Genomic DNA, 83,487 nt, shown 5'->3' on the forward strand with positions numbered 1-83,487 from the left:
GGACTGGACCTGCTCCGAGGAGATGATGAAGAAGACCCGGAACGGCTCCGCCCTGTACCTCCACTGCCTCCCCGCCGACATCACCGGCCTCAGCTGCCCCGAGGGCGAGGTGGACAACTCCGTCTTCGACCGCTATCTGGTGCCCCTGTACAAGGAGGCCAGCTACAAGCCCTATATCATCGCCGCCATGATCATGATGAGCAAGGTCAAAGATCCCGTGTCCGCGCTGATGGCGATGGACCGCGGCGGCAAGCGCAAGTCCTTCTGAGCGCGCCGGGGGAGGGCCGGCCCCCTTTGCGGGGGCGCCGCCCCTCCGGGCGGCCCGGGCGGCGGGCCCCGGCAGGATGGGCGCCGCCGCGGAGCGGATCTGCATGATCTCCCGCCAAGGCGGAGAAACTGACCGCGGCTCCTTCGGGAGCCGCGATCGAATCCATGATGAGAAAGAGGATGCTGAAAATGGCTGAGCGTATCGTCATCGCCCTGGGCGGCAATGCCCTGGGCAGCAATCTCCCCGAGCAGATGGCCGCCGTGAAGCAGACCGCCAAGGCCATCGCCGACCTGATCGAGCAGGGGCATCAGGTGGTCATCGCCCACGGCAACGGCCCCCAGGTCGGCATGATCCAGAACGCCATGACCGAGCTGACCCGGTCCGACCCGGAGAAGTATATCCCCTGCCCCCTGTCCGTCTGCGTCGCCATGAGCCAGGGCTATATCGGCTACGACCTCCAGAACGGCCTGCGGGAGGAGCTGCTGGACCGGGGGATCGACAAGGGCGTGGCGACCGTCCTCACCCAGGTGGAGGTGGACCCGAGCGATCCCGCCTTCGAGGCCCCCACCAAGCCCATCGGCGCCTTCATGACCAAAGAGGAGGCCGACGTGCTGGTGAAGGAGCGGGACTATAAGGTCGTGGAGGACGCCGGACGGGGCTGGCGCCGGGTGGTGGCCTCTCCCAAGCCGGTCTCCATCGTGGAGATCCAGTCCATCCGGGACATGGTGGAGGCCGGGCTGGTCGTCGTGGCCTGCGGCGGCGGCGGCATCCCGGTGTTCAAGACCGAGGGGAACCACCTGAAGGGCGCGGCGGCGGTCATCGACAAGGACTTCGCCAGCGAGAAGCTGGCCGAGCAGCTGGACGCCGACACGCTGATCATCCTGACGGCGGTGGAGAAGGTGGCCGTGAACTTCAACAAGCCGGATCAAACGTGGCTGGACAGCCTCACCCCCGCCGAGGCGGAGCGGTATATCGAGGAGGGCCAGTTCGCCCCCGGCTCCATGCTGCCGAAGGTCCAGGCGGCGGTGAAATTTGCCCAGTCCCGGAAGGGACGCCGGGCACTGATCACCCTGCTGGAGAAGGCGGGGGCCGGCGTCGCCGGGGAGACCGGGACGACCATCTCCGCGTAAAGGGCCATGTCTGAAGAGGATCCCCGGGAGGGGGTCCTCTTTTGCGCCGCCCGCCGGCGGCGTTGTCTGCAAAAAACAGGTGCCATCGATGGGGGGACGGGAGGAGGAGCTTCGTCGTTTTCCACTAGGATGGGGCGGGAACGCGGCGTCCCTTTCGTAAAAATATCTGGAAAAGGCGGGATATCGGATTTTTTTGTTGCGCTTTGGGGGACAGATATGTATAATGAAAAAACAAGACAAGCGGCGGAGGTCTCCCCTATGTCGATGACGAACGCGCTCAACAGCATCCTTGGCCTGTACATTATTCTGGTCCTGGTACTGGTAGTCCTGGTATCGAAACCGAATAATGCGTTTGGTCATGCGCGAAACAAGGGCGGGACGAACGGCCTCCTCCAGACAGCCTGAGGCCAGCAGCCGCCGAAGACCGGAACTCTTGCAAGTCCGTGACCCGACGAGGGACACGGGCTTTTTTTGGCGAAAGGAGCGGTAACAGCATGGAAATGACAGGCGCGCAGATCTTGATGGAGAGCCTGGCGCGGGAGGGCGTGGAGCGCGTCTTCGGCTACGCCGGGGCCACCATCTGCCCCATCGCCGACGCGCTGCGGGAGGACCCGAACATCGACTACACCCTGGTCCGCACGGAGCAGAACGCGGGGCACATGGCCTCCGGCTACGCCCGGGCGACAGGGAAGACCGGGGTCTGCATCGTCACCTCCGGCCCGGGGGCCACGAACCTGATCACCGGCGTGGCCACGGCGTATATGGACTCCATCCCCATAATCGCCATCACGGGGCAGGTGCCCTCCAACCTGCTGGGACGGGACATCTTCCAGGAGGTGGACATCACCGGCGCGGTGACCCCCTTCACCAAGCACTGCTATCTGGTGAAGGACGCGGCCCAGCTCCCGGTGGTGATGAAGGAGGCGTTCCACATCGCCTCCACGGGCCGCCCCGGCCCGGTGCTGATCGACATCCCCATCGACGTGCAGGAGCAGATGGTCTCCGGCGTGGCCTTCCCGGAGGAGGTCCGCATCCGGGGCTATAACCCCAGCGTCCGGGGCAACGACAAGCAGATCGCCAACGTGGCGATGGCGATCGGGCTGGCCCGGAAGCCGGTGATCTGCGCGGGCGGCGGCGTGTTCCTCGCCCACGCGGAGGCGGAGCTGCGCCGGTTCGCCGAGGAGACGGGCATCCCCGTGGTGACAACGATGATGGGCCTCAGCCTCCTGCCCACGGAGCACCCGCTGAACATGGGCATGATCGGGGCCCACGGGAACACCACGGCCAACAAGGCCCTGGTGAAGTCGGATCTGCTGATCATGATCGGCACCCGCGTGGCGGACCGGGCCATCGTGTCCCCGGACGAGATCCAGCGGCGGATGGCCAATATCCACATCGATGTGGATCCCGCCGAGATCGGGAAGAACATGCAGTCCACCCTGCCCCTGGTGGGGAACGCCAAGGTCATCCTCCGGCAGCTGATGGAACGGGGGGCCGAGGCGGACTGTGCCGAGTGGCGGGAGATGCTCCAAGATCTCCGGCGGAAGAACCTGGGCCGGGGCTATCCCGCCAAGGACGGGTACGTGTTCCCCGGGCGGGTCCTGCGGCTCCTGGGCGAGCGGCTGCGCGAGGACGCCGCCGTCTGCGTGGACGTGGGGCAGAACCAGATCTGGGCCTGCAAGCACCTGCGGCTGAACGGGGCCCGGTTCCTCACCAGCGGGGGGCTGGGGACCATGGGCTACGCGATCCCCTGCGCCATCGGCGTGAAGACGGCAGATCCCCGGCGGCAGGTGGTGGCCGTCTGCGGGGACGGGTCGTTCCAGATGTCCATGAACGAGCTGGCCGCCGTGAAGGCGGGGGGCTTCGATCTGAAGATCCTCCTCTTCCGCAACGGCGTGCTGGGCCTGGTGAACCAGATCCAGAGCAGGGAGCCCTATCACGGGCCCTTCGGCGTGCGGCTGGACGGGGACCCGGACTTCGCCGTCATCGCCTCGGCCTACGGCATCCCCAGCGTCACGCTGCGCAGCGAGGCCAAGGTGGAGGAGGCCCTGGACCGCTTCCTCTCGGAGGAGGGCCCCCGCCTGCTCATCGCCGAGGTCAGCCCCGAGTGGCGGACCACGGACTGAAGAAGGGAGGGACAGAGGATGAAACAGACGATCTCCATCCTGGTGGAGAACCGGGCGGGCGTGCTGAACCGCATCGCCAGCCTCTTCTCCCGCCGGGCGTTCAACATCGATTCCCTGGCCGTGGGCGTGACGGACGACCCGTCCCTCTCCCGGATGACCATCATCGTGGACAACGGGAACAACGTGGTGGAGCAGGTGGAAAAGCAGCTCAACAAGCTGATCGAGGTCATCAAGGTCCGGACCCTGGACGAGGGGAACATGATCGGCCGGGAGCTGATGATCATCAAGGTCAGCGCCAACAAGAACAACCGGGAGCACATCATGACCATCTGCGGCATCTGCGGGGCCAAGGCGGCGGACATCTCGCCGACCTCCATGACCCTGGAGATCTCCGACACGCCGGACCGGGTGGACGTGTTCGAGGACATGATGCGGCCCTTCAACATCCTGGAAGTCGCCCGGACGGGCGTCATCGCCCTGCAAAAGGGCGGCGGGAAGATCTGAGGATACGGAGAGAAGACAGCATGGATAAAGAACGGAGGAAAGCCCTGGCGGCGGAATGGAAGGAACGCCGCCCGGAGATGGGCGTGATCTCCCTGCGGTGCAGGGAGACCGGAGAGACCTTCCTGGGGATCGCCAAGGATACGAAGGCCGGGCTCAACAGCGCCCGGGCCAAGCTCTCCGGCGGCGTCCATCCCAACAAGCGGCTGATGGAGCTTTGGAAGCAGTACGGCGAGGCGGGGTTCGAGTTCTCGGTCGCCGCCGTGCTGGAGTACGAGGACCCGCAGGAGGACCACACCGAGGAGCTGGAGACCCTGCGGGAGCTTTGCCTGGCCGAGGATGCGCGCGCGGTGAAGCTGTGGAAGTGAACCGCCGGGAGAGGAGATGGGATCTATGAAGATCAAAGCGACCGCGGCCATCATGGAGTGCCTTTTGGAACAGGAGGTGGACACCGTCTTCGGCTATCCGGGCGGCACCATCCTGAACGTCTATGACGAGCTTTACCGTTACAAGGACAAGATCCGCCATGTGCTGACCGCCCACGAGCAGGGCGCCGCCCACGCGGCGGACGGCTACGCCCGGTCCACCGGGAAGGTCGGCGTGTGCTTCGCGACGTCGGGCCCCGGGGCGACGAACCTGACCACGGGCATCGCCACCGCGTACCTGGACTCCTCCCCGGTGGTGTTCATCACCTGCAACGTCACCGAGGCCACCCTGGGCAAGGACGCCTTCCAGGAGGTGGACATCACCGGCATCGCCATGCCGATCACCAAGGCGACCTTCCTGGTCCGGGACGCGCAGACCATCCCCGCCGTCATGCGCCAGGCGTTCGCCGTCGCCGCCAGCGGCCGGCCGGGGCCGGTGCTCATCGACTTCCTGAAGGACGTCACCTTCCCCAGCGTGGAGATCGACTATACGTTCGTCCCCTGGCGGGAGAACCGGGGCTGCGCCGGGATGCGGGAGCTGGGCCGGGACCACGAGCTGAAGAAACCGACCCCAAACCAGCAGGACGTGGACATCCTCCTGGAGATGATCGCCGCGGCCAAGAAGCCCTTCGTCATCTGCGGCGGCGGCGTGGTGCTGGGCCGGGCGGACAAGGAGTTCAAGGAGTTCGCCGAGAAGCTGGACGCGCCGGTGGCGATCAGCCTCATGGGCGGCGGCGGCTTCTCCGGGAGCCACCCCCTCACCACCGGCATGATCGGCATGCACGGGTCCAAGGCGTCCAACACCGCCTGCGACGAGTGCGACCTGCTGATCGCCGTGGGCTGCCGCTTCTCCGACCGCGTGGCGCTGAAGCCCGCCTCCTTCGCCAGCCAGGCGCAGATCTGCCAGATCGACATCGACCGGGCGGAGATCGACAAGAACGTGCTGACGGACCACCATATCATCGGCTCCGCCCGCCGGGTGCTGGCGATGCTGAACGAGAAGCTGCCCCAATACGACCACAGTGAGTGGAAGGCCCATATCCTGCCCCTCCGGTCCCCCTCCGTGGCGAAGGAGAGCGACCACCTCACCCCCCAGCAGATCCTGGAGACCATCCGGGTCCAGATGCCGGAGGACGCCATCGTGGCCACGGACGTGGGCCAGCACCAGATGTGGGCCATCAAGTACCTGCACTTCCAGTACCCCGGCCAGATGCTCACCAGCGGCGGCTTCGGCACCATGGGCTTCGGCCTGGGGGCCGCCATCGGGGCCCAGACCGCCCACCCGGACAAGCGGGTCTTCCACATCACCGGCGACGGCTGCTTCCGCATGAACTGCCATGAGCTGGCGACGGTGCAGCACTACCGGCTCCCCATCATCACCGTGGTGTTCAACAACGGCACCCTGGGCATGGTCCGCCAGTGGCAGAGCCTGATCTACGGCAGGCGCTACTCCGAGACCACCCTGGACCGGGGGCCGGACTTCGTGAAGCTGGCGGAGGCTTACGGCATCCGGGGCTTCCGGGTGGAGAGCGCGGCGGACATGGAGGAGGCCCTGGCCCAGGCGCTGGGGAGCGGCGAGGCGGCGGTGATCGACTGCCGCCTGGACATCGACGAGATGGTCCGGCCCATGGTGGCCGCCGGGTCCGGGATCACGGATTTCCTGCTGAGCGAAGGAGGAGAGTCATGAGAAAGCAATGGGACACGGAAAAGAAGCTCTACACCCTCTGCGTCCTGACGGAGGACACCCCCGGCATCCTCAGCCAGGTGGCCCGGCTCTTCTCCCGGAAGGGGTACAACATCGAGTCCATCGTCTCCGGGGCCACGGACCGGCCCCACACCGCCCGCATCTCCATCGAGCTGCTGGCGGACGAGCTGGTGGCCAACCAGCTGGCGACCCAGTGCCGCCGCATCCTGGGGGTCCAGGCGGTGAAGATCCTGGACGAGGAGACCTGCATCCGCCGGGAGATCGCCCTGATCAAGGTCCGGACCAAGGACCACAGCGCCCGAGAGGAGATCATCCAGCTGGCCAACGTCTTCCGGGGCCATATCATCGACATCGACAAGGAGTCCCTGACCGTGTGGGTCTTCGGCTCCCAGAGCAAGAACGCGGCGCTGATCGAGCTGCTGGCGGATTTCGAGATCCTGGAGATCGCGAAAACGGGTACTATCGCCATCGAGAGAGGGCGTAGCACGATATATGACGAGAGCAAATTGAAGGAGGAGTACGAATATGGCAAAAATGTATTATGAAAAGGACTGCGACCTGGGCAAACTGGACGGTAAGAAGATCGGCATCATCGGCTACGGCTCCCAGGGCCACGCCCACGCCCTGAACCTGAAGGACTCCGGCTGCGACGTGTGCGTGGGCCTGCGTCCGGGCAGCAAGAACCAGGCCGCCGCCGAGCAGGCGGGCCTGAAGGTCATGAGCGTCCCCGAGACCGCCAAGTGGGCCGATATCGTCATGATCCTCATCAACGACGAGGTCCAGGCCGACGTCTATAAGAAAGACATCGCCCCCAACCTGGAGGCGGGCAATATGCTGATGTTCGCCCACGGGTTCAACATCCACTTCAAGCAGATCGTGCCCCCCGCCGGGGTCGACGTGGCCATGATCGCCCCCAAGGGCCCCGGCCACACCGTCCGCTCTACCTATGTGAACGGCAAGGGCGTGCCCTGCCTGGTGGCCGTGGAGCAGGACGCCACCGGCAAGGCGTACGACCTGGCCCTGGCCTATGCCGCGGGCATCGGCGGCGCCCGGGGCGGCGTGATGGAGACCACCTTCCAGGATGAGACGGAGACCGACCTCTTCGGCGAGCAGGCCGTCCTCTGCGGCGGCGTGGTGGAGCTGATGAAGATGGGCTTCGAGACCCTGGTGGAGGCCGGGTACGCCCCCGAGAACGCCTACTTCGAGTGCATCCACGAGATGAAGCTGATCATCGACCTCATCAACAAGGGCGGCGTGGCCATGATGAACTACTCCATCTCCGACACGGCCGAGTACGGCGAGTACGTCTCCGGCCCCCGGGTCCTGCCCTATGAGGAGACCAAGAAGAACATGAAGGCCGTGCTGACGGACATCCAGGACGGCGTCTTCGCCGGGAAGTGGATCGCCGAGAACAAGAACGGGCGGACCTTCTTCAACTCCAAGCGCCGCCAGCTGGCCCGGCACCAGATGGAGCTCGTGGGCGCGGAGCTGCGCAGGAACATGCTCTGGGGCGACGACACCGACCCCGATACCGCCTCCAACTGACCGCGTTGCTTCGGAAAGCGCCGCCTCCCCGGGCGGCGTTTTTCGAACAAGGCTGGACTGACCTATGCGGGGACGTATCCGGAGGCCCCGCGAGAAAGGACTGACGATATGGACCGTATCCTTCCCCACCTCGTCCTCTACAGCGCCCTGGGCGAGGACAGCATCCTGGTCCGGCTGGCGGAGATCGTCCGGGACAGCAAGGACGGCGGCGCCAAGGAGGTGCTGCTCCAGCGGACCTACGCCCAGGTCAAGCGCCTCCTGGACCTGGGCACCGTCTGCGGCTTCGACGAGGACCTCTGGCAGTGCTACCTCACCTGGGTGCTCATGACCAACGACAATTCCTTCACCCGCACCTGTGAGCGGGTGGGGGCCACGGAGGGCGGCAGCGTGAACCGCTTCGCCGAGAACGACTTCGCCGTCTTTTACCAGCTCTTCCACTACGACTTCTCCAACCTGGAGCAGTACCTGCTCACGGACTGCTTCTCGATCCTGACCAACTATCGCGCCATCCCCAAACGGGAGCGGACCTATAACCGGGACGTCAGCGACCAGGTCCGCACCCTCCGCAGGGCCCTGGCCGGCGCGGCGGACGGGCGGGAGATGTTCCGCCTGGTGACGGAGTACTATAAGCAGTACGGCTACGGCGTGTTCGCCATGAACCGGGCGTTCCGTATCCGGCGGGGGCCCGCCGGGCTGGAGTTCCTGCCCATCAGCAACGTGGACGGCGTGCGCCTGGAAGATCTTTTGGGCTATGAGCTCCAGAAGAAGGAGCTCCGCCGGAACACGGAGGCGTTCCTCGCCGGGAAGCACGCCAACAACGTCCTGCTCTACGGCGACGCGGGCACCGGGAAATCCACCAGCGTCAAGGCCCTCATCAACGAGTATTACGACCGCGGGCTCCGGATGATCGAGATCTACAAGCACCAGTTCGGGGAGCTGTCCCACATCCTGGCCAAGATCAAAGACCGGAACTACCGCTTCATCATCTTCATCGACGACCTCTCCTTCGAGGAGAACGAGGTGGAGTACAAGTTCCTCAAGGCCGTCATCGAGGGCGGCGTGGAGACCCGGCCGGAGAACGTGCTGATCTACGCGACCTCCAACCGGCGCCACCTCATCCGGGAGACCTGGAACGACCGCACAGACGTGGAGCGCCACGGGGACATCCACCGCTCCGACACCATGGAGGAAAAGCTCTCCCTGGCCGCCCGGTTCGGCGTCACCATCAACTACAACGCGCCCACGCCCAAGGAGTTCCAGGCCATCGTCAAGGCGCTGGCGGCGCGGCAGGGCGTGGAGATGGACGAGGAGGAGCTGATGGTCAAGGCCAACGCCTGGGAGGTCCGGCACGGCGGCTTCTCCGGACGGACGGCCCAGCAGTTCGTCCACTACCTGGAGGGCCTGGAGGGATGAAGGTCCTGGTCAGCGCCTGCCTCCTGGGGGAGGACTGCAAATACAGCGGCGGGAACAATCGAGACGAGAGGGTCCTGGCGTTCCTCCGGGACCACGAGGCGGTCCCCGTCTGCCCGGAGGTCCTGGGGGGACTGCCCGTCCCCCGTCCCCCGGCGGAGATCGTGGACGGCGTGGTGACGGCCCGGGACGGCCGGGTCGTGGACGCGGAGTTCCGCCGGGGCGCGGCCCTGGCCCTGGAGCGGGCCAGGGAGGAGGGGGCCGGGCTGGCCATCCTCCAGCCCCGGAGCCCCAGCTGCGGCGTGCGGCAGATCTATGACGGCACCTTCTCCGGGCGGAGGATCGACGGGCAGGGCGTGTTCGCCAGGCTGCTGCTGGAGAGCGGCTTTTCGGTGATGGAGCCGGAGGACCTTGCCTGAAAAGCCCGCGGCCGGGGATTGCGGAGCATCCCGCCGTATGGTATAATCATCTGAAAAACCTCCGCCTCACGGCGGGATCCAAGGAAGGAAGGTCGGCGCGCGATGATGGATCGAAAATGGCTCCAGACGTACCGGGAGGAGATCGAGGCTTTCTCCGGGAAGATCGGCGAGTTCCAGGAGGGCAAGATCGCGAAGAAGGACTACAAGGGCTATTCCGGCGGCATGGGCAGCTATGCCCAGCGGGACCAGACGAAGCACATGCTGCGCCTGCGGATACCCGGGGGCCGCCTGAGCGCGGAGAGGCTGAAGTTCCTGGCCGAGACCGTGGAAAAGTACGGCGTCCGGAGGCTGAAGCTGACCACCTGCGAGACGGTGCAGCTCCACGACCTCCCGGCGGAGCAGGTGCCCGCCATCATGGAGGAGGCCATCGCCTGCGGCATCATCTGCCGGGGCGGCGGCGGGGACAACCCCCGCAACGTCATGTGCAGCCCCCTGTCCGGCGTGCAGGAGGGGGAGGCGTTCGACCCCACCCCCTATGCCGAGGCGGTGACCGAGTACCTGCTCTCCATCTGCCGGGACATCCACATGCCTCGGAAACTGAAGATCGCGTTTTCCAACGGCGTGGACGACAGCGTCCACAGCGCCTTCCGGGACATGGGCTTCCAGGCCCGGAGGGACGGGACCTTCTCCCTGCGCATCGCCGGGGGGCTGGGGGCCTCCGGACAGCGCATGGGCGTGCTGGTGGACGAACACGTCCAGCCCAGGGAGGTCCTCTATTACGTCAAGGCCATGGTGGACACCTTCTGCCGGCACGGCAATTATGAGAACCGGGCCAAGGCCCGGACCCGCTTTATGCAGGACACCCTGGGCCCCGACGGGCTCAAGGAGGCGTTCCTCAGGAACGTGGCGGACTTGAAGGCCCGGGGCGGGCTGGAGATCCGCAGCCTGGAGGCCCTGGCGGACGTCTGCGGGGGCGGCGGGACCCTGGACCACCCCCGGGCCATCCGGCAGAAGCAGCCGGGGCTGTACGCCGTGGAGTACCACCCCATCGGCGGCGTGCTGCCGGCGGAGAAGCCCGCGGAGCTGTACGCCGCGATCGAGGGCCTTTGCAACGCGGAGTGCCGGGTGGGGCCGGACGAGACCCTGTATGTCATCAACCTCCCCGCGGCCCAGGCGGAGGAGGTCCTGGCCGTCACGGAAGACGGCGCGGAGACGGAGTTCGAGCACAGCGTGGCCTGTATCGGCGCGACGGTCTGCCAGCAGGGCGTCCGGGACAGCCAGGGGCTGCTCCAGGCCGCCGTCCGGGCGGTCCGGGAGGCGGGCATTCCCGACGGGGCCCTGCCCCGGATCTGCGTCTCCGGCTGTCCCTCCAGCTGCGCCGCCCATCAGGCGGGGGCCATCGGCTTCCAGGGCTGTGTGAAGCCCGTGGACGGCAAGCCCCGGCCCGCGTTCAAGATCTTCCTGGGCGGGAGCGGCGCCCTGGGCGCGGCCCGCTTCGGCGAGGCCGGGCCGGCGATCCTGGAGGAGGACGTCCCCGCCCTGCTGGTGGAGCTGGGCCGGGCCGCTTCCGCCGCCGGACAGGGCTGGGCCCAGTGGTCCGAGGCCCATGCCGGGGAACGGGACGCCATCATCGCCAAGTACGCCTGAGGCGCGATCTTATGACAGGGGAGGAGACGAGCCCGGGGCCCGCCGCCTCCCCTGTTCGACGGGAGAGGATATGGGATGGAACGTATCTGCATACTGCTGGCGCTCGTGCTGGCCCTGACCGCCTGCGGCGAAGCCCTGCCGGACGCCGGCGGGGAGCCGCGGCCCCCCGCCGGGGACGCCGTCTCCTTCACCGACGACCTGGGCCAGGACTTCCGGCTGGAGCCGCCCCAAAGGGTGGCGGCGATGATCGGCAGCTTTGCCGACATCTGGTGCCTGGCGGGAGGGAAGGGGTCCCTCATCGCGGCGGCGGGGGACGCCTGGACCTCCTTCGACCTGGGGCTGGGGGAGGACGTGGCGGATCTGGGGGCCGTCAAGGAGCCGAACCTGGAGGTCCTGCTGGCGGCGGAGCCGGATCTGATCCTGGCCAGCGTCAACACCGCCGCCGATCTGGAGCTCCGGGATACCTTCGCCCAGGCGGGCATCCCCGCCGCCTACTTCGAGGTGGACGGCTTCGGCGACTACCTCCGGATGCTGGAGGTCTGCACCCGCCTCACCGGGTGTACGGGGAATTACCGGACTTACGGTGCGGACATCCAAGAGCAGGTGGACGCCGCCGTCCGGCGGCAGGACGGCTCCGCCCCGAGGGTCCTCTACATCCGGGCCGCCGGGAGCGGCTGCAAGGCCAAGGGCAGCGAGGGCAGCGTCCTGGGAGAGATGCTGGCGGACCTGGGCTGCGTCAACATCGCCGACGGCGGGGGGCTGCTGGAGGACCTGAGCCTGGAGGGGATCATCGCCGGGGATCCGGACTATATCTTCGTCGTCTTCCAGGGAGCGGACGCCTCTGCCGCCTCCGCCGCTCTGAGTGCCTCGCTGCTGTCCGATCCCGCCTGGGACAGCCTCCGGGCGGTGGAGGAGGGGCGTTGCATCACCCTGGACCACCGGCTCTACAACCTCAAACCGAACGCCCGCTGGGGGGAAGCCTATGAGATGCTCGCGGACATCCTGTATCCCAACTGAATCCGTCCTCCCGGCCCTGGCCCTGCTGGCGGCGCTGTCCGCCCTGCTGAGCCTGTGCCTGGGGGCGGTGCCCGTGGCCCCGGGGGAGGTCCTGGCCGCGCTGCTGGGGAGGGGGAGCGGCGTGTCCGCCCAGATCGTGCTGCTGGCCCGCCTGCCCCGGACCTGCGGCTGTCTCCTGGCGGGGGCGGCGCTGGCGGCGTCGGGGACCATCATCCAGGGCGTGCTGGGCAACCCTCTGGCGGCGCCCAATGTCATCGGCGTCAACGCCGGGGCGGGACTGCTGACGGCCCTGTGCGCCGCCCTCTGGCCCTCCCGGACGGAGGCGGCGCCTTTGGCGGCGTTCCTGGGGGCCCTGGGCGGCGTGCTGCTGGTGCTGTTCATCGCCCAGCGGACCGGCGCGTCCCGGATGACCCTGGTCCTGGCGGGCGTGGCGGTGTCCGGCATGTTCAGCGCGGGCATCGACGCCGTGCTGACCTTCTTCCCCGACGCGCTGAACGGCTACACGGATTTCCGGGTGGGCGGCGCGGCGAACCTGTCCATGGCACGGGTGGCCCCGGCCTCCTGGGCGATCCTGGCGGCGTTTTTGCTGGCGTTGTCCCTCTCCGGGGAGATGGACGTGCTGCTTCTGGGGGAGGAGACCGCCCGGAGCCTGGGGCTCCCGGCCCGGCGGCTGCGGCTGGTGCTGCTGGCCGCGGCGGCGGCGCTGGCGGGGGCGGCGGTGAGCTTCGTGGGGCTGCTGGGCTTCGTGGGGCTCATCGCGCCCCACATCGCCCGGCGGCTGGCGGGGGAGGACAGCTCCGCCCGGCTGCTGCTGGCCGCCGCCCTGGGCGGGGCGGCGCTGCTGACGCTGTGCGACGTCCTGGCCCGGACGCTGTTCGCCCCCTACGAGCTGCCGGTGGGAGTGGTGCTGTCCCTGCTGGGCGGGCCGTTCTTCCTCTGGCTGCTGCTGCGCCAGCGGCACGGCCCCGGGCGGCGGCGGAAGGAGGCGGGCCATGCTTGAAGCGCGGCGCGTCTCGGCGGGCTATCCGGGCCGGGCGGTGCTGGAGGACGTGTCCCTGGCGGTCCGGCCGGGGGAGCTCCTGGTCCTCCTGGGCCCCAACGGCTGCGGGAAGAGCACGCTGCTGCGGACCCTCTCGGGCCTCCTGCCCGCCCTGGGCGGGGAGGTCCTGCTGGACGGGGAGCCGCTGGGGGAGCACGGCCCCCGGCAGACCGCCCGGAAGGTCGCCTATCTCCCCCAGTCCCGGGCGGTGCCCAGCATCACCGCCCGGCGGATGGTCCTCCACGGCCGCTTCCCCTACCTCTCCTATCCCCGGCGCTACCGCCGGGAGGATCACGAGGCCGTGGAGCGGGCCCTGGCGGCGGCGGACGCGCTGGACCTGGCGGACCGGCCCCTGCCGGAGCTGTCCGGGGGCCAGCGGCAGAAGGTCTATCTCGCCATGGCCCTGGCCCAGGAGACGGAGATCATCCTGATGGACGAGCCCACCACGTACCTGGACATCCGGCACCAGCTGGAGGTCCTGGCCCTGGCCCGCCGTCTGGCGGCGGAGGGCCGGGCCGTGGCGCTGGCGCTCCACGATCTGTGCCTGGCCCTGTCCATGGCGGACGAGACCGCCGTACTGGACGGGGGCCGTCTGGCGGCCCTGGGGGCCCCGGAGGAGATCTATCGGAGCAAGGTCTTGGAGCGGGTCATGGGCATACGGCTGGAGCGCGCCGCCGGACCGGATGGGTGGCGGTATTCCTGCAGACTGCCGGAGGAGGGCTGAGGGATGGCATACTTCCCGTTTTTCGTGGATCTGGAGGGCCGGGAGGGCCTGATCGTAGGCGGCGGGGCCGTGGCCGCGCGCAAGGTGCGCAAGCTCCTGCCCTACGGTCCCCGGCTCACCGTGGCCGCGCCGGAGATCCGGCCGGAGATCGAGAGCGCGCCGGGGACGGTCCTCCTTCGCCGGGCGTTCGAGCCCGCCATGCTGGAGGAGAAGTTTTTCGTCATCGCCGCCACGGGCGACCGGGCGGTGGACCGGGCCGTGGCCGCCCTCTGCCGGGAGCGGGGGATCCTGGTCAACGCGGCGGACGATAAGGAGCACTGCGGCTTTTTGTTCCCCGCCCTGGTGAAGCGGGGGGATCTGTCCGTCGGCATCTCCACCGCCGGGACGAGCCCCAGCGCCGCCGTCTGGACGAAGGAGCGGATCGCCGCCGGGATACCGGAGGAGTTCGGGGCGCTGCTGTCCTATCTGGGGGCCCTGCGCCCGGTGGTCCGGGAGCGGGTGGCGGACGAGGGACGGCACGCGGGGATCTTCTCCCGGCTGTTCCGCGTCTGCCTGGAGACGGGCTTCCCCTTGGGGGAGGAAGCGCTGGCGGCGGTGCTGGAGGGCGCGCCCCGGACCGGCAGGGTCAGCCTGGTCGGCGCGGGCTGCGGCGCGGCGGACCTGATCACGGTCCGGGGCCTGCGGCGGCTGGAGAGCTGTGACGCGGTGGTCTATGACGACCTCCTGTCCCCGGACCTGCTGGACGCCGCCCCGGAGGGGGCCGAGCGGATCTATGCCGGCAAGCGCCGGGGCCGTCATTCCATGGCGCAGGAGGAGATCGGCGCCCTGCTGATCGCCAAGGCCCGGGAGGGGAAGGCCGTCGTCCGCCTCAAGGGAGGGGACCCCTTCGTCTTCGGCCGGGGCGGGGAGGAGGCGCTGGCCCTCCAGGCCGCGGGGATCGAGTGGGAGTATGTCCCCGGCGTCACCTCCGCCGTGGCGGCGCCCGGCTGGGCGGGGATGCCCGTCACCCACCGGGGCGTGAGTCGGAGCGTCCACATCGCCGCCGCCCACACGGCGGACACGGCGGACGGCCTGCCCGCCTGCCTGGAGGAGCTGGCCCGCCTGCCGGGGACGCTGGTGTTCCTCATGGGCCTGTCCCAGCTGGAGGCGCTGGCCCGGCGGCTGATGGAGGCCGGGGTCCCGCCGGAGGTCCCCGCCGCCGTGATCTCAGGCGAAAACGCCCCCCGGCCCATGGCGGTCCGGGGGACGCTGGGGGACATCGCGGGGAAGGCCCGGGAGGCCGGGGCGGAGGCCCCCGCCGTCATCGTGGTGGGCGGCACGGCGGGGATGGACCTGCGCGCCTAGGCCCGGTCCGGGGGATGCCGGGGCGCCCGGGCGGCGGAGCGTTCCCCGCCGCCCTGGGCGCGCCCTCGCCGCCGGGCGGCGGACAGCCTGCGGGGATCGGCCCCGACCGGCGGGGAGGCCCCTCGCCGCCGGGCATCCCGCGGGCCTTCGAGCGGGGCTCAGCCGCCGTAGCCGTACCGCTTCCTCTGGGAGAGCAGGAAGGCCCCCGTGACGGCCAGGGTCAGCAGCTCCGCCGCCGTCACCGCCAGCCAGATGCCGTCCAGCGCCAGGAAGAGGGGCAGGACGAAGATCGCCGCCGTCTGGAACAGCAGGGTCCGCAGGAAGGCGATGGCGGCGGAGATCGGCCCGTTGCTCAGAGCGGTGAAGAAGGCGGAACCGAAGATGTTGAACCCCATGGCCAGGAAGGACAGGGCATACAGCCGGAAGCCCCGGACGGTGAGGGCCAGCAGCTCCGCGTCATAGCCCACGAAGACGCGGGACAGCGGTCCCGCCAGGGCCACGGCGGCGGCGGTCAGCCCCGCGCAGCAGACCAGCATCATCACAAGGCTCTTGCGCAGCAGGCTTTTCAGCTCCCGGCCGTCCCCCGCGCCATAGTGATAGCTGATGACCGGCCCCGCGCCGATGGAGTAGCCCATGAAAACGCCGATGAAGATGAAGTTCACATACATGATGACCCCGAAGGCCGCTACGCCGTCCTCGCCGATGAGGTGCATGAGCTGGAAGTTGTACAGGATGCTCACAAGGGACGTGGAGAGGTTGCTCATCATCTCCGAGGAGCCGTTGGAGCAGGTCTGGACCAGGACGCGGCCCTCGATCCTGGCCTTCGTCAGCCGCAGGGGGGTCTTGTTGGGCAGCAGGAAGTACACCAGCGGCACCACGCCGCCGACGAGGGAGCTGGCCACCGTGGCGGCCGCCGCCCCGGCCACGCCCCAGGGCAGGACGCCCACCAGCAGATAGTCGCCGATCATATTGGTCAGGCCCGCCGCCACGGTGAGCCCCAGCCCCAGTTTGGGCCGCTCCGCCGCGACCAGGAAGCTCTGGAACATGTTTTGCAGGATGAAGGGCACCAGGGCCAGGGAGAGGATGCGCCCATACCGTACGGCCAGGGGCAGCATCTCGCCGTCCGCCCCCAGGGCGGCGCAGAGGGGCTCCATGACCAAGAGCCCCAGGACGGTCAAAAGGGCGCCGGCGGCGACGCCGGTGTAGACGATGAGGGAGAAGTACCGCCGGGCCTTCGGCAGGTCCCCCTCGCCCATGGTGCGGGCCACGACGGCGCTGCCGCCGGTGCCCAGCATGAAGCCCACCGTGGCGAAGATCATCAGGGCGGGCATGATGAGGTTCACCGCCGCGAAGGCGGTCTTCCCCGCGAAGTTGGAGACGAACACGCCGTCCACCACGCCGTAGATGGAGGTGAAGATCAGCATCACCACCGTCGGGAAGGTGAAGCGCAGGAGCTTGGTATAAGTAAAGTGCTCGGATAGATGGATCTGCATAGGGGGTTCCTTTCTTTGTATAGCAAAGCGTATCAGAGACCGCCGGATCTCCGGCGGTCTCAGCCTTTCGGGGACCGGGGGATGGAGGCCGCGGCCTCCCGGAAGAGGGAGAGCCATTTCCGGGACAGGCCGATGATGGTGCGCCACTCCTCCTCCGTCAGGCCCCGGGCGGCGGTCCGCTCCGCCTCCATGACGGGGAGGACGCTCCTCCGGACCAGCTCCCGGCCCCGGCCGGTGAGGGACAGGGAGACCTCCCGGCCCTCTCTGGGACGGAGCGCGAGGAGGCCGTCCCGCTCCAGCTTCCGGACCGAGGAGTGGACGGTCTGCTTGGTCAGGAAGAACTGGCGGCAGATGTCGGTCTGGGTGCAGCCCTCCCCCAGCTCCATCAGGCTCCACAGCACCCAGAGGGCGCTGTCCGACAGGCCCACGCGCTGGGCAAGGGTGTGGTAGAACTCATCGATCTGATGGTCGAGCTGGAGATAGTCCTGGAACAATGCGTAGTTATCCATAGACACAGCCTCCTCTATCGTATGAGATCGGACTTGTGAAGGTCATTATAGTCTGATTTCGTACCAAAGTCAAGTGGGCGATCTCCACAAGGATGCGGGGGCCGGGCGTTGGGCGATATGGACAAGGAGGCCCGGGGACTTTGCCCCCGGGCTTCCGCTTATTTCTCCGTGGAGATGCACAGCGCGTGGCAGATGGAGGGGATGGACTCCCCCTGGAAGCTGGAGGTGGGGGACAGCAGGGCCCCGGTGGGGGCGAAGACGATCTTCCGCCACTTCCCCTGCCGCATCCCGGAGAGGAGATAGCCGTTCAGCACCGAGGCGGAACAGCCGCAGCCGGAGCCTCCGGCGTGCATGTCCTGCTTCTCCCGGTCGTAGAGCAGCAGCCCGCAGTCCTGGAAGCGGTCCCCCATATCGATGCCGTCCCTGGAGAAGAAGTCCCGGACGATGGCGTGGCCCAGCTCCCCAAGGTCGCCGGTGACCACCAGGTCGTAATCCTGGGGCTTGGTGCCGGTGTCCTGGAAGAAGGCGGACAGGGTGTCGTAAGCCGCCGGGGCCATGGCCGCGCCCATGTTGTTGGCGTCGGCGATGCCTTTGTCCACGATCTTCCCGCAGGTGATCTGGGTGACATAGGGCCCGGGCCCGTCGGACGCCAGGATGGTGCACCCGGCGGCGGTGGCGGTCCACTGGGCGGTGGGGGTCCGCTGGTTGCCGTAGGGCACGGGCATCCGGTACTGCCGCTCCGCCGTGCAGAAGTGGGAGGAGGTCATGGCGGCGGCCTTCTCGGCGAAGCCGCCGTCGATGAGCATCGCCGCCAGGGACAGGGATTCGCCCATGGTGGAGCAGGCTCCGTAAAGCCCGTAGAAGGGCACGCCGAACTCCCGCAGGCTGAACGAGGAGCCGATGCACTGGTTCAGCAGGTCCCCGGCGAAGATATAATCCAGGTCGGCGGGCTTCAGCTTGATCTGGTCCAGGGCCCTCTGGAGGACCCGCTTCTGCATGACGGACTCCGCCTTCTCCCAGGTCTTCTCGCCGAAGAAGGAGTCCTGTTCCAGCTCGTCGAAGTGCTCCCGCAGGGGACCCTCGCCCTCCAGCTTGCCGCCGATGTTGGCGTAGGAGATCACGGAGGGGGGATGCTCCAGGGCGATGGTCCGCCGCCCGATCCGTTTGTCGTTCATAGCGCGCCTCCTTAGTGGATGTAGTTCTCCCCGTAGGATGCCCGGGGCGGCGGGGTTTATGCGCGGGAGGGGCGCCTGGCAAAAGGTGCCCTTTTGCGCCGCCGGCCTTGCGGGGGAGCGGACGGCCTGCTATAATCGAGAGGCCAAAAGAGGCCGGAAGGGCTAAACAGAAAAGGAGAGAGACGCTATGAACTATGAGATCAAGGGCGAGCCCATGCCCGTCGTCATCTGCAGCCTGAACGCCGGGGAGACCATGATCACGGAGAAGGGCTCCATGGTGTGGATGAGCCCCAACGTGGAGATGCAGACCTCCGCAGGGGGCTTCGGCAAGGCCTTCGGCCGGATGTTCTCCGGCGAGTCCATGTTCCAGAACTTCTACACCGCCAAGGGCGGCCCGGGCATGATCGCCTTCGCCTCCAGCTTCCCCGGGGCCATCCGGGCCATCGAGGTCGGCCCGGGCAGGTCCGTCGTGTGCCAGAAATCCGCGTTCCTGGCCTCCGAGCAGGGGGTGGAACTGTCCGTGTTCTTCCAGAAGAAGGTGGGCGCGGGCTTCTTCGGCGGCGAGGGCTTCATCATGCAGAAGATCTCCGGCCGGGGCACCGCCTTCGTGGAGATCGACGGCTCCGCCGTGGAGTACGAACTGGCCCCCGGGCAGCAGATGATCGTGGACACCGGGAACCTGGCGATGATGGACGAGACCTGCTCCATCGACATCCAGTCCGTGAAGGGCGTGAAGAACGTGCTTTTCGGCGGCGAGGGGATGTTCAACACCGTGGTCACCGGGCCGGGGAAGGTGGTCCTGCAGACCATGCCCCTGAGCGCCTTCGCGGGGTCCATCGCCTCCGTCCTGCCCAGCAAGAGCTGAGGAGCGGTCCATAGGGATCTGGGTCTAGCAGGGGAAGGCCCCGCCGTCCGGAGACGGCGGGGCCTTTCGGAGTTTCAAAAGAGCAAGAGACTTCACCGGCGGGGAGGGAGAGAGCTACGAGAGGGACCCAGGAAGGGTCCCTCTCGTTTTGACCTCAGACAGGCGGGCGGAGGGGCTCAAGCGCTCTCCCCGCACAGCTTCGCCCCGCCCACGGCGACGGCGAAGACGAACCAGAAGATGCACATCACGCGGGGATAGCTCCACAGATAGTCCGCCGTCCCGCAGACCATGGCCCCGCAGAGGGCGGCGCAGGCGGCGGCGGTGACGGCCCTGGCGGCGGGGGAGCCGCAGTGCCGGACGGCATGGGCCGCCCGCTTGATGCCCCACAGGAGGGACCCCACCAGGCCGGTGACGCCCAGGATGCCCATCTCCGCCCAGACCTGGAGATAGATGCTGTGGGTGTGGACGAAGGGGGCGGGCGCGCGGTAAAGGCGGTGGAGCTTCACATACCGCTGCAGGGCGGCGGAGCCTAAGCCCGCGCCGGACAGGGGCCGGGCCTGGATGGTCCGCAGGGCGGCCCGATAGAGCGGGAAGCGGCTGGCCGTCGAGGAGTCCGACAGGTCGCCGATGGTCAGGATGCGGTTCCAGATGCTGCTGGGCAGGAAGGGCACCGCCAGGCAGCACAGCACCAGGAAAAGCGGCAGCAGCCTTGGGGCCAGGAGCAGGATCATCACGATCATGGCGCAGGCGAAGCCGATCCAGCTCGCCCGGGAATAGGTCATCCCCAGGGCGGTGACGCCCAGGCAGAAGATCCCGGCGGCGAGGAGCCGGAGCAGGCGGCGCGAGGAACAAAGCGCCAGCGCCAGCGTCAGCGGCAGCAGCAGGATCAGAACCTCGGCGAAGGCGTTGGAGTTGTCGAAGATGGAGTAGATGCGGCCGGGCATCCCGGCGTTCAGGTCCAGCTCCAGGTCCACGATGAAGGGGTTGACCTCGATGCCCTGGATCCGCTGGAACACGCCGTAGGAAGAGGTGACCGCCACGCAGACGGAGGCGGACGCCGCCAGGCGCTTGAGATCGTCTATGGAACGCAGGGCGCTGACAGTGACCAGCACGCAGAGGGCGGCGGAGATGTGGTAGACCAGGAAGCGGACGGAGGCGTCCCGGGTCAGGGAGGAGGCCGCGCTCAGGACCACGGCCCCGAAGAACAGGACGGGGAAGAAGCCGATGCGCGTCACGTCCAGGTGCCGCCCGTCCCGGCCCATGGCCCCGGCGTGGAACAGGACCAGGAGGGCCAGGAAGGCCATGAGGGTGTACGCGTTGTTCCAGCGCTCGTAAGGGATGGTCCATAAGAGCAGGATGAGCCAGCTCTCGGCCACGGCGGTCTCGTCCCCCAGGCGGAAGGCCAGGCGGGCGAAGGCGCTGTCCATGAAGACGCCCTCCAGGAGGAGGCAGAGCCTGCGCAATAAGCGCCCCGGCAGATCCACCGTCCAGACCAGTATCCGGCAGGCCAGGCTGTCCGGCCAGGAGCGGGCCACGGCCCCCTCCCGGCGCAAGGGCCGGAGGACGGCGCTGCCGCCGATCTGCAGATCGCACCAGGCCCCCAGCCGGAGGACCAGCCGGTGGAGCCCGCTGTCCAGATAGACGGCCCGGAGCAGGAGCAGGAGCTGATAGAGACGGCTTTCGTTCAGCAGAGTCATGGCGTTCCTCGTTTCATGGTCAGATGCGGTTTTTCAGGCGGTAGAGCTGGGTGAGCGTGAAGAAGTGCTTCCCCCGGACCAAGTTGGCCACCATCTGCTTGTTGGGGCTGAGGCCCGCAGGGGCCAGCGCCCGGATGGCCTGCTCCATCTCCGGGCGGCGGCAGAACTCCTTGACGGCCTTCTGCCGCTGGCGGATGGACTTCGGGTTGTCCCTGGCGTACTCGTTGCCCACGGCGATGAGCAGTCCCGCCCAGTTGGAGCTCTCCCGCCACTGGGGCCGGGCGGGCCCCAGGCCGTACTTCTCCACCAGGGCCTCCTTGCGCTCCATGAAGCGGCTGAAGACCTGGGAGAAGTCCTTCATGTACTTGTGGGTCGCGGAATCAGGGTTGAGGAAATAGCGGTATAGGGGCACGTCCGTCACCGCCAGCTTGCGGCTGTTGCAGAAGTACTCCATCAGGAACAGCTCATCTTCCAGATAAGCGCCCTCGAAGGAGATGCGGCAGGAACGGAGGATGCTGGCGGAAAAGAGGTAGCGCCAGATGAAGCCGTTGAAGATCGGGGGCTGGAGCCTGTCCCCCAGGAGGGGATAGACGATATGCTCCCGGATGCCCTCCTGCGGATAGATCCCGCTGGGGAGCAGGAGCTCGGGAGCGGAGGAGCCGTCGGGGAACAGGTTCGTGTGGGCGCAGCCGGCGGTGTCCGCGCCGCTCTCCTCCCGGAGGTGCCAGAGGGTCTCCAGGGCATGGAACTCGAAGCAGTCGTCGGCGTCCAGGAAGGCGATATAGTCCCCCTTGGCCTCGTTGATCCCCAGGTTCCGGGCCTCGCTGACGCCCTGGTTCTTCTTGCGGTGGAAGACGCGGACCCGGCCGTCCTTGGCGGCGAACCGGTCGCACAGGGCGCCGGAGCCGTCGGTGGAGCCGTCGTCCACCAGGAGCAGCTCCCAGTCGGGGAAGGTCTGGCGGGACACGCTCTCGAAGCACCGGTGCAGGAGCTTCTCCGCCTGATAGACAGGGACGATGACAGAAATACTGGGCATGATGGACCTCCACGCGCCGGGGCGCTCATCAAAAGGGCAGCGGGGGACGAACGAAGGGACCCTCCCCGCGGGAAGGGTCCCGGCTATCGCGCCGGCTGCCGGGATATAGGCCATTGTACCCCATTTTTACCAGGAGGTCAACGCCTTTTCCCGCAGCCTTATCAAAGTCTGTCAAGGCTCGGAGGACGGATCTTCCCCGCCGGGCTCTTCCAGGAAAAGCTCCTCTGCCTGCCGCTGGGCTTGGAGCAGGGTCTCCCTCAGCTGGGCCAAGGTCTGCTCCGCGTCGGTGACGGCGTTGAACAACAGCAGATATTCTTTAGGGATCACGGTCATGGCAGAACTTCCTTTCTTTTAAGAACACAAAATGTAGCCGGGTCCTATGGGTATCATACACAACATTCTGGGAATAACTTGTCTGAATTTGTCGAGCGCTCCTGAAAATCGAAAAATTTGGAGGGATCGGGGAGAGGGGCGGCGGACTTGGGGGGAAGGCCCCGTTTTTTGGCGGCGGCGGTCCGGTCCGCCCGGGATGCTCCCATGCTTCCCCGGCAGTCCGGCAGCCCCCCGGCCTATCGAGAAACACGGGGGAGCGAAACGGCGGGAAGGGCATGTGCGGGGGATCCGGGGAGGGCCTCCGGCACCATACGGATCAAAAAGATCTAGGATTTTTGAAGCCCTGGGGACTTGGCCGGCCTGTCGGGAAGACGGCTTTGAAAAGCTGGAGCGGCGCAGCCGGGAGGCTGCGCCGCTCCTTGGAGATCCCCGTCCCCGGCATCCCCGGGGCCCCTGTCACCGAAGGCCGAAAAGCGTGAGGTGAGTACCGGAGAACAGGTGGCTCTGAGAAGTCTTCAGGCCGATGCCGATCTTCGAGATCTTCTTGAAGGGGAGGTCGGCCCGCAGCACGGTCGGGCCCGGGCCGAGGATCACGCCCTGGACGATGCGGTCTTCGCTGTGCCACGGGAAGAGGAGCGCCAGGAAGGGCCCCAGGGACAGGTCGGTCCGTATCCGCGTGTCGGAGGCTTTGGGGCCCATGAGTTCGAGATAGACGCCGTCGTCCCCGCTGCACTGAGAGAGGTCGGGCACGAAAAGGATGCCGTACATGTCCCAGTCGTTCCAGCTGTCGACATAGTCGCTGACGCTCATCCAGTTAATGGCATCGGAGGATGTATCCTCCATGAGGACCTCGGTCCGGCCCAGCTTGGAGGCCAGCGCGCTGTTGTCGCCGGCGGCGTCGACCCGGCCGCTGAGGGCGGCGAGGGCGGCGTCCAGCTTGGCGTTGTCGGCGTTGAAGTCGTCCATGCGGATGAGGTCGGTGAGCTCCCATTGGTTGAGTTTGTAGGTTTGGGTCTCTTTCATACGTGGTCCCTCCATGATTTAAAGAATGATCTGTACCGGGGAGATATGAGAGGACCGCCGGGGAGGGGGAGTTGCACATGCGCGTGCATAAGGATCTCCGGGACAGGAAAACCTATCCGAAAAAGGAGGTCCTTATATGGAATATTTGAACGCGTTCCTCTGCGGCGGGGTGCTGTGCGCCATCGGACAGATCTTCATCGACAAGACCCAGCTGACCCCGGCACGGATCCTGACGGGCTACGTGGTGGCGGGGGTGATCCTGAGTGCGGTGGGACTGTATGAGCCGCTGGCGCAGTGGGGCGGCGCGGGAGCGACGGTGCCCTTGACGGGCTTCGGGCATCTGCTGGCGAAAGGCGTGCGCCGGGCGGTAGACGTGGACGGCTGGCTGGGGGTCCTGACGGGCGGCCTGACGGCGGCGGCGGGCGGCGTGGCCGCGGCGGTGTTCTTCGGCGCGGTGATGGCGGCGGTGTTCAAGCCCAGCAGCAAGCGCTGACCCGGGAGGGTCCCTTTCGTTTTCGATAAAAAAGTTTTCAGGACTTTTTTGAAAGTCCTGAAAACTTGCACGGCCTGCCGAAAAGCCTTTTCGGCAGGCCGTGCAAATCTGTCACGAAACTGTAACCCATTTCCCCGTGGGGTGTGCTATACTGGAGACCAAGAGCACTCCTTAAGAAAATGCGGAGGAACGTTCAGCGGCCCCAGGGCCGCGCCAAGATCTTCATCGACAGAAAGGAACCCGACGCCATGCGCCGTTTGCTGAGTTTGCTGCTGCTGCTGTCCCTGCTGTCCGGCTGCGGGGCCCCCGCGGCCCCTGTGGAGGAGCCCCCTCCGGAGGAGCCGGAGGTCCAGGAGCCGGAGCCCCCTCCGGCCCCGGTCCAGGAGCCCTATGAGATCGGCGATCCCACGGAGGAGAGGGAGGGCTATGTCCCCTGGACGGGGATCGTGGAGCACCTGTTCTTCCACCCGGTGATCGCCTATCCGGAGCTGGCCTTCGACGGCGACGCCCAGGCCGACGGCCTGGACGACTTCATGGTCACGGCGGACGAGTACAAAAAGATCCTCCAGAGCGTTTACGACAAGGGCTACGTCCTGGTGGACATCAACAGCGTCTGGAGCGAGACGGAGGGGGAGGATGGCCAGCCGGAGATGGTCCGCAACACCCTCTACCTCCCCGAGGGCAAGAAGCCGCTGGTCCTCAGCTACGACGATACGAACTATTACCCCTATATGCTGGAGAACGGCATGACCTATAAGCTGGTGATCGGCGAGGACCTGAAGATCGCCTCCTGGGGGAAGGACCCCCAGGGCAGCGAGGTGGTCAGCCGGGACCTGGACGCCATCCCGATCCTGGACAAGTTTGTGGAAGAACACCCGGACTTCTCCCCCTTCGGGGCCAAGGGGTGCCTGAGCCTGACGGGCTACGAGGGCATCCTGGGCTACCGCACCCAGACGGACACCAAGGAGTGGGACGACGCCAAGGAGGCCGTCCGCCAAAAGGAGCGGGAGGCCGTCCAGCCCATCATCGAGGAGCTTCGCCGCACCGGCTGGACCTTCGGCAGCCACACCTGGGGCCACATCCGCCTGGGCAGCGGGAACATGACGAAGATCGAGGCGGACACCCAGCGCTGGCTGGACGAGGTGGGGAGCCTGGTGGGGGAGACCGCCGTTTTGTTCTACCCCCACGGCGAGCGTCCCGACGGCAACGACTGGACCCAGACCGGCCCGGCGTTCCAGTACCTACATAGCAAGGGCTTCCGGGTGTTCTGCTCCGTAGGGGTGGAGAGCTTCAGCTTCATCAAGAAGGACATCTGCGCGGTGATCTGCGACCGCCTCCACCCGGACGGGACGACGCTCCGCCATTCGAGGGACCGATACCTGCAATTTTACGACGCGAAGGATATCATGGACGTGGACGTGCGTCCCCAGCGCGAGATATCCTGGACGGAGGAGTGAGAAAGGAGCGCCGCTATGACCAGAGAAGAGCTGAAAGCCGCGGCCATTGCCATGATGGACCGGGCGTACATCCCCTATTCCCATTTCCCCGTGGGCGCGGCATTGGAGTGCGCCGACGGGAGCGTGTTCACCGGCTGCAACATCGAGAACGCCGCCTATTCCCCCACCCTCTGCGCCGAGCGGGTGGCCGTGGGCAAGGCCGTCAGCGAGGGGCACCGGGACTTCGTCCGCATCGCCGTGGCGGGGAAGTGCGAGGACTACTGCGTCCCCTGCGCCGTCTGCCGCCAGGTGCTCTATGAGTTCGCCCCGGACATGGAGGTCATCAGCCTCAACGGCAAGGGGGAGGAGCTGGCCCTGCCCTTGCGGGAGCTGCTGCCCCACGGCTTCGGCCCGGAGTACCTGCTGAAAGAGGGATGAAGGAGCGCCCCGCCGAAAAGGCGGGGCGCCTGTTTGCAGGCAGGGCCTATCTCCTCCGGTTCGCCCGGCTGATCCTGGCCAGCACGATGCCGATCAAAACGCAGAGCAGGCCGGCGATGAGCATCGGGCTGTCCGCGTGCCGGGTCAGCAGGAAGATCCCCAAGAGAAGGAAGACCGATCCGACGATCCCGACTGCGTACATAGGGCATATCCTCCTCATGATGGGATACGGTTTTTTGTCATGCCGGGCAGATGGACAGGGCTCTTCCTTGTCAGAACTCGAAGACCTGTCCGGTCCGCTCCACCGGCACGGTGCGGTCTGTAAAGGCGGGATACTTTTCCAGGAATTTCCTGGTGAAACCGAAGTCCCCCCACTGGTGCATGGGCAGGAAGCGCCGGATATCCGCCGTTTCGAGGAGGTACGCCGGCCCCCAAAAGCCCGCCTCCCCCAGCCGGGGGTCCAGCGGCAGCATGGCCAGGTCGATCTTTCGTCCGCGGAGGGGCTCTGCGTACTTTTTGAAGTTGACCTCCATGTTCCGGTTCCAGCCCTTGTCCTCCCCCTCCCAGTGCCACCAGTTCAGGTCCCCGGCGTGGAAGACGGTCCGTCCGTCCGGCAGTGTCACCAGGAAGGCGACGCCCTCGTCGGTAGAGGACAGGGTCTCGATCTCCGCCTGGGGCAGGGAAAGGGTCTGACCGCCCTGACGCACCCGGGCCTTCCCCGCCGTCACCGGGGAAATGCCCCAGCGCCGGCGGTGGGGGAGGTCCAGGGAGATGCCCTTGCCCAGGAGGAAATAGACATCCCGGTTCCCGTCGTCCAGGACCTCGTCCTTCCATCTGTCCAGGGCGAAGATCTCCGGCTTGAAGTGGTCCTCGTGCCGGTGGCTGGCAAAGACGTACAGGGGGACTCCCGGCCTCAGCGCCGGGAGTTCCCCTTTCCACCAGTCGAACAGCAGTGAGACGGGATCCGTCTCTACCAGGAAGCCGCTGTGGTCCAGGAAGGTGACTCGCATCACTTCAGCTTCACGGCCGTACCATAGGCCACCACCTCGGCGGCCCCCTGCATGACGGACGACGAGCCGTAGCGCACGTTGACCACGGCGTCGGCCCCCAGGGCCTGGGCCTCGTCCACCATGCGCTTCGTGGCGATCTGCCGGGCCTCGTTCAGCATCTCGGTGTAGCCCACGATCTCGCCGCCCACCAGGGTCTTCATGCCGGCCATGAAATCCTTCCCGAAGTTCTTGGACTGGACCACGGTCCCCTTCACGATCCCCAGGGCCTCGATCTCCCGTCCGGGCACATGATCAATATTCAGCAGCAGCATCAGATTCTCCTCCTTCGATCTCTTTGAAACGTTGATATAACACCACCAGGGCGGGGATGACCAGCAGTCCGCAAAGGCCCGCCAGGGCCGCGAAGAGCCAGGATGCCCACCTGGGCAGGTCCGGGATGGAGCACAGCGCGGCGAAGAAGGCCGCGCAGGCCGTCTGGAACAGGGCGAAGGACGTCACGCTCAGCACGGCCTGACGCCGCTGGCGCCGCCTCCGGGATGCGGTCTCGCCTGTCATAAGGGTCGCCTCCTCTTAGGGGTCGGATGTGGCGGAGGGCCCAGCTTTTGGCTCCTCCGTAAAAATGGGGAAGGGCTTGCGGTGGGAGAACGTTTATGGTATAATGGCCCAAAACAGCGGCGGTCTCCAAGGGGGCCGTCACGACGATGAGGGCCATAAAATTCATGATACAGGTGGTGCGATATGGGTATCTTTTCTTTTTTGAACCGGGACCAGGATTATGAAGATATCGATCTGACCTCCGTGATACCGGCGGAAGAGCCGGGACCGGAGCTCCCTGACCTGTGCAGGGAGATGCCCATCGAGATCTTGGACGAGGGCGGCCAGGTGCTGAACACCGGACTCATCACCGAGCGCAAGGGGCGGGAGATCGCCATGGGCCGTCATCCCGGCGGGCTGTCCTTCAAGATCTGCGAGCCGGGCAGCACCGTCTTCGTCCGGGGCTGTGACAACCGGATGGTGCAGTTCTACCTGCGGGCCACCGTGGTGGAGTCCAGCCGCATCCTGATGCGGCTGAAGGACCTGGCGCCGGAGGTCCGGGAGAACCAGCGGGACGCCTTCCGCCTGGCGGTGAACGCGCCGATCTCCATCTGCTACGTCAACGACGAGCGCTTCGAGCGCCCGGAGCAGTGCACCCTGGTGGACATCAGCACCGGCGGGTGCTGCATCGTCTCGGAGTACCTCCATGGGGAGGGCGAGGTGCTGCGCCTGCGGGTCAAGCTGGAGGATTACGTGGCCATGGACTTCGTGGGCGAGGTCATCCGGGTGGTGGACTGCGGGAAGGACGGCTTCCGCTGCGGCATCCTCTTCGCCCAGCTGAAGAAAGAGGAGGTCGAGGCCCTGACCAAGATGCTCTTCAACCTCCAGCTGGGGAACCGGCGGGAGCACAGCCGGTCCGAGACGGGGCATTGGTGAGCGGCCCCCTCATACAATACAGCTTTCCCCGGCGGGACGCTTTCGATAAGGCGTCCCGCCGCTTTTTTCGCCCGCCGGTCAGTACCGGCTGGCCTCCTCTTCCTCGCCGCCGTCGATCTCGTCCAGGCGCTGGAGCAGGGCCCGGAGGACCCCGAAGATCACCGCGCCGCCCAGGAGGAGGTAGAGCAGCAGGAAGGGGACCGCGGCGAAGCTCTCCTTCCAGACGCCGGCCAGGGCCATGAGGGCCAGGACCACGAGTGGGATCATATACAGCACCACGCCCACCGTGATGACGATGGGGGCGATCTTCTTCTTAGTAGTTTTTCGCATCGTCGATCTCTCCTCTCCCGATCTCTCGTATCCGCTGGATGAGGGCCAGCACGACGCCCCCGATGACCACCAGGGGGACCAGCGTGAGCACCGCCAGCATCAGCGCCGGGGGCGCGTCCTCCGCGCCCAGGGCGGTGAGCCACAGCAGCAGCCCGGCGAAGGCGCCCATCAGCAGCACCATCAGCACCGTGATGAACACCGGGGCCACATAGCGGATGCGGATGTCCCGCTTCTGCTTGTCCTGGAAGGTCGCGCCGCTTTGCTCCATGGCCTCCATCTCCGCCAGGAGGCTCCCGGCGTCCAGGTCGCCCAAACGCTCCTGCCGGTCCGTCAGGCCCGCGCAGAGGCGGATGGCCTGGTCCAGGTTGTCCCGGTCCCGCTCCAGGGAGACCAGGTGGCGGCGCATACCGTCGCCCACGGTGTGGATGCCGCTCTGCATCCTCCGGATCTCCTCCAGGGGCACGCCGAGCTTCCGCAGCAGCTTGATCTGGAGGAGGACCTTGACCTCGCCGTCGCCGTAGTCCCGATAGCCGTTCTCGCTGTTGCGACGGGGGGCCAGCAGCCCCTCGGATTCATAGAAGCGGATGTTCTTCCGTGTGATGCCCACCAGGGCCTCTACCTCGTTGATCTTCAAGCCTCTCACCTCGATCTCTGAGGGTATGATATACCTTCCAGCAGGGGGAAGGTCAAGAGGAAATGTTCAGATCCTCGAAAAAAACGGAGGAACGCCGGGGGAGGGGCTCCCCTCCCCGGCGCCCGCGGCCGCTCAGACCGCGGAGGGCGTCCGCTCCTCCCGCTCCACCGGGAGCCCCGGGCAGGCGGCGGCGATGTCGTCCAGCACCCGGTTGGCGTTGGCCAGCTTCTCGAACGTGAGGTCCTGGTAAAACTCCCCGTCGTAGTACAGCCGCAGCCGCGTCACAGGCAGGGCCTTGCCGCAGCAGCCGGTGAGGGGGAGGCTGGTGTTCCGGGTCAGGGCCCTGGTGAGGGACCGGAAGGAGAGGTACTGCGTGCCGGGGAAGGCGGGGAGATAGACCGCCTGGCCGCTGATCCGGTACTGCTCCGCCCGGCGGGCGGTCTTGTAGTCCGCGGCGGGATCGTCCAGGGGATGGGACTTGGAGAGGGGCCTGGGTGTGAAGAGGGGCATATCGAAAACCTCCTGAAAGATTTGAACGGTCCCAGTATACACCATTTTTCATGAAAACTCCATGACAAAAGCGCCGATCGGGGAAAATACTGTGGAAATGCCACTTGCCTCGGACAGGGAAGGAGGCTATACTAGAGTACCGGAAAGCCCGTTCCTGCGGGCGTTCCCAGGCAGCCGGGGAGACGTCCCCGGCCGGCCGCGGGGAGCCCGCCCCTGCGGGCCTCCCCTTGAGATCGACGATCGCTTCCAATGGAGGTTTTTTATGTACCGTATCAAAACGTTCAACAAGATCGACCCCGCGGGGCTGGCCCGCCTGGACCCCGCCCGGTATGAGGTGGGGGAGGCCGTGGCGGCGGAGGAGGGCATCCTGGTCCGTTCCGCGGACCTGCTGGACTACGCCTTCCCGGAGAGCCTGATGGCCATCGCCCGGGCGGGCGTGGGCGTGAACAACATCCCGCTGGGCCGCTGCTCGGAGAAGGGCGTGGCCGTCTTCTCCACCCCCGGCGCCAACGCCAACGCCGTGAAGGAGCTGGTCCTTTGCGCCATGCTGATCTCCTCCCGCGACGTCACCGGCGCGGTGCGCTGGGTGAAGGAGCAGGCGTCCTCCGGCCGGGAGGTGGAGGACGTGGTGGAGAAGGGCAAGTCCGCCTTCGTGGGCCCGGAGCTCTACCGGAAGGCCCTGGGCGTCATCGGCCTGGGGGCCATCGGCTCCCTGGTCGCCAATGTCGCCCTGGATCTGGGCATGGACGTCTATGGCTACGATCCCTTCCTCTCCGTGGACGCCGCGCTGCGGCTGGACCGCCATGTCCATGTGGTCCAGGACGTGAACGAGCTTTATAAAAAGGCGGATTATATCACCGCCCACATCCACTTCAACGAGAAGACCCGCCACATGATCGGCGCGGACGCCTTCGCCGCCATGAAGCCCGGCGCGCGCCTCATCAACCTGGCCCGGGGCGGCATCGTGGACGACGGCGCCCTGCTGGCCGCGCTGGACGCGGGCCAGCTCACCGCCTATGTCACGGACTTCCCCACCAACGAGCTGGTGGCCGCGCCCCACGTCATCGCCATGCCCCACCTGGGGGCCTCCACCCCGGAGAGCGAGCAGAACTGCGCCGTCATGGCGGCGGAGGAGCTGCGGGACTATCTGGAGAACGGGAACATCAAGAACTCCGTCAACTTCCCGGACGTGTACCTGGAGCGGAGCGGGGCCCAGCGGCTGTGCGTGATCCACAAGAACATCCCCGCCATGCTGGCCAACATCACCGCCCTGCTGAGCCGGGACGGCGTGAACGTGGAGAACCTGAGCAACAAATCCAAGGGCGACTACGCCTATACGCTGGTGGACCTGGGCACACGGGTGGAGCCCGCCGTCATCGCGGATCTGAAGGCCCTGGCCAACGTCATCCGGGTCCGGGCGATCGACTGAGCGGGAAGGGGGAGGTACGGCTGTGTTCGACCTGAACGGGGCCCTGGAGCGGTTCGCCGGGAAGATCGCGCTGGAGGACATCCTGGCGGCGCTGGTGACGCTGCTGGTGTGCCTGCTGGCGGTGAAGCTGCTGCTGAAGCTGACCCGCCGCCTCCTGAGCCGGACGAAGCTGGAAGAGCGCATCCGGCGCTATATCCTGATGGGGGTGAAGCTGCTGCTGTACACCCTGGCGGTGGTCTTCACTGCCGGGAGCCTGGGAGTGAACATGAGCTCCCTGGTGGCGCTGCTCTCCGTGGGATCTTTGGGCATCACCCTGGCGGCGGAGGACATCCTGGGCAACGTGGCCGGGGGGCTGGTGATCTTGTCCTCCCATCCCTTCGCCATCGGGGACTTCATCGAGTCCGGCGGCGTGTCGGGCACGGTGGAGGAGATCAGCCTGAACCACACGAAGCTGACCACCCCCGACGGCCTGACGGCCCTCCTGCCCAATAAGGAGCTGGCGGCCTCCAAGGTGACGAACTACACCGTCCTGGGCCGCCGCCGCATCGCCTGGAAGATGACCGCCTCCTACGACGCGCCCACAGAGACGGTGAAAGCCGCCTGCCTCCGGGCCGTGGGGGCCGCGGAGCACATTTTGACGGACCCGTCCCCGGCGGTGTACCTCACCGCCTTCGGGGACAGCGGCATCGATTACACCGTCTACTGCTGGGCGCTGACGGAGGATTTCTGGGCCGCGCAGTTCGCCTTGGCGGAGGGGCTGAGGCGGGAGTTCGTCCAGGCGGGGGTGGAGATCCCCTACAACAAGCTGGACGTCCGTATCATGGAAAAATGAGGATACCGCCGCCCTTACAGGGCGGCGGTCCGCCTTTTCGGCAGGCGGCGGCGCGTGAGCGCCGCCTGCTTTTTCCCTGGAAGGACCCTCCTGCGCTCCCAGGACTTGTCCGTTGCCCCGGCGGGGCCCCTGCGTTAAAATGGAACGAGATCCATCCAAAGGAGTTTGACGCTATGTGGAAGACCCGCCGCCTGACGCTGCTGATACTGCTGTCCCTCCTCCTGCTGCCGCTGGCGGGCCCTGACCGGGCCTCCGCCGCCGGGGCCGGGACGGGCGGGGCCGTGGTGGGCTATTACGCCGCCTGGGCCTCCGGGCAGGGATATGGACCGCGGGACATCCCGGCGGAGCGGTTCACCCAGATCAACTACGCCTTCGCCGGGATCGAGGACGGACGGCTGGCCCTCGCCGATCCGGCGCGGGACGGGGAGACCCTCCGGGGCCTCACCGCCCTGCGGGAAGAGCACGCCGGACTGAAGATCGTCCTCTCCGTGGGAGGCTGGGACGAGTCCACCTACTTCTCCGACGCGGCGGCCTCGGCCTCCAGCCGGGAGGTCTTCGCGCAGAGCTGCGTGGACCTGCTGACCGGGCACGGACTGGACGGCGTGGACCTGGACTGGGAGTATCCGGTCTCCGGCGGGGCCCCCGGCGTGATCCACCGCCCGCAGGACCGGCGGAACTTCACCCTGCTGCTGAAAGCCGTCCGCGAAGCCCTGGACCGGCAGGGGCGGCAGGACGGGAAGGACTACGTCCTCTCCATCGCCGGGGCGGCGGACGGCAGCTATCTCAACTGCATCGAGCCCCAGGCCGTGGCCGAGATCGTGGACCATGTCTTCCTCATGGCCTACGACCTGCATGGGCCTTGGGACCCGCACACGGGCTTCAACGCGCCCCTCTGTGCGCCCTCCGGGGACCCGGCCCGCTGCCGCGGCAGCGTGGACGGCGGGATCTCCGCCTGGCTGGGCCGGGGCGTCCCGGCGGAGAAGCTGGTGCTGGGGATGCCGCTGTACGGGTACATATACCAGGACGTGTCCGGCCGGGACAGCGGGCTTTTCAGCGGGTTCACCGGCGCGCGGTCCGTCCCCTGGGACCGGGTGGAGAGCGAGTATCTGTCCGATCCCGCCTACCGCCGGTTCCGCCACCAGGAGGCCCAGGTCCCCTATCTCTATGGGGAGCGCCGCTTCCTCTCCTATGACGACGAGACCTCCAGCGCCGCCAAAGCGGCGCTGGCCCGCCAGCGGGGCCTTGGCGGCATCGGCTTCTGGGAGCTGTCCCAGGACACCGGCGGGGACCTCATCCAAAGCGCCTGCGACGCCTGGGGCGGCGGGAGCTTCCGGGACGTGCCTCCGGACGCCTGGTACGCCTCCGCCGTGGAGTGGGTCAGCGCCGCCGGGCTGATGAACGGCACCGGCGGCGGGGCGTTCTCCCCCGGCGGCCCCGTGACGCGGGGCCAGACCGCCGCCATCCTCCACCGGCTGGCGGGAGAGCCTCCCGCCGGCGGCTCCTCCTTCCGCGACGTCCCGGCCTCGGCCTATTACAGCCAGGCCATCGCCTGGGCCGCCCGGCAGGGCATCGTGGAGGGCTTCTCCGACGGGACCTTCCGGCCCGGCCAGCCCGTGAGCCGCCAGCAGCTGGCCGCCATCCTCTGGCGGTACGCCAAGCTGGCGGGGGCGGACAGCGAGGGACGGGCCTCCCTGCAGGGGTATCGGGATGCCGGGGACGTCAGCGCCTACGCCCGTGAGCCCATGAGCTGGGCCCTGCAGGCGGGCATCCTGCAGGGGACGAAGGAAGGCGATCTCCTGCCCCAGGGCCGCGCGACGCGGGGGCAGACCGCCGTGCTGCTGGAGCGGTTCTGCAAGCTGCTGGAGGACGCCTGAGAGCGGGAGGACGGGCAAAGAGGCAAGGGTTTTCGCCCTTGCCTCTTTTTGCCCGTCCTGTTATACTGTTCCCATCAACAGAAAGGGTGATCGATATGAAACGTTGGCTCAGCGGCCTGCTGGCCGCATTGCTGCTGATCTGCCTCACGGGCTGCGGCCCGGCGGACCTCCTGACCGGGCCCGCGGACGTGCCCCCCGCCGGGACGGAGGAGCAGACGGACCTCCTGGCCGCGGCCCCGGAAGACTCGGGAGCTCCGGAGGAAGCCCCGCCGGAGGAGGCGGAGCCGGATGCCGGACCGGACAGCCGGGAGGAGGCGGAGCCCGCGCCCCTGCCGGAGGACGGGACCTACACCACCAAGGACGACGTCGCCCTCTACATCCATCTATACGGCCGTCTGCCCGACAACTTCATCACGAAGAAGGAGGCCCAGGACCTGGGCTGGCCCGGCGGCGATCTGGAGCCCTACGCCCCGGGGATGTGCATCGGCGGGAGCCGGTTCGGGAATTACGAGGGCCTGCTCCCCGACGCGGAGGGACGGCGCTGGACCGAGTGCGACATCGACACCCTGGGGGCCAAGAGCCGGGGCGCGAAGCGCATCGTCTTCTCCAACGACGGCCTCGTCTATTACACCGGGGACCACTACGAGTCCTTCGAGCTGCTGTATGGAGACGAGGGCGATGGCTGAGATCGTGTTGGACGGGCGGGAACTGACCGCCATGGAGGAGGTCCATGCGCGGTTCGCCCGGGCGCTGGATCTGCCGGACTATTACGGCGGGAACCTGGACGCCCTTTTCGACTGCCTGACGGATCTGCGGGAGGACGTGACCGTCCGCCTCCTCCACCGGGAGGCCCTGGAGGAACGGCTGGGCCCCCGGGGCGGGGCGCTGGTCCGCCTCCTCCGGCGGGCAGCGGAGGAGGGGGGCCGCGTGGCGCTGCTGGAGGACGGGACGGAAAATTGATCCTTTTCAGCGCCGCCTCCCTGTGCTATACTAAGGGGTACCGAGCGAACGGGCGCTGCCCGCGGACCGACTCCCGAAAGGACGCGTTGAGACTATGAACAGACGTTACGCCCTCCCCCTGACCGCGGCGCTGGGCGGCGCCGCCGCCTGCGTGCTGCGGCTGCTGCAAAACCGCACCGGCTACGAGCCGGATACCGGCCTCCCCATCCCCGGCGCCCTGGCCACCCTGGCCCTCGCCGCCCTGCTGGCGGGCCTGGGGATCGCCTTGTTTTTGACGGCCCGGCTCCTCCCCGCCGAGGACGAGCCCGGTCCCGCCCTGCCGAAGGACTTCTCCGCCGCCGGCTCGGGGCCCCTGGTCCTGCCGGTCTGCGGCGTGCTCCTCATCGCCCTCAGCGGTCTGGCGGACCTGGCGGAGGGGCTCCAGCTGCTCCCCGCCGGGATCGTCTCGCCCCAGCACGCGATCTACGGCATCCTCCGGGCCGGCGGGCTGGGCTACTCCCTCCGGGGACAGCTCCTGATGGGCGTCCTGGCCGTGGCCGCCGCCGTGAGCCTGCTCCCGGTGCTGGCGGGCTGCCGCCGCCGGACAGGGAGGCCCGCCCACCGGGCCCCCGCCGCCATCACCCTGCTGCCTGTGGCGGCGCTGGTGGTGCGGCTGGTGCTGACCTACCGGATCGACTCCGTGAACCCGTCGCTGTCCATGTACTATGTGGAGCTGCTGGCCCTGGTGTTCCTGACGCTGGCGTTCTACCGGCTCAGCTCCTTCGCCTTCCAGGCGGGGCAGACCCGGCGCTTCGCCCTGTACGCCGGGGCGGCGGTGGTGCTGTGCGTGGCCTCCCTGGCGGACGGCAGCGCCTACCCCTCCTCCCTGCTGCTCTACGCCGGGGGCGCGGCGGTCATGATGGGCTTTTTGCTGCTGCGGATCGGCAGCAGTATCCAGGCGGGAGAGGACGACGGGACCATCATCGGGCCCGTGCAGTGAGCCGGGAGGCCGCCCCTCCCTGGACCCTCCCGCGGCGTGAGCCCTTCCCGGCGGGCCCTGGGCCGTTACATGGTTTCGGCAGGCGGCATATATGCGCCGCCTGCCCGGAGCGTCGAAAAGCAGCGGGATCTGCATCGATGGGAAGGAAGAGAAAAACGAGAGGGACTCGGGAAGGGCAGCGCTTCATAAAGGAGTTAAGGACAAGGTGAGCCACAAATGGTCCGCCTTGCCCTTTTCGTACTATATGTCCCACTATGACGCTTTCGGGGAAGGTGTCATGGGAGAGGACGATAAAATATGGCCGACAAATTAAATCACGTCATGGGAGAGTATCTCAAATTCTATGGGATCGTCCAGTTTTAAAAATTCCGCCTCCAGGTCCAGACCCATATAATCCTCTTCTTTCCCGCTCTCATCGCCGGTGAGGTGGAGCGAGAGGAGGATCTGGTAATACCGGGTGATCTCCGGGCTGTCCAGAGGGAGCCATTCCGATATCCATTCCTTTCCGTTGTGGTGCTTATGGCGCAGCCGGCCCTCCTTGATGTGGTAGGGCCGGTGTTTTTTATCCCGATAGACATAGCCATAGGATACATCCCCCACGTAGTAATTCCCGGTGAGGGATCGGATATCGGGGAAGGAGCCCACCTGGGACATGATGTCCCCACTGTTAGGGTCCAGATAGTTCCGCCAGATGATCTCCTCCGCCAGGGATATCATCTCATCCCAGCGGGAAGCCAGGGACTGATGCTCTTCCCGGGTGATGCCGTCGTCCAGATCGATGCGCGGCTTCATCCTGTCTTCCCAGGTGATGTATGTATTTTCAGGGTTCTCTTTCTCAAAGATGATTTGGTGGGGACGAACGCCGGTTTTCTGGCGCCGCATATGCTTAAAAAAGTCCATATGGAATGACCTCCCTTTGCCGTCTGAACGATCATACATTATAAACCGATACCCGCTGAAAAACAAGCGTTTTTCAGCGGGTATCGGCTTCTTTACGGGAGCTGCCCCAAGGGCCCCTCTCGTTTTTCGTGAATAAGCTTTCAGCTGCCGGATGCCATCGAGATCTTATTGAACATCGACAGGATGTCCGCCATAGAGGTGTCCTTCTTCTCCGCCCCGGCCCGGTCCAGGACCACGTGGCCCTGGTCCATCATCAAGATCCGGTCGCCGTACTCCACGGCGTAGCGGAGGTTGTGGGTCACCATCACGGCGGTGAGCTTCTTCTCCCGGATCACCTTGTCCGTCAGCACCATGACGGCGTCCGCCGTCTTGGGGTCCAGGGCCGCCGTGTGCTCGTCGAGGATGAGGAAGCGCAGGGGGGTCATGGTGGCCATCAGCAAGGCGACGGCCTGCCGCTGGCCCCCGGAGAGGGAGCCCATCTTCACATCCAGCTTCTCCTCCAGCCCCAGCCCCAGGGAGCGGAGCTGCTCCCGGTAGCCGTCGATCCGCTTCCGGTCCACGGCCCGGCCCAGGCGGAAGGGCCGGCCCTTGTTGTCCGCCAGGGAGAGGTTCTCCAGCATGGTCAGGTTCGGGCAGGTCCCCGCCGAGGGATCTTGATACACCCGGCCCATGCTGGCGTAGCGCCGGAAGTCCTTCAGCTTGGAGATGCTCCGGCCGTCCACCAGCACGTCGCCCCCCTCGATGGGGATGGAGCCGCAGATGATGTTCAGCATGGAGGTCTTGCCGCTGCCGTTGCTCCCCACGATGGCCACGAACTGGCCTTCCTCCACCGTCAGGGAGAAGCCCCGGAACAGCGTCTGTTCCGTCACCGTCCCGGCGTTATAGGTCTTCGTCACGTCCCGCAGCTCAAGCATGGATGATCTCCTCTCCCTTCCGTCCCGAAAGCACCAGCACCAGCAGGAACAGCGCCGCCGTCACCAGCTTCATCATGTTGGCGGGCAGTCCCGCGCTCAGCGCCGCCTGGACGCAGAGCTTGTAGAGGATGCTGCCCAGGATGACCGCCGTGGTCCCGGCGGGAGAAGACAGGGCCCGCAGGACCTTCTTCTTCCGCAGGGCCCGCGCCGCCGGGGAGGCGGCGTAGAAGTTCATCAGCGACACGCCGATGACCACCGCCGCCAGTCCGTAGACCAGCTGGCCGGTGCCCATGGTGGCGGAGAAGCTCCGCTGCTCGTGGACCACCACGCAGCCGCCCAGGGCGACCAGGGCGTTGGAGATGACCAGGCCCAGCAGCTTCACCGCGCCCCGGTCCTGGGCCAGCGTGGTGACGAGGCCCGCGTTGTCGCCCACGGCCCGGAGGAGCAGGCCGGATTTCGTCTTGAAATAGGCGTCCAGCGCCAGCTTCACCGCCAGCACCAGGACGAGGGAGACCACCAGCTTCCGCCCCATCAGCGTCAGATCCCCCAGCAGGGCCATGACGGGGGCGGAGGTGAAGATGGTGTCCGTCCCCCGGTCCACCGTCAGGTTGGATCCGGCGATCTGGAGGTTGATGGAGAACAGGGCGGTCATGGTGATGATGCCCGCCAGGATGTTCCGCACCCCCAGCCGGACGTGGACGAAGCCGGTGAAGAGGCCCGCCAGGGCCCCCACCGCCATGGCGATGGGCAGGGTCAGCCAGGCGTCCACGCCCTGCGTCAGCAGCACCGCTGTCACGGCGGCCCCCAGGGGGAAGGTGCCGTCCACGCCCAGGTCGGGGAAGTCCAGGATCGAGTAAGTGATATAAACGCCGAAGGAGATCAGCGCGTAGATCAGCCCCTGGGTCAGGGTGCTGATGAGCAGGTCCAGCATGACGGACGCCTCCTACGATTTGATAGAGCGGATAAAGCTGAGAAGCGCGCTCCATCCACTATGGAGCACAAGGCAGGGCCGCGGATGCGGCCGGCGGCGGCCGTCCGCCGCCGGGCCCGGACGCATCGGCCCGATGCGCCCGGACTTGCCTGTCGGTATCAGCGGACGGTGCTCCGCAGGGAGCCGATGCCCTGGATGGAGCACTCCACCACGTCCCCGGCGCCCAGGAACCTGGGCGGGTCGAAGCCCATGCCGACGCCCGCCGGGGTGCCGGTGGCGATGATGGTCCCCGGCAGCAGGGTCATCCCGGCGGAGAGCTCCTCGATGATCTCGGCGACGCCGTGGATCAGCAGGCGGGTGTTGGACGACTGGCGGAGCTCCCCGTTGACCGAGGCGGAGATCTCCAGCGCCGGGGGGAACGCGGTCTCGTCCGCCGTGAGGATGCAGGGCCCCATGGGGGTGAAGCCGTCCAGGCTCTTGCCGAAGTACCACTGCTTGTGCCCGGTCTGGAGGTCTCGGGCGGAGACGTCGTTCAGGACCGTGTAGCCGAAGACGTATCCGCCCGCCTCCGCCGCCTTCACGTCCTTCGCGGTCCTGCCGATGATGACGGCCAGCTCGGCCTCGTAGTCCAGGCGTGCCACCAGGCCCTCGTACCGGGGGATGACGCCGTCCGGGTCCCCGGCGCGGCTGACCCGTTTGGAGAAATAGACCGCCGAGGGGCGCTCCTTGGTGAAGGCGGCGGAGTCGTACTTCGCCGCCTCCTCCTCGTGGTCCCGGTAGTTCATGCCCAGGCAGATCACGTCCTGCCGGGGCCGGGGGATGGGGGCCAGGAGGGTCACGTCCTCCAGGGGGACGGGCCTGCCGGCGGCAGGGGCCGCGCGGGGGAAGTCCTCGATGAGGGCGTCCATGTCGGGATAGGGCAGGAAGACGACGCCGTCCCCCGTGAGCGCGCCGACGCGCTCAGTCCCCTCGTGGAGACAGGTGACCAGTTTCATAAGGACCCTCCTTCACATATCCCGGCGGTCATTTCGTGACGTCGATCGCGGCGGAGGACACGCTGCCGGGGACGGCGATGCCCATGGCGCTGAGGGACTCGGGGTTGATATAGAGGTCGAAGTTCTCGATGATCTCATAGGGGGTGTCCTGGCAGGTGGCTTCGCCCCGGAGGATCTTCGCGGCCATCTGGCCGGTCTGGATGCCCAGCTTGATATAGTCCAGGCCCGCGCCCGCGACGCAGCCCAGCTTCACCTGCTCGACCTCGGAGCCGTAGACGGGGATGCCGGCGTCGTTGGTCTTCTCCAGGATGGCGGGGAGGACGCCCACGACGGTGTTGTCCGTCAGGTTGGAGATGCAGTCCACGCCCCGGGCGATCAGGGTGTCGACGGCCTGGGTGACCTCGGCCTGCTCGGCCACGCCCACGGTCTCGATGGTGAAGCCGTACTCCTGTGCCAGGTCCTCATAGATGCCGATGGAGTAGATGGAGTTGTCCTCGCTGGTGGTGTAGACGATGCCAACGGACTTGGCCTCGGGCTGGAGGTCCCGAATCAGCTGGAGCTGGCCCGCCACGGGGAGCACGTCGGAGGTGCCGGTGATGTTGCCGGAGTCCAGCTTCGCGCCCACGGGGTCGGTGATGGCGGTGAAGACCACGGGGATGTCCTTGTCCTCGGCGGCGGCGAAGCAGGCCGTGGCGGAGGGGGTGGCGATGGCGACCATCATGTCCACGTTCTCGGCGGAGAAGGTGGTGCCGATCTGGGTGGCCAGGTTCGCGTCGAAGCTGGCGTTCTCATAATGGACCTCGAAGTCCGTGCCTTCCGTCAGCCCGGCCTCTTCCAGCCCCTGGAGGAAGCCGGCGCGGCAGTTGTCCAGGGAGCCGTGCTCGCCAAACTGGGAGATGCCGATGTGGTATCTCACCTCGCTCCCGCCGCCGCCGGAGGAGGAGCCGCCCCCGTTTTCGGAGGGGCCGTCCTTGCCGCCGCAGGCGGCCAGGGCCAGGATCAGGGCCAGGGTCAAAAGCAGGGAGGCAAAAGTCTTCAGGTTTTTCATGGTAGTATCTCCTTCATCATCGTTTTAAAAGCTGGATATCGGCCAGGGGGAAAGCGTGGTCCCGGCCCCGCCATCGTTTCGTCAGTGATCTCATGTGCTCCGTCTCCTTCCGGGAAACCAAAATAAAAAAGCCCCGTCCCAGATTTGGGACAAGACTTCCATCCTGCGGTACCACCCAAGTTGACGCATAAGCGCCCGCTCGTCTCGCGTACTCCATACGCGCCGCGCTGGTAACGGGTGCGGTCCCCGTCGGCCGCTACTGGGCTTTCCAGCCGTTCGCTCCGCCCTCACGAGTCCATTCGCCGGAACGCTGCCCGCCGCGATCTCACCCTCCGCGGCTCTCTGAACGGCTCACCTTCCCGGTTACTTCTCTCGCTCACAGGTTTCCCTTGATCACTTTGCATTATACGCACCGCCGGCGGGGATGTCAACTGTCATTTTCTACAAAAACGCTTTAAATCGGGAAAGCCATTCGGGCCCCCTATGTCCGTCCCGCCGAAAAACGGGGAGATCCCACCGGCAGGGAAGCAGGGGGCGGGGCCCGCCAGGAAGCGTTTTTGAAAGGCCGCGGGGCGGGACGATCCGCCCCGCCCCACGGATGCCGCTCACGACAGCAGGAGCTTATCGTCCGCCTCGTCGGAGCCGCTGACCTTGTTGAACAGCTCCAGGAGCTGGGGCACGGTCAGCTTTTTCTTCTCCTCGCCGGAAACGTCGATGACGATCTTCCCGTCGTACATCATGATGAGCCGGTTCCCGTGCTGGATGGCGTCCCGCATGTTGTGGGTGACCATCATGGTGGTCAGCCGGCTCTCCGCCACGATGCGGTCCGACAGCTCCAGCACCTTTGCCGCGGTCTTGGGGTCCAGGGCGGCGGTGTGCTCGTCCAGGAGCAGGAGCTTGGGCTTTTTCAGGGAGGCCATCAGCAGCGTCAGTGCCTGGCGCTGGCCCCCGGAGAGGAGGCCCACCTTGCTGGTCAGCCGGTCCTCCAGGCCCAGGTCCAGGCCCTTGAGCATCGCCTGATACGCCTCCTTCTCCGCGCGGGTCACGCCCCAGCGCAGGCCCCGGCGCTGCCCCCGGCGGGCGGCCAGCGCCAGGTTCTCCAGGATCTGCATCGTCGGCGCGGTGCCCAGCATGGGGTCCTGGAACACCCGGCCGATATAAGGGGCGCGCTTGTGCTCCGGCAGGTGGGTCACGTCCACGCCGCCGATGGAGATGGTCCCGGCGTCCACGGTCCAAGTGCCCGCCACGGCGTTCAGCATGGTGGACTTGCCCGCGCCGTTGCCGCCGATGACGGTGCAGAAATCCCCGTCGTTCAGCGTCAGGCTCACGCCCCGCAGGGCCTGCTTCTCATTGACCGTGCCGGGGTTGAAGGTCTTACAGATCTCTTTGATCTCAAGCATGGCGGGCACCTCCGGTCTTGGCCTTGGCGTGGAAATACTTCCCCTTCCAATAGGGGATCGCCAGGAACACCGCCACGATCGAGGCGGAGATCAGTTTGAGGTAGTTCGTGTTGATGTTGCTCAGGCTCACCACCGCCTGGATCACCGCGTAGTAGATCACCGAGCCCAGGGACACCGCCAGCATCTTGAAGGCGAAGTTGCGGAAGATGCGGCCGAAGACCACCTGGCCGATGATGACGGCCGCCAGGCCGATGACGATGGCGCCTTTGCCCATGCTGGAGTCCGCGAAGCTCTGATACTGGCTGAGCAGGGCCCCGGAGAGGGCCACCAGCCCGTTGGAGATCATCAGGCCCAGCACCTTGCCGGTGTCGGTATCGATGCCCTGGGCCCGGGCCATGCTGGGGTTCGCGCCGGTGGCCCGGAGGGCCGCGCCCAGCTCCGTCCCGAAGAACCAGTACAGCACCAGGATGATCGCCAGGGAGGATACGCCCACCACCAGGATGGGGTGACGGTAGAAGGGCCGGGTCCCCTTCGCCACGTCCTGGACGAAGCGGAGGGACACCAGCAGCCGGTCCAGATTGGCGGGATCGGTGACGTTGATGGCCACGTTGGCCTTCATGCCCATGATGGCCAGGTTGACGGACCACAGGCCCAGCTGGGTCAGGATGCCCGCCAGGATGGCCGGGATGCCGCAGGCCGTGTGCAGCAGTCCCGTGACCAGCCCCGCCAGCAGCCCCGCTCCCAGCGCCGCCAGCAGCGCCGTCCAAAGACCGGCGCCAGAGCTGAACAGCACGACGAAAACGGCGCCGCCGGTGCAGAACGAACCGTCCACCGTCAGGTCGGCGATGTCGAGGATCTTATAGGTGATATAGACGCCGATGGCCATGATGCCCCAGATCAGCCCCTGGGAGACGGCCCCCGGCAGTGCGCCGATGAAATTCAGCATGGTCGCAAACCCCTCTCGATGTATGGGAAGATTTTATAGGCCGCGCCGCGCGGCGGAGGACCGTTCAGCCGATGGCCTCATAGCCCTCGGGGACGGTGATGCCCAGCGCCTCGCACATGGGGGCGTTGTACTTCTTGACGAACTCGGGGGCGTACTCGATGGGCATGGCGGAGACGTCGGCCCCGTTCACCAGGATGTCCGCCGCCATCTCGCCGGTCTTATAGCCGATGTCGTAGTAGCTGATGGACAGGGTGGCCACGCCGCAGCCGGCGCAGATGCCCTCTTCCCCGCAGAAGACGGGGATGTTCCCGTGGCAGATGTTGTCGATGATCGGGGTGTTGGAAGCGGCGGTGTTGTCGGTGGGGACATAGAGCACGTCGCTGGCGTCCGCGGCGGTCTGGCAGACGGCGGCCACGTCGTTGGAATCCGAGAAGGCATACTGGGTGCAGGTATAGCCCATGCCCTCCAGCAGGCTTTGGACGGTATCCACCTGGTACTGGCTGTTCGGCTCGTTGGAGCAGTAGAGCAGGCCGATGTCTTTGGCGTCGGGGTACCAGTCGTGGATCATCTGCGCCTGCTGGTCCAGGGGGGCCAGGTCGGAGGTGCCGGAGACGTTGGTGCCCAGGACGCCGGAGAAGTTTTCGATGCCGAAGGCCACGCCGTACTCCGTGACGGAGGTGCCCAGGATGGGGATGCTGCCGGTGGCGGCGGCCGCCGCCTGGACGGCCGGGGTGGCGTTGGCCATGATCAGATCCACGTTTTTGGACACGAAGGAGTTCGCGATGGTGGCGCAGGTCGCGGGGTCGTTGGCGGCGTTCTGAAGATCGTAGTGCCAGCCGTCCTCGCCCAGTTTGTCGTTCATGGCGTCGATGAAGCCCTGGGTGGCGGTGTCCAGCGCGTCGTGGGTCACGAACTGGGAGATGCCCACCTCATAGACCTTTTTGCCGCCGGAGCCGCCGCAGGCGGCGAGGCTGAGCGTCATGACGCCCGCCAGGATCAGTGCAAGCAGTTTCTTCTTCATAGTCATCGATCTCCTTGTTTTCAATGTCGTTTTGGGAGGACGCTATAAAAAGCGGCCCTGTCCGTAGACAGAGCCGCTTTCCATACAAAAACGGTCGCCTGTTCAGCCGGACGTCTTTTTCCCACGCTCAAAACGGCCCGCATAGCGGACCTTCGTAAAGCGGAAATAGACGTTCTGGATGGAGGATGTGATGCTGCGCATGACAGGAGCTCCTCTCTTCGGCAGGCCGGCAGGGCGGCGGTCTCAGGGACTTTGTCACTATACAGCTTTAAAGGGGTGAAGTCAATCGTCATTTTCAACAAGATCCGCGCCTCCCGCCGCCGCCGCGCCGGGAGGCGGCCTGGGCAGGATGCCCTGCGTTTCCAGGAGTTCCCGGGAACTTTGTGCCATTCCTCCAAAAAAGCGGAAAAATCTTTCCCAGCCTCTATTGCAATGTGCCGAGGAGTGTCGTATAATAAAATCGCTCAGCCCTCGCGGAAGAGGAGATCAAACATAGGAGGTCATTTTATGCGAAAGACCGCGCGCAAGCAGATCCTTGCCCTGCTGCTGGCCGCAGCGATGCTGGCGGGCCTGTCCGTCCCCGCTCTGGCGGCGGAGGAGGGGGAGAAGACCGTCACCATCCTCCAGACCAGCGACCTGCACGGCATGGTGAACCCCTTCGATTACGCTTCCAATAAGGAGAACAAGACCAGCCTGGCCCACGCCGCCGCCATCATCAAGGCGGAGCGGGAGGCGGACCCGGACCTGCTCCTGCTGGACACCGGCGACACCACCCAGGCCAACTACATCCAGTCCTTCCTGGACGAAGAGCCCGATCCCATGATCCACGCCCTGAACTACCTGGGCTATGACGCCTGGACCCTGGGCAACCACGAGTTCAACTTCGACTTCAAGTACACCCAGAAGAAGATCGACGAGTTCGAGGGCACCGTCCTGGGCGGCAACTTCTACAAGGACGACGGCACCCGCTGGATCGACGCCTACCACATCTTCGACGTGGACGGCGTGAAGGTGGCGGTCTTCGGCGTGGACGCCCCCCACATCCCCCAGTGGGAGAAGTCCGACCCCGGACACTATGACAACATGAAGATCTCCGAGCCCATGGAGGAGATCGGCAAGATCCTGGACGAGCTGGAGGGCCAGGCCGACGTCATCGTCGGTTCCGTCCACTACGGCCTGGACGGCGAGTACGGCTGCGCCGGCATGCGGGAAGTGGCCGAGGCTTACGGCGAGCGGATGGACGCGCTGTTCATCGGTCACGCCCACGCCAAGGTGGACGAGACCATCGGCGGTATCCCCGTCCTGGAGCCCGGCAGCAACGGCGAGTTCGTCGGCAAGGTCACCCTGACCCTGAAGGCCGACGGCGACGGCTGGACCGTCGATTCCGCCGAGGGCGGGCTCCTCGAGTGCGCCGCTGCCACGCCGGACCCCGACTTCCTGAAGGAGTTCCAGGGCCTCCATGAGAAGAGCCTGGAGCTGGCCTCCCGCGAGGTCGGCACCGTGGGCGAGACCTTCATCGACCCGATCGAGGTCCTGCCCGGCATCCCCTCCGCCGTGCTGGAGGACGACGCCGTCACCGATCTTGTGAACAAGGTCCAGATGCTGAACGCCGGGGCCGACGTGTCCCTGGCCGCGCTGTTCGACGCGACCTCCAACCTCCAGGCCGGTCCCTTCCTGCACCGGGACAGCGTGAAGATCTATAAGTACGACAACACCCTCTACGGCGTCAAGGTCACCGGCAAGCAGATGAAGGCCATCATGGAAGAAAAAGCGGGCAGCTTCTTCAACCAGTACCAGCCCGGCGACGTGACCATCAGCTTCGACCCCAACATCCGCCTGTACAACTACGATATGTTCGCGGGCCTGGACTACGAGATCGACATCTCCAAGCCCGTCGGGTCCCGCATCCAGAACGTGGTCTATAAGGGCCATCCCATGACCGACGACGAGACCATGATCCTGGCCCTGAACAACTACCGCTACGGCGGCCTGGTGTCCGCGGGGCTCATCAACGAGTCCGACGTGGTCTATGAGGGCGGCGCGGTCCGGGATATGATCACCGAGTACGTGGAGTCCCTGGACGGCCCCCTGATGCCCGAGGTGGACAACAACTGGAAGATCGTGGGCGCGGATCTGGACGATCCCCAGAAGGATCTGATCTATGAGAAGGTCCGCTCCGGCGAGATCCAGATCCCCACCAGCGAGGATGGGCGCACGCCCAACATCGCCTCCCTGAACGGTCCCGCCCTGCGGGCCGCGGGCCTCCTGCCCGCCCTGGAGGAGGAGACGCCGGAGCCCGCGCCCGCTCCCGAACCGGAGCCCGCGCCCGCTCCCGAACCGGAGCCCGCGCCCGCTCCTGAGCCGGAGCCCGCTCCTGCTCCTGAGCCGGAGCCCGCACCTGCTCCTGAGCCGGAGCCCGCACCTGTCCCCGCCGCAGCGGAGGGCACCTACACCGTCAAGTCCGGCGACTGCCTGTGGAGCATCGCGCAGGCGGCCTATGGCACCGGGACCAAGTGGGGCGTCATTTACGCCGCCAACCAGTCTTCCGTCAAGGACCCCGCCTCCATCCAGATCGGCCAGGTCCTGACGATCCCCGCGGCGTAAGCGGCCGGGGGGGGGACGGCTCGAAGGGCGGTCCCAAGATCCTTTGAAAGACGCGAAAACAGCGGGCCATCGGCCCGCTGTTTTTCGTGCGGCCGGCGGGCAGTCCGTGCCGCTCCCGGCGGGCGGTCCCGAGGCGGCCGCCTATCCTTCGACCCGCTCGATCTTGATGATGACCGGGCGCAGCCCGTCGTTGCAGGAGCAGATCGCCACTCCTTTATGCTTCGGATCGATCCAGGTATCGTCGTACCATCCCTCCGATCCGTTCGCCAGGGCGAACACATATTGGTAAACGGCCTTCCACGCCTCGTCGCAGAAGCCGTCCGGCTTGGCGTAGCTGGAATAGAAGACCTGGCCCTCCTTCATGAGCGGGCAGGTGGAAAGCCCGGGGATCCCGTACTCCTTTGCCAGATCTTCCTGTAAGGTGGTCTTCAATATGGTCAGCCTGCATCCCTTCATCGTACCGCTCCTCCTTAGACACGAACTATGACGATCCGATCTTATCACAGATCCGCGCCCGTTTCAACTTGGTCCTGCAAAATGAGGAGCGGACGTTTTCCGCCCCGATCCACCCTTGCCTGGAGGAGGAAAGCGTGGTATAATAGATCCTGGTAAGACTGGGGAAGATCTCTTCGAGGAGGTGGCCGCGATGGAAAAGAAAGGCGTCAAGATCGCCGCGCAGAACCGGAAGGCCCACCACGACTATTACGTGGAGGACCGATACGAGGCGGGCATCGAGCTGGCCGGCACGGAGGTCAAGTCCATCCGGGCCGGGACGCTGAACCTGAAAGACTCCTATTGCTCCGTGAAGGACGGGGAGCTCTTCATCCATGGGATGCACATCTCCCCCTATGAGAAGGGCAACATCTTCAATAAGGACCCCGTCCGCGTCCGGCGGCTGCTGATGCACAAGCGGGAGATCCGCAAGCTCCACGCCCTGGTGAAGCAGGACGGCTATACCCTGGTGCCCCTGTCCGTCTACTTCAAGGACTCCCGCGTCAAGCTGGAAGTGGGCCTGTGCAAGGGCAAGAAGAACTACGATAAGCGGGCCGCCATGGCCCAGAGGGACACCAAGCGCGAGATTGACCGGGCCATGAAGGTCCGCTGAGCCCATTCGAGATCGAATAACGTACAGAAAGGAACCGACCGACATGTCCGATCATCCCATCGCGACCATCCTGATGGAGGACGGCAAAAAGATGACCGCCGAGCTCTATCCTGACAAGGCCCCCAACACGGTGAACAACTTCATCTCCCTGGCGAACAAGGGCTTTTACGACGGCCTGACCTTCCACCGGATCATCCCGGGCTTCATGATCCAGGGCGGCGACCCGGAGGGCACCGGCTCCGGCGGCCCCGGGTATGAGATCAAGGGGGAGTTCGCCTCCAACGGTTTCGCGCAGAACGACCTGAAGCACGTCACCGGCGTCCTGTCCATGGCCCGGACCAACGTCCCCGACTCGGCGGGGAGCCAGTTCTTCATCATGGTGGCTCCGGCGGAGCACCTGGACGGGGACTACGCCGCCTTCGGCCAGGTGACCGAGGGCGTGGACGACGCCATCGCCATCTCCCGCGTCCCCCGGAGCATGTGGGACGACAAGCCCAAGAAGCCGGTGGTCATCCAGTCCATCCGGGTGGACACCCAGGGCGCGGAGTACCCGGAGCCGGAGACCCGCTGATTGCCCGCCGGATGGACTGTAAGGAAGGAGCACGCCCTATGAAGACCGCCATCATCACCGGCGCGTCCTCCGGCCTGGGCCGGGAGCTGGCCCGCCAGATCGAGGATGTTTTCCCTGACATCGAATGCTATTGGCTGATCTCCCGCCGGGCGGACCGGCTGGAGAGCCTGTCCATCAGCCTGCCGGGCAAGACCACGGTCTGCCTGCCGCTGGACCTGTGCGACCCCATGAGCTTCATCGCCCTCCAGGAGCGCCTGACGGCGGAGAGACCGGAGGTGGCGCTCCTGGTGAACTGTGCGGGCTGCGGCTATCTGGGCCGGGTGGGGGAGATGGATACCGCCTCCCAGATCCGGATGGTGGATCTGAACGTCCGGGCGCTGACGGCCGTGACGAACATCGCCATCCCCTACATGCCCGAAGGGGCGCGTATCCTGAACGTGTCTTCCATCGCCTCCTTCTGCCCGAACCCCCGCATGACGGTCTACTCGTCGACGAAGGCGTACGTCTCCTCCTTCACCGTGGGCCTGGGCGAGGAGCTGCGCCGCCGCAAGGTGAGCGTGACGGCGGTGTGCCCCGGCCCGATGGATACGGAGTTCCTGCCGCTGGCGGGCATCACGGGGCACTCCAGCACGTTCGAGTTCCTGCCGTACTGCGACCAGGTGCGGGTAGCGGGCGGGGCCCTGCGGGCCGCGAAAGCGGGCCGGACGATCTATACGCCGAAGCTGCTGTATAAGTTCTACCGGGTCCTGGCGAAGGTCACGCCGTCCAAGCTGCTGGTTAGGTTCGTGAAGACTTGACTATAATAGGGGAGCGGGCCCCGGAAGGGGCCCCGCTCCGAAATGTCATGAGATCGTAACACATACGGGGGAAGAGATATGCTATATTGATAGGCAGGGAAGGAGGGCCAAAAGGCAGGCTCCGGAGCCGACCGCCGAAGCGCGAAGGGAGCGGAACACCCGATCCCTTCACGATCGCCGGCAGGGGCCCAATAAAGGGAAACATGGAAATATCAAGGAAGGAATGAAAAGACCGTCCTCCATAGGGACAAGACCAGCGCAGACCCAAAGCAGATCTCCAATGCAGGACCGCGAGCGGAGCGATGCGGCGTCTCCCTCGTCCCCCAAAACACGCAAAGATCCGCAGATCTTTGTGTGAGAGGAGGAGCAAGGGAGCGAGCGCAGTCCTCGCCGACAGCCGAAGGCTGACGGCGGGGACGGAGCCGAGCGGACTTTGCGACGACGAGGGGGTGTAAGGGTTTCGACGGGGGTATGGAGGCGGGATAAGCGGGCGGCGGCGCCTGACCGCCATAAAACGGGCAAATTATAAATCAAATAACAACAACACTGTTGCTGTTGCTGCCTAATTAAAGGCAGCCGTCCGACCCGGAAGGACCGCGAGCCGGGAAGGGCGTCGTTTAGCGGTAAATGTGCGTACGGTAAGCTTTGCCCGTGCCACACATCATGAAGCTCACCTGACCTGACGGCGTGACGGTCTGCCGTCAGTGATGGGAACAGGAGGAGCAAGACCTCCGCAATGATCGTCTGCGCCCGGAGAAAGTCCCGTCGAAGTGCTTTCGGACGCGGGTTCAACTCCCGCCACCTCCACCATTAAAATTGCTGGTCGAACCCAAAGCTATGAGATCATTGCCTTATGGCATGGGTTCTGGCTGGCCCTCGACTTGACCGCTCAGGTTTGATCTGGGCGGTCGTGTTTTAGGGAGGTCCGCGCGCCTGTCCGAGGGGGCTGATAAGCCCGGAGCTATCCCAGGAGCTCCACGGTCTCCCGTATCGTGTTTCAGGGAGGGGGCCCTGGGGGTTTATACTCCTGGAACCTCGGACGCGATATGGAGCTCCTGAGGCTTGTTTCTGCAAGCTCAGCTTCGAGGGCTGCAAAGGCCTCTTCAAAAGTAGCCATCTCGCCCAGTCGCGCAATCGCATTAACGCATTCGTCCAAGGTTACGCCTCCGCAGCCTGCAAGTACAAAATCCATGGTTAGGCGTTGACATTTTACTATGAAATGGTATACTTGTGTTGAGGAGGTGCAAATTATGGGGTTTAACGCAACTACATCTGGGAAGCAAATTGTTGAGTATTCTCCGGACGATACCTTTGCCGCACTCATGGCCGCATTAGGCCGTTCAGACAGATTCTCCATTAAAGATTCGACTTCAGCTACAAGAACAATTCAAGTAAAGACAGGCGTGTCTTGGAAATCTTGGGGCGAAAACTTGCTTATTACGGTCAGTCCAACCCCTGACGGCCTTTCTGAAATATCGATTGGTTCATCATCAAAGTACGGATTGGTCGATTGGGGAAAGAACCAAGATAATTTTAATGATATCATGAGGTTGTTGTCCGTAGAGATTGAGCAATATGAGAAAGTTTCCTCAAGTCATAAAGAAGTAACGATGGATATTCCATCACAAATTAAAACGTTGGCAGATTTAAAGGATTCTGGTGTGTTAACAGAAGAGGAATTTCAAAAAAAGAAATCAGAATTGCTGTCCAAAATGTAACTTACATATCATGTGAGCACACAAGGTTTTCGATGCTTCCCATCTATATCGTTCGCCAATTACAAAAAAGAGAAGCACGCATCTGCGTGCTTCTCTTTTTTGGTGGGGGAGGCTGCCCAAACGGCTCAACAAAATAAGGAGGAAATTTTATGGATTTTTCTTCTTTCCTATCCAACTTGCGGGACCCTTTGAAAGATTCTATTGTAAGCATTTCAGAAGAAGTAAAGCTAATTAGTTTTGTACACACATAGCTGTTCATTTTAAGCTCATTTAGCTGTGTAAAATCACTATATTGCGATTTTAAGGTCGCATTTTTTTGTAAAGAATAGACAGCTCAGAGATCCCCACCAACGCTCCGTTTCCGGCTCCGCCGAAAACTGCGCTATGGTGGGGATCTCTTCGCTTTCGGTCGGGGATCGCGCTCCGCCCGCCCCCCCGGCCGGGAGGAGCGGGCAAACGCCTGGATGCGGGGACTTGGTGCCGCTTCCCCCAAGCGCGCGCCTTTGAAAAAATTTTTGGTTTTTTTGAATGGATCCCTGCCTGGCGGTCGTATTAGTAGTGAAGCCAGGGATGGCTATCAAAAGCATGACGGAGGAGTACCATGAAAAGGACGCTTTTTGGAGTTTTATCGGCTGCGATCGTATTGTCCTTGTGCATGTCGGCCGCATTTGCGGCGGGCCCGGGGGGAGGACGCTGCTTTGCAGACGCAGACGGAGACGGCATCTGCGACAATGCCGGCAGCGGGTGCGCTTACTCGGACGCGGACGGGGACGGCATCTGCGATCTCTGCGGCTCGGGCCACTTCCAGACCTGCGGCAGGGGGTTCGTGGACGCGGACGGAGACGGCATCTGCGATAACTATGCCTCCGGACAAGGCGCCGGATACGGGCGCGGATGCCACGGGGGACGCGGGCACGGCTTCCGGGGCGGATGCGGCAGATGAACGGCCGGGACGACCATGCGGAGCGAACAGGATACCATCAGGGCCATCGAACGGTATTCCGATACCGTTCGGCGGCTCTGCGCAGTACATTTGAAAAATGATGCGGATACCGAGGACATATTTCAAACCGTGTTTTTGAAGTATGTCCTCAGCTCCGTTCCGTTTGAAAGCGAAGAACATGAGAAAGCGTGGTTCATCCGCGTCACCATCAACGCCTGCAGGGATCTGCTGAAGAGCTTTTTCCGCCGCCGCACCGTCTCCTTGGATGACGTGAGAGAGCATCCGGCGGAGCTGCCTCCGGATCGCCGGGACGTTTGGGAGGCTGTGGCCTCCCTGCCTCAGAAATATCGGGATGTCGTGTATCTGCATTATTTTGAAGACTATACCGCTCCGCAGATCGGCCGGATCTTGGGCAAAAATGTGAATACGGTCTATACGCTCCTGACTCGATCCAGACAGATGCTGAGGGAAAAGTTGGGAGGTGGCTATGATTATGAATGATACGTTTAAGGAACTTTTCGGCCCGATACAGGCAGAGCAAGGACTGAAGGACCGCACCAAAGCGTTCCTCGCGGAGAAGACGCAGGACTATGGGAGGGCGGCCCCGAGGAAGTACCGGCGCTATGTCCGCGCCGCGGCCTGTGCGTGCCTGCTGCTCGCGGTGCTTGGGGGCCGGTGGCTCTACTTCACGCCCACAGCGGAGATCAGCATCGATATCAACCCCTCCGTCGAATTGGGCATCAATCGATTCGACCAGGTGATCTTCGTGAACGGGATGAACGAGGACGGCATGGACCTTTCCGATGCTGTCGATATAAGATATAAGAACTATGTGGAGGCGGTCGAGCGGATAGTATGCCATGACAGCATAACATCGCTGCTGTCCGGAGGCGAAGTCATGACGATCACGGTCGTGGGCCCGGACGGACAGCGGTCGGCGGACATCCTTTCAGGCGTTGCGGCGTGTACGGCGGGGCAAAGCAATACTTACTGTTATTTCGCGCGGCCGGAGGATGTTGCCGCCGCCCATGCAGCGGGGCTTTCCCACGGGAAATACAGGGCCTTCTTAGAACTGCAGCTCCTCGATCCGGATGTCACCTGCGAGGCCGTGCAGGGCATGACGATGAGGGAGATCCGGGAGTCGATCGAAAGCCTTTCGCCCGGCGGCGATGGCGCCGCGTCATGCGATGACGGGGGAGCGGGGCATCACGGGCAGGGAGACGGCCATGGGAACGGGTGGAGGAACGGGAGGACAGGACCGTGACGCGTCAGGTGGCCGGGCCGGCGGCCCCTCCCGCGCTCCTTTGACGATGGGATGAAGGCGGGGAAGTCTTTTCAGGCTTCCCCGCCTGTTTCGAAGTTTGCACGAAGATGTCCCCATGCAGGGATGCGCGGGGGCAGGCAGGGGGCGCGTCCTGGTATTGGCGATGGCACCGGGCCCTTTTGCCGTATGGGCGTCCGAGGCCCCGGCGGGGCCGTCCTCTCCGGATGGGATACACCATTTCCCGGCGGCATCCGGGAAATGGTGTTTTGTTAGACGGGTCCGTGCAACTTGGGGCTTTTTCGATGCAGCTTTGGAGGTGCATCTGGATGTTCAACCTGTATGCGGACAAAAACAAACTGATCCTCCAGCAGAAGGGGCCGGTCACCAGCGGCAGTGTCAACGTTTACACGGCCCGGTTCGGCTTCTCCCGGGAGTGGGCGGGCCTGGAACGGATAGCGGTCTTCCGCTGCGGGGACAAGGCGGTCTCGGTCCTCCTGGATGAGAGCGGGGAGTGCCTCGTCCCCTGGGAGGTGCTGACGACCGGCGGACAGCGGCTGGAGGCGGGGGTCTACGGGACCCGGGGCGGGGAGACCGTCCTGCCGACCGCGTGGGCGGATCTGGGGATGGTCTTGACGGGCGTCAGCGTCCCGGAGGGCGGGGCTCCTCCCAGGCCGGAGATCTGGGAGGAGGTGCTGGCGAAGAAGGGGGACCGGCTGGGCTACACGGAGTCCGGAGGACTGGGCCTCTATGCAGGAGGGGAGCTGCTGTCTTCCGTCCCCGGCGCCGGTGGCGAGACCGCCGGGGACGAGGACGTGGAGCGGATGCTCGACGAGGTCTTCGGGGCCTCGCGGGACGATATTTGAAATGGAGGAACGGACATGGCTTACAATGAAGAGAGACTGACGAAACTGAGATCCCTCAAGGAACTGGCGAAGCGCATCGACCGCGACTTTGCCCGGAAGGCCGAGCTGGAGGCCCTGCGCGGCAGGGTGGAGGAGCTGACTACCGTGGGCGGGGAGCCCAACGCGATCGACACGATCAAGGTCAACGGGACCGTACAGGCCATCATCGATAAGGCGGTGGACCTGGCGGTGCCCGTCAAGGTGTCGGACCTGGACAACGACAGCGGGTTCCAGACCGGGGAGCAGGTGGCCGCCGCCGTGGCCTCCGCGGACCACCTCAAGCGCAAGATCGTGGAGAGCGCGGACGCCATCGCCCCCGCCGCCGCGGACGCGGATCGGTATATCTACATGGTGCGGAAGGCCGGCGGCGCGCCCGGCGACCGATACGACGAGTACATGGTCATCGACGGCGCCGTGGAGCGCGTGGGCGACTGGTCCGTGGATCTGTCCGGCTATGTCCGGAAGGAAGAGGGCAGGGGCCTGAGCGCCAACGACTTCACCGACGCGGACAAGGCCCGGCTGGACAGCGTGTCCGAGGGCGCGACGAAGGTGGAGGCCGGAGAGGCCAACGGTACGATCAAGATCGACGGCGCGGTGCTGGCCGTCTACACGGAGCCGGAGGACGTGGTCCACGGGGAGTTCGCGTCGGACGAGGAGGTGGCCGGGATGCTGGATGAGGTGTTCGGGGCGAAGGGATGAACCGGATCGGAGGGGACCGGAGGGCCCCTCCTTGTGAGCGAGGGGGAGAGATGAGCGATAAGCTGACGAATTTGACACACCTGCGGATGGCTGCCGAGGCGTCGCGGGAGCTTTCCGCCCAGGTGGCCCAAGCGGCGGCGGAGGCCCTGGAGGAGCTGGCGGCGGCCGCCGCCACGATGGAGCAGGTCAACGCCGCCATCGACAGGGCCGTCACGGGAGCGGTCGAGGAGGCGTACTGATGGGACTGAAGCCTCTTTTCAAAGACATCGCCGACGCGCTCCGGGAGAAGGAGGGCACGGACGAGCCTATCCGCGCCGCCGACTTCCCGGCGCGCATCCGGGCGATCCCGGCCGCCGGGGAGGAGATCGCCCTGCGGGCGCTGCGGATCGCCTCTCCGCCGGAGAAACAGGGATATGGCTGCAACGGGTTCGGCGGGGAGGCGTTCGACCCGTCCGGGATGGGACTGGAGGCGGAGCTGTCCGCCTTCTCCAATCCGGTCTTTCTGCCGGTCGGGCTGGAGTATGTGACCATTTCCCCGGAGGGGCCGCTCCCGGAGGGGACGGAGTATGTGACGATCTCGCTCCGGTCCGGGGCGCAGACCGTTATGGCCCGTCAGCCCGTCACCGTCCGATACAGGTCCCCGGACTGGGCCGACGTGGAAGGGGCGGGGCTGTCTTGGCAGTCCTTCGAGGAGGAGCGGACCACCTGGGCGGGGTTCGAGTCGAAATAGCGCCGCCGTGTGCTTTGAGCGGGTATGGATACGGAGAGGAGCGGCTCCCCAGGATGGGGGGCCGCTCCTCTCAGCGTGTCGAAAAAGTAGTGAAGACTCCATCGACGGGAAGGAAGAGAGTTACGAGAGGGACCCAGGAGGGGTCCCTTTCGTTTTGGATAGATAAGTTTCCAGGGCTTTTTCGAAAGCCCTGGAAACTTGCGCAGGCCGTCAAAAAGACGTTTTTGACGGCCTGCGAGGAGCGGCTCCCCAGGATGGGGGGCCGCTCCTCTCCGTATCTTTTCAGGGATCTTTCAGGTCGGTCTGCTAAGATGGCTCCATCGATGAGACCATGCCGGCCAGGAGGGACTATGAAGAAAGAGCTTACAGAGGGCAGGGGCGTCACGCTGAACAGCCTGCGGGACGAGCAGCGCTGCCTGAACATGCGGATGCTGCTGGCCGTGCAGAGCCGCGATCTGGCGATCCAGGAGTCCCTGCGGAAGGAGTTGGAGGAGAACGCCGCCCGGATCGAGCGCCTGCTCTCCAGGCTTTAGGCCCGCCCGCCGCAGCGGCGCAGGGCGCAGGCATACAGCGCGGCCATCCGGGGCTCCAGCACCGGCTCCTCCTGCTCGCCGTCCTCGGTCTGGAGATACCACATCTCCCCGTCGGTGCTGAGCAGGGGCCCCAGCTCCTTCAGGGAATAGGCGGGCAGGACCACGCTCCCCCGGCTCCAGACCCGCAGGACGTTGGGGACGTTCACGTCCGCCGGGGAGTCGATGATGGCCAGGCGCAATTCCTCGATATAGGCCCCGCCGAAGGGCCTCTCCACATCCAGACCGGCGAAGCCGCTGTCATAGAAGGATTCCAGCGCCGCGTCCAGGTCGCTGTTGTTCCACACGGGAGCGATCACGCTGCACTGGCTGAGATGCACCCGCCGCTCCCCTCTGGGGGCAAAGCCGGAGAGGGGGATGAGATCGTCCAGGGCGAAGGGCCCGGTCCTCGTCTTGGGCAGGAAGATGCGCGAGGCGCTGTCGGCGGTGAGGCTCATCGTCAGGGAGTGGATGACCCAGTCCAGGAACAGGTCGAAGTTCCGCCCGGAGACCTTGCACCGCTGGGCGGCCTGGTCCAGGAACTTGTCCATGGCCTCGCGGTCTGTCAGCGCCATCGGCGGCAGGGGGCCTTCATAAAGGTTCTTCAAACGTGTGGTGGGCAGCATATGTACCTCCGTCACCTTAAAAGTCTCCCCCTATTTTACCACGGGCCTCCGCAAAACACAAGCGGAGAATCAAACGGATGTTCTCGCCGTTTCCCATAAAAACAGCCGCCGGTGAAGGCGGCTGTTTCGTCATCCCTCCAGGCGGATGCCCTGGCCGCAGATGCGGAGGAAGTCCACCTGCTCCAGATCCAGGGGCATGGGGAAGTCCAGCTGGGCCGCGGCCGTGTGTCCGTTGCCGGAAGTCCCGCTGGCGCAGCCCCGTCTGTCCACCACCGTGCCGTCCTTCATGTGGATCTCCAGGCCCTCCGAGACGTCCCGGTAGTCCTGCCGTTCCTGGACGAGGCAGTGGAGGGAGAACCGCAGGGCCAGCGGGGACAGGGTCACGCGGTCCAGCATCCAGTCCACGCCGTCGATCTGGCAGATCCGCTTGGGCTCCAGCTCTACAAGGTCCGTGGGCTGAAGGGTGACGGACAGTGTCCATTCCCCGGGGAGGAGCACCTCCTCCTTTCCCCGCTCATGGTTGTAGTATGTCAGGTCCCCGAAGCGGATGCCGTACCGGCCCCCGGCATTCAGGTCCTCGCCGGTGATGGAGAAGATCAGGGTGTACTCCCCCTCCTTCAGCTCCTTCGACATCTCCCAGGAGCGGGAGGAATAGCCCCAGGACATCGGTTTCTCGCTGTCCTCCCGAAGGAGCTCCATGGTCCAGAACTGGGGGCCGTCCTCCCGAAGCTGCTCCGTCAGCGCTATGTCCAGCACCGTCATGCGGAGGTTCAGCATGGCAGTCTGCCCGTCGAAGATGGCGTCCAGGATCTCGAAGCGCAGGCCGTCGCGCTCCACCACCGGCGTGTCGATGGCCGCGCCCATGCCGGTGAGCTGTTCCGTGTCCGCCGCGCCGCCGTAGTATCCGGCGGAATCGCTGTTCTCGAACATGGAGCGGAACCACTCCCCACTGCCCAGGACGGCCCCCGCCGCCGCCGCACCGCCCAGCAGGGCGGCGATGATGGCCGCCGCCAGCCAGCGGGCGGGCCACCGGTGCTGCCGGGGCACTGCCGTCTCCGGGGCCGCGCCGCGCCGGGGATCTGCCAGCAGGCGGCGCATCCGCCGCTCCTGCCGCCGGGAGGGACGGGCCTCCGGGGCCTCCCCGGCGTCCCGGCGCAGGGCTTCCTCCAGCGCCGTCTTCAGCATCGCGTCAAATACAGTCTCGTCCATCCAGATACCCCTCCTTCCGCAGCGCTTCGATCAGCAGCTTCCGTCCCCGGAAGATGCGGCTCTTCACCGCGCCCTCCGTCAGTCCCAGCGCCCCGGCGATGCCGGCCAGGCTCCACTCCGCCAAAAACCGGAGCTCCAGTACCTGCCGGTAGTCCTCCGGCAGGGCGCGTATCAGGCTGACCAGCGCCTCGAACTCCCCCAGATCCGGCGGGACGGCGGGCTCCCAAACGCCGGGCTCCAGGGCCTGCTCATGGCGGTCCTTCCGGAGCATATCCAGGGCCGTGGTCTTGACCACCGCCATCAGCCAGCGTTCCAGCTCGGCGTCCGAACGGGAGCGAAGCTGGTCATAATTTTGTATTAACTTTATAAAAGTATCGTGCACCGCGTCTTCCGCCCTGGGACCGGGGCCCAGGGTCCGGACGGCCAGCCGGTGGAGCGGACGCTGGACGCCGTCATAGAGCCGGGCGAAGCGCGCCCGGTCCTTGTCCCGCTCCAGCAGGAGCACATAGCAGGGGAGCATGGCCCTCGCCTCCTTCCTTTCGACTGTGCCGGCTCTATCCGTCCAACGTTTCAGGAGGGGAAAAGGTTTCTATATTTTTAGAAAAACTTGCCGGGATATTCAGGCGGGTAACGGAAGATACTTTTATAAATATGCTGTTTAATGGAGGGCACGCCTATGATGACCGCCTTCGTCCGTACGCTCATCCTTTATTCCCTCATCATGATCGGCCTGCGGCTCATGGGGAAGCGGCAGATCGGCGAGCTGGAGCCGGGGGAGCTGGTGCTGACCATGATGATCTCCGACCTGGCCACGGTCCCCATGCAGGACTTCGGCATCCCCCTGCTGGCGGGGGTGATCCCCATCCTGACTTTGCTGGCCCTGTCCATGCTGCTGAGCCAGCTCTCCCTCTCCAGCCTCCGCTTCCGCCGCCTGGTCTGCGGCACGCCCTCCGTCCTCATCCGGGAGGGGGTCCTCCAGCAGGAGGCCATGCGGAAGGACCGCTATACCCTGGACGAGCTTTTGGAGGAGCTCCGGGGCCAGGGGATCTGCGACATCGGGGACGTGAAATACGCCGTGCTGGAGAACTCCGGGCAGCTGTCGGTCCTCCCCTGGGCCCGGTGCCAGGCCCCCACGGCCCAGCAGCTTGGGCTGGAGGCGGAGGAGGACGTGACCCTGCCGGCGGTCCTCATCAACGACGGGCGGCTCCTCCGGCGGAACCTGGAGGCCCAGGGGCTGGACGAGGCGTGGCTGCGGGAGGCGCTGCGGAAGGAGGGCCTGACCTCCCACCGGGAGGTGTTCCTCATGACCCTGGACGAGACGGGCCGGGTGGTCTGCGTGAAAAAGGAGGGCGGGAGATGAAGAAGGGCTTGCTCGTCCCTGCCGCCGTGCTGGCGGCGGTGCTGGCCTTCTGCCTCTGGAACAGCGCCGCCATGGCGGGGCACACCGCCCGCTGGCAGGAGCAGATGGAAAAGGCGGACCGCCTGGCCCGGTCCGAAGACTGGGAGGGGGCCGCCGCCGCTATCCGGGAGGGCTATGCCGATTGGGGCCGGAGCCAGACCTATCTCCACATCGTCACCGGGCACGACGCCGTGGACGACGCGGAGGCCATGTACCACCGCTGTCTGGCCTTCGCCCAGCAGGAGGAGGGCAGCGAGCTCCGGGCGGAGCTGGCGGACCTGAAGGCCCAGCTGCGCCTGCTGGCGGAGATGGAGGAGTTCAGCCTGCGGAACGTGCTGTGAGGCGCGTCGGCCGCATGCCGCGGGAAGGAACGGCCGGGCGGCTGCCCCCGGCCCGGGGACAGCCGCCCGACTATGTTTCACACGATCTCTTCGGAAGACGCCTCGGCAGAGGCCGCAACGGCGGAGGGGTCCGGCACGGAGATCTCCGTGCTGCCCGCGATCTCGCTGGGATCGGCCTGCTCCCCGGCCTGCTCGTCTTCGTCCTCCCACAGGGAGTCGTATTCTTCGTCGTCCCGCTTCGCGATCAGCGCCGCCTGCTTCGCGGCCATGTAGAGCTTGAAATCGTAGTCCATCAGCTTCTTCTCGTCCTTGGCCGGGACCTTGGCTCCGGAGGCGATGCGGCGGTAGACCTCCATGATCTTGACCATGTCCTCCGCCGCCTTGGCGAGGGTCTCGTTTTGCTGCTTGGACGCTTCCAGGTCGTGGATGGCGGTCTCCCTGGCGGTGATGCCTTCCATGACGCTGCTGAGCGCGTCATACTGGGCGTCGGTCCGGGAGAGCTCCTTGGAGATCTCCACCCGGTCGAACGCCGCCGCCTGGGGACCGCCCTTCTCCTGGTCCTTCAGGAGCTTGGAGAGGGCCTGCCGTTTGTCCCGCAGCGCGTCCAGCTGGACGGAATACATCTGCTTCGCGTCTCGTATCTTCATGGCGGTGTACCTCCTTTGCCGGGGGAGCTCCGTTATCCCTTCACGATCTCGGCCGTGTCCATGGCGATCATGAGCTCCTCGTTGGTGGGGATCAGCAGGACCTTCACCTTGGAGCCGGGGGCGGAGAGGACGGTCTCCTTGCCCCGGACGTCGTTGGCGGCGGCGTCCAGCTCCACGCCCATGTACTCCAGGCCCTGGCAGACCATGGAACGGATGACCTTGTCGTTCTCGCCCACGCCGGCGGTGAAGATCACGGCGTCCGCTCCGCCCATGGCGGCGGCGTAAGCGCCCACGTATTTCCGGACCTCATAGGCGAACTTCTCCTGGGCCAGGGCGGCCTTGGCGTCGCCCTTCCCGGCGGCGGCCTCCAAATCGCGGAAGTCGGAGCCGACGCAGCTCAGCCCCTCCACGCCGGACTTCTTGTTCAGGACGCCCAGCATCTCGTCGATGCTCATCCCCCGCTTCTCCATCTCATACTGGAGGATGCCCGCGTCCAGGTCGCCGGAGCGGGTGCCCATGGGCACGCCGGCCAGGGGGGTGAAGCCCATGGAGGTGTCCACGGACCTGCCGCCGTCCACGGCGGTGATGGAGGAGCCGTTGCCCAGGTGGCAGGAGATCAGCTTGAGCTCCTCGATGGGCCGGCCCAGCATGGCGGCGGCGCGGCCCGCCACGTACTTATGGCTGGTGCCGTGGAAGCCGTAGCGCCGGACCTTGTCCTCCTCGTACCAGGCGTAGGGCAGGGCGTACATGTAGGCCCGGGCGGGCATGGTCTGGTGGAAGGCGGTGTCGAACACGGCGACCATGGGCACGCCGGGCATGACCTTTTGGCAGGCGCGGATGCCGGTCAGGTTGGCGGGGTTATGGAGGGGGGCCAGGGGGATGCAGTCCTCGATGGCCTTCAGCACGGCGTCGTCGATGCGCACGGACTTGTTGAACGCCTCGCCGCCGTGGACCACCCGGTGGCCGACGGCGCCGATCTCACTCATGGAGGCGATGACGCCGTTGTCCTTGTCCGCCACGGCGTCCAGCACGGCCTGGATGGCCTCGGAATGGGTGGGCATGGGGACGTCGACGGCGTCCAGGGTCTTTTTCCCCTCGGCCTTATAGGTGAATTTGCCGTCGATGCCGATGCGCTCGCACAGGCCCTTGGCCAGCAGGACGCCGCTCTCCGGGTCCAAGAGCTGATACTTCAAGGAAGAACTGCCCGCGTTGATGACAAGAATGTTCATGATGACCGTCTCCTCTTTTCTGGGGAAAGCCTTGCGCGTCCCCTCGATCTTGTAATATAATCGTGTAGACAAAAAACCGAACAGCCGTCCCGATTTCTTTGTCCAATTTCATTATACCAGACTTTTCCGGAGTTACAACCGCATTTTTCGGAGTTTTACCGAAATGTCACTTTTTTGTCACCACTTCAAGGGGGAATTCCATGCCCGCCGCTGGTATCATAACAGAATACGATCCCCTGCATATGGGCCACGTCCATCTGATGGCGGAGGCCCGCCGCCTGCTGGGGCCGGATACCGCCGTGATCTGCGTCATGAGCGGGGACTATGTCCAGCGGGGGGGCTTCGCCATCGTGGGCAAGCGGGCCCGCGCTGCCGCCGCCGTCCAAAGCGGGGCGGATCTGGTGCTGGAGCTGCCCCTGCCCTGGGCCGTGTCCTCGGCGGAGGGCTTCGCCGCCGGGGCGGTGGAGACGCTGAAGGCCACCGGCGCCGTCACCCACCTGGTCTTTGGGAGCGAGAGCGGCGACGCCGCCGGATTGGTCCGCCTGGCGGAGGCCCTGTGCTCGGACGAGTTCGGACAGGCCCTGCGCCGGGAGCTGGCGAAGGGGGACAGCTTCCCCGCCGCCCGGCAGCGGGCGGTGAGCGCCCTGCTCTCCCCGGCGGGAGCCTCGGCGCTGGAGAGGCCCAACGACACCCTGGGCGTGGAGTACTGCAAGGCCCTCCGGGGCAGCGGCATCCGGCCGGTGGCCGTCCCCCGGCGGGGGGCGGCCCACAACGAAGGGACCGCCCGGGACGGCTTCGTCTCCGCCTCCTCGATCCGGGCGCTGCTCCGGGAGGGGGAGGAAGAGGAGGCCCTGGCCCTCATGGCCCCCGCCATGGCGGAGGCTTACCGGGCCGAGCGGAGGGCGGGGCGGGCCCCCGCCCTGCTGGAGAACTGCGAACGGGCGGTCCTGGCCCGGCTCCGCTTCATGGAGGAGGAGGACTACGCCGCCCTGGACCCGGGCCGTGAGGGCCTGTACCACCGCTTTTACCGTGCCAGCCGTTCCGCCGCGTCTTTGGAGGAGTTGCTGGAGACCGTGAAGACCAAGCGCTACCCCCTGGCCCGGCTCCGCCGCATGGCGCTGCGGGCCTATCTGGGCCTCCCCCCCGTCCCGCCGGACGCTCCGCCTTACCTGCGGCTCCTGGCGGCGAACGAACGGGGGACGGCCCTGCTGGCAAAGATGCGGGAGACCGCCTCCCTGCCGGTGCTGACCAAGCCCGCCTCTGTGCGCCGCATGGGGGAGGAGGCCCGCCGCCTCTTCGAACTGGAGGCCCGGGCGAGCCGCCTGTACGCCCTGGCGTGTCCCGATCCCGCCGCCGCCGTCGACGAGTGGCGGACGGGCCCGGCGATCGTCCGGGAGGCGGGCGGGCTGAAATAAGGAGGGACCCCCCATGAGTACCATGATCGCTCTGCTTATCGTGCTGAGCACGCTGGTCGGCTGCGCCGGGGAGGCGCTGACCAACGTGAAGAACGCCCAGCGGCCCCCTGCCGCCGTCACGCTCCTGGTGGAGGTGGAGACCTATGAGGACACGGTCCGGGACGAGGACGGCGCGGTGCTGGCGGAATGCTCCTATGGACTGCCGGTGATGCGGGCGCTGCTGGAGGACGGGACCCCCCTGGAGGAGGCCGCCTCCCCCGAGCAGGAGGAGGCCCTGGCGGCGGCGGAGACCTTCAACGCCCGCTTCGGCCAGTGGAAGGGCAACGCCCAGACCCTGGCGGAGAGCGCCAGGGAGGACCGGGCCTTCCGGAACGAGGCCGGGCTGGAGCCCGTGGCCTATACGGACGACCTCCAGTGCAGCGTCTATCAGACGGAGCGCCTCGTCAGCGTCCGCGGCTTATACTCCACCTACACCGGCGGGGCCCATCCCAACAGCATCCTGATGAGCTGGAACTTCGATGTGGAAGCGGGGGAGTTCTTCGAGCCGGAGATCTTGGACGAGGGCACGGACCTGCGGGAGTATGTCCACCTGGCCCTGATGAGCCAGGCCCGGCAGACTGCCGCCGGGATGGGCGCCAAGCCGGAGGAATACTATTGGGAGGACTACTCCGCCATCCTGAAGGACTGGAGCAGCTACGCGGTCAGCTTCGACCGGGACGGCATGACGGTGGGCTTCTCCCCCTACGAGCTGGGGGCCTATGCCCTTGGCCCCCAGGTGTTCCAGATCCCCTATGAGGGGGAGCTGTACGACCACCTGGGCGAGCACGGCAGGACCCTGCTGGGCCTGTGTCCCGCGGAGGAAACGGCGGAGTGAGAGAGTGAGAACGGCGGGCCGTCCGGAAGGACGGCCCGCTCAGGCTGTCGGGAACGTTTTTTCGACGGGCTGGGCAAATTTCCAGGACGTTCAAAAAAGTCCTGGAAACTGATCGCCCGAAAACGAGAGGGACCCTTCCCGGGTCCCTCTTGGAACGCTCTCCCTCCCCGCCGATGAAGGTCCCTCTGCTTTTCGACGGCCCGCCCGGCTCAGTACTTCCTCTCCAGCAGCTTGTATGCGACGATGCCGGCGAGGAGCAGGAACAGCATATCACCTGCCAGGAACCAGATCAGCAGACGGCTGGCGGCCTCGTCCACGACGCCCAGCTTCCCGAGGAAGGAAAAGGCCGTGATCGATACTGCCGCGAACAGCAGCCCGAGGACATAGGCGATGCGCCCGGACCGGTCCCGCAGCATCCTCTTGCGTTCGTCCCGGAGGTCGATCTGTTCCTGTTCCAGGCGCGCCCGGTACTCCTCCCGGTGCTTCGGGTCGGTGTATTTGCGGTATTTATAGACCTGCATCAGCCCCGGGGCGGTAAAGGCCCCGAACAGACCGGCGAACAGGCTGCTCAGCACCGTATCCAGGAAGACGGCGGCCAGGCAGGCGAGACCCGCGGCGATCATGACGATCCCGGTCCAAAGATCGCTCTTCTTCATCAAGCTCCACTCCTCTCATGGATAAAGATCTCCTCGATGGGCAGTCCAAAAAAATCGGAGATCGTAAAGGCCAGTTCCAGCGAGGGGCTGTAGCGCCCGTTCTCGATGGAACTCACGGTCTGCCGGGAGACCCGGATGGCTTTGGCGAATTCCTCCTGCCGCAGGCCCCGGCCTTTCCTCAGCTCTTCCACACGGTTCTTCATGGCTGCCTCCTTCAAAGACTATGGGAAGGTCCCTCGACAGGCGGGAGCGGCCGTCTCCCGGATATGTAAAGGTCCCTTTACCTATAAGCTATCACGATCGGGTCGATTTGTCAAGGGTCCTTTACATAAAAGATCCGAACTTGCGTTTTCGGCCGGTCCGTAGTATATTTGAAAACAGTTCTCATTTTACCCGAAAAGAGGCCCCGCCTATGAAACGACTGCTCCCCCTCCTGTGTGCCCTCCTGCTCCTTTCGGCCTGCGGCCCCGCCTTGCCGGAGGAGACGGACCGGCTCCAGATCGCCGCCGCCGTCTTCCCCGCCTATGACTTCGCCCGCGCCGCCGCGGGCGGGCGGGCGGACGTGACGCTGCTGCTGCCTCCCGGCGCGGAGAGCCACTCCTATGAGCCCACTCCGGCGGACATCCTCCGGGTGCAGAGCTGCGATCTTTTCATCTACCTGGGCGGCGAGTCCGACGCGTGGGTGGACGCCATCCTCTCCGCCATCGAGCCGGAGGGGGAGGCCCTGCGGATGATCGACTGCGTGGACCTCTTAGAGGAGGAGACCGTGGAGGGGATGCAGGGCGGACACGAGCATGAGCACGAGGAGGACCACGGCCATCTGGGCGAGGTGGTGGGCATGGACGAGCACGTCTGGACCGATCCCCGGAACGCCGCCGTCATCACCCGGACCATCGGGGAGCGCCTGTCCGCCCTGGATCCGGCCAATGCGGAGGCGTATGCCGCCGGGGCGGAGGGGTACGCCCGGGAGCTGGAGGCCCTGGACCGGGACTTCGCCGCCTTCTTCGAGGGCCTGCCCGGCCGGACCATCGTCTTTGGCGATCGGTTCCCCCTGCGGTACTTCGCGGAAGCCTACGGCCTGGACTACTATGCCGCCTTCCCCGGCTGCGGCGCGCAGACGGAGCCCTCGGCGGCCACGGTGGCCTTCCTGACGGAGAAGGTCCGGGAGGAGGGCCTGCCCGCCGTTTGGTATATCGAGTTCTCCAACCACCTGGTGGCGGACAGCATCGCCGAGGCGGCCGGGGTGAGGACGGCCCAGTTCCACACCTGCCACAACGTCAGCAGGGCGGATCTGGAGGCGGGGGCCACCTACCTCTCCCTGATGCGGGGCAACTTGGAGGCCTTGCGGGAGAATATGTGACTTTATATAAGCATCTATAAAAGGAGCGGCATCGTATGGAGACAGCGTTCGACTTCCTGACCCTGGATTTTTTCACGCGGGCGTCGGTGTATCCCGGCAGCCTGGGGACCTTCCGCTACCGCTTCCAGCGCACGGGCTGGATGGGGGACGGCCAGCTCCAGGCATGGGTGTATGAGAACACCTGCTTCGAGCTGGCGAAGGACGTGGAGACCGAGACCTTCCCCTGGACGGAGGACGGCGTGGAGGCCCTGCAGGGGTGGCTGCGGCAGAAGCTGGCCGAACGGGGGACGGAGCCCTACCGCATCCCCTACCCGCCGGCGGGGACGGCGGAGTGAGCAAAGGAGGAGATCCATGTTTACCGGCTTTACCGACGAGACGGTGGACTTCATGTGGGGCATCCGCTTCAACAATGAGCGGACCTGGTTCGAGGCCCACAAGGAGATCTACCTGACCCGCTTCTACCGGCCCATGCAGGCCCTGGGAGCGGAGATCTACGACTTCATCCGGGGCCAGCGCCCGGACTACGATCTTGTCAACAAGGTCACCCGCATCTACCGGGACGCCCGCCGCCTCCATGGCCGGGGGCCCTATAAGGAGAGCCTCTGGTTCTCCGTGGAGGAGCCCTCGGACCTGTGGACGGCCAAGCCCACCTTCTGGTTCGAGCTGATGCCGGAGGGCTGGAGCTACGGCATGGGGTACTATCTCCCGAAGGCCCTGACCATGGCGAAGCTCCGGGCCCGGCTGGACCGGGACCCTAAGACCATGGAGGCGCTGACTCGGGCCCTGGACGGGCAGGAGGAGTTCGCGCTGGAGGCGGAGCGCTACAAGCGCCCCAAGGGCCCGGCCCCGTCGCCCCTGCTGGAGCCCTGGTATCAGGCGAAGTCCTTCACCATCTGCCACCAGGAGGCGCTGACGGAGGACCTGTTCTCCCGGGCCATCGTGGAGCGGCTGAAAACGGGCTTCGCGTTCCTGCTGCCGTACTACGACTACTTCGTCACCCTGGATGGGGACCCGGACCCGCGGGAGCCGTGAGGGGGGCCCCGGCCCCGTGGCGCGGGACGCTGTCCCGGTCCCTGTCCGTGTCTCCGGCGCTCTTGCGCTGGGGGCGGAAAAGGCGTATACTGTACCCGACATCAAAATGAAGGAGAGATCCCCTATGAAAGCCTGTCCCGACAGAGCGGCGGCCCTGGCGCTGCTGCGCAAGTACAATACCGAGCCCTTCCATATCCAGCACGCCCTGACAGTGGAGTCCGTCATGCGCTGGTACGCCCAGGATCTGGGCTATGGCGAGGAGGCCGGCTTCTGGGCCGTCGTGGGCCTGCTCCACGATGTGGACTTCGAGAAGTGGCCGGAGGAGCACTGCAGGAAGGCCCCCGAGCTGCTGGCGGAGATCGGCTGCTCCGACGAGCTGATCCACGCCGTGTGCAGCCACGGCTTTGGGCTCTGTTCCGATGTGGAGCCCGTCCACGAGATGGAGAAGGTCCTCTTCGCGGCGGACGAGCTCACCGGGCTGATCGGCGCGGCGGCCCGGATGCGGCCCAGCAAGTCCGTCAGCGACATGGAGGTGTCCTCCCTGAAGAAGAAGTTCAAGGACAAGAAATTCGCCGCCGGATGCTCCCGGGACGTGATCAAGACCGGCGCGGAGCGCCTGGGCTGGGAGCTGGAGGTCCTGATGGACAAGACCATCCGGGCCATGCGGGAGAGCGAGTCCCAGGTGGCGGAGGAGCTGGCCTCCTTGACCTGACCGGCGGATGGATGAACGGAGCCCCCCAGGATCTCCTGGGGGGCTCGGACTGTCGAAAAACATGTAGATGTGGGTGACGGGAGGGAAGGGTGTGTGCGGGGGACCTAGGAAAGGTCCCCTGCGCCATTCGGATCGATCGGATCTCAGGGCTTTTTTGAGGTCCTGAGATCCGTCCGGCTCGTCGGAAAGACTTTTTCGACGAGCCGGCCCCCCGGGATCTCCCGGGGGGTTTCCCCTGTCTGTTTCAGCCGATGACCTCCAGCGTCCCGTCCTCCCCGAACTTCACGGGGACGATCTCGTTCCGGGTCTTCTGGGCGATGTCGTCGATGCGCATCTTGGAGGGGTAGTCCGCGATGAGGGACACCGCCACGCCCTGGCGCTTGGCCCGGCCGGTGCGGCCGATGCGGTGGACGTAGTCCTGGTTCTCGTCGGGCACGTCGCAGTTGAAGACGATGTCCACGTCGTCCACGTCGATGCCCCGGGCGGCCACGTCGGTGGAGACGAACACCCGGAGCTTCCCCTGGCGGAAACGGTCCATCACCTGCTCCCGGCGCTTCTGGGGGATGTCGCCGTGGATGCACTCGGCGTCGATGCCCCGCATCTGCAGGAACTTGCAGATCCGCTCGGTGGACCCCTTCGTGTTGCAGAAGGCCATGCAGCGGTCGAAGCCCGTCTCCGTCAGGATCCTGGCGATGACGTCGGCCTTCTCGTTCTGGGCCACGTCCATGCGGAACTGTTTGATGTCGGGCTTGTTCTGCTCGTCCTCCCGGACGGTGATCTCCGCCGCGTCCCGCTGGTAGACCCAGGCGATGTCCATGACCTCCCTGGAGATGGTGGCGGAGAAGAGGCCCAGGTTGCGCCGCTTGTTCATCTTGTCCAGCAGGCGGGTCACGTCGTGGATGAAGCCCATGTCCAGCATCCGGTCGGCCTCGTCCAGGACGACGGTCTGGGCGGAGTCCACCCGGACGGTGCGGCGCTTCATGTGGTCGCTGAGCCGCCCGGGGGTGGCGACGACGATCTGCGGCCGCTTTTTCAGCGCGTCGATCTGCTTCCCGATGGGTTGTCCGCCGTACAGGCACACGCAGCGCACGCCGGGGCGGAAGGCGGCGATGTCCCGCAGCTCGTCGGTGATCTGGATCGCCAGCTCCCGGGTGGGGGCGAGGATGACGGCCTGGACGCTGTCGTCCTCGGGGTCGACGTGTTCGATGATGGGGATGCCGTAGGCAAAGGTCTTGCCGGTGCCGGTGGGGGCCTTGGCGATGACGTCCTGCCAGTCCATCATGGGAGGGATGCAGCCCGCCTGGACGGGAGTGGTCAGGACCAGCGCCCGCTTATCGATCGCCTGCATGATCTCCGGAGACAGCCCCAGGCTGTCGAACCGGACGCCTTCTGTGTATTCCATAAATGTTCCCCTCTTTTCACGCGATAGGGCGTGTGATAACATAAGCACATAGTTCCTAACTTATTATACAGGGAAGACCGGCGCTTGTAAAGCGGTCCGGCCATACAAGTGTGAAGATCTCTGAGGATCGAAAACTTTAACCAATTAAAATCTCCGGAAAGCGGCAAATTATACAAGGAATACCGAAGAAATTGTAGTAAAATTGTGTATTGTGGTCCCAACAAGCCCGATTTTTTATGCTAGATTATAGTTGGAAGACGAAATGGGTAAAAGTCAATAGGGGGTGTCGAACGTGGACGAGATGGAGTATGTACGTATTCTGCGTGATTTGCGCGAGGACGCCGATAAGACACAGTCACAGATCGCCGAGGTCCTGGGTACGTCCCAGACGATGTACGCACGCTATGAACGGGGGGCCAACGAGCTGCCCATCCATCATCTGATCACATTGAGTAAGTATTACGGCGTCAGCACGGACTACCTGCTGGGGCTCAGCAAAGAACGATGAAGCGCGGACGGGGGGGTCCCTGTCCGCGCTTTTTTGCCCGGCGGGAGATGAGAGGCTCATCTCCCGCCTTTTTCGGGCTCACAGCCTGGTCACAACGGGGATGACCATGGGGCTGCGCTTGGTCGTCTTGAACAGATAGCTGCTGACGGCGGACTTCACCACGCCGCGGAGCTCGCCGTCGTCCCGCCCGCGCTTGCGGGTGACGGACTCTGCCGCGTCCATGGCGACGCCCTGGAGCTCCTTCATCAGGTCCCCGGACTCCTTCACGTAGATGAAGCCCCGGGTCACGATCTCCGGCGGGCTCAGCAGGCCGCCGTCGTGGGAGGAGATGGGCATGACCACCACGACCATGCCGTCCTCGGCCAGGCGCTTGCGGTCCCGCATGACCACGGCGCCCACGTCGCCCACGCCGGAGCCGTCCACATAGACTTCCCCGGCGGGCACGGCGCTGCCCAGCTTCAGCGTCTTGGCCGTGATCTCGATGACGTCGCCGTTCTCGGCGATGGCGATGTGGCTGCGGTCCATGCCCATCTGCTGGGCCACCTGGCTGTGGATCTGGAGCATCCTCTGCTCGCCGTGGAGGGGGATGAAGAACCGGGGCCGGGTCAGGGCGTGGACGATCTTCAGCTCCTCCTGGCAGGCGTGCCCGGAGACGTGGAGCATGTCCGCCCGGTCGTAGATGACCTTCACGCCCTTGCGGAAGAGCTCGTTGATGACGCGGCTCACCGTCACCTCGTTGCCGGGGATGGCGGAGGCGGAGATGATCACCTTGTCCCCGGGGCCCACCTCCACCTGCTTATGGGTGGAGAAGGCCATGCGGTACAGGGCGCTCATCTCCTCGCCCTGGGAGCCGGTGGTGACGATGACCTGCTTGTTCTTCGGCAGGCTCTTGATCTTGTTGATGTCCACCAGGGTGTTCTTGGGGACCTTCATGTAGCCCAGCTCCGTGGACACCCGCATGATGTTCTCCATGGAGCGGCCCGTGACGGCGACCTTGCGCCCGTGGGCGGCGGCGGCGTCCAGCACCTGCTGGATGCGGTGGACGTTGGAGGCGAAGGTGGTGACGATGATGCGCTCCTCACAGCCCTGGAACTGCCGGCTGAAGGTCTGGCCCACGGTGCGCTCGCTCATGGTATAGCCGGGGCGCTCCACGTTGGTGGAGTCGGCGCAGAGGGCCAGCACGCCCTCCTGTCCCAGCGCGCCCAGCCGGGCCAGGTCGATGACCTCCCCGTCGATGGGGGTGGAGTCGATCTTGAAGTCGCCGGTGTGGACGACGGTGCCCATGTGGGTGTGGATCGCGAAGGCCACGGAGTCGGCGATGGAGTGGTTGACGTGGATGAACTCCACGGTGAACTTCCCCGCCCGGACGGACTTGCCGGGCTCCACGGTGATGAGCTTGGTGGACTTCATCAGGCCGTGCTCCTCCAGCTTGAGCTGGATGAGGCCGGCGGTGAAGCGGGTGCAGTAGATGGGCATGTTGACCTGCTTGAGCACGTAGGGGATGGCCCCCACGTGGTCCTCGTGGCCATGGGTGATGAACAATCCCCGGATGCGGGCCCGGTTCTTGATCAGGTAGGTCACGTCGGGGATGATGCAGTCGATGCCGTACATGTCGTCCCCGGGGAACGCCATGCCGCAGTCCACGACGATGATCTCTCCGCCGTACTCATAGGCGGTCATGTTCTTGCCGATCTCGTTGAGGCCGCCCAGAGGGATGATCTTCAGTTTTTCTGCCATAGATAGAATAACTCCTTTGCAATGAAAAAGATGTACAGGCGGCGTGTATGTCCCGCATCCGGACAGCAAGAAAATAGAGACGTCCGCAGTCCGCCCGGCCCCGTTACGCCGGCGGAGGTTTGGTGACGTCCTGTCATATCTGGATATGGGAGGCCGCTGGTGGCGCCCATGCCCTGTATGGAAACACGGGCTATATTATTTGACCAGCCGGGAAGCGCGTCCCGTCCTGGAAAAATACGATCGAAAAGGCTTCGGGAAGACCCGAAGCGGATCGTCCCAGGCGCCCGGAAGGGGCCGCCGGGATGTCAACTCGCTATAGTATAGCACACAGATCCCGGTTTGTATACAAAAACTTTTGGAGATCTGACGGCAGATCCACCAAAGAGCCGGGCCCGGCCCCGCCCCGGCGATTGACGGCTCCCCCAAAATATGATATCATATCCTCCGAATGTCGAGCCCGCCCTGGGGCGGGGAGGACGGCGGGAGGTGAGCCGATGGGGATCCACGACGGACACAGGGGGCGGATGCGCCGGCGCTTTTTGGAGAACGGCCTGGACAGCTTCGCGGACCATGAGATCTTGGAGCTGCTGCTGTTCTATGCCATCCCCCAGGGGGACGTGAACCCCCTGGCCCACGATCTGATGGACCGCTTCGGCAGCCTCTCCGCGGTGTTCTCCGCCCCGGTGGAGATGCTGACGAGCGTGAAGGGCGTCAAAGAGCGCACGGCGGCGCTGCTGACGCTGGTGCCGGAGGCTGCCCGGAGGGCCCGCCTGGCGGAGATGAAGAGCGAGCTGATCCTGAACACCCGCGAGAACGTGGGGGACTATCTGCTGGAGCTGTTCTCCCGGGAGCGGAACGAGGCGGTCTATGAGCTCTGCCTGGACGCCAAGGGGAAGCTGCTGGCCTGCCGCCGCCTGGGGGAGGGGAGCGTCTCCGCCGTGGCCCTGGACATCCGCAAGGTGGTGGAGAACGCGATCTTATACTCCGCCACCTCCGTGATCCTGGCGCACAACCATCCCAGCGGGATCGCCCTGCCCTCCGACGACGATGAGGCCGCCACGGCCCGGGTCGGGGCGGCGCTGGCGGCCATCAACGTGCGGCTGGAGGACCACATCATCGTCGCCGACCATGACTTCGTGTCCCTCAACCAGTCGGGCTTCCTTTCCAAATAGAGGAGGGGCGCCCGGGGGATGTCTCAAAAATATATCGAACATATGTTGTAATCTCCGGCGCTTCGTGGTATCATAGAGCTCATCTGTGACACGGAGCCCGTTTTTGACAGGAGGTCCTCATGCCGAGATTCCAAGTCGTATCCGAATACCAGCCCTCCGGCGACCAGCCGGAGGCCATCGCCGCCCTGGCGGCGGGGATCGAGAACGGACTGAAGGAGCAGGTCCTCCTGGGCGTCACCGGCTCCGGCAAGACCTTCACCATGGCCAAGGTCATCGAGGCCGTCCAGCGGCCCACGCTGGTGCTGGCCCACAACAAGACCCTGGCCGCCCAGCTGTGCGCCGAGTTCAAGGAGTTCTTCCCCAACAACGCGGTGGAGTACTTCGTCTCCTATTATGATTATTACCAGCCCGAGGCGTATATCCCCCACACGGACACCTATATCGCCAAGGACGCCTCCACTAACGACGAGATCGACCGCCTCCGCCTCTCCGCCACCTTCGCCCTGCTGGAGCGGCGGGACGTCATCGTCGTGGCCTCCGTCTCCTGTATCTACGGCCTGGGCGAGCCGGAGGACTTCGCCAAGCTCTCCGTCTCCCTGCGGGCCGGGGCGGAGTGGGAGCGGGACGAGCTTTTGCGCCGGCTGGTGGAGATCCGCTATGAGCGGAACGATATCGCCTTCGAGCGGAACATGTTCCGGGTCCGGGGGGACACCGTGGAGATCTACCCCGCCTATTACAAGGACCGGGCCATCCGCGTGGAGTTCTTCGGCGACGAGATCGACCGCATCAGCGAGTTCAACCCCATCACCGGGGCGGTGAACCTGAAGCTGAACCATATCGTCATCTACCCCGCCAGCCACTATGTCACCACCAAGGACAAGATGGACCGGGCCATCGGCGAGATCCGGAGCGAGCTGGAGGGCCAGGTGAAGATCTTCACCGAGAACGGCCAGCTGGTGGAGGCCCAGCGCATCCGCCAGCGGACGGAGTACGACATGGAGATGATGCAGGAGCTGGGCTACTGCTCCGGCATCGAGAACTATTCCCGCATCATCTCCGAGCGGCCCGCCGGGTCCGCGCCCATGACGCTGCTGGACTTCTTCCCGGAGGACTTCGTGCTCTTCGTGGACGAGAGCCACGTCACCCTGCCCCAGGTCCGGGCCATGTACAACGGGGACCACGCCCGGAAGGACAGCCTGGTCAAATACGGCTTCCGACTCCCCTGCGCCTACGACAACCGGCCGCTGAAGTTCGAGGAGTTCGAGGGCCGCATCGGGCAGGCCGTCTTCGTCTCGGCGACGCCGGGGCCCTATGAGCGGGAGCGGGCGGACCAGGTGGTGGAGCAGGTCATCCGCCCCACGGGCCTGCTGGATCCCAGAGTGGAGGTCCGGCCCGTCACCGGGCAGATCGACGATCTGATGGAGGAGATCCAGGCCCGTTCCGCCAAGGACGAGCGGGTGCTGGTGACGACCCTCACCAAGAAGATGGCGGAGGATTTGACGGAGTATTTCAAGAACGCCGGGATCAAGGTCCGCTACATGCACTCCGACGTGGAGACCATCGAGCGGATGGAGATCATCCGGGACCTGCGGCTGGGGAAATTCGACGTGCTCATCGGCATCAACCTCCTGCGGGAGGGCCTGGACCTCCCGGAGGTCAGCCTGGTGGCCGTGCTGGACGCGGACAAGGAGGGCTTCCTCCGCTCCGAGACCTCCCTGATCCAGACCATCGGCCGCGCCGCCCGGAACGCCGAGGGCCTGGTCATCTTGTACGCGGATACCGTCACCCCCTCCATGAAGGCGGCCATGGACGAGACGGAGCGCCGCCGGAGCATCCAGGACGCCTTCAACCAGGAGCACGGCATCGTGCCCAAGACCATCATCAAGGGCGTCCGGGAGGTGCTGGAGATCTCCACCGCGGCGGAGGACGAGACCGCCCGGGCCCGCCGTCCCCGCAAGCTGAGCGGAGCGGAGCGGGACGCGGAGATCAAGCGCCTGGAGAAGGAGATGAAGGAAGCCAGCAAGATGCTGGAGTTCGAATACGCCGCGGTCCTGCGGGACCGGATCATCGAGCTGAGAGGTGAGGGCTGATGCGATACGGATGGCTGGATGATTACCTCCTGTCCCTCCCCGGGGCGGAGAAGGACTATAAGCCCGAGTGGGCCTGGTTCCGGTATATGATACGGGGGAAGCTCTTCGCCGCGGTGTGCTCCCCTCAGGGGATGAAGGACGCGGCGTACAACGGCCACGACCTGGTGAACCTGAAATGCGACCCCGCCCGGGGCGAGATCCTGCGGGCGGCGCATCCGGAGATCCTGCCGGGGTTCTACTGCGACAAGCGGCATTGGATCGCGTGCCTTTTGGACGGGGATCTGCCGGACGACATCCTCCGGGAGCTGTGCGCCCAGTCCCACGAGCTGATCTTGAAGAAGCTGCCCAAGTATGTCCAGCGGGAGATCTTGGGAAGATAGGAGGGAGCGGGATGGAGCTGACCCGGTATCAGAAGATCCTGCTGGCGGTGCTGGCGGGGATGCTGGCGCTCTTCGGCGCGCTGATGGCGGCCTTCCGGGCCCATCCCGGCGTGACGTTCGAGGGAGGGCTTTTGAAGATCGCCCGGGAGGACGGCCGGACCGTCTACAACGGCAGGGCCCACGGGGAGCCGGTGACCATCTCCGTCTCCCGGCCCGCCGGTCTCGAGACGGACGTGGAGTTCTCCATCGGGGAGCGGTCCCACGACGTGTGCACGGTGCTCTATCCCCTGGAGCCCATCCGGACGGAGCATGGGGACACGGTGGACGGCATCCGCGTCACGAAAAACGGCGCGGTGCTCTTCGAGGGCGGCTATGACCCGGAAGCCGAGTTCGGATGGTATGACACGGACGGGGGATGGGTCCCCGCCGGCATCCGCGTCCGGGTCCAGGTCAGCGGCGACCCCTGGTACGGCTACGAGACCACGGCCGCCGACGCGGTGCGCTTCGCCTTCGGCCCTGAGACCGCCGCCCACGGGGACCCGGCCCTTTTCGCCCTGGCGGTGCTCTTCAGCCTCCTGCTGGCGGCGCGGATCCTCTTCTGGAAGGGGCTCTTCCGGTTCGGGCACCGCTGGGCCAGGGACCCGGAGCCCACGGAGGGGTACGCGCTGCTGGAGCAGATCGTCTGGACCGCCTTCGCGGCGGTCACCGCCGGGACCTACATCGCCGCGCTGGTGAGCGTCGGCTGATGCTGGGAGGACCTATGGAGACAAAGGGAAAAGCCCCGGCCGCCGCCGCGGTCCTGGCGGCGGCGGTATCGTGGGGCATCATCGGACTGTGGAACCGGCGGCTGATGGCGGCGGGGCTGTCCCCGCGGTCCATCGTGCTGGTCCGCAACTGCGGCGGCATGGCGCTGCTGTCGCTGTTCTTCCTGGTCAGGGACCGGAGCGTCTTCCGGGTGGAGCGGCGGCACCTGAAGTATTTCTTCGGCACCGGCGTGGTCAGCGTGGTGCTGTTCACCGTGTGCTATTTCTCCTGCCAGCAGCTTTGCTCCCTGGCCGTGGCCTCGATCTTGCTGTACACCGCCCCGTCCTTCGTGGTGCTGCTGTCGGCCCTGCTCTGGAAGGAGCCGGTGACGGGGAAAAAGCTCCTGGCCCTCTTCCTGACCCTGATCGGCTGCGCCTGCGTGTGCGGCGTGTCCTCCGGCGGGCTGTCCGTCACCCTCCCCGGCGTGCTGCTGGGGCTGGGCTCCGGGTTTTTCTATGCGCTGTACAGCGTCTTCGGGCGGTACGCCCTGGCTCACTATCCGCCCCTGACCGTCACCGTGTGGACCTTCCTCTTCGCGGGCCCGGCGTCGCTGGTCCTGCTCCGCCCGGCGGAGCTGGGGACGGCCTTCGGCGGAGGGGATCCCGGTGTGTGGCTGACGGCCCTGGCCCTGGCGGCGGTCTCCACCGCCGCGCCTTACATCCTATATACCTGGGGCCTGGCCCGGATGGAGCCGGGGCGTGCCTCCATCCTGGCCAGTCTGGAGCCGGTGGTGGCCGCCCTGACGGGAGCCGCCGCCTTCGGCGAGCCCCTGGGGGCGCTGACGGTCCTGGGCATCCTGTGCGTCCTGGCGGGCGTGATCGTTTTGAGGTGAAGCGTATGGCGAAGAAAAAGGACGAGAAGACCAACGTGATGCGGATCTTGGACCAGAAGAAGGTCCCCTACACCCCCCATTTCTACGAGGAGGGCGAGGGGCCCGAGGGCACCCGGGAGTACGGCGTCCATGTGGCCCAGGCTCTGGGACAGGACCCGGAGCGGGCCTTCAAGACCCTGGTGGCGAAGGGGGCCTCCGGGGGATACTATGTGTTCGACATCCCGGCGCCGGACAGCCTGGACCTGAAGAAGGCCGCCAAGGCGGCGGGGGAGAAGTCCGTGGAGCTGCTGGCGGTGAAGGACATCACCGCCGTGACGGGCTACGTCCGGGGCGGGTGCAGCCCCGTGGGGATGAAGAAGGCGTACCCCGCGATCTTCCATGAGACGGCCCTGGAGCATGAGACCATCTACATCTCCGCCGGGAAGATCGGCGCGCAGGTGGAGGTGGATCCGAAGGCGCTGTTAGCCCTGCTCCGGGCGGGGACGGCGGACATCGTCGTTCCACGCTAGGGAGAGCCCCAGGTGGAGGCCGATAGAGAAAGCGTCGGCGGACCACTGGAAATAGAGGTGCCTGGCCCGGTCGAAAAGGGCCACCCGCTGTCTCTCTTCGAGGGGGAGGGCGCTGAGGAAGTCGATGACTTCCCCGTCGGGGAAATGCCGCAGCTCCTCCAGGAGGGGGTAGGCGTAGGTGTCGAAAAGACGCTCTTCCACAGGGTTCACGATCATCACCATCCGAATTTTAATAACATAATTATACGACTTTTAATAACGCTTGTCAAGGAGTATCTATGAAAACTTTAGAGGTCTTAGGGGCGCGCCTGAAAGAGCTTCGGAAAGAACGGAGGATCTATCAAAGAGAGATGGGAGAATTGCTGGGAGTCACGCTCCGGCATTATCAAAAGATCGAAAAGGGTGAGATCAACATTTCTGCTTTGATGCTGTGCGCCCTCGCGGACCATTTCGGGGTGACCACAGACTATCTGCTGGGGCGCTGCGAGGAGAGGAGCTGAGGCGCGGCGGGGAGCGGGAAAGATCCTCTTGACATAAAAGATCCTTTCCGTTACCCTGTGAAGCGCAGCCGAACACACGCAAAGGAGAACGAACGACCATGCACACACACATCACCGTCAAGGGCGCGCGGGTGAACAACCTGAAGAACATCGACGTCACCATCCCCAGGGACAAGCTGGTGGTCATGACCGGCCTTTCCGGTTCCGGCAAGTCCTCGCTCGCCTTCGACACCATCTACGCCGAGGGGCAGCGCCGGTATGTAGAGTCCCTGTCCTCCTATGCCCGGATGTTCCTGGGCCAGATGGACAAGCCGGACGTGGACTATATCGAGGGCCTCAGCCCCGCCATCTCCATCGACCAGAAGACCACCTCGAAGAACCCCCGCTCCACCGTGGGCACGGTGACGGAGATCTACGATCACCTCCGCCTCCTCTGGGCGCGGGTGGGCACCCCCCACTGCCCCAAGTGCGGCAAGGTCATCCGCCAGCAGACCATCGACCAGATCATCGACCAGGTCCTGGCCCTGCCGGAGGGCACCCGGATCCAGGTCTGCGCCCCCGTCGTCCGGGGGAAGAAGGGCGAACACGCCAAGGTCTTCGAGGACGCGAAGCGCTCCGGCTATGTCCGCGTCCGGGTGGACGGCAGCCTCTATGAGCTGGACGAGGAGATCGGGCTGGAGAAGAACAAGAAGCACAATATCGAGGTGGTGATCGACCGCCTCATCATCCGCCCGGACATCCAGCAGCGGCTGACGGACAGCGTGGAGACCGCCTCGAACCTCTCCGGCGGGCTGGTGATCGTCAACCTCCTCCGGGAGGAGCGGGACCTGATGTTCTCCCAGAATTACGCGTGTGAGGACTGCGGCATCTCCATCGAGGAGCTGACGCCCCGGATGTTCTCCTTCAACAACCCCTTCGGCGCCTGCCCCACCTGCACGGGGCTGGGCGTCCAGCTGAAGGTGGACGTGTCCCTGGTGGTGCCGGACCCGAAGAAGTCCATCCTGGAGGGGGCCATCCAGGCCAGCGGCTGGGGGAACATCCGCTCCGACGGGATCTCCCGGATGTATTTCGAGGCGCTGTCGAAGAAATACCGCTTCTCCCTGGACGCGCCCTGGGCGGAGCTGTCCGACGAGGCCAAGGACATCATCCTCTACGGCACGAAGGGCGAGAAGCTGGAGCTGCACTACGACCAGCCCCGGGGCAAGGGCGTGCTGTACCAGCCCTTCGAGGGCATCTGCAACAACGTGGAGCGCCGCTACCAGGAGACCCAGAGCGACGCCAGCAAGCGGGAGCTGGAGGAGCTGATGGCCGAATGCCCCTGCCCGGCCTGCAAGGGCCGGCGGCTGAAAAAGGAGTCCCTGGCCGTGACGGTGGGGGACAAGGACATCGACGCCGTGACCCGCCTCAGCGTGGTGGACGAGCTGGAGTGGGTGGAGCGGCTGGAGCTGACCGAGCAGCAGCACCGGATCGCGGACCGCATCCTGAAGGAGATCCGCTCCCGCCTGGGCTTCCTCCGGTCGGTGGGCCTGGGCTACCTGACCCTGAGCCGGGCGGCGGGGACCCTCTCCGGCGGCGAGAGCCAGCGCATCCGCCTGGCGACGCAGATCGGCTCCAGCCTGATGGGGGTGCTGTATATCCTGGACGAGCCCTCCATCGGCCTGCACCAGCGGGACAACGACAAGCTGCTGGCGACCCTGCGGGACCTCCAGCGCCTGGGCAACACCCTCCTGGTGGTGGAGCACGACGAGGACACCATGCGCGCGGCGGACTACCTCATCGACATCGGCCCCGGCGCGGGGGTCCACGGCGGCCGGGTCGTCGCCGCCGGCACGCCGGAGGAGGTCATGGCGAACCCGGATTCCCTGACGGGGCAGTACCTCTCCGGGAAGAAGCGCATCCCCGTCCCGGACATCCGCCGCCCCGGCAATGGGAAGACCCTCCGGGTCCGGGGGGCGGAGGAGAACAACCTGCGGAAGGTGGACGTGGACTTCCCCCTGGGCACCTTCACCGTGGTGACGGGCGTGTCGGGGAGCGGGAAATCCTCGCTGGTCAACGAGGTCCTCTTCAAGCGCTTGGGCGCGGAGCTGATGCGCATGAAGGTCCATCCCGGGAAGTGCGCCGCCATCGAGGGCCTGGAGCATCTGGACAAGGTGGTCAACATCGACCAGAGCCCCATCGGGCGGACGCCCCGGTCCAACCCGGCCACGTATACGAACCTGTTCAACGACATCCGGGAGCTCTACGCCTCCACCCAGGAGGCCAAGAGCCGGGGCTACGGCCCGGGCCGGTTCAGCTTCAACGTCCGGGGGGGCCGCTGCGAGGCGTGCTCCGGCGACGGCGTGCTGAAGATCGAGATGCACTTCCTGCCGGACATCTTCGTCCCCTGCGAGGTCTGCAAGGGCCGGCGCTATAACCGGGAGACCCTGGAGGTCCACTACAAGGGGAAGAGCATCGACCAGGTCCTGGACATGACGGTGGACGAGGCGCTGGAGTTCTTCGCCCCCCTGCCGAAGCTGCGCAACCGGCTCCAGACCCTCCAGGACGTGGGCTTGGGGTACGTGAAGCTGGGCCAGCCCTCCACGGAGCTGTCCGGCGGCGAGGCCCAGCGGGTGAAGCTGGCCACCGAGCTGAGCAAGCAGGCCACCGGCAAGACGATCTATATCCTGGACGAGCCCACCACGGGCCTCCACGCCGACGACGTGCGCAAGCTCCTGGAGGTCCTCCAGCGGCTGGTGGACAACGGGAACACGGTGGTGGTCATCGAGCACAACCTGGACGTGATCAAGTCCGCCGACTGGATCGTCGACCTGGGCCCGGAGGGAGGTGACGGCGGCGGCACCGTGGTCTGCACCGGCACGCCGGAGACCGTCGCCGCCTGTGAGGAGTCCTACACGGGGCAGTATCTGAAAAAGGTGCTGGTGCGGTGAAGTCTACCGGAACGGATGGCCTCTCAGTCGCGGATCATCCTCGGTAAAATTATTTGATAATGTAATTATACATCTTTAAATGGTGTATATCAAGGAGTTTTTTATGGATACGCTGGAGATCTTGGGTGCACGCCTGAAAGAGCTGCGGAAGGAACGCCGCATTTATCAGCGGGAGATGGGGGATCTTCTTGGTATCACACAAGGGCATTATCAAAAGATCGAACATGGAGATGTGAATATCCCCGTCTTGACATTATGCACCCTGGCAGGGTATTTTGATGTGAGCACCGACTATCTGCTGGGGCTGTCTGACGAGCGGAGGCCCTTGAGATAGCCGGCCAGAGCCCCTTCCCAAAAATGCTTGACAAGAAAGTTGAGGATCACCTATGAGCATCACGAAGACCGCCATGATCACCGTCTGCGGCCGCCCCAACGTGGGCAAGTCCAGCCTGACCAACGCCTTGGTGGGGGAGAAGATCGCCATCGTCTCCAACAAGGCCCAGACCACTCGGAACCGCATCTACGGCATCGTCGACCGGGAGGACACCCAGTTCATCTTCCTGGACACTCCGGGCCTCCACCGGCCCAAGTCCGCCCTGGGGGACTATATGGTCAAGGTCATCACTGCCAGCCTCTCCGATGTGGACTGCGCCCTTTTGCTGGTGGAGCCCATCCCCCACGTGGGCGGGCCGGAGAAGGCGCTGATCGAGCGCATCCGGGAGGAGGGGATCCCCTGCGTGCTGGCAATCAACAAGATCGATACCGTGGAGCCCGCCCAGCTCCTGCCCGTCATCGCGGCCTACGACGAGGCGTGGGACGGGTTCGACGCCATCATCCCCATCTCTGCCCGCACCGGCGAGGGCCTGGGCGAGCTGGTGGACGAGCTGGGCAGGTACGCCGAGGAGGGCCCCCAGCTCTTCCCGGACGGCCAGACCTCCGACCAGCCGGAGCGGGTGGTCTGCGGGGAGCTGTTGCGGGAAAAGCTGCTGCTGTGCCTGGACAAGGAGATCCCCCACGGCACCGCCGTGGAAATCGGCAAGTTCTCCGAGCGGGACTCCGGCGTGGTGGATGTGGGGGCCACGATCTACTGCGAGAAAGCCAGCCACAAGGGCATCATCATCGGCAAGCAGGGGGCCATGCTGAAAAAGATTAGCTCCCTGGCCCGGCAGGATATGGAGCGGTTCATGGGGACCAAGGTCTACTTGGAGACCTGGGTGAAGGTCAAGGAGAACTGGCGGGACAATGTGAACTATGTCCGCAGCCTGGGCTACCGGGAGGATTGAGCGTATGCGGGACCCCGAGAAGACGATCGGCGGCATCGTCGACAAGGCGAAGCTCGCCTTCCTCAGCTACCTGGACGCCGAGGGCTTCCCCACCACCCGCGCCATGCTGCCCCCCAGGGAGCGGGAGGGCATCCGGGTGTTCTGGTTCAGCACGAATACCTCCTCACGGAAGGTGGCGGCGTTCCGGGACGATCCCAGGGGGAGCATCTATTTCGTGGACCGGCGCTTTTTCCGGGGCGTCAGCCTCTCCGGCACCGTGGAGGTGCTGGAGGATCCGGAGAGCAAGCGGCGCCTGTGGCAGACGGGGGACACCCTGTACTATCCCGGGGGCGTCACGGACCCGGACTACTGCGTGCTGAGGTTCACGGCGGTCAGGGGCCGCTATTACAGTGATTTCAAAAGCCAGGATCTCCTGATTCCAGTTTGACCGGAAGTTACCACGTATCCTTTTCGACCCCGTTCGCAGACTATCTGTAAAAGGAGGTCTGCGAGATGGAAAACATGGAACCCGCGCCGCTGTGGGAGCTGTTCTGCCTCACCGGAGAGCCCCTGGCTTATATGCTGTACCGGTCGATCGAGGACGAAAAAGACAACGATTTGTCATGATCGGGGAGGATGATACTCCCCGTACATAGAGAGGAGGAGGCGCCGTGGCGGGGACGCCCTATATCGTGGACCGCGGCGTGGTCCTCCGGGAGACGGAGACCAAGGAGACGGACAAGATCCTGACCCTCCTGACCTGGGAGCAGGGGAAGATCGCCGTCATCGCCCGGGGGGCCCGGCGGAAGGGCTGCAGGTTCGCCGCCGCCGCCCAGACGCTGGCCTACTCCGAGTGGACGCTGTACCAGCGGAAGGACTGGCATCATGCCAGCGACGCCTCCACGCTGGAGCTGTTCGGCGGCCTCCGGGAGGACCTGGCCGCCCTGGCCCTGGGCTGTTACATGGCGGAACTGACGGAAGCCGCCGCTCCGGACGCCGTCCCCGTGCCGGAGCTGCTGCGGCATCTGCTCAATGGGCTGTATGCCCTTTCCACTTTACACAAGCCCCCCGCGCTGGTGCGGCCCGCCTTTGAGCTGCGGCTGCTGTGCCTGGCGGGGTATGAGCCTCTGGCGGACGCCTGCGCCGTCTGCGGGCGGGAGGACCCGGAAGATCCCGTGCTGGACACCGCGCAGGGCGTGATCCGCTGCCGGGGGTGCGGCGCGGGAGGGGGACGGCCCCTTTGCCGGGACTCTCTCGCGGCCCTGCGGCATATCGTGTATGGAGATCCGAAACGCCTGTACTCCTTCCAGCTGGGACCGGAGCCCCTGCGCCGGCTCACCGCCGCGTCGGAGGCGTTCCTGTACGCGCAGCTGGAACGCAGGTTTTCGACGCTCGACTTTTATAAAAGTATTTTATAAGATATTTATATAAATTCCGCTCTCCCATCGGGGAGCGGAGGGCCCTTGGGGCAGGACGCCGGGGAAGCAGCCCCCCTTTACAGGAGGAACCGACATGAGCGAACTATTTGAAAAGTCCATCCGCACGCTGGAACTGCCCAGGGTGCTCCAACTGCTGTCCGATCAGGCCGTCAGCGCCGAGGCCAAGGAGCGGGCCCTCCGGGTCTCCCCAGAGACGGAGCCGGAGGAGGTCCTCTGCCTCCTGGACCAGACCGACGCCGCCCGGCAGATGATCGGCCTCCGGGGCGCGCCCTCCTTCTCCGGGGTCAAGCCTGTGGCGGAGACCCTGGACCGCGCCGACCGGGGAGGCAGCCTGAACGCCCGGGAGCTGCTGCGGGTGGCGGGGCTGCTCACCGCCGCCCGCCGGGCCCGGGAGTACTTCAACGGCGACGCGTCCGGCAAGACCGCCATCGACCACCTCTTCCTCTCCCTCCACGGCAACCACTTCCTGGAGGAGAAGATCAAGCGCTGCATCCCCGACGAGGACACCATCGCCGACGCCGCCTCCCCGGAGCTGGCGGACA

94 protein-coding genes, 1 other RNA gene and 1 pseudogene (1 of these 96 cut by a window edge) are annotated in these 83,487 nt (G+C 65.6%); 63 read left to right on the forward strand and 33 right to left on the reverse strand.

What is annotated here, in order from left to right; all coding sequences use genetic code 11:
- From ygeW to cobA, 16 genes are all read left to right on the forward strand, one after another.
- Window positions 1–268, forward strand: partial view of a knotted carbamoyltransferase YgeW gene (gene ygeW / locus QZ332_RS01485; protein WP_295761422.1) — the final stretch only. It extends 923 nt beyond the left edge of the window; 268 of the gene's 1,191 nt are visible here — the last part of the coding sequence; the start codon falls outside the window, past its left edge; the stop codon is at window positions 266–268.
- Window positions 269–456: 188 nt separating this feature from the next.
- The gene (gene arcC / locus QZ332_RS01490; RefSeq protein ID WP_295761423.1) at window positions 457–1,398 is read left to right on the forward strand and encodes a carbamate kinase; all 942 of its coding nucleotides are present in this window, start codon (window positions 457–459) and stop codon (window positions 1,396–1,398) included.
- 6 nt (window positions 1,399–1,404) lie between these two features.
- The gene (locus tag QZ332_RS01495) at window positions 1,405–1,803 is read left to right on the forward strand and encodes a hypothetical protein (protein ID WP_295761424.1); all 399 of its coding nucleotides are present in this window, start codon (window positions 1,405–1,407) and stop codon (window positions 1,801–1,803) included.
- Between the two features lie 89 nt (window positions 1,804–1,892).
- Window positions 1,893–3,524: a biosynthetic-type acetolactate synthase large subunit gene (gene ilvB, locus QZ332_RS01500; RefSeq protein WP_295761425.1), complete on the forward strand. Its 1,632-nt coding sequence runs from the start codon at window positions 1,893–1,895 to the stop codon at window positions 3,522–3,524.
- Between the two features lie 18 nt (window positions 3,525–3,542).
- Window positions 3,543–4,028, forward strand: a complete 486-nt coding sequence (gene ilvN / locus QZ332_RS01505) for an acetolactate synthase small subunit (RefSeq protein WP_295761428.1) — start codon at window positions 3,543–3,545, stop codon at window positions 4,026–4,028.
- 20 nt (window positions 4,029–4,048) lie between these two features.
- Window positions 4,049–4,393, forward strand: a complete 345-nt coding sequence (locus tag QZ332_RS01510) for a GIY-YIG nuclease family protein (protein WP_295761431.1) — start codon at window positions 4,049–4,051, stop codon at window positions 4,391–4,393.
- Window positions 4,394–4,418: 25 nt separating this feature from the next.
- Complete coding sequence (ilvB, locus tag QZ332_RS01515) at window positions 4,419–6,137, forward strand: biosynthetic-type acetolactate synthase large subunit (RefSeq protein ID WP_295761433.1); 1,719 nt, start codon at window positions 4,419–4,421, stop codon at window positions 6,135–6,137.
- The gene (ilvN, locus tag QZ332_RS01520; protein ID WP_295761435.1) at window positions 6,134–6,700 is read left to right on the forward strand and encodes an acetolactate synthase small subunit; all 567 of its coding nucleotides are present in this window, start codon (window positions 6,134–6,136) and stop codon (window positions 6,698–6,700) included. Before ilvB (QZ332_RS01515) ends, ilvN (QZ332_RS01520) begins: the two co-directional genes overlap by 4 nt.
- The gene (gene ilvC, locus QZ332_RS01525; protein ID WP_295761437.1) at window positions 6,681–7,700 is read left to right on the forward strand and encodes a ketol-acid reductoisomerase; all 1,020 of its coding nucleotides are present in this window, start codon (window positions 6,681–6,683) and stop codon (window positions 7,698–7,700) included. The genes ilvN (QZ332_RS01520) and ilvC overlap by 20 nt, the downstream gene beginning before the upstream one ends.
- Window positions 7,701–7,808: 108 nt before the next feature.
- Entirely contained in the window at window positions 7,809–9,113 is a 1,305-nt protein-coding gene (locus QZ332_RS01530) for an ATP-binding protein (RefSeq protein WP_295761439.1), read from the forward strand.
- Entirely contained in the window at window positions 9,110–9,529 is a 420-nt protein-coding gene (locus tag QZ332_RS01535; protein WP_295761442.1) for a DUF523 domain-containing protein, read from the forward strand. The genes QZ332_RS01530 and QZ332_RS01535 overlap by 4 nt, the downstream gene beginning before the upstream one ends.
- A gap of 105 nt (window positions 9,530–9,634) precedes the next feature.
- The gene (locus QZ332_RS01540) at window positions 9,635–11,176 is read left to right on the forward strand and encodes a nitrite/sulfite reductase (protein ID WP_295761445.1); all 1,542 of its coding nucleotides are present in this window, start codon (window positions 9,635–9,637) and stop codon (window positions 11,174–11,176) included.
- Window positions 11,177–11,251: 75 nt separating this feature from the next.
- Window positions 11,252–12,193 carry an ABC transporter substrate-binding protein gene (locus QZ332_RS01545; RefSeq protein WP_295761448.1) on the forward strand — a complete coding sequence of 314 codons (942 nt, stop codon included), beginning with the start codon at window positions 11,252–11,254 and terminating at the stop codon, window positions 12,191–12,193.
- Window positions 12,159–13,193 carry an iron ABC transporter permease gene (locus QZ332_RS01550; protein ID WP_295761451.1) on the forward strand — a complete coding sequence of 345 codons (1,035 nt, stop codon included), beginning with the start codon at window positions 12,159–12,161 and terminating at the stop codon, window positions 13,191–13,193. Before QZ332_RS01545 ends, QZ332_RS01550 begins: the two co-directional genes overlap by 35 nt.
- Window positions 13,186–13,956 (forward strand): ABC transporter ATP-binding protein, encoded by a 771-nt coding sequence (locus QZ332_RS01555; protein WP_295761454.1) that lies wholly within the window; start codon window positions 13,186–13,188, stop codon window positions 13,954–13,956. The genes QZ332_RS01550 and QZ332_RS01555 overlap by 8 nt, the downstream gene beginning before the upstream one ends.
- A gap of 3 nt (window positions 13,957–13,959) precedes the next feature.
- Window positions 13,960–15,300: a uroporphyrinogen-III C-methyltransferase gene (gene cobA, locus QZ332_RS01560; protein WP_295761456.1), complete on the forward strand. Its 1,341-nt coding sequence runs from the start codon at window positions 13,960–13,962 to the stop codon at window positions 15,298–15,300.
- 158 nt (window positions 15,301–15,458) lie between these two features.
- Here the strand turns inward: cobA and QZ332_RS01565 are convergent, their stop codons facing one another.
- The 3 genes from QZ332_RS01565 to spoVAD all read right to left on the reverse strand — a co-directional run bounded on the left by QZ332_RS01565 (window position 15,459) and on the right by spoVAD (window position 18,477).
- Complete coding sequence (locus QZ332_RS01565; RefSeq protein ID WP_295761459.1) at window positions 15,459–16,793, reverse strand: MATE family efflux transporter; 1,335 nt, start codon at window positions 16,791–16,793, stop codon at window positions 15,459–15,461.
- 59 nt (window positions 16,794–16,852) lie between these two features.
- Window positions 16,853–17,302 (reverse strand): MarR family winged helix-turn-helix transcriptional regulator, encoded by a 450-nt coding sequence (locus QZ332_RS01570; RefSeq protein WP_295761463.1) that lies wholly within the window; start codon window positions 17,300–17,302, stop codon window positions 16,853–16,855.
- 158 nt (window positions 17,303–17,460) lie between these two features.
- Window positions 17,461–18,477, reverse strand: coding sequence for a stage V sporulation protein AD (gene spoVAD, locus QZ332_RS01575; RefSeq protein ID WP_295761466.1), 1,017 nt, complete (start codon window positions 18,475–18,477; stop codon window positions 17,461–17,463).
- Window positions 18,478–18,664: 187 nt separating this feature from the next.
- Here spoVAD and QZ332_RS01580 point away from each other — a divergent pair, with 187 nt between their 5' ends.
- A complete protein-coding gene (locus tag QZ332_RS01580) occupies window positions 18,665–19,342 on the forward strand; it encodes a TIGR00266 family protein (RefSeq protein ID WP_295761469.1) in 678 nt (225 codons plus the stop codon).
- 176 nt (window positions 19,343–19,518) lie between these two features.
- Here QZ332_RS01580 and QZ332_RS01585 read toward each other — a convergent pair whose 3' ends face one another.
- The 4 genes from QZ332_RS01585 to QZ332_RS01600 all read right to left on the reverse strand — a co-directional run bounded on the left by QZ332_RS01585 (window position 19,519) and on the right by QZ332_RS01600 (window position 23,431).
- Window positions 19,519–21,039 carry an O-antigen ligase gene (locus QZ332_RS01585; RefSeq protein WP_295761472.1) on the reverse strand — a complete coding sequence of 507 codons (1,521 nt, stop codon included), beginning with the start codon at window positions 21,037–21,039 and terminating at the stop codon, window positions 19,519–19,521.
- Window positions 21,040–21,058: 19 nt separating this feature from the next.
- Window positions 21,059–22,075: a glycosyltransferase family 2 protein gene (locus tag QZ332_RS01590; protein WP_295761475.1), complete on the reverse strand. Its 1,017-nt coding sequence runs from the start codon at window positions 22,073–22,075 to the stop codon at window positions 21,059–21,061.
- 171 nt (window positions 22,076–22,246) lie between these two features.
- Window positions 22,247–22,408: a hypothetical protein gene (locus tag QZ332_RS01595; RefSeq protein ID WP_295761478.1), complete on the reverse strand. Its 162-nt coding sequence runs from the start codon at window positions 22,406–22,408 to the stop codon at window positions 22,247–22,249.
- Window positions 22,409–22,864: 456 nt separating this feature from the next.
- Window positions 22,865–23,431 carry a hypothetical protein gene (locus QZ332_RS01600; protein WP_295761481.1) on the reverse strand — a complete coding sequence of 189 codons (567 nt, stop codon included), beginning with the start codon at window positions 23,429–23,431 and terminating at the stop codon, window positions 22,865–22,867.
- Window positions 23,432–23,567: 136 nt separating this feature from the next.
- Here QZ332_RS01600 and spoVAE point away from each other — a divergent pair, with 136 nt between their 5' ends.
- The 3 genes from spoVAE (at window position 23,568) to cdd (ending at window position 25,798) form a co-directional block, all read left to right on the forward strand.
- Window positions 23,568–23,924, forward strand: coding sequence for a stage V sporulation protein AE (gene spoVAE, locus QZ332_RS01605; protein WP_295761483.1), 357 nt, complete (start codon window positions 23,568–23,570; stop codon window positions 23,922–23,924).
- 179 nt (window positions 23,925–24,103) lie between these two features.
- Window positions 24,104–25,381: a polysaccharide deacetylase family protein gene (locus QZ332_RS01610; RefSeq protein WP_295761486.1), complete on the forward strand. Its 1,278-nt coding sequence runs from the start codon at window positions 24,104–24,106 to the stop codon at window positions 25,379–25,381.
- Between the two features lie 15 nt (window positions 25,382–25,396).
- A complete protein-coding gene (gene cdd / locus QZ332_RS01615; RefSeq protein ID WP_295761488.1) occupies window positions 25,397–25,798 on the forward strand; it encodes a cytidine deaminase in 402 nt (133 codons plus the stop codon).
- 46 nt (window positions 25,799–25,844) lie between these two features.
- On the opposite strand, the gene QZ332_RS01620 is transcribed toward cdd, so the two are convergent.
- The 4 genes from QZ332_RS01620 to QZ332_RS01635 all read right to left on the reverse strand — a co-directional run bounded on the left by QZ332_RS01620 (window position 25,845) and on the right by QZ332_RS01635 (window position 27,363).
- Window positions 25,845–26,000 (reverse strand): hypothetical protein, encoded by a 156-nt coding sequence (locus QZ332_RS01620; protein ID WP_295761491.1) that lies wholly within the window; start codon window positions 25,998–26,000, stop codon window positions 25,845–25,847.
- Window positions 26,001–26,070: 70 nt separating this feature from the next.
- A complete protein-coding gene (locus tag QZ332_RS01625; protein WP_295761494.1) occupies window positions 26,071–26,808 on the reverse strand; it encodes an MBL fold metallo-hydrolase in 738 nt (245 codons plus the stop codon).
- Window positions 26,808–27,119, reverse strand: a complete 312-nt coding sequence (locus QZ332_RS01630; protein ID WP_295761497.1) for a YbjQ family protein — start codon at window positions 27,117–27,119, stop codon at window positions 26,808–26,810. Before QZ332_RS01630 ends, QZ332_RS01625 begins: the two co-directional genes overlap by 1 nt.
- On the reverse strand, window positions 27,100–27,363 hold the full coding sequence (locus QZ332_RS01635; protein ID WP_295761500.1) for a hypothetical protein: 264 nt from the start codon (window positions 27,361–27,363) through the stop codon (window positions 27,100–27,102). The genes QZ332_RS01630 and QZ332_RS01635 overlap by 20 nt, the downstream gene beginning before the upstream one ends.
- Window positions 27,364–27,546: 183 nt before the next feature.
- On the opposite strand from QZ332_RS01635, the gene QZ332_RS01640 reads away from it, so the two are divergent.
- Window positions 27,547–28,278 carry a PilZ domain-containing protein gene (locus QZ332_RS01640; protein ID WP_295761503.1) on the forward strand — a complete coding sequence of 244 codons (732 nt, stop codon included), beginning with the start codon at window positions 27,547–27,549 and terminating at the stop codon, window positions 28,276–28,278.
- A gap of 78 nt (window positions 28,279–28,356) precedes the next feature.
- Here QZ332_RS01640 and QZ332_RS01645 read toward each other — a convergent pair whose 3' ends face one another.
- From QZ332_RS01645 to QZ332_RS01655, 3 genes are all read right to left on the reverse strand, one after another.
- Window positions 28,357–28,608, reverse strand: a complete 252-nt coding sequence (locus QZ332_RS01645; RefSeq protein ID WP_295761506.1) for a hypothetical protein — start codon at window positions 28,606–28,608, stop codon at window positions 28,357–28,359.
- Window positions 28,592–29,251: a MerR family transcriptional regulator gene (locus tag QZ332_RS01650; RefSeq protein WP_295761509.1), complete on the reverse strand. Its 660-nt coding sequence runs from the start codon at window positions 29,249–29,251 to the stop codon at window positions 28,592–28,594. Before QZ332_RS01650 ends, QZ332_RS01645 begins: the two co-directional genes overlap by 17 nt.
- Window positions 29,252–29,374: 123 nt before the next feature.
- The gene (locus tag QZ332_RS01655) at window positions 29,375–29,752 is read right to left on the reverse strand and encodes a hypothetical protein (RefSeq protein WP_295761513.1); all 378 of its coding nucleotides are present in this window, start codon (window positions 29,750–29,752) and stop codon (window positions 29,375–29,377) included.
- Window positions 29,753–30,014: 262 nt separating this feature from the next.
- Between QZ332_RS01655 and QZ332_RS01660 the strand changes: the two genes are divergently transcribed.
- From QZ332_RS01660 to QZ332_RS01685, 6 genes are all read left to right on the forward strand, one after another.
- Window positions 30,015–31,181 (forward strand): phosphoglycerate dehydrogenase, encoded by a 1,167-nt coding sequence (locus tag QZ332_RS01660; protein ID WP_295761516.1) that lies wholly within the window; start codon window positions 30,015–30,017, stop codon window positions 31,179–31,181.
- A 22-nt stretch (window positions 31,182–31,203) separates the two neighbouring features.
- Window positions 31,204–32,013, forward strand: a complete 810-nt coding sequence (locus QZ332_RS01665) for a mechanosensitive ion channel family protein (protein WP_295761518.1) — start codon at window positions 31,204–31,206, stop codon at window positions 32,011–32,013.
- Between the two features lie 173 nt (window positions 32,014–32,186).
- Window positions 32,187–33,887, forward strand: coding sequence for a glycosyl hydrolase family 18 protein (locus QZ332_RS01670; RefSeq protein WP_295761520.1), 1,701 nt, complete (start codon window positions 32,187–32,189; stop codon window positions 33,885–33,887).
- 95 nt (window positions 33,888–33,982) lie between these two features.
- A complete protein-coding gene (locus QZ332_RS01675) occupies window positions 33,983–34,573 on the forward strand; it encodes a ribonuclease domain-containing protein (protein ID WP_295761523.1) in 591 nt (196 codons plus the stop codon).
- Window positions 34,566–34,847, forward strand: a complete 282-nt coding sequence (locus QZ332_RS01680) for a barstar family protein (protein WP_295761526.1) — start codon at window positions 34,566–34,568, stop codon at window positions 34,845–34,847. Before QZ332_RS01675 ends, QZ332_RS01680 begins: the two co-directional genes overlap by 8 nt.
- A 94-nt stretch (window positions 34,848–34,941) precedes the next feature.
- Entirely contained in the window at window positions 34,942–35,826 is an 885-nt protein-coding gene (locus QZ332_RS01685) for a hypothetical protein (RefSeq protein WP_295761531.1), read from the forward strand.
- Window positions 35,827–36,135: 309 nt separating this feature from the next.
- On the opposite strand, the gene QZ332_RS01690 is transcribed toward QZ332_RS01685, so the two are convergent.
- The 8 genes from QZ332_RS01690 to QZ332_RS01725 form a co-directional block, all read right to left on the reverse strand.
- Window positions 36,136–36,618 carry a hypothetical protein gene (locus tag QZ332_RS01690; RefSeq protein WP_295761540.1) on the reverse strand — a complete coding sequence of 161 codons (483 nt, stop codon included), beginning with the start codon at window positions 36,616–36,618 and terminating at the stop codon, window positions 36,136–36,138.
- Between the two features lie 248 nt (window positions 36,619–36,866).
- The gene (locus QZ332_RS01695) at window positions 36,867–37,640 is read right to left on the reverse strand and encodes an ABC transporter ATP-binding protein (protein WP_295761543.1); all 774 of its coding nucleotides are present in this window, start codon (window positions 37,638–37,640) and stop codon (window positions 36,867–36,869) included.
- Window positions 37,633–38,571, reverse strand: a complete 939-nt coding sequence (locus tag QZ332_RS01700; protein ID WP_295761546.1) for an ABC transporter permease — start codon at window positions 38,569–38,571, stop codon at window positions 37,633–37,635. Before QZ332_RS01700 ends, QZ332_RS01695 begins: the two co-directional genes overlap by 8 nt.
- 158 nt (window positions 38,572–38,729) lie before the next feature.
- Window positions 38,730–39,566, reverse strand: coding sequence for a fumarylacetoacetate hydrolase family protein (locus QZ332_RS01705; protein ID WP_295761549.1), 837 nt, complete (start codon window positions 39,564–39,566; stop codon window positions 38,730–38,732).
- Window positions 39,567–39,594: 28 nt separating this feature from the next.
- The gene (locus QZ332_RS01710) at window positions 39,595–40,614 is read right to left on the reverse strand and encodes an ABC transporter substrate-binding protein (protein WP_295761552.1); all 1,020 of its coding nucleotides are present in this window, start codon (window positions 40,612–40,614) and stop codon (window positions 39,595–39,597) included.
- Between the two features lie 605 nt (window positions 40,615–41,219).
- Window positions 41,220–42,014 carry an ABC transporter ATP-binding protein gene (locus QZ332_RS01715; protein WP_295761555.1) on the reverse strand — a complete coding sequence of 265 codons (795 nt, stop codon included), beginning with the start codon at window positions 42,012–42,014 and terminating at the stop codon, window positions 41,220–41,222.
- The gene (locus QZ332_RS01720; RefSeq protein WP_295761558.1) at window positions 42,007–42,960 is read right to left on the reverse strand and encodes an ABC transporter permease; all 954 of its coding nucleotides are present in this window, start codon (window positions 42,958–42,960) and stop codon (window positions 42,007–42,009) included. The genes QZ332_RS01715 and QZ332_RS01720 overlap by 8 nt, the downstream gene beginning before the upstream one ends.
- Before the next feature lie 64 nt (window positions 42,961–43,024).
- Window positions 43,025–43,981, reverse strand: coding sequence for an ABC transporter substrate-binding protein (locus tag QZ332_RS01725; protein WP_295761561.1), 957 nt, complete (start codon window positions 43,979–43,981; stop codon window positions 43,025–43,027).
- Window positions 43,982–44,488: 507 nt separating this feature from the next.
- Between QZ332_RS01725 and QZ332_RS01730 the strand changes: the two genes are divergently transcribed.
- Window positions 44,489–46,585 (forward strand): 5'-nucleotidase C-terminal domain-containing protein, encoded by a 2,097-nt coding sequence (locus QZ332_RS01730; RefSeq protein ID WP_295761564.1) that lies wholly within the window; start codon window positions 44,489–44,491, stop codon window positions 46,583–46,585.
- A 141-nt stretch (window positions 46,586–46,726) separates the two neighbouring features.
- On the opposite strand, the gene QZ332_RS01735 is transcribed toward QZ332_RS01730, so the two are convergent.
- A complete protein-coding gene (locus QZ332_RS01735) occupies window positions 46,727–47,041 on the reverse strand; it encodes a TIGR04076 family protein (RefSeq protein WP_295761567.1) in 315 nt (104 codons plus the stop codon).
- Between the two features lie 190 nt (window positions 47,042–47,231).
- On the opposite strand from QZ332_RS01735, the gene smpB reads away from it, so the two are divergent.
- The 13 genes from smpB to QZ332_RS01800 all read left to right on the forward strand — a co-directional run bounded on the left by smpB (window position 47,232) and on the right by QZ332_RS01800 (window position 55,847).
- Window positions 47,232–47,690, forward strand: coding sequence for an SsrA-binding protein SmpB (gene smpB, locus QZ332_RS01740; protein ID WP_295761570.1), 459 nt, complete (start codon window positions 47,232–47,234; stop codon window positions 47,688–47,690).
- A 43-nt stretch (window positions 47,691–47,733) separates the two neighbouring features.
- Window positions 47,734–48,261, forward strand: coding sequence for a peptidylprolyl isomerase (locus QZ332_RS01745; protein ID WP_295761573.1), 528 nt, complete (start codon window positions 47,734–47,736; stop codon window positions 48,259–48,261).
- A gap of 38 nt (window positions 48,262–48,299) precedes the next feature.
- Window positions 48,300–49,058, forward strand: coding sequence for an SDR family oxidoreductase (locus QZ332_RS01750; protein WP_295761576.1), 759 nt, complete (start codon window positions 48,300–48,302; stop codon window positions 49,056–49,058).
- A gap of 445 nt (window positions 49,059–49,503) precedes the next feature.
- Window positions 49,504–49,868, forward strand: a transfer-messenger RNA (tmRNA) gene (gene ssrA / locus QZ332_RS01755).
- A gap of 440 nt (window positions 49,869–50,308) precedes the next feature.
- Complete coding sequence (locus tag QZ332_RS01760) at window positions 50,309–50,776, forward strand: SHOCT domain-containing protein (protein ID WP_295761579.1); 468 nt, start codon at window positions 50,309–50,311, stop codon at window positions 50,774–50,776.
- 655 nt (window positions 50,777–51,431) lie between these two features.
- Window positions 51,432–51,719: a hypothetical protein gene (locus tag QZ332_RS01765; protein ID WP_295761582.1), complete on the forward strand. Its 288-nt coding sequence runs from the start codon at window positions 51,432–51,434 to the stop codon at window positions 51,717–51,719.
- Window positions 51,720–51,734: 15 nt separating this feature from the next.
- Complete coding sequence (locus QZ332_RS01770) at window positions 51,735–52,220, forward strand: RNA polymerase sigma factor (RefSeq protein WP_295761585.1); 486 nt, start codon at window positions 51,735–51,737, stop codon at window positions 52,218–52,220.
- A complete protein-coding gene (locus QZ332_RS01775; protein ID WP_295761588.1) occupies window positions 52,207–52,983 on the forward strand; it encodes a hypothetical protein in 777 nt (258 codons plus the stop codon). Before QZ332_RS01770 ends, QZ332_RS01775 begins: the two co-directional genes overlap by 14 nt.
- 326 nt (window positions 52,984–53,309) lie before the next feature.
- The gene (locus QZ332_RS01780) at window positions 53,310–53,846 is read left to right on the forward strand and encodes a hypothetical protein (RefSeq protein WP_295761591.1); all 537 of its coding nucleotides are present in this window, start codon (window positions 53,310–53,312) and stop codon (window positions 53,844–53,846) included.
- 15 nt (window positions 53,847–53,861) lie between these two features.
- The gene (locus tag QZ332_RS01785) at window positions 53,862–54,584 is read left to right on the forward strand and encodes a hypothetical protein (protein WP_295761593.1); all 723 of its coding nucleotides are present in this window, start codon (window positions 53,862–53,864) and stop codon (window positions 54,582–54,584) included.
- A gap of 50 nt (window positions 54,585–54,634) precedes the next feature.
- Complete coding sequence (locus QZ332_RS01790) at window positions 54,635–54,823, forward strand: hypothetical protein (RefSeq protein WP_295761595.1); 189 nt, start codon at window positions 54,635–54,637, stop codon at window positions 54,821–54,823.
- Complete coding sequence (locus QZ332_RS01795) at window positions 54,823–55,314, forward strand: hypothetical protein (protein WP_295761598.1); 492 nt, start codon at window positions 54,823–54,825, stop codon at window positions 55,312–55,314. The genes QZ332_RS01790 and QZ332_RS01795 overlap by 1 nt, the downstream gene beginning before the upstream one ends.
- Before the next feature lie 350 nt (window positions 55,315–55,664).
- Window positions 55,665–55,847, forward strand: a complete 183-nt coding sequence (locus QZ332_RS01800; RefSeq protein ID WP_295761601.1) for a hypothetical protein — start codon at window positions 55,665–55,667, stop codon at window positions 55,845–55,847.
- Here the strand turns inward: QZ332_RS01800 and QZ332_RS01805 are convergent.
- The 3 genes from QZ332_RS01805 to QZ332_RS01815 form a co-directional block, all read right to left on the reverse strand.
- On the reverse strand, window positions 55,844–56,524 hold the full coding sequence (locus QZ332_RS01805; protein ID WP_295761604.1) for a hypothetical protein: 681 nt from the start codon (window positions 56,522–56,524) through the stop codon (window positions 55,844–55,846). The two genes, QZ332_RS01800 and QZ332_RS01805, sit on opposite strands and share 4 nt — an antisense overlap.
- Before the next feature lie 114 nt (window positions 56,525–56,638).
- Window positions 56,639–57,718 carry a hypothetical protein gene (locus tag QZ332_RS01810; protein WP_295761607.1) on the reverse strand — a complete coding sequence of 360 codons (1,080 nt, stop codon included), beginning with the start codon at window positions 57,716–57,718 and terminating at the stop codon, window positions 56,639–56,641.
- Window positions 57,699–58,238, reverse strand: a complete 540-nt coding sequence (locus QZ332_RS01815; protein WP_295761610.1) for an RNA polymerase sigma factor — start codon at window positions 58,236–58,238, stop codon at window positions 57,699–57,701. Before QZ332_RS01815 ends, QZ332_RS01810 begins: the two co-directional genes overlap by 20 nt.
- A gap of 156 nt (window positions 58,239–58,394) precedes the next feature.
- Here QZ332_RS01815 and QZ332_RS01820 point away from each other — a divergent pair, with 156 nt between their 5' ends.
- Both QZ332_RS01820 and QZ332_RS01825 read left to right on the forward strand, forming a co-directional pair.
- Window positions 58,395–59,078, forward strand: a complete 684-nt coding sequence (locus QZ332_RS01820; RefSeq protein WP_295761612.1) for a DUF421 domain-containing protein — start codon at window positions 58,395–58,397, stop codon at window positions 59,076–59,078.
- A complete protein-coding gene (locus QZ332_RS01825; protein WP_295761615.1) occupies window positions 59,075–59,458 on the forward strand; it encodes a DUF4363 family protein in 384 nt (127 codons plus the stop codon). Before QZ332_RS01820 ends, QZ332_RS01825 begins: the two co-directional genes overlap by 4 nt.
- Window positions 59,459–59,535: 77 nt before the next feature.
- Here QZ332_RS01825 and QZ332_RS01830 read toward each other — a convergent pair whose 3' ends face one another.
- Window positions 59,536–60,105, reverse strand: coding sequence for a hypothetical protein (locus tag QZ332_RS01830; RefSeq protein WP_295761618.1), 570 nt, complete (start codon window positions 60,103–60,105; stop codon window positions 59,536–59,538).
- 32 nt (window positions 60,106–60,137) lie between these two features.
- Window positions 60,138–61,334: an acetate kinase gene (locus QZ332_RS01835; protein WP_295761675.1), complete on the reverse strand. Its 1,197-nt coding sequence runs from the start codon at window positions 61,332–61,334 to the stop codon at window positions 60,138–60,140.
- Between the two features lie 200 nt (window positions 61,335–61,534).
- Here QZ332_RS01835 and QZ332_RS01840 point away from each other — a divergent pair, with 200 nt between their 5' ends.
- Both QZ332_RS01840 and QZ332_RS01845 read left to right on the forward strand, forming a co-directional pair.
- Window positions 61,535–62,749 carry a nucleotidyltransferase family protein gene (locus tag QZ332_RS01840; protein WP_295761621.1) on the forward strand — a complete coding sequence of 405 codons (1,215 nt, stop codon included), beginning with the start codon at window positions 61,535–61,537 and terminating at the stop codon, window positions 62,747–62,749.
- Window positions 62,750–62,762: 13 nt separating this feature from the next.
- Window positions 62,763–63,623, forward strand: coding sequence for a DUF3298 and DUF4163 domain-containing protein (locus QZ332_RS01845; RefSeq protein ID WP_295761624.1), 861 nt, complete (start codon window positions 62,763–62,765; stop codon window positions 63,621–63,623).
- Between the two features lie 209 nt (window positions 63,624–63,832).
- On the opposite strand, the gene QZ332_RS01850 is transcribed toward QZ332_RS01845, so the two are convergent.
- Window positions 63,833–64,279, reverse strand: a complete 447-nt coding sequence (locus QZ332_RS01850; RefSeq protein ID WP_295761626.1) for a hypothetical protein — start codon at window positions 64,277–64,279, stop codon at window positions 63,833–63,835.
- Window positions 64,279–64,482, reverse strand: coding sequence for a helix-turn-helix transcriptional regulator (locus tag QZ332_RS01855; protein WP_295761629.1), 204 nt, complete (start codon window positions 64,480–64,482; stop codon window positions 64,279–64,281). The genes QZ332_RS01850 and QZ332_RS01855 overlap by 1 nt, the downstream gene beginning before the upstream one ends.
- A 209-nt stretch (window positions 64,483–64,691) precedes the next feature.
- Between QZ332_RS01855 and QZ332_RS01860 the strand changes: the two genes are divergently transcribed.
- The 4 genes from QZ332_RS01860 to QZ332_RS01875 all read left to right on the forward strand — a co-directional run bounded on the left by QZ332_RS01860 (window position 64,692) and on the right by QZ332_RS01875 (window position 67,383).
- Window positions 64,692–65,639: a metal ABC transporter substrate-binding protein gene (locus QZ332_RS01860; protein ID WP_295761632.1), complete on the forward strand. Its 948-nt coding sequence runs from the start codon at window positions 64,692–64,694 to the stop codon at window positions 65,637–65,639.
- Between the two features lie 35 nt (window positions 65,640–65,674).
- Window positions 65,675–65,974, forward strand: a complete 300-nt coding sequence (locus QZ332_RS01865) for a hypothetical protein (protein WP_295761633.1) — start codon at window positions 65,675–65,677, stop codon at window positions 65,972–65,974.
- Between the two features lie 16 nt (window positions 65,975–65,990).
- Window positions 65,991–66,671, forward strand: a complete 681-nt coding sequence (locus QZ332_RS01870; RefSeq protein ID WP_295761636.1) for a DUF2461 domain-containing protein — start codon at window positions 65,991–65,993, stop codon at window positions 66,669–66,671.
- Window positions 66,672–66,795: 124 nt separating this feature from the next.
- On the forward strand, window positions 66,796–67,383 hold the full coding sequence (locus QZ332_RS01875; RefSeq protein ID WP_295761638.1) for a hydrolase: 588 nt from the start codon (window positions 66,796–66,798) through the stop codon (window positions 67,381–67,383).
- A 244-nt stretch (window positions 67,384–67,627) separates the two neighbouring features.
- Here QZ332_RS01875 and QZ332_RS01880 read toward each other — a convergent pair whose 3' ends face one another.
- Window positions 67,628–68,785, reverse strand: a complete 1,158-nt coding sequence (locus QZ332_RS01880; protein ID WP_295761642.1) for a DEAD/DEAH box helicase — start codon at window positions 68,783–68,785, stop codon at window positions 67,628–67,630.
- A gap of 301 nt (window positions 68,786–69,086) precedes the next feature.
- Between QZ332_RS01880 and QZ332_RS01885 the strand changes: the two genes are divergently transcribed.
- On the forward strand, window positions 69,087–69,293 hold the full coding sequence (locus QZ332_RS01885; protein ID WP_204791453.1) for a helix-turn-helix domain-containing protein: 207 nt from the start codon (window positions 69,087–69,089) through the stop codon (window positions 69,291–69,293).
- A 78-nt stretch (window positions 69,294–69,371) separates the two neighbouring features.
- On the opposite strand, the gene QZ332_RS01890 is transcribed toward QZ332_RS01885, so the two are convergent.
- Complete coding sequence (locus QZ332_RS01890; RefSeq protein WP_295761645.1) at window positions 69,372–71,030, reverse strand: ribonuclease J; 1,659 nt, start codon at window positions 71,028–71,030, stop codon at window positions 69,372–69,374.
- 494 nt (window positions 71,031–71,524) lie between these two features.
- On the opposite strand from QZ332_RS01890, the gene QZ332_RS01895 reads away from it, so the two are divergent.
- The 6 genes from QZ332_RS01895 (at window position 71,525) to ybaK (ending at window position 76,817) form a co-directional block, all read left to right on the forward strand.
- Window positions 71,525–72,202: a RadC family protein gene (locus QZ332_RS01895; RefSeq protein WP_295761648.1), complete on the forward strand. Its 678-nt coding sequence runs from the start codon at window positions 71,525–71,527 to the stop codon at window positions 72,200–72,202.
- 119 nt (window positions 72,203–72,321) lie between these two features.
- Window positions 72,322–74,292: an excinuclease ABC subunit UvrB gene (gene uvrB, locus QZ332_RS01900; RefSeq protein WP_295761651.1), complete on the forward strand. Its 1,971-nt coding sequence runs from the start codon at window positions 72,322–72,324 to the stop codon at window positions 74,290–74,292.
- A complete protein-coding gene (locus QZ332_RS01905; RefSeq protein WP_295761653.1) occupies window positions 74,292–74,672 on the forward strand; it encodes an MmcQ/YjbR family DNA-binding protein in 381 nt (126 codons plus the stop codon). The genes uvrB and QZ332_RS01905 overlap by 1 nt, the downstream gene beginning before the upstream one ends.
- 11 nt (window positions 74,673–74,683) lie before the next feature.
- Window positions 74,684–75,418 carry a hypothetical protein gene (locus QZ332_RS01910; RefSeq protein WP_295761655.1) on the forward strand — a complete coding sequence of 245 codons (735 nt, stop codon included), beginning with the start codon at window positions 74,684–74,686 and terminating at the stop codon, window positions 75,416–75,418.
- A 14-nt stretch (window positions 75,419–75,432) separates the two neighbouring features.
- Window positions 75,433–76,308 carry a DMT family transporter gene (locus QZ332_RS01915; protein ID WP_295761657.1) on the forward strand — a complete coding sequence of 292 codons (876 nt, stop codon included), beginning with the start codon at window positions 75,433–75,435 and terminating at the stop codon, window positions 76,306–76,308.
- Between the two features lie 5 nt (window positions 76,309–76,313).
- Complete coding sequence (gene ybaK / locus QZ332_RS01920; RefSeq protein ID WP_295761659.1) at window positions 76,314–76,817, forward strand: Cys-tRNA(Pro) deacylase; 504 nt, start codon at window positions 76,314–76,316, stop codon at window positions 76,815–76,817.
- Here ybaK and QZ332_RS01925 read toward each other — a convergent pair.
- Window positions 76,770–77,039, reverse strand: coding sequence for a hypothetical protein (locus QZ332_RS01925; RefSeq protein ID WP_295761661.1), 270 nt, complete (start codon window positions 77,037–77,039; stop codon window positions 76,770–76,772). The two genes, ybaK and QZ332_RS01925, sit on opposite strands and share 48 nt — an antisense overlap.
- Window positions 77,040–77,095: 56 nt before the next feature.
- On the opposite strand from QZ332_RS01925, the gene QZ332_RS01930 reads away from it, so the two are divergent.
- The 7 genes and pseudogenes from QZ332_RS01930 to QZ332_RS01960 form a co-directional block, all read left to right on the forward strand.
- The gene (locus QZ332_RS01930; RefSeq protein WP_295761663.1) at window positions 77,096–77,317 is read left to right on the forward strand and encodes a helix-turn-helix domain-containing protein; all 222 of its coding nucleotides are present in this window, start codon (window positions 77,096–77,098) and stop codon (window positions 77,315–77,317) included.
- A gap of 98 nt (window positions 77,318–77,415) precedes the next feature.
- Window positions 77,416–80,244 (forward strand): excinuclease ABC subunit UvrA, encoded by a 2,829-nt coding sequence (gene uvrA / locus QZ332_RS01935; protein ID WP_295761665.1) that lies wholly within the window; start codon window positions 77,416–77,418, stop codon window positions 80,242–80,244.
- 79 nt (window positions 80,245–80,323) lie between these two features.
- Window positions 80,324–80,578 (forward strand): helix-turn-helix domain-containing protein, encoded by a 255-nt coding sequence (locus QZ332_RS01940; RefSeq protein WP_295761667.1) that lies wholly within the window; start codon window positions 80,324–80,326, stop codon window positions 80,576–80,578.
- 52 nt (window positions 80,579–80,630) lie between these two features.
- Window positions 80,631–81,527 (forward strand): GTPase Era, encoded by an 897-nt coding sequence (gene era, locus QZ332_RS01945; protein ID WP_295761669.1) that lies wholly within the window; start codon window positions 80,631–80,633, stop codon window positions 81,525–81,527.
- Window positions 81,528–81,531: 4 nt separating this feature from the next.
- Complete coding sequence (locus QZ332_RS01950; RefSeq protein WP_295761671.1) at window positions 81,532–81,954, forward strand: pyridoxamine 5'-phosphate oxidase family protein; 423 nt, start codon at window positions 81,532–81,534, stop codon at window positions 81,952–81,954.
- Between the two features lie 223 nt (window positions 81,955–82,177).
- Entirely contained in the window at window positions 82,178–82,924 is a 747-nt protein-coding gene (gene recO, locus QZ332_RS01955; RefSeq protein WP_295761673.1) for a DNA repair protein RecO, read from the forward strand.
- 94 nt (window positions 82,925–83,018) lie between these two features.
- Window positions 83,019–83,487 (forward strand): annotated as a pseudogene (locus QZ332_RS01960) (endonuclease MutS2); the annotation flags it as partial.

It is taken from the genome of uncultured Oscillibacter sp. (assembly GCF_910584465.1).
GTDB lineage: Bacteria > Bacillota > Clostridia > Oscillospirales > Oscillospiraceae > Oscillibacter.

Coding starts and splice junctions, on each gene's coding strand:
- ilvN (WP_295761435.1), top strand. CDS start 6,134: ATGAGAAAGCAATGGGACACGGAAAAGAAGCTCTACACCCTCTGCGTC.
- QZ332_RS01680 (WP_295761526.1), top strand. CDS start 34,566: ATGGCTGAGATCGTGTTGGACGGGCGGGAACTGACCGCCATGGAGGAG.
- QZ332_RS01855 (WP_295761629.1), bottom strand. CDS start 64,482: ATGAAGAACCGTGTGGAAGAGCTGAGGAAAGGCCGGGGCCTGCGGCAG.
- QZ332_RS01540 (WP_295761445.1), top strand. CDS start 9,635: ATGGATCGAAAATGGCTCCAGACGTACCGGGAGGAGATCGAGGCTTTC.
- QZ332_RS01690 (WP_295761540.1), bottom strand. CDS start 36,618: ATGAAGCCGCGCATCGATCTGGACGACGGCATCACCCGGGAAGAGCAT.
- ilvB (WP_295761433.1), top strand. CDS start 4,419: ATGAAGATCAAAGCGACCGCGGCCATCATGGAGTGCCTTTTGGAACAG.
- QZ332_RS01570 (WP_295761463.1), bottom strand. CDS start 17,302: ATGGATAACTACGCATTGTTCCAGGACTATCTCCAGCTCGACCATCAG.
- QZ332_RS01735 (WP_295761567.1), bottom strand. CDS start 47,041: ATGAAGGGATGCAGGCTGACCATATTGAAGACCACCTTACAGGAAGAT.
- QZ332_RS01670 (WP_295761520.1), top strand. CDS start 32,187: ATGTGGAAGACCCGCCGCCTGACGCTGCTGATACTGCTGTCCCTCCTC.
- ilvN (WP_295761428.1), top strand. CDS start 3,543: ATGAAACAGACGATCTCCATCCTGGTGGAGAACCGGGCGGGCGTGCTG.
- QZ332_RS01640 (WP_295761503.1), top strand. CDS start 27,547: ATGGGTATCTTTTCTTTTTTGAACCGGGACCAGGATTATGAAGATATC.
- QZ332_RS01495 (WP_295761424.1), top strand. CDS start 1,405: ATGTCTGAAGAGGATCCCCGGGAGGGGGTCCTCTTTTGCGCCGCCCGC.
- QZ332_RS01845 (WP_295761624.1), top strand. CDS start 62,763: ATGAGTACCATGATCGCTCTGCTTATCGTGCTGAGCACGCTGGTCGGC.
- QZ332_RS01710 (WP_295761552.1), bottom strand. CDS start 40,614: ATGAAAAACCTGAAGACTTTTGCCTCCCTGCTTTTGACCCTGGCCCTG.
- smpB (WP_295761570.1), top strand. CDS start 47,232: ATGGAAAAGAAAGGCGTCAAGATCGCCGCGCAGAACCGGAAGGCCCAC.
- cdd (WP_295761488.1), top strand. CDS start 25,397: ATGACCAGAGAAGAGCTGAAAGCCGCGGCCATTGCCATGATGGACCGG.
- QZ332_RS01760 (WP_295761579.1), top strand. CDS start 50,309: ATGGGGTTTAACGCAACTACATCTGGGAAGCAAATTGTTGAGTATTCT.
- QZ332_RS01695 (WP_295761543.1), bottom strand. CDS start 37,640: ATGCTTGAGCTGCGGGACGTGACGAAGACCTATAACGCCGGGACGGTG.
- QZ332_RS01830 (WP_295761618.1), bottom strand. CDS start 60,105: ATGAAGATACGAGACGCGAAGCAGATGTATTCCGTCCAGCTGGACGCG.
- QZ332_RS01875 (WP_295761638.1), top strand. CDS start 66,796: ATGAAAGCCTGTCCCGACAGAGCGGCGGCCCTGGCGCTGCTGCGCAAG.
- QZ332_RS01630 (WP_295761497.1), bottom strand. CDS start 27,119: ATGCTGCTGCTGAATATTGATCATGTGCCCGGACGGGAGATCGAGGCC.
- QZ332_RS01550 (WP_295761451.1), top strand. CDS start 12,159: ATGAGATGCTCGCGGACATCCTGTATCCCAACTGAATCCGTCCTCCCG.
- uvrA (WP_295761665.1), top strand. CDS start 77,416: ATGCACACACACATCACCGTCAAGGGCGCGCGGGTGAACAACCTGAAG.
- QZ332_RS01675 (WP_295761523.1), top strand. CDS start 33,983: ATGAAACGTTGGCTCAGCGGCCTGCTGGCCGCATTGCTGCTGATCTGC.
- QZ332_RS01750 (WP_295761576.1), top strand. CDS start 48,300: ATGAAGACCGCCATCATCACCGGCGCGTCCTCCGGCCTGGGCCGGGAG.
- QZ332_RS01785 (WP_295761593.1), top strand. CDS start 53,862: ATGGCTTACAATGAAGAGAGACTGACGAAACTGAGATCCCTCAAGGAA.
- QZ332_RS01850 (WP_295761626.1), bottom strand. CDS start 64,279: ATGAAGAAGAGCGATCTTTGGACCGGGATCGTCATGATCGCCGCGGGT.
- QZ332_RS01780 (WP_295761591.1), top strand. CDS start 53,310: ATGTTCAACCTGTATGCGGACAAAAACAAACTGATCCTCCAGCAGAAG.
- QZ332_RS01555 (WP_295761454.1), top strand. CDS start 13,186: ATGCTTGAAGCGCGGCGCGTCTCGGCGGGCTATCCGGGCCGGGCGGTG.
- QZ332_RS01880 (WP_295761642.1), bottom strand. CDS start 68,785: ATGGAATACACAGAAGGCGTCCGGTTCGACAGCCTGGGGCTGTCTCCG.
- QZ332_RS01585 (WP_295761472.1), bottom strand. CDS start 21,039: ATGACTCTGCTGAACGAAAGCCGTCTCTATCAGCTCCTGCTCCTGCTC.
- arcC (WP_295761423.1), top strand. CDS start 457: ATGGCTGAGCGTATCGTCATCGCCCTGGGCGGCAATGCCCTGGGCAGC.
- QZ332_RS01535 (WP_295761442.1), top strand. CDS start 9,110: ATGAAGGTCCTGGTCAGCGCCTGCCTCCTGGGGGAGGACTGCAAATAC.
- QZ332_RS01725 (WP_295761561.1), bottom strand. CDS start 43,981: ATGAAGAAGAAACTGCTTGCACTGATCCTGGCGGGCGTCATGACGCTC.
- QZ332_RS01865 (WP_295761633.1), top strand. CDS start 65,675: ATGGAGACAGCGTTCGACTTCCTGACCCTGGATTTTTTCACGCGGGCG.
- QZ332_RS01925 (WP_295761661.1), bottom strand. CDS start 77,039: ATGGTGATGATCGTGAACCCTGTGGAAGAGCGTCTTTTCGACACCTAC.
- spoVAD (WP_295761466.1), bottom strand. CDS start 18,477: ATGAACGACAAACGGATCGGGCGGCGGACCATCGCCCTGGAGCATCCC.
- QZ332_RS01660 (WP_295761516.1), top strand. CDS start 30,015: ATGTACCGTATCAAAACGTTCAACAAGATCGACCCCGCGGGGCTGGCC.
- QZ332_RS01705 (WP_295761549.1), bottom strand. CDS start 39,566: ATGAAACTGGTCACCTGTCTCCACGAGGGGACTGAGCGCGTCGGCGCG.
- QZ332_RS01685 (WP_295761531.1), top strand. CDS start 34,942: ATGAACAGACGTTACGCCCTCCCCCTGACCGCGGCGCTGGGCGGCGCC.
- QZ332_RS01610 (WP_295761486.1), top strand. CDS start 24,104: ATGCGGAGGAACGTTCAGCGGCCCCAGGGCCGCGCCAAGATCTTCATC.
- QZ332_RS01600 (WP_295761481.1), bottom strand. CDS start 23,431: ATGAAAGAGACCCAAACCTACAAACTCAACCAATGGGAGCTCACCGAC.
- QZ332_RS01775 (WP_295761588.1), top strand. CDS start 52,207: ATGATTATGAATGATACGTTTAAGGAACTTTTCGGCCCGATACAGGCA.
- QZ332_RS01700 (WP_295761546.1), bottom strand. CDS start 38,571: ATGCTGGACCTGCTCATCAGCACCCTGACCCAGGGGCTGATCTACGCG.
- QZ332_RS01810 (WP_295761607.1), bottom strand. CDS start 57,718: ATGGACGAGACTGTATTTGACGCGATGCTGAAGACGGCGCTGGAGGAA.
- QZ332_RS01635 (WP_295761500.1), bottom strand. CDS start 27,363: ATGACAGGCGAGACCGCATCCCGGAGGCGGCGCCAGCGGCGTCAGGCC.
- QZ332_RS01510 (WP_295761431.1), top strand. CDS start 4,049: ATGGATAAAGAACGGAGGAAAGCCCTGGCGGCGGAATGGAAGGAACGC.
- QZ332_RS01730 (WP_295761564.1), top strand. CDS start 44,489: ATGCGAAAGACCGCGCGCAAGCAGATCCTTGCCCTGCTGCTGGCCGCA.
- cobA (WP_295761456.1), top strand. CDS start 13,960: ATGGCATACTTCCCGTTTTTCGTGGATCTGGAGGGCCGGGAGGGCCTG.
- QZ332_RS01580 (WP_295761469.1), top strand. CDS start 18,665: ATGAACTATGAGATCAAGGGCGAGCCCATGCCCGTCGTCATCTGCAGC.
- ilvC (WP_295761437.1), top strand. CDS start 6,681: ATGGCAAAAATGTATTATGAAAAGGACTGCGACCTGGGCAAACTGGAC.
- QZ332_RS01720 (WP_295761558.1), bottom strand. CDS start 42,960: ATGCTGAATTTCATCGGCGCACTGCCGGGGGCCGTCTCCCAGGGGCTG.
- QZ332_RS01940 (WP_295761667.1), top strand. CDS start 80,324: ATGGTGTATATCAAGGAGTTTTTTATGGATACGCTGGAGATCTTGGGT.
- QZ332_RS01790 (WP_295761595.1), top strand. CDS start 54,635: ATGAGCGATAAGCTGACGAATTTGACACACCTGCGGATGGCTGCCGAG.
- QZ332_RS01910 (WP_295761655.1), top strand. CDS start 74,684: ATGGAGCTGACCCGGTATCAGAAGATCCTGCTGGCGGTGCTGGCGGGG.
- QZ332_RS01565 (WP_295761459.1), bottom strand. CDS start 16,793: ATGCAGATCCATCTATCCGAGCACTTTACTTATACCAAGCTCCTGCGC.
- QZ332_RS01890 (WP_295761645.1), bottom strand. CDS start 71,030: ATGGCAGAAAAACTGAAGATCATCCCTCTGGGCGGCCTCAACGAGATC.
- QZ332_RS01950 (WP_295761671.1), top strand. CDS start 81,532: ATGCGGGACCCCGAGAAGACGATCGGCGGCATCGTCGACAAGGCGAAG.
- spoVAE (WP_295761483.1), top strand. CDS start 23,568: ATGGAATATTTGAACGCGTTCCTCTGCGGCGGGGTGCTGTGCGCCATC.
- QZ332_RS01825 (WP_295761615.1), top strand. CDS start 59,075: ATGAAGAAGGGCTTGCTCGTCCCTGCCGCCGTGCTGGCGGCGGTGCTG.
- QZ332_RS01930 (WP_295761663.1), top strand. CDS start 77,096: ATGAAAACTTTAGAGGTCTTAGGGGCGCGCCTGAAAGAGCTTCGGAAA.
- ilvB (WP_295761425.1), top strand. CDS start 1,893: ATGGAAATGACAGGCGCGCAGATCTTGATGGAGAGCCTGGCGCGGGAG.
- QZ332_RS01595 (WP_295761478.1), bottom strand. CDS start 22,408: ATGACCGTGATCCCTAAAGAATATCTGCTGTTGTTCAACGCCGTCACC.
- QZ332_RS01895 (WP_295761648.1), top strand. CDS start 71,525: ATGGGGATCCACGACGGACACAGGGGGCGGATGCGCCGGCGCTTTTTG.
- QZ332_RS01620 (WP_295761491.1), bottom strand. CDS start 26,000: ATGTACGCAGTCGGGATCGTCGGATCGGTCTTCCTTCTCTTGGGGATC.
- QZ332_RS01645 (WP_295761506.1), bottom strand. CDS start 28,608: ATGCGAAAAACTACTAAGAAGAAGATCGCCCCCATCGTCATCACGGTG.
- QZ332_RS01655 (WP_295761513.1), bottom strand. CDS start 29,752: ATGCCCCTCTTCACACCCAGGCCCCTCTCCAAGTCCCATCCCCTGGAC.
- QZ332_RS01545 (WP_295761448.1), top strand. CDS start 11,252: ATGGAACGTATCTGCATACTGCTGGCGCTCGTGCTGGCCCTGACCGCC.
- ybaK (WP_295761659.1), top strand. CDS start 76,314: ATGGCGAAGAAAAAGGACGAGAAGACCAACGTGATGCGGATCTTGGAC.
- uvrB (WP_295761651.1), top strand. CDS start 72,322: ATGCCGAGATTCCAAGTCGTATCCGAATACCAGCCCTCCGGCGACCAG.
- QZ332_RS01815 (WP_295761610.1), bottom strand. CDS start 58,238: ATGCTCCCCTGCTATGTGCTCCTGCTGGAGCGGGACAAGGACCGGGCG.
- QZ332_RS01820 (WP_295761612.1), top strand. CDS start 58,395: ATGATGACCGCCTTCGTCCGTACGCTCATCCTTTATTCCCTCATCATG.
- QZ332_RS01590 (WP_295761475.1), bottom strand. CDS start 22,075: ATGCCCAGTATTTCTGTCATCGTCCCTGTCTATCAGGCGGAGAAGCTC.
- QZ332_RS01530 (WP_295761439.1), top strand. CDS start 7,809: ATGGACCGTATCCTTCCCCACCTCGTCCTCTACAGCGCCCTGGGCGAG.
- QZ332_RS01625 (WP_295761494.1), bottom strand. CDS start 26,808: ATGCGAGTCACCTTCCTGGACCACAGCGGCTTCCTGGTAGAGACGGAT.
- QZ332_RS01870 (WP_295761636.1), top strand. CDS start 65,991: ATGTTTACCGGCTTTACCGACGAGACGGTGGACTTCATGTGGGGCATC.
- era (WP_295761669.1), top strand. CDS start 80,631: ATGAGCATCACGAAGACCGCCATGATCACCGTCTGCGGCCGCCCCAAC.
- QZ332_RS01765 (WP_295761582.1), top strand. CDS start 51,432: ATGTCGGCCGCATTTGCGGCGGGCCCGGGGGGAGGACGCTGCTTTGCA.
- QZ332_RS01795 (WP_295761598.1), top strand. CDS start 54,823: ATGGGACTGAAGCCTCTTTTCAAAGACATCGCCGACGCGCTCCGGGAG.
- QZ332_RS01860 (WP_295761632.1), top strand. CDS start 64,692: ATGAAACGACTGCTCCCCCTCCTGTGTGCCCTCCTGCTCCTTTCGGCC.
- QZ332_RS01770 (WP_295761585.1), top strand. CDS start 51,735: ATGCGGAGCGAACAGGATACCATCAGGGCCATCGAACGGTATTCCGAT.
- QZ332_RS01840 (WP_295761621.1), top strand. CDS start 61,535: ATGCCCGCCGCTGGTATCATAACAGAATACGATCCCCTGCATATGGGC.
- QZ332_RS01835 (WP_295761675.1), bottom strand. CDS start 61,334: ATGAACATTCTTGTCATCAACGCGGGCAGTTCTTCCTTGAAGTATCAG.
- QZ332_RS01915 (WP_295761657.1), top strand. CDS start 75,433: ATGGAGACAAAGGGAAAAGCCCCGGCCGCCGCCGCGGTCCTGGCGGCG.
- QZ332_RS01715 (WP_295761555.1), bottom strand. CDS start 42,014: ATGCTTGAGATCAAAGAGATCTGTAAGACCTTCAACCCCGGCACGGTC.
- QZ332_RS01885 (WP_204791453.1), top strand. CDS start 69,087: ATGGAGTATGTACGTATTCTGCGTGATTTGCGCGAGGACGCCGATAAG.
- QZ332_RS01745 (WP_295761573.1), top strand. CDS start 47,734: ATGTCCGATCATCCCATCGCGACCATCCTGATGGAGGACGGCAAAAAG.
- QZ332_RS01905 (WP_295761653.1), top strand. CDS start 74,292: ATGCGATACGGATGGCTGGATGATTACCTCCTGTCCCTCCCCGGGGCG.
- QZ332_RS01800 (WP_295761601.1), top strand. CDS start 55,665: ATGAAGAAAGAGCTTACAGAGGGCAGGGGCGTCACGCTGAACAGCCTG.